This window comes from Curtobacterium sp. BH-2-1-1, from assembly GCF_001806325.1.
GTDB lineage: Bacteria > Actinomycetota > Actinomycetes > Actinomycetales > Microbacteriaceae > Curtobacterium.
Window position 1 is genome coordinate 287,094 of sequence record NZ_CP017580.1, and the last position, 113,914, is coordinate 401,007.

Sequence of the window (113,914 nt, forward strand, 5' to 3'; positions counted from 1 at the left end):
GAGTTCGGGACCGAGCTGCGCGGGTACCGCCGCGAAGACGTGGACCGCTCGCTGAACGATCTGCGCCGTGAGCTCATCAAGTCGAACAACGACCGGGCCGACGCCGCGAAGGAGATCCGCCTCCTGCAGGCGCGCGTCTCCGAGCTGCAGGGCGAGCTCGACGAAGCCGGCACCCCCACGTACAGCGGCCTCGGCACCCGTCTCGAGTCGACCCTCCGCGTCGCCGAGGAACAGTCCACGCGGCTCATCAGCCAGGCCGACATCGACGCGCAGCGGCTCCGTGCCTCGAGCCGTGCCGAGGCCGACCGCACCCTGCGCGAGGCGCAGGACGAAGCCCGCGACACGCTCGAGGACGCCCGCAACCGGTCGACGAACGAGCTCACCCGTGCCCGCGCCGAGTCGGCCGACACCGTCGAACGCGCCCGCGCCGAAGCCGGGCTCCTGACGCAGGACGCCCGCAACGAGGCCGCCGCCATCCGCGGTGCCGCCGTGACCGAGGCGGCCGAGGTCCGCTCGGTCGCGATCCGCGAGACGAACGCGCTGCGCGCCCAGGTCGAGCACGAGGTCGCCGAGCTCCGCGAGATCACCCAGCGCGAGTCCGCCGAGGCCCGTCGCGCCGCCGCCGACCTCGACCGCGAGACCGAGCACCGCCGCAGCGTGTTCGAGGCCGACCACGCCCGCCGTGTCGAGGACCTCGACCGCGACGAGACCACCCGCCGCGACGCCCTCGAGCGCGAGATCGCCGAGGGTCGCGCCGCCTGGCACCGTGAACGCGACGACGAGCAGCAGGCCCACGCGCTCGAGCTCGAGACCGGACGCGCCGACCTCGCCGCCGAGGTGGACCGCCGTCGCGCCGAGCTCGACACCGAGCTCGCCGACCGCCGCCGTGTCCTCGACGAGGAGCTCGCGGCCGCCCGCGCCGAGTGGGACCGCGAGCTCGCCTCGGCCCGCGCCGCGCTCGAACAGGAGATCGAGGCCGCACGCGCCCAGCTCCGCGTCGACGAGGAGCAGACCCGCACCGAGAACGCGCGGCTGGTGCAGGAGACCGCGGACCGCATCGCCCGCGAACTCGACGAGCACGCGAGGCGCATCGAGCGCGAGCGCGCCGAGGCCGAGGCGACCGCGGAACGCGCCGCCCGCGAGCACGAGAACGAACTCGCCGCCCGCCGCGAACGCGAACACGCCGAGGTCGACACCGAGATCGCCGACCGCCGCACCGCCGAGCTCGGCACGCTCGAGGCCGAGCGCACGGCGCTCCGGCAGGAGATCGACACGGCCCGTGCCGACCTCACCCGCGAGCGCGACGAGGTCCGTGCCGAGATCGCCCGCGAGCGCGACGAGGCCCGCACGACCCTCGAGTCGGAACTCGCCGCCCGACGCGACGACGCCGAGCAGGACTACCTGCAGAAGCACCACGACACCGTCACCGAGACGCAGAAGTACCTCGACGAGGCGAACCTGCAGCTCGCCGAGGCGACGCGCCGCGCCACCGAGGCACGCGAACGGGCCGAGCGCCTCCAGCAGGAGGCCGACGACCTCGAGCGCTCCAGCACCTCGGACGCGCAGGAGCACGCACGCACGATCGTCGCGGACGCCCAGGACCGCGTGCACAAGATGATCGCCGACGCCGAGGAGCGCACCGCCGCGATCATCGCCGAGTCCGAGGACCGCCTCGCGGCCATCCGGACCGAACGCGACGCCGTCGCCGGCTACCTCGAGAACCTCCGCGGGGTCCTGACCAACGCGACCGGCCTGCTCGGCACGGCACCGTCGGTCGACGCCGCGGAGCCAGCCGAGCTCGTGATCGAGCCCGACGGCGAGTCGGTCACCGACGACGCGACGGTCACCGACGACGAGGACGCGACCACGCGCTGAGCGTCGGCCGGTCCAGGAGGCGCGACCCGCGCCTCCTGGACCGGCCCGCGTCGGCGATGCGACCCGTTCCCCGCGACCCGGCCCGTCCGTCAGTCGGTGACGTGCGTCGGCAGCGGTGCACTGGCCGGCACGACGAGGTCCGCGATCGCGTCGAGCACGATCCGGACGTACTTCTCCCCCACCCAGAGGTGCTTCGCCCCCTCGACCGGGACGACACGGACGTTCGGCGCGATGGCGAACCGACGTGCCGCCTCGTCCGGCTGCAGGAAGTCGTCGTGCTCGGGGACGAGGGCCACGACGGGGACGGACACCTCCGCCCAACGGGCGAGTTCGTCGTCGGTGGTGCGGTGCAGCGGCGGCGAGAGCAGGACGACACCGGCGACCCGGCCGGCCTCGACGTGCTCGAGCGCGTGCTTGAGGATCACCTCGGTGCCGAACGACCACCCGACGAGCCACGGTGTCGGCAGACCGCGGTCGGCGACGTCCGTGACGGCGGCGCGCAGGTCGAACCCCTCGGAGACGCCGTCGCCGAAGACGCCCTCGGACGTGCCGCGCGGGGACGTCACCGAACGGAAGTTGAACCGGAGCACCGCGATGTCCGCGAGGGCCGGGAGCCGGGCCGCCGCCTTCTTCAGCACGTGCGAGTCCATGAAACCGTGCGCGGTCGGCAGCGGGTGCAGCGTGACGATCGTGCCGCGAGCAGCGTGCTCCAGCGGCTCGGCGAGTTCTCCGACGAGGGTGAGGTGGTCGTCCGTGACGAGCTCGATGTCGGTGCGTCGGGCCGGCAGCTCGGTGTTCGACCGGATCTCGGTGGTCATGCGATGCTCCAGCAGTGGTTGTGCCAGTGGCGGCGGGACGCCAGGTCGGCCTCGTCCCCGAGGACACCGTCGGCACGCCAGACGACCACGTGCGCCACGCCGGGCAGCACCGTGCCGCCGCAGCCCGGGCAGATGTACTCCTTCTGCGCCGAGGCGGCGGAGATGGGCTGCACGAGGTACTCACGGCCGCGGCGCACCTCGGTGCGCTTCCACGAGCTCATCATCCGGTCGAGACCGGTCGGCTCGTCGTCCTGCTCGGGACCGCGGCCCCGAGGGCGTCGCGGCCGGTTGCTCCGCGGCACCTGCGTTCAGCCGATCAGTACCAGTTGTTCGCCACGCTGTGACCCCAGGCACCGCACGGCGTGCCGTAGACGCCGGAGATGTAGTTGAGGCCCCAGGTGATCTGCGTCGCCGGGTTCGTCTGCCAGTCAGCGCCGGCCGTGGCCATCTTGCTGCCGGGGAGCGCCTGCGGGATGCCGTAGGCACCGCTCGGGTTGTACGCGTTCACGCGCCAGCCCGACTCCTTGTTCCAGAGCGAGACGAGGCAGTTGTACTGGTCGGTCCCCCAGCCGCGCGCGGCCACCATCTCCTGCGCGATGGCCTGGGCGCTGCCCGGGTCCGGCGTCGCAGCGGTCGCCGCGAGGGTGTTCGAGGCGCTCACCGAGGCGGTCTCGTCCGTGGCGGTGTCCGCGTCGGCATCCGTGGTGTCGGTCTCGGTCTTCGGCTTCTCGACGACCTTGGGCTTCGGGAGCGTCACGCCGTACGCGTCGCGGGAGACGTCGAACGCGGCGTAGGTGCCGTGCGCCGTGTACTCCTGCGGGGCCGCCGGCGCCTTGACGAGCACCGGAGCGGAGACCGCTGCCTGGGCCACGTCGGGCTGCAGCGGGTTGAACAGCGAACCGACGACGATGCCGGACACCGCGAAGAAGGACAGCACCGGCACTGCCGCACGCTTGCGCACGAAGGTGTTCATGCTCTGCGGGGACGACGACGGCTTCGCGGCTGCGGCGACCGCACGGGCACGACGCTGCTTGACGATGCGGGGGTCGGCAGGGGTGGCGGGCACCGCGTGGGCGACCGACGCCTGCGCGTCCGTCGTGTCCGACACGCGGTTCGCCGCGACCGACTTGGGGGCGACGGCCGGAGCGGTCGGCACCGATGCCGTGACCACCGTCGGGTTCGCCGGGAGGACCGAGTTCTCCGCCGTGCGGGTTCGGTTCAGTGCCGCGCGGCGCTCACCGGCGGCCGTGAGGCCGAGGTGCTCGCGGGTATCGCGGTCGGAGCTGATGTCTGCCGTGTGCCTGCCCATGAGTTCGACCAGGATAACGGAACGATCACGGAAAGCGAAGCACCCGCCACCAGCGCGTCGTCAGCGGACAGCGAGCATGACCTCGACGACGGCGTCGAGCAGCGCGTCGACCTGTGCTTCGCGGTAGCCGCCGTGCTTCGGTCGGAAGACGATCGAGCGGACCTCGGTCAGGCTGAGCGGCTTGCCGTCGCGGAAGTAGCCCTCGAGCCGCTTCGCGAAGGCGTCGACGTCCTTCGGGTGGTACCCGGTGCCGAGGAAGCTGACGCGACCGAACCGCTGCCCGTCCGGACGCTCGAGACGCGCCACGACGTCGGAGGCCTTCGACCGGGCTTCGGCGTACCAGGCCTTCTGCCCGATGTCCGCGATCTCCCGCTCGCGCTCACGAGCCGCGAAGGCGTCCTCGAGCCGTTCGAGTGCGGCGTCGACGTGTGCGGTGGAGTAGCCGCCCTTGCGCATCGAGAAGGCGGTGGCCCGGATCTTCGCGGCCTCGATCGCCGGAGCGGTGTCGTTCGCCGTGTAGGCGCGGCGGGCGTCCTCGAGGAAGCGCTCGACCTCGTCGACGTCGTATCCGAGGGCGGAGCGGTCTGCGTTCGGGAAGGTGGTGGCCACGGCGACATTCTGCCAGGACCGGACCATGGTGTGACCTGGACGCGCTGGGGCGTGGACCAGGGGTCCGTTCAGTGGTTGACGACGAGGTACAGCACGTAGGCGACGGCGGCGGACGGCAGGATGCTGTCGATGCGGTCGAGGAGTCCACCGTGCCCGGGCAGGAACGACGAGATGTCCTTGATGCCCAGGTCGCGCTTGATCATCGACTCGGTGAGGTCGCCGAGCGTGGCGGACCCGGAGATGAGCACGCCGAGGATGATGCCCGTCCACCAGGGCAGCCCGAGCATGAGCCACGAGACGAGGATGCCGACGATGATGCTGGCGGCGACCGAGCCGGCGAAGCCCTCCCACGTCTTCTTCGGGCTGATCCGCGGCGCCATCGGGTGCTTGCCGAGGTTGAGCCCGGTGGCGTACGCGCCGGTGTCGACCGCGACGACCACGAGGATGAAGCCGATCACCCAGAGCTGTCCGCTGGGCTGTGCCGCCAGCAGGACCACGCAGGCGCCGAGGAGCGTGATGTAGGCCTGCACGAACAAGCCGTTCGTGAGGTCCCGCACCACGTTGCCCGCGGCCGGCTTCGGACGCGCGATCGCGACCTCGACCAGGCGCCAGAGGCTGATGAACACGATGCCGCCGAGGAGCGTGAACAGCGCCGGGATCTGCCCGCCGATGAACGCCGCCGGCACGATCGCCACACTCACGATGACGCTCGGGATGCGCGGCACGTCGCGCCCGGCGAACCGCATGGCGCTCGCGAGCTCGTAGACGCCGACGCCGAGCAGGAACGCCCCGACGACCATGAACGACGGCTTCCAGATGAGCAACGAGCCGAGCATCACGACCGCGAACGCCAGGGCGATCCCGATCGCCGCCGGCAGGTTGCGTCCGGTGCGTGCCGTCAGCGCCTCGTTGCGGGCGCCGAAGTCGGCCTTCCGCTGCCGGAGCTGCGCCTCGAAGTCGGTGCGTGCGGCTCGTGCGCGCGCGTCGAAGTCCTGACGCAGCCCCTTGGCGGAACGCTTCTCTGCTGTGGGGCGGTCACCGCCCTGGTCCGGACGGTGCATCAGACCTCGAGGAGTTCGGCTTCCTTCTTCTTCAGCGAGTCGTCGATCTGGTCGACGTGCTTCTTCGTCAGGGCTTCGAGGTCCTTGTCGCCACGGGAGATCTCGTCGTCGGAGATCTCGCCCTTGAGCGCGTCGAGGTCGTCCTTGGCCTTGCGGCGGATGTTGCGGATGACGACCTTGTGGTCCTCGCCCTTGCTCCGGACGAGCTTGACGAACTCCTTGCGTCGGTCCTGCGTGAGCTCCGGGATCGTCACGCGGACGATGTCACCGTCGTTCGTCGGGCTGGCGCCGAGGTTCGGGAACGTCGCGATCGCGCGCTCGATCTCCTTGAGCGCCGTCTTGTCGTACGGCGTCACGATGAGCGTGCGGGCCTCGGGGGTCTGCAGCGACGCGAGCTGCGCGAGCGGCGTCGGCGTGCCGTAGTACTCGACCGGGATCTTCTGGAAGAGCGCCGCGTTGATGCGGCCGGTGCGGACGGTCGAGAAGTCGTCCTTGGCGACCTCGACCGCCTTCGCCATCTTCTCGGTGGCTTCGGTCAGGACATCACTGATCACGGTGTTACTCCTTCGGTACTGGCGTCGAGTCTAGTCAGCGGACGGGGTCAGTTGCTGACCACCGTGCCGATGCGCTCGCCCCGGATCGCGGCGGCGACGTTGCCGTCGCCCTCCATGCCGAAGACGTGCATCGGCATGCCGTTGTCCATGCAGAGCGAGAACGCGGTGGCGTCGACGACCTTGAGGCCCTTCAGGAGCGCGTCCTGGTAGGTGACGTGGTGGAGCTTCTCCGCCGTGGCGTCCTTCTTCGGGTCTGCCGTGTAGACGCCGTCGACGCCGTTCTTGGCGACGAGGACCTCTTGCGCGTCGATCTCGAGGGCACGCTGCGCGGCGACCGTGTCGGTCGAGAAGTAGGGCAGGCCCGCTCCGGCACCGAAGATGACGATGCGCCCCTTCTCGAGGTGCCGCTCGGCGCGCCGCGGGATGTACGGCTCGGCGACCTGGGTCATGCTGATCGCCGACTGCACGCGCGTGGCGGCTCCGGCCTGCTCGAGGAAGTCCTGCAGCGCGAGAGCGTTCATGACGGTCCCGAGCATGCCCATGTAGTCGGCGCGCCCGCGGTCCATGCCCCGCTGGGAGAGCTCGGCGCCGCGGAAGAAGTTCCCGCCGCCGACGACGATCGCGACCTCGACCTCCTGCGCGGCGACCGCGATCTCCTTCGCGATCGTGCTGATGACGTCCGGGTTCACACCGAGCGAACCGGCACCGAACGCCTCCCCCGACAGCTTCAGCAGGACCCGGCGGCGTCCGGTCTTCTCGTTCGTCATGTGGTCGCACCCTTCGTCGAATGTCTCGTGGGAATCTACCCGGCCGCAGCCGGTCCGGCGGAGGCGGGTCGCGCCTCCAGTCGGTGCTCGCGCGTGTCGGCGCGCGAAAACGGGGCCCGGAACCTGGTGGTTCCGAGCCCCGTCACGGGTTCGTTACGCGCCGACCTTGACGCGGGCGAAGCCCTGGATCGTGATGCCGGCGTTCTCGGCGGCCTTCGCGACGGACAGCTTGTTGTCCTTCGCGTAGTCCTGGTCGAGGAGCGCGACCTGCTTGCGGTAGGCGTTGAGGCGACCCTCGACGATCTTCGGCAGGGCGGCCTCCGGCTTGCCCTCCTCGCGCGTGATCGCCTCGACGGTCGCGCGCTCCTTCTCGATCGCCTCGGCCGGGATCTCGTCCCGCGTGAGGTAGGTCGGGTTCGCGAACGCGACGTGCTGCGCGATGGAACGGGCCTCGGCCGCGTCGGAGCCCGAGTAGGCGATGACGACGGCGATCTGCGGCGGGAGGTCCTGGCTGGTCTTGTGCAGGTAGACCTCGAAGGCGTCGCCCTCGACACGGGTGACCGTGCGGAGCGCGAGCTTCTCACCGAGCGCGGCAGCGGCCTCGTCGATGACCTCGGCGACGGTCTTGCCGTCCAGCGGCGCGGCGTTGCCGGACTCGACGTCGGCGGCACCGGCGGCGGCGACCGCGGCGACGACCTTGTCGGCGAGGGTGGTGAACTTCTCGTTCTTCGCGACGAAGTCGGTCTCGCTCGCGAGCTCGACGACGGTCGCGGCGCCACCGTCGGTCGACGCGACGACGACACCCTCGGAGGTCGCACGGTCGTCGCGCTTGGCGACGGCCTTCGCGCCCTTGATGCGGAGCAGCTCGACGGCCTTGTCGTAGTCGCCGTCGGCCTCGACGAGCGCGTTCTTCGCGTCCATCATGCCGGCCCCGAGGTCCTCGCGGAGCTTCTTCACGTCAGCAAGGCTGTAGTTGGCCATTGACTGGAGTCCTTTCTGGACTGAGCGTTTGTGGAGAGTGGAGCAGGGGCGCCGGACCGATCGGCCCGACGCCCCCGATGGTCACTCGGCGGGGGTGGTCTCCGCAGCGGCCTCGGCCTCGGCCGTCGGCTCTGCGTTCTTCGCGTCGTCGGCGATCGGCTCGCCGATCTCCTTCGCGGCGACCTGCGCGTCAGCGTCGTTCTCTTCGACCGGGGTCTCGGCCTCGGCAGCGGCGGGCGTCGCGGTCGCAGCGGCCGGCGCGGCGGTCTCGCCACCGAGGAGCTCCTGCTCCCACTCGGCGAGGGGCTCGGCCGCAGCCTCGTCGTCGCCACCGTTGTGGCGGGTCTTCAGGCCCTCGGCCGCGGCGTCGGCGACGATGCGGGTGAGGAGACCGACGGAGCGGATCGCGTCGTCGTTGCCCGGGATCGGGTACGTGATCTCGTCGGGGTCGCAGTTGGTGTCGAGGATGCCGATGATCGGGATGCCGAGCTTCTGCGCCTCGTCGACGGCGAGGTGCTCCTTCTTGGTGTCGACGATCCAGAGCGCGCTCGGGGTCCGCGTGAGGTTGCGGATACCACCGAGGGTCTTGTGGAGCTTGTCCAGCTCGCGCTTCTTGATGAGGAGCTCCTTCTTGGTGAAGCCCTTCGTTGTGTCGTCGAAGTCGATCTCCTCGAGCTCCTTCATGCGCGCGAGGCGCTTGGAGACCGTCTGGAAGTTCGTGAGCAGACCGCCGAGCCAACGCTGGTTGACGTACGGCTGGCCCACGCGGGTCGCCTGCTCGGCGATGGAGCCCTGGGCCTGCTTCTTGGTGCCCACGAAGAGGATCGTGCCACCGTGCGCGACCGTCTCCTTGACGAAGTCGTACGCGCGGTCGATGAAGGCCAGCGACTGCTGCAGGTCGATGATGTGGATGCCGGAGCGCTCGGCGAGGATGAATCGCTTCACCTTCGGGTTCCACCGACGGGTCTGGTGTCCGAAGTGGACGCCGCTGTCGAGCAGCTGGCGGATGGTGACGACGGCCATGTGCCGTCCTCCTTCTGTCTTCTCGGCGCGCAGCCGTGCTCTCGCACGTCGCTGCGGACCTGTTGCGGTTGTGTCGATCACGACCGTCGGTCGTGGTCCCTGGTGCCCTGGCACGCGACCGCCCGCTCGTGAGAGCGAGACCGATGGTCGGGTGCCGCGCCGGTGACGGCGCTGTGGACACGCGAAGTCAGCGCGCCGGAGCGCACTGCTGAGGAGATGCTAGCAGACGGTGGACGCACAGGAGGCGCGGTGCGGGTCGGACCCGCACCGCGCCTCCTGAACGGTGGTGACGCTGGTGCGTCAGGCCTTGGCGTCGACCGTGTCGCCCTCGGCCGTGATGCCCATCTCCTCGAGGGAGCGGCCCTTGGTCTCCGGGATCTTCGCGATGACGAAGAAGAGGGAGAGCAGGGCGAACAGCGCGTAGATGCCGTAGGTCACGGTCAGGTTGAAGCCGGACAGGACGGGGAACGTGATGGTGACGAGGAAGTTCGCGATCCAGTTCGCCGCGGACCCGATGCCGAGTGCCGTCGCACGGATGCGGTTCGGGAACATCTCACCGAGCAGGACCCACATGAGCGGACCCCAGGTGGCGCCGAACGACACGACGAAGAGGTTCGCGAAGATCAGCGCGATGACGCCCCACGCACCGGGGAGGTTCGGTTCGCCGTTCACGATCGTCGCCTGCGAGAACGCGATCGCGACCATCAGCAGCGACACGAACATGCCCGTCGAACCCGCGATGAGCAGCGGCTTCCGGCCGAGCTTGTCCACCGTGAAGATCGCGATGAAGGTGACGGCGACGTTTACGACCGAGGTGATGGTCGAGATGAGGAAGGACTGGTCCTCCTTGAAGCCGACGGCCTGCCAGAGCGTCGTCGAGTAGTAGAAGATCACGTTGATGCCGACGAACTGCTGCAGCACCGCGAGGATGATGCCGACCCAGACGATCGGCTGGAGCCCGAAGCGGTTGCCGCGGACGGAGCCCTTCTTCTCGCTGGCCTCCTTCTTGATGCCGTCCTGGATCTCCTCGAGGCTGGTGTTCACCGTGTCGCGCGGCACGATCTTGCCCATCACCTCGCGCGCGTCGTCCGTCCTGCCCTTGGCGAGGAGGAAGCGTGGCGATTCGGGGAGCGTGATGGCGAGGACGCCGTACACGACCGAGGGGATCACACCGACCAGGAACATCCAGCGCCATGCGGCGAGGCCGAGCACCTGCTCCGAGGCGCCGCCGGCGGTCACCGCGAAGAGCTGGTCGGACAGGAGCGCGGCGAAGATACCGAGCGTGATCGCGAGCTGCTGGAACGAGGCCAGGCGACCACGGATGGCCTTCGGCGAGACCTCGGAGATGTACGCCGGCGCGATGACCGACGCGGTGCCGATGCCCAGACCGCCGACGAGGCGCCAGATCACGAGGTCCCACGTGGCGAACGCGAACGCGCTGCCGATCGAGCTCACGAAGAACAGGACGGCGGCCCAGAACATGACGCGCGTGCGACCCCAGCGGTCCGCGAGGCGGCCGGCGAAGTAGGCGCCGAACGCGCAGCCGATGAGTGCCGAGGCGACGGCGAAGCCGCTTGCAGCCTCGGACAGGCCGAACTCGCCCTTGATTGCCTCGACCGCACCGTTGATGACGGACGAGTCGAATCCGAAGAGGAAGCCGCCGACCGCTGCCGCGATGGCGAACAGCGTGACCTTCCCCTTGAAGGCACGGTCTTCGCCGTGCTGCGTTGTCGCGTTCGACACGATGCTCCAGGTTTCCCGCCGCCGTGCGGGATGCTGCACGGTGCCCCGGCGGTCGGCTGGTTCGCCGTCCGAGCGGCGTTGCGTGTTCCGGAGCGGCCCCGACTGTACTCCCGGATCGGGCGCGGGGGCCAACCGGGCGCGCGGGCCGGGCGGGCGGGTGGGGCGATCCACGAGTCTTTCGACATTCCGCGCGTCGAACCGCTGGTGGAGTGTCGCATTGCTCGTCCGGATCGCTCCCGCTTCCCCTCCACGGTCCAGGAGGCGCGGGTCACCGTCCACAGGACGGGTCGCCTTCGGCGCGATCGGCGCCACGCACCGCGATGCTGGGCGGATGTCGTTCCGTCACCCGGGTCCAGTCGTCGTCGCGTTCCTGCTGCTCCTGTGCCCACTGCAGCACGGGATCGACTCCCGTGCGACCGGGTCACCCATCGCCACGTCATCGCCGGTCCGGAACGACGTCGCCCGTGACCGCCCGACGCCTGCGACGGCGGAGGCACCGTGGGTGTGGCCGACCGGTAGCCGGGTGGTCGGCCGGCCGTGGGAGGCCCCGGCGGACGACTACGCAGCGGGCCACCGAGGGATCGACGTCGCGGCACCGCTCGGGACCGTGGTGGTGGCCGTCGACGACGGGACGGTGACGTTCGCCGGGCAGGTCGCCGGACGCGGGGTCGTGACGATCGACCACGGCGGCGGGCTCCGGAGCACGGTGGACTCCGTCGCGCCCGGGGTCGCGACGGGAGACACCGTGGCGCAGGGTGACGCGGTGGGCACGGTGTCGGTCGGCCACTGTCCGGCAGCGGACCCGTGCCTGCACCTGGGCGCACGGCTCGACGACCGGTACGCCGATCCGACGCCGTACCTGCCCGCGGCGGCGTGGCCGGTGCTGCTGCCCGAGTCCGCCTGGACGGGGTGAGTCCGGTCAGGCGCGGGGGTGTGCCGTCCGGTAGACCTCGCGCAGCCGTGCGGAGGAGACGTGCGTGTAGATCTGGGTCGTCCCGAGGCTGGCGTGCCCGAGCAGCTCCTGCACGGCACGGAGGTCCGCTCCCCCGTCGAGCAGGTGCGTCGCCGCCGTGTGCCGGAAGGTGTGCGGACCGCTCGGGCCCTCGCCCGGCAGGTCCTGCAGGAGCCGAGCGACGATCCGGTACGCGCCACGGACGCCGAGCCGACCACCGCGGTCACCGAGGAACAGCGCGTCCGCCGCCGGCGCGGCGTTCCGGGCACCGCCGACCGCCGCGCGCCCGTCGCCCGCCGCGCGGCCACCGCCCGCCGCGCGGCCACCGCCCGCCGCGCGGCCACCGCCCGTCGCGTGGCCGTCACCCGCCTGCGCGCTGGCGAGCAACGCCGGGCGACCACGGTCGAGCCACGCCTCGAGCGCATCGCGTGCGGGCACCCCGAACGGCACGACGCGCTCCTTCCCGCCCTTGCCGAGCACCCGGACGGTCAGCCGGCCCCGGTCGAGGTCCCGCACGTCGATGCCGACGAGTTCGCTCACCCGGATCCCCGCCGCGTACAGCAGTTCCACGACCGCGAGGTCGCGGAGCGCGCCGGGATCGTCGGTCGCAGCCCGAGCGGCCAATCCGTCGAGCATCGTCCGGACCTGGTCGGACGACACCACGCGCGGGAGGTGCGACGCCCCCTTCGGCGCCCGGAGCCGCACGCCCGGGTCGGACGCGATCCACCCGGACTCGCTCGCCCACCGGGTGAACGCCCGGACCGACGACGACCGGCGAGCGATCGTGGACCGAGCCAGGCCCCGGTGGTCGGCGTCCCACAGCCAGTCGCGCAGCAGCTCGAGGCCGAGGTCCGACAGCCGATCGACTCCGCGGGCGGTGGCGAACGCGACGAGCTGCTCGAGGTCGTTGGCGTAGGCACGGACGGTTTGCTCGCTGAGTCCGCGGCCGTGGCGGGCGTGCGCGAGGAACGCGTCCACCGCCACTGCGAGCCGTTCCCCGGTGCGTTCCGTCACCCGCCCAGCGTAGGTCCGACGTCCGTCATCGACGGCACCATCCCTCGGCCAGTGCCACCACCAGCCCCTCGAGCTGCGCCAGGGCGAGGGCGTCCGCCGTGTCGTCGACGGAGAGCCCGCTCCGACGGGCGATCTCCTCCACCGGGAGCGGCCGCCGGTCGAGTGCGTCGAGCGCCCGCGTGACGTGCGGATCCGACCGGGTCCCGAGGACGAGGACCTCCGCCACCGGCGGCGCGTCGTGGACGGCGACCGCGGACACCGCTGCGACCGGGTCGCGGGGCTGGACGACGATCTGCGCGGTGCCGTCGGCGATCAACCGGTGGCACCCGACCGAGGCGGCCGACGCGAAGGGACCGGGCACGGCGAACACCGGACGACCGAGGTGCAGCGCGTGGTGGGCGGTGTTGAGCGCCCCCGAACGAGCAGCGGCCTCGACGACCACCGTCGCCCCGGACAGAGCAGCGATCAGCCGGTTGCGGTGCAGGAAGCGCCACCGCGTCGGCCGGGTCCCCGGTGGCGACTCGGACAGCACCCTGCCCCGTCCGAGCACGTTGCGCAGCAGGTCGTGGTTGCCCGCCGGGTAGAACTGGTCGACACCGCCGGCGAGCACCGCCGTCGTGGGGGTCCCGGCGGCGACGGCGACCCGATGGGCCACGGCGTCGATGCCGTACGCGCCGCCGGACACGATCTCGACGCCGTCGTCCGCCGCGACGGAGGCGATCTCCGCCGTCGCCTCGGCCCCGGCGACGGTGTTCGCCCGGCACCCGACGATCGCGAGCGCCCCGCGGCAGCCGGCTGCGCCGACCGGGTCGTCCAGCTCCGAACGACTCCACAGCACGAACGGCGCGTGCGGCCCGAGGTCCTCCAACCCGCTCGGCCACTCAGGCGTGCCCGGGACGAGGAGGCGCGCGCCGACTGCGGTGGCGGACGCCATGGCCGCGACGGCGCGGTCGTCCGCTCCCCCGAGGCGCGGTCGCCACCGGTCGAACGCCGACTCGAGCGCCGCGCGGACCCGGTCGGGGCCGTCGGCGAACGACGCGTCCGTACCGACCTGCTCGAGGAGTTCGCTCGCGCCGCCCGCAGCCGCACGACGGACCAGTGCGAGGGACTCGTCCGGTCCGAGCGCCGCGACGAGTTCTCCCGCGACGGCGTCGCCCGGTTCGGCGAGGACGCTCCAGACGACCCGGGCGAGGGTGTCGTCGCCGGACGACGGGTTCACAGCGCGCTCCGCAGTGTCAGCGCGCGCCGGACCTCGGCGGAGCCCGGACGCTCGACGTCGTCGAGGTCGGCCATCGTCCACGCCAACCGCATGACCCGGTCCCACCCCCGCATCGTCAGCGTGCCGAAGTCGAGTGCCCGGTCGAGGGGTGCCGTCGCGCCCGGCTCTGCCCGACCTTCCGACCGGAGCCACGGCCCGGTGACCTCGGCGTTGCAGGCCCAGCCGGTGCCGTGCAGCCGATCGGCCATCCGACGTCGGGCTGCGGCCACACGCGCTGCCGCCTCGGCCGTGGTGGGCGCGGTGCCCTCCGCCGAGCGGATCGTGCCCGTCGTCACCCGGGGCACCGCCACGCGGATGTCGATCCGGTCGAGGAGCGGTCCGGAGAGGCGTCCGAGGTACTTCCGCACCGTGCTCGGGCTGCAGGAGCACAGTGGGCCACCCCGGGTCCCCGCGTTGCCGCACGGGCAGGGGTTCGCCGCGAGCACGACCTGGCACCGTGCGGGGAACTCAGCACTGCCGACGCTGCGGTGGATCGTGATCCGACCGGACTCGAGCGGCTGGCGGAGCGCGTCGAGGACCGCTCGGGGGAACTCGGTCGCCTCGTCGAGGAAGAGCACCCCGCGCGTGGCCCGCGACACGGCACCGGGGCGGAGGAGCCCCGAGCCCCCGCCGATCAGGGCCATCGCCGACGACGAGTGGTGCGGCGCTTCCCACGGCGGTCGCAGACTCCACGACTGGTTGCCGAGCCCGCTGACGGAGCGGACGGCCGCGACCTCGAGCGCTGCCTCGGGGTCGAGGTCCGGCAGGAGGCCCGGCAGCCGCTCGGCGAGCATCGTCTTGCCGGCACCGGGCGGGCCGAGCAGGAACACGTGGTGCCCTCCGGCCGCGGCCGCGATGACCGCCCGGACGCCGACGGCGTTGCCGATCACGTCAGCCAGGTCGTGCACGTCCGGACGGACCTCCGCCACCGCGGGCTGCAGGACGGGGTCGGTCTCGACCGGCGGCAGGAGCGCACCGGCGGTGATCGCGCTCGCCCGGAGCGACGGTGTGCCGATCACCTCGACGCCCGGCACGATCCGGGCTTCCTCGACGTTGCCGAACGGCACGACGACCGTGTGGATGCCGGCGTCCCGCGCGGCGATCACCATCGGGATGACCCCGGGCACGGGCCGGACCCGCCCGTCGAGTCCGAGCTCGCCGATGTACGCGACGTCGCGGGAGACCTGCGGCGCGATGCCCTCGGCCCCGAGGACCGCCATGGCGATGGCGAGGTCGAACCCGGAGCCACGCTTGGGGATCGACGCCGGGGTGAGGTTCACGGTGATCCGCCGCGCCGGGAGCGGACAGCCGGCGACGGCGCTGGCCGACCGGACCCGCTCACGCGCTTCGCCCAGGGCCGCGTCGGGAAGACCGATGATGCTGAAGCCGGGCAGCTGGCTCGTGAGGTGTGCCTCGACCTCGATCACACGACCCTGGACCCCGACGAGCGCGATCGCCGACGCGCGCCCGATGTCCGTCGTCACAGCACACCCGCCACGTGCTCGACCCCGACGCGGTCACCGTCGACGTGCACGGCGACGGCATCGATGCGGATCATCCGCGCCGAGACCTCGGGATGGTCCGCGAACCATGCCGGCACGAGGCGGCGCAGTCGTGTGACCTTCGAGGCCGTGATCGCCTCGAACGGATGGCCGGTCGCGTTCCCCGACCGGGTCTTCACCTCGATGAAGCACAGCGTGCAGGACTGCCACGCGACGATGTCGATCTCCCCGCGGGCGCATCGCCAATTGCGTTCGACGACGCGGAACCCGTGGCGTTCGAGCCATTCCGCAGCCTGTTCTTCGCCGAATCGTCCGAGACTGCTGTTCCGCAGCGGTGTTCGTTCCATGTCGTTTCCTCCGCCACGACGATCCCGGGAATCGAAGCGCCATCAAGTCGCACCTCGACGATTTGTGGACGGGAACCGGCGGACGACGACCTGTGGAGGACAAGGAAGGACCCCGGTCGGCCGAAGCCGTCCGGGGTCCTGCAGCAGGGGCACTCAGTGTGCGGCTGCGTACGCTTCCTGCACCTGGGTGGAGATACGCCCGCGGGTCGAGACCTCGTACCCGTTCTCCTTCGCCCACTCACGGATCTTGGCGAGCTCTTCCGAGTTGCCGCGCTTCGGCGCCGCCTTCGGAGCAGTCCCACCGGAACGGCGGCCGGAGACCTTGCGCGCAGCGGCGACGTAGTCGGAGATCGCCTCACGGAACTTGTCGACGTTGTCGTCGGTCAGGTCGATCTCGTACGACGATCCGTCGAAGGCGAATTCGACGGTCCGACCCGAGCCGGCGGTGATGGGCGTGTCGTCGAGATCGTCGACGAGTTGAACGGTGACCTTCTGTGCCATGGCGTGCTCCTTGTGCAGGGGACGGGAAATCCCCTTCACATTAGCGGGCGGAATGCATTCCGGCACAATTGTCTCGGCGATTCTCAGATTCGCCGAAAAGAAGTGAAGATCACTCGTCGAGCGCGAGTTCTTTCGGCAGCTCGAGTTCGCGGGAAGTGAGTTCCTCGACGTTCACGTCCTTGAACGTCAGCACCCGGACGGACTTCACGAATCGGTCGGAACGGTAGACGTCCCACACCCAGACGTCGTTCATCGTCAATTCGAAGTAGAAATCGTGTTCGGTGTCACGGCGGGCGAGTTCCACCTCGTTGGCCAGGTAGAAACGTCGCTCGGTCTCGACCACGTACCGGAACTGCGACACGACGTCGCGGTACTCGCGGTACAGGGCCAGTTCGACCTCGCGGTCGTAGTCGTCGAATTCGTCGTCATCCATCGCGCCCACAGTCTACGGCGACGGGAGCACCGGCGACACACCGCGACCGACCCACACCACAACGCGCGACCGCCCCACACCACAACGCGCGACCGACCCGCAGCCCGACGCGCGACCGAACGCGCTCAGCTCGACACGCGACCGAACGCGCTCAGCCCGCCAGCGCGTCCAACTCGGCGAACCCGTCCAGCGCCACGCTCGACGCCTGGTGCAACCAGCTCTTCCGGTGCAGCGCGTGCGCCCCCACCGACCGGATCGCGTCGTAGTGCGCCGTCGACCCGTACCCCTTGTTCGACGCCCACGCGTAGTGCGGCGCCTCGTCGTGCGCAGCCGTCATGAGCGCGTCACGGGCGACCTTCGCGACGACCGACGCCGCCGCGACCGAAGCGCAGTCCCGATCGGCCTTGACCCGCACGACGACCTCGAGCGGGTCGGACGGCAGCCGGAGCGTCACGGGGACGGCACGAGTGAGCCAGTCGAACGAACCGTCGAGGACGACCACGGCCCCGTCGAGCGAGAGGCCATCCGCCACGAGGGCCCCGATCGCCGAGGCCCCGGCCTGGCCCAACGCCGGCACGATGCCCTGCTCGTCGACCACCGAGGCGGTCGCCATCCCCACCGCGGTCCGGGTCCACCGGCGGACGACGGGGTCGAGGGCCTCGCGACGAGCCGCGGTGAGCAGCTTCGAGTCGGCGAGCCCCTGCGGCACCCGGCCGATGTCGAGCGTCACGGCAGCGACCCCGACGGCGACGGGCCCGGCGATCGCGCCGCGGCCGACCTCGTCCATCCCGATGACGGTCACCCGGCCGTCGGCCAGGAGCTTCTTCTCGAGCCGGAGCGACGGCCGGACGGCGGTCACTTCTCCCGCTCCTCCACGCCCGCGAACACCTCGGGGTGGTCATCCAGCCAGGTCCACCGGCTCGACGGCCACGAGATGACGAAGGCACGGCCGGTCACGTCGGACAGCGGCACGAACCCCTTCGACGGGGTGTCGCCGTTGTACCGCGAGTCCTTCGAGTCGTAGCGGTTGTCGCCCATCACCCAGATGGTGCCCTTCGGCACGGTCACCGAGAAGTCGGTCCCCGAGGCGCGGGTCTCCCCCGTGGGCAGCTTGAGGTACGGCTCCTTGATCGGCACACCGTTCACGGACATCTGCCCGAGGTCGTTGCAGCAGGACACCTTGTCGCCGGGCAGGCCGATGACGCGCTTGATGAGGTGGTCGTCGCTGTCGCCGGTGCCGAGGCCGACCTGGGTGAGGAGCCAGTCGATGGCCTTCGCCGGCTGGGTCGTCGGCGTCACGCTCGGCACCTCGGACCCGGTGAGCCACCCGCCCGGGTCCTTGAACACGACGACGTCGCCGCGCTTGAGGGACACCACGTCTGGCACGAGCTCGTTGACGATCACCCGGTCGTTGATCTGCAGCGTGTTCTCCATCGAAGCCGACGGGATGTAGAACGACCGGATCAGGAAGGTCTTGACGAGGAACGAGACGAGCAACGCCGCGATGAAGATGATGACGAGGTCGCGGAGGAAGGTGAGGACACCGTTCCGCTTCTTCTCGACACGGGGCCGGCGCCCGGTTTCGTCAGTCGTGTCCGTCATTTCCGCTCTCGTTCAACCACAGGATCCCGTCGCGGACCGCAGGAGTCCACGAAAAAGGGAAAGCCCCCCGTCGATGCACAACCGTACATGGACGAGGGGCCGACAGCGGCGTCCGGCTCGCGGACGCTCACTGTGAAGGCGATCAGGAGTCGCGCTTCTCCTTGATCTTGCGACGGGCAGCCTTGCCGCGGAGTTCGCGGAGGTAGTAGAGCTTTGCACGACGGACGTCACCCTTGGTGACGATCTCGATGTGGTCGATGATCGGCGAGTGCACCGGGAACCAGCGCTCGACGCCGACCTGGAAGCTCACCTTGCGGACCTTGAAGGTCTCGCCGAGGCCGTGACCCTGGCGTCCGATGACGACGCCCTGGAACACCTGGACACGCGAGCGCGTGCCTTCGATGATGTTGACGTGCACCTTGATGGTGTCGCCGGGGCGGAAGTCCGGGACGTCGGTGCGCAGCGACGCTGCGTCGACGTGGTCGAGGAGCTGGCTCATGATTGGGTCACTCTCTGCGGACGCACACGGGTCGCCGCGGATCGAATTCGGTAAGTGAAGGTGTGTGCCCGGTGTCGGCGACTCCCCCTTGGCAGAGTCCAGCCAGGGCACGGCTACCCATCTTGCCACAGCAACCCACGTCCGCAAAACGCGCGAGGATGGTCCCATGATCGAACTCCGCACCCCCGCCGAGCTGGACGGCCTGCGCGCCGCCGGACGGTTCGTGGCCGACGTCCTCGACGAACTGCTCGACACCGTCGACGTCGGCGTGAACCTGCTCGACCTCGACCGGGTGGCCGCACGGATGATCGCCGACCGCGGCGCGGTGAGCTGCTACGTCGACTACCACCCCTCGTTCGGTAAGTCGCCGTTCGGCAAGAACCTCTGCACCTCGGTCAACGACGCGGCGCTGCACGGCCTGCCGTACGACCGTGTGCTCGTCGACGGCGACCTCGTGAGCCTCGACTTCGCCGCGAGCGTCGACGGCTGGGTCGCGGACTCCGCCGTCACAGTGCAGGTCGGCACCCCGCGCGAGGACGACCAGCGCCTGATCGACACCGTCGAGCGCGCGCTCACCGCGGGCATCGCCCAGTTCCGCACGGGCAACAAGCTCGGCGACGTGTCGTACGCGATCGGTCGCGTCGCGAAGGACGCCGGCTACGACGTGAACCTGCAGTTCGGCGGGCACGGCGTCGGCAGGACGATGCACGGCGACCCGCACGTCCCGAACGACGGCCGGCCCGGGCGCGGTCTCAAGCTCCAGAAGGGGCTGGTCGTGGCGATAGAGCCGTGGCTCATGCAGGGCACCGCCGACCTGTTCCAGGACGACGACGGCTGGACGCTCAAGAGCGTCGACGGCTCGCGCGCCGCGCACGTCGAGCACACCGTCGCCGTGACCGACGCCGGTCCCGAGGTCCTCACCCTGCGTCGCGCCCAGCGCGCCGACGCGACCGCCTGAGGGTCCGCAGCCAGCGGCGCACCGAGCCCAGGCGGTCACGTCCGGGCCGGGAGGCGCGGTGCGGGCCGCTCCCGCGCCTCCTGTCTCGCAGTGCGCGGCCGGCGCCGAAGCCGCGGAAGCGACAGGTCACAGCCGTGCGGCGCGGTCCGTGCCGCGAGCGCGACAGACGCCCGCCAGCAGGTGGCGCACTGCTGTCGCTTTCGCGGAGCGCGCGTCCGACCGCCCGCGCGCAGCCGCGCACAGCGCCAGCCGCACGCAGCGCCAGCCGCGCGCTACGCGTCCGGCAGCAGATCCGGCCGGACGCGCCGCGTCCGCTCCACCTGCTGCTCGTGCCGCCACGCACCGACGCGGGCGTGGTGCCCACTGAGCAGCACGTCCGGCACGTCGAAGCCACGCCAGGACGCGGGCTTCGTGTACGACGGGTACTCGAGCAGCCCGTCTTCGTGGGACTCCTCGACGAGGGACTCGGGGTTGCCGACGACTCCGGGCACGAGTCGCCCGACGGCCTCGATCATCGCCATCGCAGCGACCTCGCCGCCGTTCAGCACGTAGTCGCCCAGCGAGAGCTCGACGACCGTGGCGTGCGCCGCGGCCCACTCGAAGACCCGGGCGTCGATCCCCTCGTACCGCCCGCAGGCGAACACGAGGTGGTCCGACGTCGACGCGAGCGAGCGCGCGATCGACTGCGTGAACGGCGTGCCGGCGGGCGTCGGGACCACCAGGGTCGACGAGCCGTCGGGCCGGAACAGCGACTCGAGCGCGAGCGCCCACGGTTCGGGCTTCATGACCATGCCCGCTCCCCCGCCGTACGGGGTGTCGTCGACGGTGCGGTGCCGGTCGGTCGTCCACGAGCGGAGGTCGTGCACGTGCAGATCGAGCAGGCCGCCGGAGCGGGCCTTGCCGAGCAGCGAGACGTCCAGCACGGAGAAGAACTCCGGGAAGATCGTGACGATGTCGATGCGCACGCGCGCTAGTCCGTCACGGTCTCGGGTCGGGACGTGTCCTCGGGGTCCTCGAACAGGCCCGTCGGCGGCGTCACGGTGACGGTGCCGGCGGCGATGTCCACCGCGGGCACGATCGCCGAGACGAACGGCACGAGGACCTCGCCCCGCGACGGGGTGTCGATGGCGAGGAGGTCCTGCGCCGGCAGGTGGTCGACCCGCGCGACGGTACCGACCTCGACGCCGTCGCGGAGGACCTTCAGCCCGACGAGCTGGTGGTCGTACCAGGCGTCGTCCTCACCGGTCTCGGCGTCGGCGTCCTGCTCGACCCAGAGGATCGCCCGCGCGAGCGTCTCGGCTGCGGTGCGGTCCCCGATGCCCTCGAAGAAGGCGACCGGGTGGCCGTTGTACCAGCGGAGCTCGTCGAGCGCGATGGTCTTGCCGGCCCAGGGCGAGTCGTCCGGGACCTGGAGCGTGAACACGGCTCCGGGCGTGAACCGACGATCCGGGTCGTCGGTGTAGAGCTCGAGCTTGATGCCGCCCTTGAGCCCGTGCGCCTTCGTGATGCGACCCACCCGGAGCTGGGTCGTCTCCCTAGGAATCGGTGTCGACCACGTCGACACGCACCCGCTTGCCGTCGGCGAGAGCCGAGACGAGGGTGCGCAGCGCCTTTGCGGTCCGTCCGGCGCGACCGATCACGCGGCCGAGGTCCTCGGGGTGCACACGCACCTCGAGGACCTCGCCCCGCACGGAGGTGGAACTGGCGACGCGCACGTCGTCAGGGTGATCGACGATCCCCTTGACGAGGTGCGTCAGCGCGGATTCGAGCAAGGAATTACGCCTCGGTCGTCTCTGCGGTCTCGTCGGCCGACTCGGCCGGAGCGGCGGCGGGGGCCGTCTTCTCCGACTTCGGCTTCAGGACGGCCTTCTTCGAGGAGTCCACGACGAACGCCTGCTTGGGCTCGGCGACCTTGACCTTGGACTCGGTGTCCTTCTCGCCCTTGAACTTGGCCCAGTCGCCGGTCAGCTTGAGGAGGGCCGCGACCTGCTCGGTCGGCTGCGCGCCGACGCCGAGCCAGTAGAGCGCACGCTCGGACTCGATCTTGATGACCGAGGGCTCCTCGGTCGGGTGGTACTGACCGATCTCCTCGATGACGCGACCGTCGCGCTTGGTGCGCGAGTCGGCGACGACGATGCGGTAGTACGGCGCCCGGATCTTACCGAGACGCTTGAGACGGATCTTGACAGCCACAAATGCTCCTGTTGCGTGTTGTTGTGGTTGAACCGGACCGCGGGCGTGGGGGCACACACGGTGGAAGCTCGATGAGACCGTGATCCGCTGGATAGAGGGTCGAGCGGACACGATTCGACCGTTCATTCTTGCAGGTTTCCGAGCGAGAAGCGAGTCGGGACGCGCCGTCAGGGTGCGAGTCGTCGAACCGCTTCGAGCGCTTCGGACGTGGCACGCACTGCGTCGACGCTCCGGGCGTCGCGTGCGCCGCCCACGACGGCGTACGGCACACCGGCTGCCAGGAGGCGCGGCTCGAGTCCGTCGGACGGCCCTGCGCCCGCCGCGGCGCCCGTCCCGAGCGCCCGCTCCTGCCCGGCGCAGACCACCACGTTGTCCGCGGGGACGCCGCGTTCCTCGCCGTGCTCGTCGCGGATCCAGAGCACACCGGGCTCGATGCGGAGGTACTCCTGCACGCCGCCGACCAGGTGCACGCCGGCGTCCCGGAGCCGGCCGATCGCCACCCAGCGGGAGGTGATGCCGATGCCCTGCCCGAACTTGCCCGAGCGACGGAGGACGGTGACGTCGCCCCCGGGTCGGAGCGTGCGGGTCGCCACGGGGAGCCGCTGCGGCACGTCCCCCACGACGGTGTCCGCGACGTCGAGGTCCCAGCGGACGCCGAACTCGGTGGCACGCCGGGCCTCGTCGGGCGACTCGACGAGGAACGCCGCCGTGTCGACGCCGATCCCACCGCCGCCGATGATCGCGACGGTCCCGGCGGGGACGCCCTCGCGGAGCGCCCGCTCGTAGGACCGGACGTGCGGCAGGTCGGCACCGGGGACGTCGATCGTCCGGGGCACGACACCGGGGGCGAGCACCACGGCCTCGCTCGCGGTGAGGTCCGCGGCCGTGGCAGCCCGACCGAGGTGGATCGTCGCGCCGCGGTCCTCGAGCTCGGCGCGGGCGGCGCGGACCGTCGCCGCGTAGTCCTCCTTGCCGGGCACCAGGGCGGCGAGGTCGAACTGTCCGCCCAGCCGGTCGGACGCCTCCCAGAGCGTCACGGTGTGACCGCGACGAGCGGCGTCGACCGCGGCGGCGAGCCCGGCCGGGCCACCACCGACGACGTCGACGCGCTTCGGGTCGGTCGTCGGGCGGGCGGGGAAGGCGACCTCGCGGGCGGCGCGCGGGTTGACCAGGCACGACACGGGCTGGCCGACGATCGAGCGGTCGAGGCAGGCCTGGTTGCAGCCGATGCAGGTGTTGACGAGGTCGAAGGCGCCGGCGAGCGACCGGTTCACGATCGCGGGGTCGGCGAGGAACGGGCGCGCGAGGGCGACCGCGTCGAGGCGCCCGTCGGCCAGCACGGCCTCACCGTCGCGCAGGTCCGTCATCCGGTTCGACGCGATGACCTTCACGTCCGGGTACGCCGAAGCGCGGACGACGCCGGCGATGCGGGCGGCGTACGCGAGCCACGCGCCGTGCGGCACCGCGGCCTGCACGGTCGGCGTGCGGGACTCGTGCCAGCCGATGCCGACCGAGATCCCGTCGAGGCCGAGGGGCAGCAGCTCGTGCACGAGCGCGTCGACGTCGTCGTCGGTCGACGAGCCGGGCATCAGGTCCGCGCCGGAGAGCCGGATCGTCACGGCGAGGTCCGGTACCGCCCTGCGGACGGCGTCGACGACCGCCACCGTGAACCGACGACGCCGGACCGCGTCCCCGCCCCACTCGTCGTCGCGCAGGTTCGTCAGCGGCGACTGGAACTGGTTGATGAGGTAGCCCTCGGACGCCATGATCTCGACGCCGTCGAAGCCGATGTCCCGCGCGGACCGGGCGGCGTCCGCGAAGTCCTCGATGGTCTGCTCGATCTCGGCGGCGGTCAGCTCGACCGGCACCACGCCACGGGCAGCCGCCCACGGCAACGCGGACGGGGCCACCACACGCTGGGGTTCCCCGTGCCGGTCGACCATCCCCGACGCGAGCGCGTACCGCCCGGCGTGGAAGAGCTGCGCGAGGATCACCGAACCGGCGTCGTGCACGGCGTCGACCGCCGCACGGAACCGCTCGTCCGCTCCCCCGACGCCGAACACGGCGAAGTCCGGGCCACCACGGGCCTCGTCGCTCACCGCGATGCCGCCGGTGATGATGCACGCGGCACCGCCCGCGGCGCGCTCACGGTAGAACGCCGCCATGCCGGCCCCCCCGTCGTCGTGCACCTCGAGCCCGGTGTGCATCGACCCCATGACCACCCGGTTCGGCAGGGTCAGGGGGCCGAGCGTCCACGGCGAGGAGACGACGGCGAGGTCGGGCATGGCGACGGTGCTCATGCGCCTACTCTGCCGTGTCGGCAGCCGTGTCGGCAGCCGAGTCGGCAGCAGCGTCGGCCGGCGGCAGGACCGCGTCGCGCAGCGGGGACGTCGTGTCCGCCCAGAACGGCGGGGCGATCACGGTCAGGCCGCCGTCGACCGACAGCACCTGGCCCGTGATGTATCCGGCCTTGTCGGAGAGCAGGAAGTCCACCGCGTCGGCCATGTCGTCGGCGGTGCCGGGACGCTGCAGCGGGAGCTTCTCGAACACGGTGTCGATCGGCGCCTGACCGGGCACCTTCGTGTAGAAGTACTCGAGCGAGTCGGTGTCGATGAGCCCGCCGTTGACCGCGTTCACGGTGATCTGACGGGGCCCGAACTCGACCGCCATGTACTTCATGTAGGACTCGCTCATGGCCTTCGCGGCACCGAGCGCGGCGTACGTCGGGAACGCGCGGAGCGACCCGTACGAGGTGACCACCACGATGCGGCCGCCCCTGTCCATGAGCTGTGCGGCACGCTGCGCACCGAGGACGAACGAGCGGGCGTTCGTGGCGTAGCTGCGGTCGAGGTGGTGCAGCTTGAGGTCCGCGACGGGCTTGAAGGCGCTCGCGGCGGCGTTCGCGACGAAGTAGTCCAGACGCCCGTACGTGTCGCGGACGAGGTCGAACAGCGCGTCGATCGACTCGGGCTGCTCGATGTCGACCTGCGCCGTGATCCCGTCGCCGCCCGCGGCCTTGACGTCGGCGAGCGACTCCTCGGCCAGGTCGGCGTTGCCCTTGTACGTCACGACGACGGTGACGCCGCGCTGGCCGAGCTTCTGCGCGAGCAGGCGGCCGATGCCGCGGGAGGCACCCGTGATGAGGGCGATGGGAGCAGTGGTTGCAGCCAATGTGTTCCTTGCGTTGTCAGGGCCTGGAGGCGCGGTGCGGGCCCGCACCGCGCCTCCAGGCCATGGAGTGGTTGCGGGTCAGAACCCGGCCTGGCCGGTCACGACGGCGCGGCCGACGACCAGCTTCTGGATCTCGTTGGTGCCCTCCTCGAAGCGCTGCGCGCGCGCGTCGCGGTAGACGCGCTCGATGGCGTTGCGCTTCCAGTAGCCCTGGCCGCCGTGCACCTGCAGTGCCTTGTCGGTGACGCGGGCGAGCATGTCGACGGCGACCATCTTCGAGGCGCTGGACAGCGTGCCGGCGTCCGGACGGCCCTCCTCGTAGGCGCGGGCCGCCTCGAGGACGAGGGCGCGCGCGGCGGCGATGTCGGCGTAGTTCTCCGCGACGTAGAACTGGATCGCCTGCCGGCTGGAGAGCTTCTTGCCGAACGTCTCGCGCTTGTTCGCGTACTCGACGGCGAGCTCGTTCGCACGCTCGGCGAGGCCGACGGCGCTCATCGCGACGGACACGCGGCTCGGCAGCAGGAAGCCGCCGAGTGCGACCTCGAGGCCCTGGCCCTCCTCACCCAGACGGGCGGACGCCGGGATCGGGGTCTCGGTGAAGCGGAGGATCGCGTGGTCGGTGCCACGGATGCCCATGGTGTCGGAGTCGTCGATCACCTCGGCGCCGGGCAGGCCGGAGTTCGGCATGAGGAACGCGACGGTGCCGTCCTGGCCTGTGGTGCCCTCGAGGCGCGCGGCGATGAGCCAGTAGTCGGCCTTCACGCCGAACGTGATGAGGTGCTTCTCGCCGTTCATCACGTAGGTGTCGCCCTCGCGGCGGACGGTCGTGCGGATGTCGGCACCCGTGCCCGCGGTCGCCTCGGTCAGCGTGAACGCGACGAGCTTGTCGCCGGCGACGCTCGGCTTCACGACCTCGTCGAGCTGCTCCGGCGTCGCGTACGGCTGCATGGCGCGCCAGGTGCCGTTGATGACGTGCACGAGCATGCGGATCGACGCGTGCGAGCGCGACACGATCTCCATGATCTCGAGGTAGCGCGAGAACGGGATGCCCCGTCCGCCGAGCTCGGCCGGGGCGGCGAGCGACAGCCACCCCTTGTCCTTGAGCTCCTGGAACAGCTCGGGCGCGACCTGGCCGGTGCGCTCGATCTCCTCCGCCCACTCCTCGCCGCGACCGCGGACCCACTCGGCCACCTCGGCCTTGAGCTCCTGGAAGGCGGCCTCGGTCTGCGGCTCCATGACCATCGTCATCTGTCAGTTCTCCTTCGTCGCGACGAGCGCGGCTGCCTGCTCGCGCAGGACGTTCTTCTGGACCTTGCCGACCGCGTTGCGCGGCAGCTCGGCGATGTACTCGAGACGCTCAGGCCAGTAGTACTTGCTCACGCCGGCCTTGTCGAGCGCGCGCTGCATCGCGGCGAAGTCGAGCTGCTCCGCACCGGCCGCCGGCACGACGAACGCGCAGGCGCGCTCCCCGAGGCGGGCGTCCGGCATCGCGACGATCGCCACGTCGGTGACGAGCGGGTGCTGGTAGAGCAGGTTCTCGATCTCGACGACCGGGATCTTCTCGCCACCGCGGTTGATGACGTCCTTGACGCGGCCGGTGATGGACAGGAAGCCCTTGGCGTCGACCTTCGCGAGGTCGCCGGTCTTGTACCAGCCGTCCTCGGTGAAGACGTCGTCCGTGAGGTCCTGCCGGTCGAGGTACCCGTCGAACATCGTCGGCGAGTGCAGCTCGAAGTTGCCCTCGGTGTCCGCCGGCAGCTCGTGCCCCTCGTCGTCGACGATGCGGATCCGGATGCCGGGCAGCGCGCGACCGTCGTGACCGTAGGCGTCCGCCGGGTCGTCGGTCGGGCTGGAGAGCGCCCCGAGGCAGGTCTCGCTCGTGCCGAACGCGCCGAGGATCGCGGTGCCGAGCACCGTCGCGGCACGCTGGGCCAGTGCACGGGGCACCGCGGCGCCCGTCGGCACGAAGATCCGGAGGGACTCGGGCTGTCCGGCCCCGGCCTCGACGAGGTCGACGAGGTCGGTCAGGAACGGCGTCGCGCACTGCACGAACGTGGCCTTCGCCGCGCCGAACGCCTGCTCGAGCGCGACGGTGCCGTCCCACACGGGCTGGATGACCTGCGGTGCGCCGAGCCGGAAGGCCAGGAGCATGCCGTACAGGAACCCGGTTTGGTGGGCGAGCGGCGACGGGATGTAGATCCGGTCCTCGCTCGTCAGGCCGGACTGGGCGACGTGCATGGCGGTCGCCAGGCCGAGCGTGCGGTGCGGGTGCTGCACGCCCTTCGGCTCGCCGGTGGTGCCGGAGGTGAAGAGCAGCTGGCAGACGTCGTCCGGGCCGGGCGCGTGGGACAGGATCTGGTCGACGTCCACCTGCACCGAGTCGAGCGCGGTGTCGAAGTAACGCCAGTTCCACTCGCTCGCGGCGACGCGGTCGGCGGCGTCGGCGGGCAGCGGCGGCTGGTTCGTCGGGCTGTCCGCCTGCCCGCGGGCCTCGGACCGGAGCACGACGACGTGCTCCACCGACAGGCGGCGCTTCTGGGCCTTCGCCTCGTCGATGACCTCGAGCAGTTCGAGCGCCGGGCGACGCTTCCGGAAGACGTTCGGCAGGAAGACCACGCGGGCGCGGGACCGGGCCAGCGTCATCGTGGTCTCGCGGGGACCGAACACGGGCATGATCGGCGTCGCGACGGCACCGATCTGGATCGCACCGAGGGTGATCGAGACGAACTCGCGCCAGTTCGGCAGCTGCATCGCCACGGACTCGCCCGTGCGGACACCGAGCTCGAGGAGCAGGGCGGAGACCTTGTCGGCCTCGTCCTGCAGCTCGCGCCACGTCGTGTTCACCGGCTCGGGGCCGCCGACCTCGATCACGGCGAGGCCGTCCGGGTCCTGCTGGGAGAGTGCGCGGACCTTCTCGCTGAGGACGAGCGGGTCGGCGTCGACGCCGGCGAGCTCGGGCAGCGCGCTCGTCACCGTCTCCTGCTCATCCCCCAGGTCCGTGCTCTCCGCAGCGGCTTCGGCGGCGTCGATCCGGTCGTCGCGGGCGATCTGCGCCTCGGCGCCGTCGCCGACCTCCATGTCGAGGCCGACCGAGTTCATCGCCTCGAGGAACGTCGGGTAGGAGATCCGGTAGGCGCGCGGGTAGGTGAGGGCGGAGACGCCGTCGGCCTTCGACGCGGCGACGGCCAGCGACATCAGCACGCGGTGGTCGTTGAACGAGGACATCGGCGACCCGTGCAGGTCACCCGGACGGACACCGGTGACGCGCAGCTCGTCGGCGCCCTGCTCGGCGCGGCCGCCCAGTCGGTTGAGCTGGAGCATCGCCGCGACGCGGTCGGACTCCTTCAACCGGATGTGCGCGACGTTCCAGAGCCGGGTCGTGCCCTCGGCGAAGGTCGCCATCGTGGACAGGATCGGCAGCAGGTCCGGGATCGGCTGGCAGTCGATGTCGAGGGGGCGCAGCGGGGAGCCGTCGTGCTCGATGCGCACGAAGCCGGTCTCCTCGTCGATCCGCATCGGGACGCCCATCGCCGTGGCGAGGTCGAGGAACTCGCTCTCCGGGTGGTCGGTCTCGGCGGTGGTGAACGCCGTCATGCCGCGGAGCAGCACGTTCGACTCGCGGATGCCGGCTGCGGCGATGCCGAACGCCGCCGAGCCGATGTCCGGCGGGATCACGTAGTCGTGCGGGGTGGCCTGCTGGTTCGCCGGGATCCGGTACTCGAGCCAGTCGTAGGACACCTCGACCGTGAGGCCGAACTGGCGCATCATGCGCACGGTCAGCTCGACGTACGGCTGCTCGTTGAGCCGTCCGCCGGTGATGTGGATCCGGGTCTCCTCCTCCGCGAAGGGCGCGACGAGGAGCAGGCCGGAGATCCACTGCGACAGGGTGCCGGCGATCTGGACGTCGCCGCCGCGCGGACGCTTCGGCTGCACGGTGACCGGCGGGCAGTCGTTCGTGGCCTCGAGCTCGATGCCCATCTGGGTGAGCGAGGTGAGCAGGGCCTTGATCGGGCGGCGCTGGAAGTACTTCATGCCCGAGAGGGTCATCGGCTCGTCCGCCAGCGACGCGAGCCCCGTCATGAAGTAGAGCGTGGTGCCCGAGGAGCCCATGTTGAGGAGCCCGTCGGCGCCCCGGGAGCCGTGGTCGACGACGTCGGTGGCCTCGTACCGACCGCCGAGGCCTGTGACGTGGTACTCGTTCCCGCGACGCTTGACGTCGACGCCGAGGGCACGGAGCGTGCCCACGGTCCACTCGACCTGCCGGGTCGCACTGATGCCGGAGACGATGCTCGTCCCCTTCGCCAGCGACGCGAGCACCAGCGCGCGGTGCGCGTGGTACTTCGAGACCGGGATGTCGAGTTCTCCGACGAGCGGTGCGTTCGTCCCGCGCACGACCAGCTGCATGCCTACCTCTTCCCTGTTGAGCGTTACTACGGTACGCCCGGTGTGGATCGTCTGTGAATCGGATCCGCACGACCGGGAGTGCGGTTCCTTGTGTGTGTCCGACAAGGAGCCGGGCAGGATGTACAGCATGGACATCCGTTTCACCGAGTCCCGCCCGTCGACCATCGGCGTCGAGTGGGAGCTCCCCCTGGTCGACCGGGACACCGGCGACCTGACCCCGCGTGCCCCCGCCGTCATCCAGGCGGTGCAGCAGCGGCTCGGTGACCACGACCGGGTGACCGAGGAGCTCCTGACGAACACGGTCGAGGTCGTCACCGGCGTCCACTCGCGGGTGAGCGGTGCCACGAGCGAGCTGTCCGGCATCATCGGCGAGGTCGTCGACGCCGCCGAACCCCTCGACGCGCAGGTCATGTGCGCCGGCACCCACCCCTTCGCCGTGTGGGACCAGCAGGAGATCACGCCGGACAGCGAGCACTACACGACCCTCATCGACCGCACCCGGTGGTGGGGCCGTCAGATGCTCATCTGGGGCGTCCATGTCCACGTCGGCATCGACGACCGCGACAAGGCGCTGCCGATCCTCGGCGCGATGCTCGCGTACGTGCCGCACCTGCAGGCCTTCACGGCGTCGAGCCCGTTCTGGGCCGGCACCGACACCGGGTACGCCTCGAACCGCGCGCTGATGTTCCAGCAGCTGCCGACCGGTGGCCTGCCGCCGGCACTCGGCGCGTGGGCGAACTTCGAGGAGGTCGTCGACGACCTCACCCGCACCGGCGTCATCGAGGGCGTCAAGGACCTCCGTTGGGACATCCGCCCGTCGCCCGGCTGGGGCACCCTCGAGAACCGCGTCTCCGACGGCATCTCGACCCTGCACGAGGTCGGGGCGGTGACCGCGCTCGTCCAGTGCCTCGTCACCGAGATGTCCTACCGGCTCGACGCCGGCGAGACCCTGCCGACCATGCAGCCCTGGTTCGTCCGCGAGAACAAGTGGCGCGCGGCCCGGTACGGCATGGAGGCCGAGATCATCACGAACGCGGCCGGCGACGAGCGGCTCGTGACCGACGAGGTGCACGACCTCGTGCAGCGGCTCGATCCGGTGGCGGATCGTCTCGGGTGCCAGCAGGAGCTGCACCACCTCGACACGATGATCGCGGACGGCGCCTCCTACCAGCGGCAGTTGCAGGTCGCGCAGGAGAACGGCGGAGACCTCCGCGCCGTCGTCCGGCACCTGGTCACCGAGCTGCGCGACTCGCTCTGACCGTCACCGTCCGACGGACTGGAGGCGCGGTGCCGGCCGGCACCGCGCCTCCCGTCCTGGGGGACGTGCGGGAGTCCGCGCGACCGCTACAGTTCCCCTGTGACAGGGGGGACCGCGGAACGCGGAGCAGGGCCGACCGTCCAGCGCGCGGCCGCGCTGATCGACGCGGGACGGCCCGCCGATGCGCTCGCCGACCTCGCCGTCGTCGAACGGGACCAGGGCGCTTCGGTCGCCGGGCACCGCGTCCGGGCGCTGGCCCTCCTGGCGCTCGACCGACCGGACGAGGCCCAGGACGAGGCCCGACGCGCGGTCGGCCTCGCCCCCACCGACTCCGTCGCACTCCGGATCCTCTCGACGACCCTGATCCGCTCGGGCGACCAGACCGGAGCCGTCGCCGCCGCGCGCCGATCCGTCGAGGCCGATCCCGGGTCGTGGCTCGCACACCTCGCGGTGGCCGACGCCCTCTGGCTCGACGAACGGCGCCGGCCCGAGGCGCTCCGTGCGAGCTACGAGACCGTCCGGCTGGCGCCGCTCGAACCGATGGCGCACCGCAGGCACGGCGACCTGCTGCTCGCGGCGGGACGGCAGCGCGACGCCCAGGCCGCCTACCGACGCGGCCTCGAGCTCGCCCCGGAGGACCGCGGCGCACGGCACAACCTCGCGGTGTCGCGACTCCGACGGGGTCACGACGGCGAGTCCGCGCTCGCCTTCGCCGGGATCCTCGCGACGGACCCCACGAACGCACTCGCGCGACGGAACCTCGTCGTCGGCGTCCTCAACCCGCTCGCACGCATCCGGTTCGGACTCGGTGCCGGCGCCCTGATGACCGGCTTCCAGTACCTGGTCTCCCTCGACGCCCCGTCGGACGCCGGCCGCTGGTACACGATGCTCCCGCCGGTGATCGGACTCGCGCTCGTGGTGGTCGTCGTGCTCCGGTTCGCCGCCGAGACCCGGCCCCGAACGGGGTTCCTCGTGCGCGCGGCGCGACGGGCGGTGCCCGGGTGGACGACGACCGTCGCCGTCCTCGGGGCCGCGACGGCCGTCTCGGTCGCGGGGCTCTTCCTCCCGCCGGATGCGGCCGTGGTGGCACAGGGACTGGTGTTCGCCGGGGTCGTCGTCGCCTCGGTGCGCATCCGGAGCACGATGCGCGCGTTCCCGAAGACCACGCCCGTGCGGCAGGACGTCGACGAGGGACGGACCGACCGCGACGACGACGGCTGGGGGAACCCGTGGTGACCGACGACGGACGAGGAGTCCCGATGGACGACGACCCACTGATCGACGCGATCCGGCGAGCCGTGGTGGCCGCTCCGGAGGACGTCACGCTCCGGGTCCACCTCGGGCGCCTGCTCCTCGACGCGGGGCGCCGGGTCGAGGCCACGACCGAAGCGGCGGCAGCGGTCGCGGTCGCCCCCGACGACGCCGCGGCCCGGGCGCTCATGCTCGAGGCACTGCAACCCGACGCGACGGCCGGCCCCGCCGCGCCCGGACCGGACGACACCGCGACGGACGACGCCGGTCCCCCGCCCGCGAGCGGGTTCGACTGGCACGCCGCCGAGCAGCAGGTGGAGCACATCGTCGAACCGGCGTTCGTCGACGACGACGGCCCCGACCCGGACCCCGCGTCGGCGTTCTCCGTCGAGCGCGCCGGTGTCCGGTTCGCCGACGTCGGTGGCATGGAGACCGTGAAGCAGCGCCTGACCGCGGCGTTCCTCGCACCGCTCGCGAACCCCGAGCTACGCACCCTCTACGGCAAGAGCCTCCGCGGCGGCCTGCTCCTGTACGGGCCGCCCGGCTGTGGCAAGACCTTCATCGCCCGGGCCGTCGCGGGCGAACTCGGCGCACGGTTCATGAGCGTCTCGATCACCGAGGTGCTCGACCCCTACGTCGGCCAGAGCGAACGGAACATCGAGGCCGTGTTCCGCGCCGCCCGGGCTGCGTCGCCCTGCGTGGTGTTCTTCGACGAGGTCGACGCGCTCGGACAACGGCGCAGTCAGACCCGGAGCTCGCACGTCCGCGGGATGGTCAACCAGCTCCTCACCGAGCTGGACGGCATCGACGGCGGGAACGAGGGCGTGTTCGTCCTGGCTGCGACGAACCAGCCCTGGGACGTCGACCCCGCGCTCCGCCGACCCGGACGGCTCGACCGCACCGTGCTCGTGCTGCCACCGGACACCCCTGCGCGCGAGGCGGTCTTCCGCGGCCACCTGCGGGACCGACCCGTCGAGGGCATCGACGCCGCAGCGCTCGCGAAGCGCACCGAGGGGTTCTCGGGCGCGGACATCGCCTACGTCTGCGAGGTCGCCGCGGAACGGGCGCTCATGGACAGCGTCACGACCGGGTCGGTCCGGCTGATCGGCATGGCGGACCTGCTCGGTGCCCTCGGTGAGGTGCGCCCGTCCACCGGTGCCTGGCTGGACGCCGCGCGCAACGTCGTCCTCTTCGGCGAGGACGACGGGACGTACGCCGACCTGCGGGCCTGGCTCAAGCGGTCCAAGCGCTGACCGACGGACGGGAGGCGCGGTGCCAGCCGGCACCGCGCCTCCAGTCAGTCAACTGGTTGCGATCGCGAGCCGCGTCAGCGACCCAGGAACTTCTGCAGCGACGCGAGCTCTTCCTCGGTCGGCGCCTTGCCGCCCTTGCCGCCGCCGAGCCCGAGACCGGACCCCTTCGGCGCCTGCTGCGGCGCCGCGGCCGCACCCGCGGCGAGCGCCGCACGCTTCGCCGGGTTGCCGACCTTGGACTTCTTCTTGCCGCCCTGCTGCTGCTTCTTACCGCCGTGCATGCCGGGGATCGGCCCCATGCCGGGCATCTGCGGGACCCCACCGCGCGCGACGGTCTTCATCATCTTCGCGGCCTGCTCGAACCGGTTCACGAGGGCGTTGACCTCGGTCACGGTGGAGCCGGCACCCTTGGCGATGCGGAGGCGGCGGGAGCCGTTGAGGAGCTTCGGCAGCTCGCGCTCCTGCGGGGTCATCGACTGGATGATCGCCTCGGTGCGGACGATCTCGCGCTCGTCGAAGTTGTCGAGCGCCTCGCGCATGCCCTTGGCGCCGGGGAGCATGCCGAGCATGCCCTTGATCGAGCCGGCCTTGCGGAGCTGCTGCATCTGCTCGAGGAAGTCGTTGAGCGTGAACGAGTCGCTCGCGATCTTCTCGGCGACCTTGCGCGCTTCTTCCTCGTCGAAGGCACCCTGCGCCTGCTCGATGAGGGAGAGAATGTCGCCGAGGTCGAGGATGCGGCTCGCCATGCGGTCCGGGTGGAACGGCTCGAAGTCGTCGAGCCCCTCGCCCGTGGAGGCGAACATGATCGGACGGCCGGTCACGCTGGCGACCGACAGGGCCGCACCACCGCGGGCGTCGCCGTCGAGCTTCGAGAGGACGACGCCGGTGAAGTCGACGCCTTCCTGGAAGGCGCGGGCGGTGTTGACCGCGTCCTGACCGATCATCGCGTCGATGACGAAGAGGACCTCGTCGGGGTCGACGGCCTTGCGGATGTTCGCGGCCTGCTTCATGAGCTCGGCGTCGACGCCGAGACGACCGGCGGTGTCCACGATGACGGTGTCGTACTGCTGGTCGACCGCGGCCTTGATGGCGTTCTTCGCGACCTTGACCGGGTCGCCGACGCCGTTGCCGGGCTCCGGCGCGAAGACGTGCACGCCGGCCTGCTCGCCGACGACCTGCAGCTGCTGCACGGCGTTCGGACGCTGGAGGTCCGCCGCGACGAGCATCGGCGTGTGGCCGTCCTTCTTGAGCCACTTGCCGAGCTTGCCGGCGAGCGTGGTCTTGCCGGCGCCCTGGAGGCCCGCGAGCATGATGACCGTCGGGGGCCGCTTCGCGAACTCGAGACGCCGCTGCTGGCCGCCGAGGATGCCGACGAGTTCCTCGTTGACGATCTGGACGACCTGCTGCGCCGGGTTGAGCGCGCGGTTGACCTCGTCGGAGAGGGCGCGCTCGCGGACGGCTGCGGTGAACGCCTTGACGACCTCGAGCGCGACGTCGGCGTCGAGGAGCGCCCGCCGGATCTCGCGGACGGTGCCGTCGACGTCGGACGGAGTCAGCCGACCCTTGCTCCGCAGGTTGCGGAAGGTCTCGGTCAGCCGATCGGAGAGTGAACCGAATTGCGCCATGATCCGTCGATTCTACAAGGCCCCGCCCGGACGCTCTCGCCCGTTCACCGCAGGAGGACGCCCTCGGCCAGTTCCACCGTCGTGCCGAGCCCGAGATCGACCACCACCGGAGCCGACGACGGGGCCCGGTCGAGCGTCGGGAACCACTGCCGACCGGACGACACCAGGATGAGCAGCCCGTCGACGTCGCCGACGGGGGCGAAGTCGGGCCCCGCCGGGTCGGCGTAGGGGTCGAGTCCGTGCTGGCGGAGGGCCTCGACCGCCCCGGGGACGTCCGGGACGGCGATGCCGACCTCACTGACCGACACGAGCAGCGGGGCGAGCGGCGCGGGGTGCCCGTCGGCCCGCGCGGCGTGCCCGTCGGCCCGCGCGGCGTGCCCGTCGGCCGGCGCGGCCTGTCCGTCGGCCGCCACGGCGTCGCCGTCGGGGAGCTCCCGTCGCTCGATGAGCTCGAGCAGCTGCCGGTCGGGCCCCTCGAAGTACACCGACCGCGAGTCCCAGCCCGCCGGCCCCTCGAACTCGTCGACACCCTGCGCCCCGAGCACCGTCGCGACCTCGGCCACCCGGCGCTTCGCGTCCGCGAACGTCCCGGTCGGGATCGTGAACGCGAGGTGGTGCGCCCCGGTCATCCCGTCGAGCACCCGGAAGACGAGCTGCGACGACCCGACGGTGACCCGGACCGAGTCGTCGTCGGCGAGCACGGCGCACCCGAGTCGCTCGTAGAAGCGGACGGTGTCGTCGAGGGAGCGGGTGGCGAGCTGGACCTGGCGGATGTGCATGGCCCCACCCGACACCCTCAGCCGCGCTTCAGGTCAAGGCCCGGACTACTGTCCGACGCATGCACCTCCGGCAGATCGACCTCGGCGGCTGGGCCCGTGCCGCTGCCGTCGCACTGCTCTGCGGGTTCGCCGCCGCCGTGTTCGCGTCACGGTTCGCGATCCCGGTGTCGACCGTCGTGGCCGTCGGCATCGGCGCAGGGGTGCTCGTGACCGTCCTCGTCGTCGTCGCCTGGGCCACCATCGGCGGGTACGCGACCCAGCGGGCGCTGCGGGAGTGGGTTCGAGGGGGTCCGGAGCCGGTCGGCGTCCCCGCCCGACGGCGGGTCCGGTGGCTCGCGCACTTCATCGACCGGACCAGCTGGTTCGCGTGGCTCTCCGCGGTCCTGGCCGTCCTGTTCCTCGCGCTGGTCGTCCCGCAGCTGTTCGACGCGGCCGGCTGGCAGGAGGACGTGCTGGCGTTCTTCCCCGGGGTGCTGTGGGCGGGCATCGCGGTGCACGTCTTCGCGGTCGAACGACGCCACCTGCCACGGGCTCGTGCGCTGTACGAGGAGGAGCTCCGCACGGCAACGTGGCAGGACGTCCGCGTGCCGTGACCTCCGGAAACCCGTCGATGCCATTGTTGGACGGAGTACAGAAACTGTCGTAGCCTGGCGCGCATGCCGGAACTCGACATCGTGCGCCCGTCCGGGTTGCTGGACCACGCCGAGGGACTCGCGCTGCAGCGGGCCCTCCACGCCGACGTCGTCGCCGGCCGCTCTCCCGGGGCCGTCGTCCTGTGCGAGCACCCGTCCGTGTACACCGCCGGGCGCCGCACCGAACCGTCCGACCTGCCGACGGACGGCTCCCCCGTGGTCGACGTCGACCGCGGCGGGCGGATCACCTGGCACGGACCGGGGCAACTCGTCGCGTACCCGATCGTCCGGCTGGCCGAGCCGCTCGACGTCGTCGCCTGGGTGCGGGACCTCGAGCAGGTCATCGTCGACGCGGCGGCCGCCGTGGGTGTGCTCGCCGGGCGGGTCCCGGGACGCAGCGGTGCCTGGGTCCCCGGCCCGGCCGGTGCCCCGCACGCCAAGGTCGGCGCGATCGGCCTGCACGTCGCCGAGGGGGTGACGAGCCACGGCCTCGCGATCAACTGCACGAACAGCCTCGACGCCTACGCCGCGATCGTGCCGTGCGGGATCAGCGACGCGGGGGTGACGACCCTCAGCCGAGCAGCCGGTCGCACCGTGACGGTCGACGAGATCGTCCCCGTGGTGCTCGACCGCCTCCGCGCCGCCGCGCGGGGCATGCACTCCGGACACCGGATCAGCAGCGCCGCGGGCACGCCCGCCACCACGCCCGCACGACAGGAGACCCTCGTATGACCCTCGCCCCCGAAGGCCGCCGGATGCTCCGCGTCGAGGCCCGCAACGCCGAGACCCCGATCGAGACCAAGCCGGCGTGGATCAAGACCCGCGCCACCCAGGGCCCGGAGTTCCGCGAGCTGTCCGGCCTCGTGCGGAGCAAGCAGCTGCACACCGTCTGCCAGGAGGCCGGCTGCCCGAACATCTTCGAGTGCTGGGAGGACCGGGAGGCCACCTTCCTCATCGGCGGCTCGCAGTGCACGCGCCGCTGCGACTTCTGCCAGATCGACACCGGCAAGCCCGAGCCGCTCGACCGCGACGAGCCCCGCCGGGTCGCGGACTCCGTCGCCGAGATGGGCCTGAAGTACGCCACCGTCACCGGCGTCGCCCGCGACGACCTGCCCGACGGCGGCGCCTGGCTCTACGCGGAGACGATCCGCCAGATCCACGAGCACTCCCCCGGCACCGGTGTCGAGATCCTCGTGCCCGACTTCAACGGCCGCCCGGACCAGCTCGGGCAGGTGTTCGCCGCCCGCCCCGAGGTCTTCGCCCACAACGTCGAGACCGTGCCGCGCATCTTCAAGCGCATCCGCCCGGCGTTCACCTTCGAGCGCTCCCTCGACGTCATCACGCAGGGACGCGACGCGGGGCTCGTCACGAAGTCGAACCTGATCCTCGGCATGGGCGAAGAGCGCATCGAGATCGAGGACGCCCTGCAGCGGTTGTACGACGCCGGCACGGACATCATCACGCTGACGCAGTACCTCCGCCCGTCGCCGCGGCACCTGCCGGTCGCGCGGTGGGTCGCACCCGAGGAGTTCGTCGCCCTGCGCGAGGTGGCCGAGGAGATGGGCTTCGCCGGGGTCCTCGCCGGGCCGCTGGTCCGGTCGTCCTACCGGGCCGGGCGCCTCTGGGCGCGTGCCACGGTCGCCCGCGGCGGCACGGTGCCGGAGCACCTGTCGCACCTGCTCGACGCGACGCCGGGTCGCCAAGCCGTCTGAGCGGTGGGACCGGACGGACGACGGACGGGAGGCGCGGTGCCAGCTGGCACCGCGCCTCCCGTTCCGCGCATGCGTCCGTGACGGACGCGTCGGTCGCTACGCGCGACCGCGGATGCTCCTGAGCAGCCAGCCGATGACGGCCAGGATGATGAGGACGATCCCGACCCACAGCAGGAACTTCAGGGCACCGACGAAGATGCCGCTGAAGAGCAGGACGAGGCCGACGATGATCGCGATGATCAGCAGAGCGGGCATGTGAGGGCTCCTTCCGTGTACCTGGACGATCCCTGTACTGCGCAGACGGTACCCGGAATCACCCCACGAGGTTCTGCACGAACACGTGCGGGGTGAAACCGGTGAGGTCGTTGATGCCCTCGCCCTGGCCGATGAGCTTGATCGGGATACCCGTCTTCTCCTGCACGCTCAGCACGAACCCGGCCTTCGCCGAGCCGTCGAGCTTGGTGATGACGAGCCCGGTGACGCCCGCGCCCTCGATGAACGCCTGCGCCTGCGCGAGGCCGTTCTGGCCGGTCGTGGCGTCGAGCACGAGCAGGACCTCGGCGATCTCGGTCTGCTTCTCGACCACGCGCTTGATCTTGGTGAGCTCGTCCATCAGCCCGGCCTTGGTGTGCAGTCGGCCGGCGGTGTCGATGACGACGATCTCGGTGTTGTCCCTGATGGCCTTCTCGACCGTCTGGTACGCGACCGACGCCGGGTCCTGCCCGGGCTGGGCCGGTCGCACGACCTCGACGCCCGCTCGCTCCGCCCACGTCGCGACCTGCTCGACCGCGGCGGCGCGGAAGGTGTCCGCCGCACCGACGAGCACCGTGCGGTCGTACGTCTTGAGGAACTTCGCGAACTTGCCGATGGTCGTGGTCTTGCCGACGCCGTTCACCCCGACGACGAGCACGACCGCCGGCCGGTTGCTGAGCTTCAGCGTGGTGTCGAGCTTCGACAGCCGTTCCTCGAGCACCTCGCGCAGCATCCGCTGGAGGTCGGCGGGGTCCGTCGTGCCGTAGCGGTCGACGCGCGCGTGGAGGTCCTCGATGATCTCGTCGGCGATGTCCGGGCCGAAGTCCGCACCGATGAGCGCCGTCTCGAGGTCCTCCCACGTGGTCTCGTCGATCGTCTTGCGCTGGAACAGCCCGCGCAGCCGGGAGGACAGTGACCAGGAACTCGCCATGTTCCCAGCTTAGAGCGCGGCGCATGTGGGCTGCGCCCGGTACGCTCGGGGACACGAAGGGGAGTATTCCTCCTCGGTGTCCCCGTCAGTACGGTCCGGAACGATCCGGGCCCGGGGCGCCGGTCGTGATCAGCACCCAGTGCGGAGCGCGGCGGAAGAGACCTTCAGGCCTCGGCGTACCCACCACCTGGTTGCGCCATCGACCTGAAGGAAACCCGTGGACGTCCCACTCTTCGTCTGGCTCCTCACCATCGCAGGCATCCTCGCGCTGCTGGTGTTCGACTTCTTCTCGCACGTGCGCACCCCGCACGTCCCGCACATCAAGGAATCCGCGTTCTGGTCGGCGTTCTACGTCGGGCTCGCGATCCTCTTCGGTGTCGGCATCCTCGTCTTCGGCGGCGGACAGGCCGGCGGTGAGTACTTCGCCGGGTGGCTGACCGAGAAGGCACTGTCGGTCGACAACCTGTTCGTCTTCCTCATCATCATGACGAGCTTCGCCGTGCCGAAGGAGTTCCAGCAGAAGGTCCTGCTCGTCGGCGTCGCGATCGCCCTCGTCGCACGCGGCATCTTCATCGCCCTCGGCGTCACGATCATCGACAACTTCTCGTGGGTGTTCTACCTGTTCGGCGCGCTGCTCTTCTGGCTCGCCTGGTCGCAAGCCCGCAGCGGCAACGACCACGGTGGTGACGAGGGTGACTCCCGCCTGATCCGGATCCTCAAGCGCGTCATCCCGACCTCGGACCACTACGACGGCGACCGCCTCACCACGAAGGTCGACGGCAAGCGCCTCTTCACACCGATGCTGCTCGTGATGGTCGCGATCGGCCTCACCGACGTGCTCTTCGCGCTCGACTCGATCCCCGCGATCTTCGGGCTGACGCAGGACGCCTTCATCGTGTTCACCGCGAACGCGTTCTCGCTGCTCGGGCTCCGTCAGCTGTACTTCCTCATCGCCGGGCTGCTCGAACGCCTCATCTACCTCGGGCAGGGCCTCGCGGTCATCCTCGGGTTCATCGGCGTCAAGCTCGTCTTCCACGCCATGCACGTCAACGAGCTGCCGTTCATCAACGGCGGTGAGCACATCGAGTGGGCTCCGGAGATCCCGATCTGGTTCTCGCTGGGCTTCATCATGCTGACGATCGCGGTCGCCACGGTGGCGTCGCTCGTGGTGTCGAAGCGTCGCCAGGAGCGCGGGCTCACCCCGACGGGCGAGCCGAAGGAGGCCGTCGAGGCCGACGCGCACTAGTCGCGACCACACGACGGACGGGAGGCGCGGTGCCGGTTGGCACCGCGCCTCCCGTCCGTCGTGGGTCGCGGAGGCCGGCGGCGCGCCGAGACTCGGCCAGGCGGACAGTTTCGCGGCCGCGAGGGCACGAAACTGTCCGCGGAGCCGAGTCTCGGACTCGGGCCTACGCGACCGCCGGCTCCGGCTCCGGGGCCCGCTTCTGCACGCGCTGGCCGACGACGGCGGAGACGCCGTCCTGCCGCATCGAGACCCCGTACAGCGCGTCGGCGATCTCCATCGTGCGCTTCTGGTGCGTGATCACGATGAGCTGCGACGACGCCCGCAGCCGCTCGAACACCGTCAGCAGCCGCCCGAGGTTGGCGTCGTCGAGCGCCGCCTCGACCTCGTCCATGATGTAGAACGGCGACGGGCGGGCGGTGAAGATCGCCACGAGCAGCGCCACCGCGGCCAGGGACCGCTCGCCGCCGGACAGCAGGGTCAGCCGGTCGATCTTCTTGCCGGCGGGCTTCACCTGCACCTCGATGCCGGTGTTCAGCAGGTCGTCGGGGTTCGTCAGCGTGATCGACCCGGAGCCGCCGGGGAAGAGGATCGGGAAGATGACGTCGAACGCCTCCTTCGTGTCGTCGAACGCGGACTCGAAGATCGTCTGCATCTTCTGGTCGAGCTCGTCGATGATCGTCATGAGGTCGGTCCGGGTCTTCTGCAGGTCCTCGAGCTGCTCGGCGAGGAACGCGTGGCGCTGTTCGAGCGCCTGGAACTCCTCGAGCGCGAGCGGGTTGACCTTGCCGAGCTGGCCGAGGTCCCGCTCGGCCGCCTTGAGCCGTCGCTCCTGCTCGGCGCGCACGTACGGCACCGTCTCGACGTCGGCGGGGTCGACGTCCTCGGTGGCGTCGAACTCGGGCAGGGCGGGGCCGCCCGGGAGCGTCGACTCGGCGTCGACCAGTTCGACCAGGTCGTCGTCGGCGTCGGTGGTCGGGTCGGGGTCGGGGTCGGTGGTCGGGTCGGCGTCGGTCGGCGAGTCGTCGGACTGGAGGCGCGGCTCGGCCCCGTCCTCTTCTGTCGCCTCCTGCACGGCGCCGTCCAGGGCCGTCCCCGCCGCGGCGGCAGCGGCCGCGCGCTCGGCGTCGCGGTGCTTCCGGGCGAGGACCCGGGGGTCGATCAGGACGTCCACCGGCACCGGCACGTGCGGCCCGTACTCGGCGACGAGCACGGCCTCGACGAGCCCGAGCTCGCTCTGCGCCCGGTCGAGCACGCCGGACACGTGCAACTTCTTCTCGTAGATCTCCATCTCGAGCGAGTGCACGCCGTCGGTGATCGACTGGAGGCGGTCGCGGAGCTCGCGCTCCTCGTTCCGGATCGTCTGGAGCTCGGTGTTGCGCTTCGACCGCTCGGCCTCTTCGGTGGCGAGCTGCACGCGGGCCTCGGCGAGGGACCGGTCGACGGCACCGAGCAGCCCGGGCAGGTCGGCGAGCACGTCCTCGGCGACGGCGATCTGCCCACGGCGGATCACGGCGAGTCGTGCGGCCTCCGCCGCTGCGGCGCGTTCGGCCTCGAGCTGCCGCTCCAGCTGGTCGGCGCGGGTCCGCTCCGCACGGACACGCTCGCGGACGGTCTCGACCTGGATGCGCTGCTCGATCTCGGCGGCACGTGCGGCCTCGAGCGCGTCCTGCAGCCCGGGGCGCTCGGACGCGTCGACGACGGGGCGCGGACGGTCGGCGAACTCCTGGCGTGCGCGTTCCGCCTCGGCCAGGGCCGCCTCGGCAGCCTCGACGGCGCCGTCGGTCTCGGCGAGGGCCGCGCGCAGTCGCTCGACCTCGGCGGCGGCGTTCTCCACCTTCGCGCGGGTCGACGCGCTGGTCCGGTCGTACTCCGCCTTCGCCCGGGCGTGGGCGCGCGAGGCCGCGTCCGCGTCGTCCGCCGCGCGACGTGCGTCCTCGACGGCGGTACGGGCGGCCTGGAGGCGCGTGGCCGCGTCCTCGGCGTCGCGCGCGATCGCGTCGCGGCGGGTCACGGCGTCGTCGCGTTCCGCGACGAGTTCGATGCGCGAGGTCACGCGCTCCCCGCCGCCCGTCACGCGGACCGCACGGACGAGGTCACCGGACCGCGTCACCACCGTGGCCTGCGGGGCGGCGGTGAGCACCGCCTCCAGGTCGACCCCGTCGGTGTCCGCGACCAGCGCGTCCCGCAGGATCGCGGCGATCGCCGGCGGACCCTGCACGAGGTCGAGTGCGCGGCGGACCCCGGCCGGGAGCCGCTCGGGCAGTCCGGACGGCGGGGCGTCGGCGTCCGCGACCACGACGTCGATGCGTCCGATGTCCTCGGTGCGGGCGTGCGCGACGGCGTCGAGCGCGACGGACCGGTCGACGGCGAGGACGGCGTCGGCGAGCCCGTCGAGGGCGATCGCGATCGCCCCCTCGAACCCGGGCGTCACGCTGAGACGGTCCGCGAGGCGACCCACGATGCCGTCGCGCCCGGCCTCGATGAGCGCCTGCGAACCGTCACGGACGTCGATCGACATGCCGAGCGCGGCGACACGGGCGTCCAGGGCGTCCCGTTCGCGCTCGAGGGCGTGCAGGCGGTCACGGAGTTCGTCACGCGCCGCCTGGGCCGCTTCCTGCTGCTCGCGGGCGGTCTCGAGCGCGGCGGTCAGCGCGTCCTCGTCGATGCCCTCGGACGGGTCCGCGCCGAGTTCGGCGAGGGCCGCAGCCGCCCGTTCGGACCGCTCCCCCGCCTCGGCCAGCGCCCGCTCGCGCCGTTCCCGGTCGGCCACCGCGGAGCCGCGTTTCGACGTCGCCACGTCCACCGCGGACCCGAGGCGCTGGGCCTCGAGGTCGTGCTGCGAGACGAGGGCTGCCTGGGCGGCGATCCGTTCGTCGAGGGCGTCGAGCGCCGCACGGGCCGCCTGCACCCGCTGCGCCGCCACGGCCGTGCCGCCGGTCATCTCCGCCGCCTGCGCCTCGAGCCGGTCCGCTTCGTACCGGACGCCCTGCACCTGCTCCGGCGTGATCGTGGGGCCCTGCTGCGGTGCGTCGGCTTGCTGGGCGAGGAACATCAGGCGCTGGTTCGCCAGGCTCGACAGGCCGCGGAGCCGCTCCTGCACGCTCTCCAGCCGGTGCACCACCGTGCGGGCGCGGTCGACGTCGTCGCCGACCATGCTCTGCTCGACGTGCTGCTGGCGGGCACGGGTCTGGTCGAGCCGTTCCTGCAGCACGATGCGCTCGGACTTGCGGCCGGCCTCGACCTCCTGGTGCTCGTGGAGCTCGCGGCGCAGGCGGACGACGTCGTCGGCGAGGATGCGGGCCTTGGCGTCACGGGCGACCGCGGCGACCGACTGGGCCTTGCGCGCGACCTCGGCCTGGCGTCCGAGGGGCTTCAGCTGGCGGCGGATCTCCCCCGCGAGGTCGGACAGGCGCGTCAGGTTCGTCTGCATCGCGTCGAGCTTGCGGAGGGTCTTCTCCTTGCGCCGACGGTGCTTCAGGATGCCCGCGGCCTCCTCGATGAAGCCACGGCGGTCCTCGGGCGTCGCGTGCAGGACCTTGTCGAGCTGGCCCTGGCCGACGATGACGTGCATCTCACGGCCGAGGCCGGTGTCGCTCAGGAGCTCCTGGACGTCGAGCAGACGGCAGTTCTCGCCGTTGATCGCGTACTCGCTGCCGCCGTTGCGGAAGAGCGTGCGGGAGATCGTGACCTCGGAGTACTCGATCGGCAGCAGGCCGTCGGCGTTGTCGATCGTCAGCAGCACCTGCGCACGGCCGAGCGGACCGCGCGTCGAGGTGCCCGCGAAGATGACGTCCTCCATCTTGCCGCCACGGAGGGTCTTCGCCCCCTGCTCCCCCATCACCCAGGCGAGGGCGTCCACGACGTTGGACTTGCCGGAGCCGTTCGGGCCGACGATGCACGTGACGCCCGGTTCGAACGCGAACGTCGTCGGCTGCGCGAAGGACTTGAACCCCTTGATGGTCAGGCTCTTCAAGTACATGCGGTCTCCGGATGCTCTGGTTGGGCGTCAGGCTAACGCGTACGACGGCGTGGGCGTGGTTGGCACACGGGGCAGATGTGGCTCGATCGGTTCATGAAGGCCTCACGCACGATCGTGGTGCCGCACCGGGGGCACGGCTTCCCCTGCTGCCCGTACACGTGCAACCGCTGCGAGAAGTACCCGGACTGCCCGTTCACGTTGACGTACTGCGCGTCGAAGCTCGTGCCGCCGTCCTCCAGCGCACGGCCGAGGACGTGCCGCACCTCGGCCAGGAGGCCGTGCAGGTCGGCGCGGGTCAGCCGCTCGGCCGGGCGGTCGTAGTGCAGCCTGGCCGCCCAGAGGGACTCGTCGGCGTAGATGTTCCCGATGCCGCTCACGACGCCCTGGTCGAGCAGGACGCGCTTGATGCCGCTCGAGCGCTTCCGGGCGGCGGCGATGAAGCGATCGTCGTCGAACGCGGGGTCGAGCGGGTCGCGGGCGATGTGCGACACCTGCTTCGGGATGCTCCGGCGCCACACGGCGTCGGGATCGACCTCGTCGACGTGTCCGGCGGAACCGGCCGGCGCCCCGTCGATCGTCGGGACCATCTCGTCGATCGCCATCGAGCCGAACGTGCGCTGGTCGACGAACTCGAGCTCGACCGGGGGCTCCGGGGAGCCGTCGCGGTCGGTGCCGGTGGGCTGGACGTCGAGGAGGATCCGTCGGTGCTTCGCCGCCTCGCGCCCACGGCCGAGCAGGATCTGACCGCTCATGCCGAGGTGGGCCACGAGGGCCTCGGGTCGGTCGCCCTCGTACTCGGGCTGCAGGGGCATCCAGAGGAACTTGCCACGACGGACCGCGGCGGCGATGGTGCGACCGGTCAGGCGGTCGGCGAAGTCCTCGGCCGGACCGTCGTGCCGGGTCAGTGCCCGGTCGTCGACGACGTCCACGTGCAGGACCCGCGCGCCGCTGACGGCGGGTTCGAGGCCGGCGCGGACGACCTCGACCTCGGGCAGTTCGGGCACGCGGTCAGGCCGCCCGGCCGGAGAGCTGCGTCCACGCCTGGAGCGCCGCTGCCATCTCGGCGGTCTTCTTGCTCGACCCGGTGCCGGTGGAGACGTCCTCGCCCTGGAGCACGACCGTGGCGTGGAAGGTCTTGTCGTGGTCGGGACCGGCCTCGGTCACGCGGTACGACGGGTTGCCGAGCGACAGGCTCGACGCGAGTTCCTGCAGGCTCGTCTTCGGGTCCATCGCAGCGCCGAAGCGGTCCGGGTCGATGAGGAGCGGTTCGACCAGCCGGAGCACCAGCGCGGTCGCCGGGTCGGGGCCGGCGGAGAGGTAGGTCGCGCCGATCACGGCCTCGACCGTGTCGGCGAGGATCGACGACTTGTCGCGGCCGCCGGTCTGCTCTTCACCCTTGCCGAGCCGGAGGTACTGTCCGAGCCCGATCATGCGGGCGATCTCGGCGAGGGCGACCGTCGACACCAGGCTCGCGCGCCGCTTGGCGAGGTCGCCTTCGTCGAGGTCGGGGAAGGACCGGTAGAGCTTCACGGTCACGGCCTGGCCGAGGATCGAGTCCCCGAGGAACTCGAGGCGTTCGTTGTGCCCGATGCCACCGTGCTCGTACGCGTACGAGCGGTGGGTCAGGGCGAGCTGCAGGAGCTCGAGGTCGATGTCGGCCCCGAGGATGCCCTGCAGACGAACGACGTCCGGCCCCACGGGGCGGGACCCCGTGGCGCCGGACGTCGCTGTCATGCGTGTGGTCCGATCAGACGTCGGCGACCTTGCGGCCCTTGTACTCCATGTACAGGGGCGTGCCGGCGGAGTCCTCGACGACCTTCGCGCGGTGCGGGAGGCTGTAGGTGACCTTGCCGTTCTCGATCGTCTTCACGAGCTGGACCGGCGCGGCCTTCCACTGCGAACGACGGGCGTGCGTGTTGGCACGGGACTGCTTGCGCTTGGGAACGGCCATGGTGGTTCTCTTTCGGTTGGTCGGTGGTCAGTGGCGAGGGGCGGCGGTCAGTCGGCCTGGTCGGCGTCGGACCGCTCCTGACCCTCGGTGGTCTGGGGCGTGGTCGTGCTGGCTGCGTCGGTGTCCTCGCCGCCGCTCGTCGCGTCGTCGAGGGTGATGCCGCTCAGCGCAGCCCACCGCGGGTCCAGGACCTCGTGAGCACGCTGCTCGCCGATGTCGGCCAGTCGCTCGCCCGTCACCGGGTCGAGGCCTGGGCAGTCCGGTCGGCAGACCGGCTGGAACGGCAGCGCCAGCACCACCGCATCTCGAACGACCTGTTCACAATCCACGTGGTCATCGTGAACGAAGAAGTCGAAATCCTCCGAGGCATCATACGCGAACAGCTCGGCGAAATCGACCTCGACGGGCTCGCTGATGTCGATGAGGCACCGGGAGCACTCGCCCTCGGCCTCGGCGCTGGCGTGCCCGGAGACGAGGACGCCCTCGTGCAGGCCCTCGAGCCGGAGGTCGATGTGCATCTCGGCGCCTTCGCGGACGGAGATGACACCCGCTCCCATCGCATCCGGCACCGCGATGTCGAGCGAGTGCTCGCGCATCTCGCCCGGCCGGTGCGCGAGGTCGCGCACGCGCAGGGCGTAGGGGCTGTTCACGTGGGAAGACACGATCGACAAGCCTACATCGCTCGGGCCTGCGAGTCGAGGCGGGGGCGGGCGTGTCCGGTTCCGTGCGTCCGGCGCTCAGCGCCCGGTGTGCTCGTGGAGGGCCGCCGCGACCACCTGCGGCACGTACGGGGTCACGTCGCCGCCGAGGGACGCCACCTGACGGATGAGCGAGCTCGACACGTGGGCGCGGGCGGCCTCGGGCAGCAGGAACACCGTCTCGACGTCGGCGAGGTGGCGGTTCATGATCGCCATCGGGGTCTCGTACGCGACGTCCTCGCCGGATCGGACGCCCTTGACGAGGACCTTCGCACCGACCTGCCGGCAGTAGTCGACGAGCAACCCCGAGGTCCACTCCCCGACCCGGACGTTGTCGGACACGCCCGTCTCGACGAGCGACTCCTCGATGAGGCGGACACGGTCGACCGCGTCGAACATCGCGGGCCGCTTGTCAGGGTTGTGCACGACGAGCACGTGCACCTCGTCGAAGAGCCCCGCCGCACGCCCGATCACGTCGAGGTGCCCGAGGGTCACGGGATCGAAGGAACCGGGGACCACCGCGATCTGCGCCATGCCAGCGACGATACCGGCGTTCAGTTCTTGCCGAGGAACGCGGCGTCGGACTCGTCGAGCCGCCGGGCCAGGGCTTCGCGGAGCGCGGGGTGCCCGTCGAGCTGCGGATCGGGCTCCAGCACGCGCTCGGCTTCCTCGCGCGCGTCGACGATGAGGTCGGCGTGCTCCACGACGCGCAGGAGGTTGAGCGACGACCGCCCGCCCGACTGCCGTTCGCCCAGCACGTCGCCCTCGCGCCGGAGCTCGAGGTCGACCCGCGCGAGCTCGAACCCGTCGTCGGACGCCGACACCGCGTCGACCCGTTCCCGCGAGGTCGTCTCGGCCTCGGCCGCGGTCACGAGCAGGCACACGCCGGCGTACTGGCCGCGGCCGATGCGCCCGCGGAGCTGGTGGAGCTGCGAGACGCCGAACCGGTCGGCGTCGAGCACGGCCATCATCGAGGCGTTCGGCACGTCGACGCCGACCTCGATCACGGTCGTGGCCACGAGCACGTCGACCGTTCCGGCCGCGAAGGAGGTCATCACGCGGTCCTTCTCGTCCGCCGTCATGCGGCCGTGCAGGACCTCGATCCGGCGGTCGGCGAGGACCGGCATCGTCCGCATCCGTTCCGCCGTGGCGAGCACGGTGGCCGGGGCGCGCTTCGGGGCGTCGTCGTTCGCCGGGTCGGGCTCGCCGTCGTCTTCCGTGTGGGCGTCGTCGATCGCCGGGCACACCACGAAGGCCTGTCGGCCGTCGGCGAGTTCCTCGGCCATGCGGGTCCAGATGCGGGACTCCCAGCCCGGGTGCTCGGCGAGCGGGACCGTGAAGGTCTCGACGCCGGCGCGGCCGGAGGGCAGCCCGGTGATCGTCGAGACGTCGAGGTCGCCGAACACCGTCATCGCCACCGTGCGCGGGATGGGCGTCGCGGTGAGGACGAGCACGTGCGGCGGTGTGGCCCCCTTCGTGCGGAGGGCCTCGCGCTGTTCGACCCCGAAGCGGTGCTGCTCGTCCACCACGACGAGGCCGAGCTCGGCGAAGTCGACCCGGTCGCCGAGGAGCGCGTGCGTGCCGACCACGAGCCGCGAGCTGCCGGACGCCGCCGCGAGCAGGGCCCGCCGCCGTTCGTCCGTCGACTGCGACCCCGTGAGGATCACCGGCCGGAGCTCGGCCGCGAGGTCGGGGCCGAGGAACTTCACGATCGACCGGAGGTGCTGCGCCGCGAGGACCTCGGTCGGGGCGATGAGCGCCGACTGCCCGCCGGACTCGGCCACGGTGAGCATCGCCCGGATCGCCACGAGGGTCTTGCCGGAGCCGACCTCGCCCTGTACGAGGCGGTGCATCGGCCAGTCCGCCGCCAAGTCGTGGGCGATCTCGGCGCCGACCGACCGCTGGTCGTCCGTGAGCGTGAACGGCAGCGTGGCGTCGAAGCGTTCGAGGATCCCGCCGGGCACGGCGGAGCGCGGCGTGGCGGCGGTGGCGCGCGCGGCGATCCGGCGCTGCACGAGGGCGGTCTGGAGCACGAACGCCTCGCGGTAGCGGAGGGCGTCCTGCGCGCGCTTGAAGTCCGCGACCTTCTCGGGACGGTGCAGGAGTTCGAGGGCCTTGCGGAACGGCACGAGGTCGAGCCGGGTCCGCACCCGGGCGGGGATCGGGTCCGGGACGTCGGGCAGCGTGTCGAGCACGATCGCCATCGACTTGGCGATCTGCCACGAGGTCAGCGTCGACGTCGCCGGGTAGATCGGGATCGGCTGGCGGGAGAAGCGGATGGCTTCCTCGGACTCGGGGTCCGCCGTCGCCCGGGGGTCGTCGCGGTCGAACAGCTCGTAGTCGGGGTGGGCGAGCTGCCGTGCGCCGCGGTAGTCGCCGACCTTGCCGGAGAAGATGCCGCGGGCACCGGGCACGAGGTCCTTCGTCCGCCAGCCCTGATTGAAGAACGTCAGGGTGAGCAGCCCCTTGCCGTCGCCGATCTTGGCTTCGAGGATCGAGCCGCGGCGCGCACGCATCGTCCGTTCGCGGACGTCGACGACCTCGGCCACGATCGTCACCGACTCGCCGATCGCGAGGGAGTCGAGCGCGGTCAGGGCACCGCGTTCGGCGTAGCGCCGGGGTGCGTGCTCGAGGAACTCGCCGACCGTGCGGTACCCGAACGCCTTCTCGATCGCGCTCGCCGTCCGTCCGCCGAGGACGGTCGACAACCGCGCGTCGAGCGGTGCGGGGCCGAGGTCCGGCACCGCCGGCTCGGTTGTCGTTCCGGTCGTGACCACACGTCAACGGTACCCGGCGGCACCGACGCGATCCGCGCCTCCTGGACCGCCTGTGGAGAACGCCTGGAGCACCCGGCGGCCCGCTACGGTGGCTGCATGACCCGCATCATCGCCGGCGCCGCCGGCTCCACGACGCTCCGGGTGCCGAAGTCCGGCACCCGGCCGACGAGCGACCGGGTGCGCGAGGCGCTGTTCTCGTCGCTCGAGGCACGCGGGCTCGTCGACGACACCTCCGTCGCGGACCTGTACGCCGGCACGGGCGCCCTCGGGCTCGAGGCGGCGTCCCGCGGTGCGGTCGAGGTCGTGCTCGTCGACCGTGCGTCGGCGGCGGCGCAGGCCTGCCGGGCGAACGCGAAGGCCGTGCAGCAGCGGGTTCCCGGCGTGCGGATCGACGTGCAGCCGCAGCCGGTGCTCGGGTACCTGCGCGGCACCGTCCGGACGTTCGACCTGGTGTTCATCGACCCGCCGTACGACGTCACCGAGCACGAGCTGGCCGAGGTGCTCGAGACGCTCGTGCCCCGGCTCACGGCGGCCGCGGTGGTGGTCGTGGAGCGGAGCAAGCGCTCCCCCGAGCCGACGTGGCCCGCGGGGCTCGAGCCGTTCAGCAAGCGGAGCTACGGCGAGACCGTCGCGTGGGAGGCCGTGGTCGCCGCCGCCTGACGCCGCGCCCGCGCCCGCTGACGCCGCGCCCGCGCCCGCGAACCGGTCAGCCGGCCGCGCCGTCCCAGTCGGCGTAGGGGTCCCAGCCGGTCGTCGGCACGGGCACTCCCCCGCGCACGAGGTCCGCGTCGCCCCGGTCGAGCACGACGCCGATGCGACGGAACCCCCCGGGCAGCGGGACACCGGGCGGGAACGCGGCGAGCAGCCCGTGGTCCTCACCGCCGTGCAGCGCCACCTCGTCGATGACGGGCCCGCTGCCGGAGGCCTCGTCGAGCGCCAGTGTCACCCGGCTGGCCCGGGCGAGCCGTCCGGCGTCGATCGCCAGCCCGTCGGAGAGGTCGAGCATCGCCGTCGCCCCCGCGGACGCCGCGCGTGGCCCGTCCGCGATCGGCGGGACCGGGCGCCGCTGTCGTCCGACGTCGGGGTCCGTGTCCGCGCCGCTCGCCACGACCGCCTCGCGCGAGGGTTCGCCGTCGGCGTCCACACCCTCGCGGAAGAGCCGCGTCAACCCGCGCGCCGCCGGTCCGAGCTCCCCCGAGACGGCGAGGACGTCCCCGGGTCGGGCACCCGAGCGGACGACGGGTGCACGGCCCTCGAGGTCGCCGAACGCCGTCACCGACACCGTGAACGCCGACGACGTGGAGAGGTCCCCGCCGACGACGCCGCAGCCGGGCGCCAGGGCGTCGACCGCCAGGCGCACCCCGTCCGCGAAGGACTCGAGCACCGCCACGGGGGTGTCCTGCGGTGCCGCCAGGGCGATCACGAGGCCGGTCGGCACCGCACCCATCGCGGCGACGTCGGACAGGTTCGTCGCCGCGGCCTTCCACCCGACGTCCTCGGGTGCGGACCAGGCCCAGCGGAAGTCCGGCCCGTGCACCATCATGTCCGTGGTCACCACGAACCGGCCGTCCGGTGCCGCCACGACCGCGCAGTCGTCGCCGGGGCCGAGCAGCGGCGCTCCGGCGGGCAACCGGCGCACGATGCGGTCGAGGACGACGAGTTCGCCGAGCTCCCCCACGGTCGGTCCGGCCCAGGCGTCGTACGTCGCGTCCACACGAGAACGGTAGCCTGGACGTCGATGGACACCGCGCGCCGCCCCACCCGGAAGACCGCGATCGTGGGCGTCGTGATCGCCGTCGCGGCCGGTCTGACCGGCTGCACGAACGCCGTCGCGATGTCCCCGGCGCCCTCCGCCGACGCCGCCGCGTGCGCAGCCGTGCAGGTCCGGCTGCCGGCAGCGGTCGACTCGAAGTTCGACCTGCGGAACACGAACGCCCAGTCGACGGCGGCGTGGGGCGACCCCGAGGTGGCCCTGTACCACTGCGGCGTGGCCGTCCCGACGGTCTCCGACCTGCCGTGCTTCTCGCTCGGTGACGTCGACTGGATCCGGGACGACCGTGGCGGGCAGATCGTCTACACGACCTTCGGGCGGTCGCCGGCGGTCCAGCTCGTCATCGACGCGACGAAGACCACGAACCAGGTCGTGCAGGACGTCACCGACGCGGTGTCGACTCTCCCGAAGGACGGGCACCAGTGCCTGGACCCGTCCGACGTCGACCAGTAGGCCCGGGTCAGCGGACGGCGGCGCGCCCCAGCTCGATGAGCTCGCGGACGAGCTCGCCGTAGGACACGCCCGACGCCGCCCAGCAACGCGGGTACATCGACAGCGGCGTGAACCCCGGCATCGTGTTGACCTCGTTCACGACGAAGCCGTCGTCGGTCAGGAAGCAGTCGACGCGGGCGAGCCCGGAGCCGCCGATCGCCTCGAACGCCCGAGCGCCGATCGACCGGATCTCGTCGGTCTGTGCCTCGGTGAGCGGGGCCGGGCAGAGCAGCGACTCGTCACCGCCGAGGTACTTCGACGCGAAGTCGTAGAAGGCGTCCTCGGCGACGACGATCTCGCCCGGCAGGCTCGTGCGCGGGACGCCGTCACGACCCTCGAGCACCGCGACCTCGACCTCGCGCCCGATCACCCGCGGCTCGACGATGACCTTGGAGTCGTGCTCGAACGCCAGGTCCATCGCGGCACCGAGCTCGTCGGGGCCGTCCACGCGGGACACCCCCATGCTGGAGCCCGCACGTGCCGGCTTCACGAAGAGCGGCCACCCGTGCGCGGCGATCGCCTCGGCGACGTCGACCGGGTCGGCCGACCACTCGCGACGGAGCACGGTCGTCCACGGCGCGACCCGGAGCCCGGCGTGCTCGAGGACCGCCTTGGCGACGTGCTTGTCCATGGCCAGGGCGCTCGCGAGCACCCCGTCGCCGACGTACGGCAGACCGGCGATCTCGAGGAGCCCCTGGACGGTGCCGTCCTCGCCGAACGGGCCGTGCAGGATCGGGAAGACGATGTCGACCGCGATCGTCGTGACGGAGCCGTCCGGGTGCGAGACCACGAGCTCGTTCGTCGCCGGCGACGTCGGGAACGCCACGCGGGTGCCGTTGTCGGGCACCGTCGGGAGCGTGCCGTCACGCAGCGCCCACTGCGCAGGGTCGTCGGACTGGAGCGTGAACGCCCCGTCCTTCGTGATGCCGATCGGCACGAGGTCGTACTCGGCACGGTCGACGACGTCCATGATCCCGCCGGCGGTCACGCAGCTGATCTCGTGCTCGCTCGAACGGCCGCCGAACAGCACGGCGACGGTCGTCGGTGGCACGGGTGCGATCGTGGGCATGGCAGTCCTCTTGCTGGTCGGGGTCGGACCGGTCACTCGCCCTGGGGTTCGTCGGTCTCGGTGAGGTGCGGCGCGATGTTGCGCGGATCGAGCCTACCGGCGAGCACCTCGGCGACCTGCCCCACGATGGGCATGTCGACGCCGTTCGCCGCGGCGAGCTCGAGGATCGGCGCGACCGAGGCGAGCCCCTCGGCGGTCTGGTTCATCTGGCGCACGACCTCGTCGAACCGGTACCCCTGGCCGAGCAGCCGCCCCGCGGTGTTGTTCCGGGAGAGCGGTGACTGGCACGTGGCGATGAGGTCGCCGAGACCGGCGAGCCCGGACAGCGTCGAGGGCTGCGCGCCGAGCGACACCGCGAAGTCGGTCATCTCGGCGAGCCCGCGCGTGATGATCGACGCCTTCGTGTTCTCGCCGTAGCCGACGCCGTCGACGATGCCGATCGCCACGGCGATGAGGTTCTTCAGCACGCCGCCGAACTCGGTGCCGATGACGTCGGTGTTGATGAACGACCGGAAGTACGGGTTCGTGGCGACGGCGGCCACCGCGCTGGCGGTCTCGGCCGACGACGAGGACACGACGGCCGCGGTGGGCTGCCGACGGGCGATCTCCAGCGCCAGGTTCGGGCCGCTCGCGACGGCGATGCGGTCCTGGTCGATGCCGAGACCCTGGAGCAGGACCTCGCTCATCCGCAGACCGGTCGCCTTCTCGACGCCCTTCATCAGGCTCACCACGGGCACCCCCGGCGCGAGCAGCGGCGCGATCGCGTCGAGGTTCGACCGCAGGGTCTGCGACGGCACCGACACGTACACCTGCTGGGCGCCGTCGAGCACGGCGGACAGCGACGTCGAGGCGGTCAGGGTGCGCGGGAGGTTGATGCCGGGCAGGTACTCCGAGTTGCGCTTGGTCTCGGTGATCTCGCGCGCGACCTCGGGACGACGTGCCCACACGACCGTGTCGGCACCGCCCTCGGCGAGGACCTTGGCGAACGTGGTCCCCCAGCTGCCGGCACCGATGACGGCGACGCGCGGCTTGTCGGTCGACTGCATGACCACGCGGATCGCGGCGGTGTCCACCGCTCCGGGGGCTGCGACCGCGGGGTCCGGGTGGTCATCGTGCGGGCGGAGGCCCGATCGCTGCTCACTCAAACCGGCCGGTCTCCTTCTGGTTGTTCGCCGCCGGGTCCCAGCGGGTCGGGGGTGCCTGCTGCCCGCGGAGCTCCTCGAGCAGCGCGGTGATGTGCCGCATGAGCAGCTCGGTCGCCTCGACGAGCGCCTGCTGGTCGATCGGCTTGCCGCGGTACGCCGACAGGTCGACGGGGTCGCCGACGATGACGTCCACACGCGACGGCGGGATGAGCCGGAGCTTCTTGCCGTACCGCGCCATGATGTTCTGCGTGCCCCAGTGGGCCATCGGGATGAGCGGCACGTCGTTCTCGAGCGCGATCCGCACCGCGCCGGTCTTGCCGCGCATCGGCCACAGGTCCGGGTCGCGGGTGAGCGTGCCCTCGGGGTAGACGATGATGGCGCCGCCCTGCTCGATGAGCGACCGGCCGCCACCGAGCGGGTCGCTCAGCCGGGTACGGCCGGAACGCTCCACGGGGATCTGGCCCATGCCGGACATGATCTTGCCGAAGACCGGGACCTTGAAGAGGGACGCCTTCGCGAGGAACCGCGGCGCCCGTCGGGACAGCCAGACCGCCGTGCCGACGACGAGCGGGTCGATGTTCGTGAAGTGGTTCGGTGCGAGCACGAACGCGCCCTCGGCCGGCAACCGGTTCGGTCCGTGCCAGTGGTAGCGCGCGGAGAAGCGGAAGGTCGGGATGACCACGGTCGCGAGGATCCGGAAGGCCGTGTTCAGCTCGCCGCGGCGCCACCGGCGCCCAGGGACGGGCATGCCGGTGGTGACCTGCGAGGCGGAGGCGCGCCGCGCCTCCTGGCCCTCACCGTCACCGCGAGGTGCCGGAGCAGCAGTCACCGCGCTAGCCCGCGAAGTCGAAGTCGGCGCCGAGCTTGCGCAGCTTCGGGATGAAGTGCTCGTAGCCGCGGCTGATGATGCCGACGTTCGTGATGTGGGACTCGCCCTCGGCGGTGAGTGCCGCGATGAGGTGGCTGAAGCCGCCGCGGAGGTCCGGGACGCGGACGTTGGCGGCGTGGAGCGTCGTCGGGCCGGTGATGACCGCGGCCTGCTCGAAGGGACGGCGGGCGACGCGACGGTCGTGCCCGGGCAGGCCCTCCTTGTGGACGACGATGTCCGCGCCCATCTCGTTCAGGGCGTCGGTGAAGCCGAAGCGGTTCTCGTACACGGTCTCGTGCACGATGCTCTGCCCGGCGGCCTGGGTCAGGGCCACGACGAGCGGCTGCTGCCAGTCCGTCATGAACCCGGGGTGCACGTCGGTCTCGATGACGACCGGCTTGAGGACCTCGAGCTCGCGGTAGAAGCGGATGCCGTCTTCTTGGATGTCGAACCCGCCGCCGACCTTGCGGAAGACGTTGAGGAACGTCATGAGCTCCTGCTGCTTCGCACCCTCGACGAAGATGTCGCCGTTGGTCGCGAGCGCGGCGGAGGCCCAGCTGGCGGCCTCGTTGCGGTCGTTGATCGCACGGTGCGTGTAGCCGCGGAGCGACTCGACGCCCTCGATGAAGATGACGCGGTTCGGCTCGACCGAGACGATCGCGCCCATCTTCTGCAGGATCGCGATGAGGTCCATGATCTCGGGCTCGATCGCGGCGTTCCGGAGCTCCGTGACGCCCTCGGCGAGGGTCGCGGACAGCAGGACCTGCTCGGTGGCGCCGACGCTCGGGTACGGCAGCTCGATGTACGCGCCCTTGAGGCCGTCCGGGGCGGTGAGGTGGATGCCGTTGACCTGCTTGTCGACGACCGCGCCCATGGCACGGAGGGCGTCGAGGTGGAAGTCGATCGGGCGGTCGCCGATGCGGCAGCCACCGAGGTCGGGGATGAACGCCTCGCCGAGCTTGTGCAGCAGCGGACCGCAGAACAGGATCGGGATGCGGCTCGAACCGGCGTGGGCGTCGATCTCGGCGAAGTGCGCCGACTCGACGTTCGACGGGTCGAGGATGAGCTCGCCTCGTGCAGGATCGGTGATGCGCACGCCGTGCACCTCGAGCAGCCCGCGGACGACCTTGACGTCGGAGATGTCCGGGACGTCCTTGAGGATCGACGGGGTGTCACCGAGCAGCGACGCCACCATGGCCTTGGTCGCGAGGTTCTTCGCCCCGCGGACCTCGATGCGTCCCACGAGCGGCTTGCCCCCGCGGATGACGATCTCGTCCGACTTGAGGCCCACGCGCGCCCCTGCGGCCGCTGCGTCCTGTACGAGAGAGTTCACTACTTCACCGGCAATGTCTTCGGCCGCCAACGGGAGCGGCGGGATTCGAACTCCGTGATCGAGGTCTCGTCACGGAGGGTGAGCCCGATGTCGTCGAGCCCTTCCATCAACCGCCAACGAGTGTAAGCGTCGATCTCGAAGGGGACGTCCACATCCCCGAGCGACACGCGCTGCGCCACCAGGTCCACGGTCGCCGACACCCCCGGGTTCCGCTCGATCTCGGCCCAGAGCCGCTCGACTTCCGATTCGGTCACGATCGCGGTGACCAGTCCCTGCTTGCCCGCGTTGCCCTTGAAGATGTCGGCGAAGCGAGGCGAGATGACGACCGCGAAGCCGAAGTCACGGAGCGCCCAGACGGCGTGCTCACGGCTCGACCCGGTGCCGAAGTCCGGGCCAGCCACCAGGACCTTCGCGCCCTGGTACTCGGGCTGGTTCAGCACGAAGTCGGGGTCCTGGCGCCAGCCGGAGAACAGGGCGTCCTCGAAGCCGGTCTTCGTGACCCGCTTGAGGTAGACCGCGGGGATGATCTGGTCGGTGTCGACGTTGGACCGCTTGAGCGGTGCGGCGATCCCGGTGACGGTGGTGATCTTGTCCATCAGATTGCCCCTTCCAGGACGGCGTTCGACTCGGACGTCTCCAGGTCCCACGGGCTCGACAGCGTGCCGCGCACGGCGGTCGCCGCGGCCACGAGCGGGGACACCAGGTGGGTGCGCCCGCCCTTGCCCTGACGCCCCTCGAAGTTGCGGTTCGACGTGCTCGCGCAGCGCTCCCCCGGTGCCAGCTGGTCGGGGTTCATGCCGAGGCACATCGAGCAGCCGGCGAACCGCCACTCGGCGCCGAACTCCGTGATGACCTTGTCTAGCCCCTCGGCCTCGGCCTCGAGCCGGACCCGTGCGGACCCGGGCACGACCATGACCCGGACCCCGTCGGCCTTCTTGCGGCCCTGGATGATCGACGCGAAGGCCCGGAGATCCTCGATGCGCGAGTTCGTGCACGACCCCATGAAGACCGCGTCGACGGCGATGTCCTTCATCGGGGTGCCGGCCGCGATGTCCATGTACTCGAGCGCACGCTGCGCGGCGGCCTGGTCGTTCGGGTCGTCGAAGTCGGCGGGCGACGGCACGCTCTCGGACAGCGAGACGCCCTGGCCGGGGTTCGTGCCCCAGGTGACGAAGGGCTCGAGCTCGTCGGCGTCGATGAAGACCTCGGCGTCGAACACCGCGTCGTCGTCGGTCGACAGGGTGTCCCAGTACGCGACGGCGTCGTCCCAGTCCTGGCCGGTCGGGGCGTGGTCGCGACCCTGCACGTAGTCGTAGGTGGTCTGGTCGGGGGCGACCATGCCGGCGCGGGCACCGGCCTCGATCGACATGTTGCAGATCGTCATGCGGCCCTCCATCGAGAGCGCACGGATGGCCGAGCCGCGGTACTCGAGCACGTAGCCCTGCCCGCCGCCCGTGCCGATCTTCGCGATGACGGCGAGGATGATGTCCTTCGCCGTCACGCCCGGACGCAGCGTGCCCTCGACCGTGATCGCCATGGTCTTGAAGGGCTTGAGCGGCAGGGTCTGGGTCGCGAGGACGTGCTCGACCTCGGACGTCCCGATGCCGAACGCCATCGCACCGAACGCCCCGTGCGTGCTGGTGTGCGAGTCGCCGCAGACCACCGTGATGCCGGGCATGGTCAGGCCGAGCTGGGGACCGACCACGTGGACGATGCCCTGCTCCTTGTCGCCCAGGGAGTGCAGGCGGACGCCGAACTCCGCGCAGTTGCGACGGAGCGTCTCGATCTGGGTCCGGCTGGTCGGGTCCGCGATCGGACGGTCGATCGCGAGGGTCGGGGTGTTGTGGTCCTCGGTCGCGATCGTCAGGTCCAGGCGGCGCACCGGGCGGCCGGCCTGGCGCAGGCCGTCGAACGCCTGCGGACTCGTGACCTCGTGCACGAGGTGGAGGTCGATGTAGAGGAGGTCGGGGTTGCCGTCCTCGCCCTTGACCACGACGTGGTCGTCCCACACCTTCTCGGCGAGCGTCTTTCCCATCGGCCCGACCCTTCCTCGTTGTCGTCGATGAGCCGCTGTCGCGGCTCGGTCCGGCGAGTCTAGCAGGTTGGTATACCAACGTGCTCCCGCGCCGGTCCGGCGGCCTGGAGGCGCGGTTCGACTCCGCGACACCCGTCGCGGTGGGAAGATGGTCGCGACATGACGACACCTGCGCACTCGACCCGGACCATCAACATCGAGGGCGCGATCCGCGCCGCGGTCGCCGGTGGCGCCCCGCTCGCGCTGCTCATCGCCCTCGGGATGCCCGGGTACGCCGCCTTCGCCATGTTCGCCGGGTTCACGGCGATCTTCGGCGCCACCGAGCCCTACCGGCAGCGTGCGGTGACGACCGGTGTCGCCGGCGCGATGCAGGCGGTGTGCATGGCCGCCGGCGTGGGTGTCGCCCTGGCCGGGTCGCAGCTCTGGATGCAGGCGGTCGGGCTCGTCCTCGTGCTCGTCCTCGCCGTCTGCACGCTGAGCGCCCTCCGCTCGATCCCGGCGCAGCCGATCTTCCCGGTGTTCGCGTTCCTCGTCTCGTCGCTCGTGCCGGTCCGGCCGGCCGACGTCCCGGTCATCGCCACGATCATCGTGTGCTCGGTCGTCTGGGCCTGGCTCGTCGCGATGTCCGGGTCCGTCCTGCGCCTGGTGCTGCACCCGCGCGCGCCGCACCGGTTCCGGCCGCTGGCGGAGCGCAAGCACCGTTCGCTCGCGGCGCTCCGGACGCCCGCGCTGTGGGAGACCGTGGCCCTCAACGTGATCGGAGCGCTCGTCGCCGGGGCCGTCGCCGAGACGATCCCCGGGCTCGGGCATCCCTACTGGGCGGTCATCGCCGTGGTGTCGACGCTGCCCGCACTGCGCCAGCGGCACACGGTGTTCCGGGCGTTCCAGCGGTTCATCGGCACGATCGGCGGCACCGTGATCGCGGTGGGCATCCTGCTGCTGGAGCCCTCGGCGTGGTGGATCGTCCTGATCGCCGTCGTCGGGCAGTTCTTCGCGGAGATCTTCGTCGCGCGGCACTACGCCGTGTGCCTGCTCTTCCTCACGCCGCTCGCGCTCGCCGTGTCGTGGCTGAGCCTGCCCGAGGCGCCGGAGCTCCTCGCGCTCGACCGCGTCGCGCAGACCACCCTGGGCGCGCTCGTCAGCGTCGCACTGCTGTTCGTGGGGCGCGGGATCGAGCGTCGGCGCGGTCGCGCGCTGGGCGCGACGAGCGCGATCCGGACCGTCTGACGCGGGCTGCGCGGACGGGAGGCGCGGGTCGGGCCGGCACCGCGCCTCCCGTCCGCAGCAGGCCGCCGCAGACCCGCTGCGGCTGCGTGCACGGACGCGTCAGTCGCGGGGCTGGATGTTCCAGGCGTCGATGACGGGACGGCCGTGCTCGTACCCGAGCACGCTCACCGAGGCGGTCCCGAGCTTCAGCACGGCGCCGTCCTGCGGTGCGAGGCGGATCCACGCGGCGCCGAGCGCACGGAGGACGTGCCCGTGGGCGACGACGATCGCGTCCTGCCCCTCGGCGAGGACCGGTCGGGCACGGTTGAGGATGCGCTCGACGCGGACCCGGACCTCGGCGGCGTTCTCGCCGGGGGTGTCACCGGCGGGCACGCCGTCGGTCCAGAGGTCCCACGGGCCGTGCCGGAGGACCTTGATCTGCGGCGTGGTGAGCCCCTCGTACGCGCCGTAGTCCCACTCGTAGAGGTCCTCGTCGAGCTCCGCGTCGACACCGACGAGCGCCGCCGTGTCGCGGGCACGCTGCAACGGGCTGGACAGTGCCAGCGCGAACGTGCGGTCCGCCAGGTACCGGCCGGCGCGCTTCGCCTGCTCGATGCCGTTCTCGGTGAGCGGGATGTCGGTGCGGCCGGTGTGCTGCCCGCTCTTCGACCACTCCGTCTCTCCGTGACGGACGAGGACGAGTTCGCCGGGGCGTTCCGAGGTCATGTGTTCCTTCCGATGAGCAGGCCGAGCGCGGCTGCGCCGACCGAGACGACGAGCATCCCGAGGCCGTTCAGGACGGCGAGCCGGGGCTTGCCGGATCGGAGGAGCTGTACGGTCTCGACGCTCGCCGTCGAGAACGTCGTGTACCCACCCATCATGCCCGTTCCGAGCACCGCGACGACCGGGAGCGGGATCGTGCCCGCCTGCCCGAGGCCCGTCAGGACCCCGAGGACGAGCGATCCGGACACGTTGATGACGACCGTGCCGAGCGGGAAGCCGGACACCCGGCCCTTCACGACGCCGTCGAGGAGGAAGCGCAGCGCCGCGCCGACTCCCCCGCCGACCGCGACGAGGAGCAGTTCGAGGGCGTTCACCGGGCGCCTCCGGACCGGAGCACCGTGGCGAGCCCGATGCCGGCCACGACGGCGAGCAGGCCCGCCACCACCGTGAGCAGGGCGTACCCGCTGCCGGCACCCCAGCGACCGACGTCGAGCAGCTGCGCGGTGTCGTCGGCGAGCGTGCTGTAGGTCGTGAAGCCGCCGAGGATCCCGGTGCCGACGAACAACCGCAGGCCCCGACGACGCCCGACGTCCGGGCCGCGGTGCGCCAACGCCTCGAGCAGGAGGCCGAGGCAGAACGCGCCGACGACGTTGATCGCGAAGATCGCCCAGCTGATGCCGTCGTGCGCCGGGAAGACCTCGGCGAGGAGCGCTCGGACACCGGTGCCGATCGCCCCGCCGAGTGCGACGACGCCGAGCATCGACCAGCGGAGGTGGGGTGGACGTTCGTGCACGGTGCTCCTATCGCCGAGCACGCCGGATCGTCTCCGCGCGTGCGGTGTTCTCGGGATAGGGACCGTTGGCGGCTGGCCGCGGTTGGGTCCGGCAGGCCCCACTGCCGGGTCTGACGACCGGATCAGCGTACCGCGTCAGTCCGCGACGGCCGCGATGCCCTCGATCTCGACGAGCTGGTCGTCGTACCCGAGGACGGTCACCCCGACGAGGGTGCTCGGCACGTCGTGGTCGCCCATGGCCTCGCGGACGACCTCCCACGCGGCCACGAGGTCGGCCTGCCGCGTCGACGCGACGAGGACCCGGGTCTGGGCGAGGTCGGCGATCCCGGCCCCCGCGGCGTCGAGCGCGGTGCGGAGGTTCTCGACGCACTGCGCCGCCTGACCGCGGACGTCGCCCACGGCCACGGTCCGGCCGTCGGCGTCGAGGGGGCACGCGCCGGCGAGGAACACGAGTCGGCTGCCTGCCGGCACGGTTGCGGCGTACGCGTACTCCGCGACGTCGCTGAGGGCACCGGAACGGATGAGCTGCACGACACTGGTCACCCCGTCAGCCTCGCAGAGCCGACCGGGACGACGAAAGCCCCCCGGCGGACCGGAGGGCTTTCGTGCTGGTGTGACCCCAGCGGGATTCGAACCCGCGTTACCGCCGTGAGAGGGCGACGTACTAGGCCGCTGTACGATGGGGCCGTCACACATGGGAATCCCCCGCCCGGAAGCGGGGGTCATGGTCGTTGTCGGAGTCGGAGGCAAGCCACCTGTGGTGACCCCAGCGGGATTCGAACCCGCGTTACCGCCGTGAGAGGGCGACGTACTAGGCCGCTGTACGATGGGGCCGTTCCGACAACTCGACAAGTATTGCACAAGCCCCGCGCCGTGCCAAAACGAGGCGTGTCGCCCGGGTGCGCCGCCATGCTGCGGCGGGACAACCGCTCCGGTCAGATCGTGAGCGACTCCCCGGGACGGAGGACGACGAGCGAGCCGGCGGGCTCCACGGCCTCGCGGAGACGACCGGTGTGCATGCCGTAGCCGACGTCGGAGAGCGTTGCCTCGTGCACGGGGTAGGCCAGGCGGGGCCCGACCGCGAGGACGTAGTCCATCATCTCGGAGACCTTGAGCCACGGGGCACCGACGGGTGCGGCGAGGACGTCGACCGGGACGTCGGGGACCGTGTAGGAGTCGCCCGGGTGGAAGAGCCTGCCGTTCACGAGGACACCGGTGTTGTCGACGATCGGGACGCTCGAGTGGATCAGGTTGTGACGCGTGCCGTGGAACGACAGGTCGAACGGGCCCACGATGCGACGGTCCCCGGCGGTGACGACGTCCACCACGACGCCGCCCGCGCCGCCCGCGTCGCTCGCGCCGGCGAGCGCCCGGGCGACACCGGCGGGGCCGATCACGACCGCCCCGGGGTTCGCGTCGAGGATCCGCCGGACCTGCTCGGGCGTGACGTGGTCCGGGTGCTCGTGGGTGACGACGACGGCGACGACACCGGTGACGTCGACGGGCCGGGTGAAGTTGCCCGGGTCGATGACGAGGCGCGCGCTGCCCTCGGTGACGATCTGGCAGGCGTGCTCGAGCTTGGTGACCTCCATGCGGGCGACCCTACGCGGCGGCGTGGCGGAGCGACGGCGCGGCGCGGCTTGGGTCGAACCACGGATGCGACGTCGAACCAGGCACGGCCCCCGGTTCGATGTCGCGTTCGTGGTTCGGAGCGCGGCGATGCCACCGCCTACGCGCGGACGGCCCGGGGCGGCCCCGTCGTCGACCGCACCACGAGGTGCGCCGGAGACGCCGGCAACGGCCCCGCGAGCCCGCCGTCGACCTCGGCGAGCACGGCCCGCGCCGCGACCCGGCCCTGGGCAACCGGGTCCTGGGCGATGGTGGTCAGCCCGGCGACCTCGCCGTACTCGTGGCCGTCGATGCCGATGACCGAGACGTCCTCCGGCACCGAGAGGCCCGCTCGACGCGCGGCGAGCACCACCCCGAGCGCCATCTCGTCGGACGCGCAGAACACCGCGGTCGGCCACGCGCCGTCACGCCCGACACCGCGGCGCCCGTCACGCCCGCCGAACAACGCCTCCCCCGCGTCGACGCCGCCCGCGAAGGAGAACCGTCCGTCGAGGGTCCAGTCCTCCCGCGCCGCGATCCCCCGCGCGGCGAGTGCGTCCACGAACCCGTCCCGCCGCAGCCACGGCACCGCCACGTTCATCCCCGCCTCGTCCTGTCCGCCGACGTAGGCCACGTCCCGGTGCCCGAGTCCGCACAGGTGCTCGACGGCGATCCCGGCCACGGCGACGTCGTCCACGCCGACGTTCCGGAGGCCCGGCGCCGGACCGCCGATCACGATCATGGGGTGCCGCGTGAGTTCGAGCTCGGCGCGCTCGGTCTCGTCGAGCACGAGCGACAGCAGGACGAGGCCGTCGACCCGGTGCCGCAGCATCGACCGTCGGAACGCCCGGTCGCGGTCGCCGCCGGGCCCGCCGAGGTTGTACAGCACCAGGTCGTACCCGGCCCGCCGCAGTTCGGCGTCGACACCGCCGAGCGCCTTGACGTAGAACCACCGGTCGATCACCGGGACGACGACGCCGATCGCACGCTGCCGCCCCGTGGCGAGGCCGGCCGCCGCCGAGCTCGGCACGTACCCGAGCTCGTCGGCGACCCGTCGCACCTCGTCGATCGTGGTGTCCGCGACCGTCGACATCCCACGCAGGGCGCGGGACACCGTCGACTTCGACAGGCCCGTGACGGTCGCGATCTCCTGGATGCCCATGGACGGTCCCGGGAGGCCCGTCACCCGTCCGACGGCCGCCGCACGTCGGCGACGGGGCCGGTCTGCGCTCGCGCGACCGTCGGCGCACTGCCCGCCCCGGGGAGCGCACTGCCCGCCCCGGGGAGCGCCGTGCCCGGCGCTGCTCCGGTTCTCGGGACCGCGGCGCGCCGCGTCCGAGCGGCCCGACGACCGGCGGGCGCGAGTTCGTCCCACCCGACGTGGCGGTGCACCCGACCGTCCGCCGCGGGCTGCACGGCGACGCGGGACGGATCCGACCGCCACCCCGACGGACCGGCACCGGCCGCAGCGACCGGCGCCGCCGACGGCCGCGCGACCGGAGCGACGACCGGCGCCGGCGCGCCAGCACCGTCGGTCGAACGGGTGCGGCGGAGCACCGACACCCGCCACCGGTCGAGCACCACCACGCCGAGCACGCAGACGAGCAGCGTGAGCGCCCAGCCGAGCGCCGGGCGACCGGTGAGCTCGCAGAACACCGTGGCCCCGAGGAACAGGATGCCGAACGTGCCGACGAAGCCGATGGCCTCCTCGATCCGCGCCGTGGGCCGGGTCGGTCCGCGCTGTGCCATGGTCGTCACCCCTTCACGCCACCGGCGGTGAGGCCGGCCACGATGCGTCGTTGGAAGATGAGCACGAGGACCACGAGCGGGATCGTGACGATCGTGCCGGCGGCCATCACCGCCGTGTAGGGCTCCTGGTGCGGCTGGGATCCGGCGAACGAGGCGATCGCCACGGTCACCGGCTGCGTCGCGTCACTCGAGAGCTGGGAGGAGATGAGGTACTCGTTCCAGCTGGAGATGAAGGCCAGGATCGCCGTCGTGAACACGGCCGGGGCGGCCAGCGGCAGGATGATCCGTCGGAACGCCTGCACGCGGGTGCACCCGTCGATGCGTGCCGCTTCCTCGAGGTCCCACGGCATCTCGCGGAAGAAGCTCGCGAGCGTGTAGACGGTCAGGGGCAGCACGAACGAGATGCTCGGCAGGATCAGCGCCTGGTAGGAGCCCATCCACCCGATGTCCGTGAACAGCTGGAACAGCGGGGAGATGAGCGCGACGCCCGGGAACATCGACGCCGCGAGGATCGCACCGGCGATGAGCGACTTGCCCTTGAACTCCAGACGGGCCAGGGCGTACGCCGCGCTCGTCCCGACGAGCAGGGCGATGATCGTCACGACGCCACCGATGAGGAGGCTGTTCGCGAGCGCCCGCCCGAGGTGGTTGCCGAGCGACGTCGAGAACGCCGTCGCGTAGTTGTCGAGCGTGACGTGCGTCGGCCACGGTGTGGCGTCGAACGTGAACCCGACGTCGCGGAAGCTGGTCACCACCATCCAGTAGAACGGCAGGAGGCACCAGACGGCGATGACGATGGCCTGCACGGCGGTGCGGATCCGCGGGCCGGTGTGGCGCTTGACCCGCACGTTGCTGCGGTCGACGGCGATGTCGCGGGCTCGGGCGTTGGAGCGGGGACGGTCGGCTGCGAGGGTCACTTGAGCTCCCCCTTCTGCTGGGCGGCCTGCGTCTGCACCACGTTGGCGCCGAGGAACCGCACGAAGACGAACGCGACGATGAAGATCACCAGGAAGGTGATGGTCGACAGTGCCGACGCGGAGTTGAAGCCCTGACGGATCTGTTCGACGACGAGGATCGACAGGGTCGTGGTGGCGTTGCCGGAACCACCGCCACCGCCGGTGAGGATCGCCGGCAGGTCGTACATGCGCAGCGCGTCGAGCACGCGGAACAGGACGGCGACCATGAGCGCCGGCTTGATGAGCGGCAGGGTGATGAGCACGAAGCGCTGGACGGTGGAGGCGCCGTCCATCTTGCCGGCCTCGTAGACCTCTTCCGGGATGAGCTGCAGCCCTGCGAGGATGAGCAGCGCCATGAACGGCGTGGTCTTCCAGGTGTCGGCGATGATGACCGCCCACCGGGACGCCCACTCGCCGCTCGTCCAGAGGATCTGCTGCCCGAGGACGTGGTTGAGCACGCCGTTCGCGTCGAAGATGAAGTACCAGAGCTTCGCGGTGACGGCGGTCGGGATGGCCCACGGCACGAGGATCGCGGCACGGACGAGCGCGCGGCCCTTGAAGTTGCGGTTCATGATGATCGCCATCCACACGCCGATCACCGTCTCCAGGGCGACGGTGACGACCGTGAAGAAGAACGTGTTGCCCATCGACACCCAGAACTGCGAGCCGATGCTGCCGGGCGGGCAAGTGGTGTTGCCGCACTGCTGTGCGAGCCAGTGCACGTAGTTGGTGACGCCGGCGAAGCCGCCCTGCACGAACAGGCCCGTGGCCTTGTCGAGTCCGGCGTCGAGTTGGAACGACTGGATGATCGCGCTGACCACCGGGTAGCCGATGACGATGGCGAGGAGCACGATCGTCGGGCCGATGAGGTACACGGCCCATCGGCCGTGCTCGGCGTTGAGTCCGCCCTTGCGCCGCTTCTGCGGCTCCATGCCCGTCGGGTTGGGGATGGCGGCGGGGATCTCGGTTGCTGCTGACACGTGACGGCCTCCTTGCCGGGTGTCGGAACGCAGGATGGGACGGACGGGAGGCGCGGGGCGGGGTCGACCCGCGCCTCCAGTCCGATGCGGCGAACGCCGCGTACTCGGGTGCTAACTGCCGCTGCTGGTGGCCGTCTTGAGAGCCGCCTGCATGTCCTTCATCGCCTCGTCGACGCTCTTCGATCCCTTGAGCGCGGCGTAGGTGTTGTCCTGGATCGCCTTCGTCACGGCCGGGTAGAACGGCGTCACCGGGCGCGGCTCGGCCGACTCGATGGACTTGAGCAGGGTCGGCAGGTAGGGCAGCTTGCTCGTCAGCTCGGAGTCGGTGTAGAGGTCACCGACGACCGGGGCGAGGGAGCCCTGCGTGGCGAAGAACTTCTGCGTCTCGTTCGACTCCAGGAACTCGAGGAAGTCGTGCGCGGTCGCCTTGTGCTTCGAGTACACGCTGATCGCGGCGTTGTGACCGCCGAGCGTCGAGGCGCCGGTGCCGTCCTTGCCGGGGATCGGTGCGATGCCGAAGGTGTCCTTGACCGTGCTCGACCCGTCCGTCTTCGCGAGGCTGTAGACGTACGGCCAGTTGCGCAGGAACAGCAGCTTGCCGGCCTCGAAGGCGGTGCGGCCCTGCTCCTCCTGGTAGGTGATCGCCTCGGCGGGGATGTTGCCGTCCTTGAAGGCGTCGACCAGGTTCTGCAGGCCGGCCTTCGCGTCGGACGTGTCGATGTCCGGCGTGCCGCTCTTGCTGAGGACCGAGCCGCCGGAGCCGTTGATCGCCTCGGAGGCGTTCACGGTCAGGCCCTCGTACTTCGCGAACTGCCCGGCGTAGCAGCCGATGCCGGCCTGCTTGGCGATGTCGCAGTCCTTCATCATCTCGTCCCAGGTGGTCGGGGGCGTCTTGACGAGGTCCTTGCGGTAGTAGAGCAGCGCACCGTCGGAGGTCTGCGGTGCCGCGTAGAGCGTGTTGTTGTAGGTGGCCGTCTTGACGGTGGCCGGCAGGAGCTTCGACGTGTCGATCTTCATGCTGCCGGTGAGCGGGGTGAGCCAGCCCTTCGCCGCGAACTCGGCGGTCCAGACGACGTCCACGTCGACGACGTCGTAGTTCGCGTCCTTCGCCTGGAAGTGCTGCACGAGGTCGTCGTGCTGCTGGTCGGCCTGGTCGGACTGTTCCTTGAAGGTGACCTTCTCGTCGGGGTGGGCCTTGTTCCACTTCGCGATGAGTGGGCGGACGACGTTCGAGTTGTCCTTGCCCTGCACGTAGGTGATGGGCCCGCGGCTGTCCTGACCGTTCTTGGCGTCGTCCGAGGCCGAGCTGCCGCTCGAGCACCCGGTCAGCACGAGGCCGATGACCGCGATCCCCGCTACGGATGCGAACCGCACTTTGGCGCGTGTTGTCTTCACAGTGTCGTCTCCACGTTGAGATCACCAGGCGAGGACCATCGGGTCGACGCTGCCTGGAGCAGGCGACGCTGCCTGCTGGAGGAGGAAGCTACGCCCGCTCTCAGCCGTTCGCAACCGGTTGCAAAGAATCCGTGACCTGCTCGTGACCACCGTGCGCCGTTCGCTTTTCGGGTGTGAGCGCTCACCCTCGTCCGGGGGCTCGGCGGCGCGGCCGTGCGGGGTTCCGCACGATCACCGCCAGCGGCCCCGCTCCCCGTTGTCGCCGCCGCGGCCTGGCACCTACCGTCCACACCATGGCCACCACCAGCACCGCTCGTGCACTCCCCGCACCCCGACGCGTGATCGACGTCGACCTCGACGCACCGCTCCCCCGCCTCGTCGCGGACGGCACGGGCTCGTCCGCGCTGGTGATCGGCTACCGCGGCGGGCGTCCGACGGGCACGCTCGACGTCGAGCTCACCGACGACCCCGCCGACGCCGCCCGTGCGCTCGGATCGCTGCGGGAGACCGTGCTCGCCGACGTCGAACCGGTGCCGGATGCCCTCCTGCCGACGATCTCCGTCGTCGTCTCGACGGTGGTGGACCGCGTCGAGGACCTCGGCGCACTGCTCGACGTCCTCGAGCACCTGGACTACCCCGACCACGAGGTGATCGTCGTCGACAACCGCGTCCGAGTACCCGCCGACGACCGGCTCCCGGCACTGCTCGCGGGTCGGGGCGTGCGCCTCGTGACGGAGCGCCGGCCCGGCCTGTCCGCCGGCCGCAACGCCGGGGTCGCGGCCGCCCGCGGCGAGGTCGTCGCGTTCACCGACGACGACGTGCGGGTCGACCCGCAGTGGTTGCGCGCACTCGGCGCGCGGTTCGTCCGCGAGGCCGACCTCGACGCGGTGTCCGGCGTGATCCTCCCCACCGAGCTCTCGACGCCCGCGCAGATCTGGTACGAGGCGTACTACGGCGGGTTCAGCGGCGAGCGCACCTTCGCGCCCGTCACGATCGTCCCCGACGACGTCGCCGGCACGATGCGGCACGCGCGGGTGCAGGCGGTCCGCCCGGACGGGTCGGTCGTGAAGCACTTCGCCGTGTACGGCATCGGTGCCTACGGCGCGGGCGCGAACATGGCGTTCCGGCGGTCGGTGATCGACGCCGTCGGCGGGTTCGACACCACGCTCGGCGCGGGCTCCCCGGCCCGTGGCGGCGAGGACCTGGCGATGTTCATCGAGACGCTCTGGCGCGGTGGGCGCATCGGGTTCGAGCCGCGCGCGGTCGTGCACCACCGGCACCGGCAGAGCATCGAGGACCTGCACAAGCAGCTGCACGGCAACGGTGTCGGGTTCACCGCGCTGATGTGCGCCCTCGCCGCCAAGGACCGGCGGCACGTCGCGGTCCTCGCCCGGCTCGTGCCCGCCGCCGCGATGGTGAAGCTCCGCGAGACGGTCGGACGGCTGCGCACCGGCAGCGCACCGGACCCCGCTGCCGTCGAGTCCGCGCCCGTCGGCCCCGCGATCCCCACCGTCCCGGACGCCGGGGTGCCGCGGTCGCTGGCCTACCACGAGCTCCGGGGCTTCCCGGCGGGCCCGGCGGCGTGGTTCCGCAGCCGTCGTCGCTGGCGGGACGTCGAGGCCGGCCGGTTCCACGCCGGGTGACCCCGCGGGTGGGTCCGCGCCCGGTGAGCCCGCGGGCGGGTCCACGCCCGGTGACCCCGCGGGCGGTTCCACGCCCGGTGGCCCCTCGGTCGGCGGACGCGTCGCTCCCAGCCCCGTAGGATCGGTGCAGCTGCCCGTACCGCGCGGGTCGGAGGAGGACGCATGCCGCTGGGGCCCACGCTCGTGCTCGAGCCCGTCACCGTGCCGACGTCCCACGCCACCACGGAGACGGCCGTCTGCGTGTGCGGCCACGCGCAGGACGCCCACGAGCACTACCGGCCGGGCAGCGACTGCGCCCTCTGCGACTGCCCGAGGTACCGCCGCCGCCGGTGACCGCTGCGGGAAACCGCCGCTTCCCCGCACCCGCCCCGGGACCGCCTTGTCGGTGTCCCGACGGCCCTGTTCACTCGAGACATGGCCAACTCCCCCGCGGCGCTCGCGTGCATCGTCCTCGCCCACGAGGACCCCCAGCACGTCCGACGACTCGTCGAGGCACTCGACCCGTTCCCGGTGTTCCTGCACGTCGACGCGCGGACCCCGGACGACGTGCACCGTGCGATGACCGAGGGGCTCCCCGACCGGGTCCGCCTCCTGCCGCGACTGCGGACGGGCTGGGCGAAGTGGGAGAACGTCGCGGCCGAGGTCTCCGGCTACCGTGCCGCCCTCGCCGAGACCGGCGCGCGCCACGTGGCGGTGCTGACCGGCAGCGACTACCCGCTGGCGAACCCCGCCGAGATCACCGCGCTACTCGACGCCCACCGCGACCAGTCCTTCCTCATCCCGCACCCCCTCCCGCACGCAGCCTGGGGCGCGAGCGGCGGGGTCGCCCGGATGCGGTACCCGCACTGGGCGTGGCGGAAGCACATGCTCCGCCTGCCGATCCCCCGCCGGATCCCGCGTGACGTCGTGCTCACCGGCGGGTCGCAGCTCAAGGTCCTCAGCGCCGCACACGCGGCCGCGGTCGTCGATGTCGTCGATGCCCGTCCCGACCTGGTCCGCTTCTGGCACCGCACCTGGATCGCCGACGAGTCGTTCGTGCCGACCGTGCTGAACTCCCCCGCCCTGGTCGACGGCTTCGCCGAGGACCACGTCCCGCACACCCTGTGGTTCATCGGCTGGGACGGCTCGAAGATGAAGAGCCCGCCGTGGCTGACGCTCCCCCACGCCGGTCGACTGCTGGAACGATGGACGACGGACCCCACCGCGATGCCGCACCTCTTCGCCCGCAAGTTCTCGACCGCTGCGAGTTCGGACCTGCTCGACCTCGTCGACCAGGCGTTCGGACTCCGACAGCACGTCCGGACCGCGGAGGTGGGTGTCTCGTGACCGTTCCCCAGACCCGCCGCGAGGCCCGCCACGCCGCAGCCACGCCGCCCGACGCCGACAGCACCGGTCGGAAGGCCGCAGCGGTCGAGGCCGCCGAGGCAGCCGCCGCCGTCGAGGCCGCCGCCCACACCGTCCCCGACACCGGCAGCATCGCGGTCCAGAAGGGTGCGTCCGTCCTGTTCGGCCGTGGCCTGCTGTACGTGGTCGTGTGGTCGATGCAGCTCGTTGTGAGCTCGCTGATCTCACCGGTCCTCGCGCACCTCATGCCGCTCTCCGAGTTCGGTGTGCTCGCCTCGGCGATCGCGCTCTACCAAGCGCTCGTCGTGCTCGCGGTCGCGGGACTCGACCAGGCGTCCGTGCTGCAGCGCGCCGAGGACGGCGGTGACGACCGGAAGGCCCGCGGGCTCATCGCGGTCGGCATCGTCCTCGCAGCCGTCGTCACCGCGGTCGCCCTCGCCACGATCCCGCTCTGGGGCGACGTCGCCGGGTTCGTCGGCGAACACCCGATCCTGCTCGTCGCCGTCCTCTGGATCTTCCCCGCCGCGGTCGTGCAGCTCTCCCTCGCGATCCTGGTCGCCCAGGACCGCATCCGGGTCTTCGCGGTCACGAGCCTGCTGTCCTCGGTCGGCGGCTCGATCATCGGTCTCGGCCTGCTCGTGTTCGTGCACGCCGACGCCACGACCTACGCCTGGGGCGGCGTGTTCGCCCAGGCCGCCGCGATGGTCATCGGCTTCGCGGCGACCCGGCCTCGCCTCGCCGGTCTGTTCGACCGCCAGACCACCGCACGGGCCTTCAAGCTCGGCGTGCCGATCGCCCTCGGCAACCTGTCCTACTTCGTGCTGAACGCCGGCGACCGGATCGTCGTGCAGCGGCTGCTCGGCCCGGACGAGGTCGCGCGCTACCAGATCGCCTACGTCGTCGGCTCCGCCGTGATCCTCCTGCTGACCTTCACGAACCAGGCGTGGGCACCGCACTTCGCGGCGCTCCGGGACGCCGTCGCCCGTCGACAGCTGGCCCTGCACGCCCGGGACCAGCTCTACCTGCTGCTCGCCCCGGTGCTGCTCGCGGTCACCCTCGTGTCACCGGTCGCGCTGCCGATCCTCGCACCGGCGTCGTACCGCGTGCACGAGCTCACCGTCGTGGTCTTCATCGTGGCGCTCACGGCGTTCCCGGTGATTGCCAGCGGCGCGACCGGACGGCTCCTGCTCGTGGAGCGTCGCGGCGTCGCCGTCGGGGTGATCGCGGCCATCGCCGGTGCCGTCAACATCGGCGCGAACCTGCTGCTGGTCCCGCTGCTCGGCATCGCCGGGGCCGGAGTCTCCACGGTCTTCGCCTACATGGTGCTCGCGGCGCTGCAGCAGCTCTCGCTCCCCGACCGCCGGGAGTGGCGCGGCCCGCGTGCCCGGACGGTCCTCGTGCTGGCGGCCGTGGTGGTCGTCGCCGGGGTGTCCGTCCTCGTGCCCCAGGACCTCGTGTGGAACATCGTCCGCGTCGCCGGCGTCCTCGGCTGCCTGCCCTGGTTCATCCGCAGGCTCGCGATCGCCCGAGGAGGCACACCGTGACCCACGCCCCGGAACGCCCCGACCGTCGACTCCGGATCGCGGTCGTCACGAACGGGCTCGCCATCACCGGCGGGGTCGAGCGGTGCGTCCTCGAGGACACCCGCGAGCTCGTGCGCGCCGGGCAGGACGTCGAGGTCTGGCACCGCGGCCACCTCGCCCCGGGACCCGACGGCGCCGAACCCGGCAGCGACCAGTTCGCCGAGCTCGGGGTCGCCCTGCACCGCACCGGCGACCGGTCCTTCGGCCTCCGCAGCGCAGCCGGCGACGCCGCACGGTTCGTCCTCGACGGCCTCCGCCTCCGCCGCTCGCGCCCCGACGTCATCTGGCTGAACCGGCCCGAGCACCTCCCCTGGGGCCGTGTGGCGTCCGTGGTCTCCGGCGTCCCGCTCGTCGTGCACCTGCACCACGCGCCGAACTACCGACGCCTCGGCCCGATCGCCGGCGGCCGCACGCACTACCTGGCCGTCTCGCACGCGATGGCTCGTGCATGGGCGGACGTGGGCGTCCCGGCCTCGCGGATAACCGTCGTCCCGAACGGCGTCGACACCGCACTCTTCCCCGCGGCCACGCCGTCCGCGACAGTCCGCGCCCGCCGCACCCTCGGGCTCGACGACGACACCCGCACCGTCCTCTACTACGGCCGCCTCACCCGGTCGAAGGGCGTGCTCGCGCTGCTCGAGGCCTGGCGCCTCGTGCTCGAGCAGGACGCCGAACGCCACCGCGCCCGCGCGCCGCGCGCCGCCGTGCGTGCCCTCACCCCCGCGCTCGGGCCCGCCGGCACGCACCACGCCACGCAGCCGCACCACCCGCCCGTGCTCGTGCTCGCCGGAGCGGCCGACCCCGACGACGCCGAGGACGTCCGACGCGCCGTCGCGTCCCTCCCCGCCGGCTCCGTCGTGCTCCTCCCCGAGCGGGACGACGTCGTCACCCTGCTCCACGCCGCCGACATGGTCGTCGTGCCCTCCATCGAGCCCGAGGGCTTCGGCCGGGTCGTCGTCGAGGCGATGTCCGCCGGCCGCCCGGTCGTCGCCGCCGAGAGCGGTGGCACGGGCGAGATCCTCGCCGGCGAGTGGGCGACGTCGACCGTCGACCCGACCGACCCCGAGGCGCTCGCCACCAAGGTACTCGACACCCTCGACCGCGCCGACCGCGACCCCTCCCTCGGCGAGCGCTGCCGCGCCTGGGTGCGCGACCACTACGGCCGCGGACCGCACGTGGCCGGTCTCCTCCGGGCCCTGCTCACGCACGCCCGTCGCTGAAGCCCAGGAGGCGCGGCTCCCCCTGGAACCGCCCCTCCCGTCCGTCGCGTGCTCGCGTCCGTGTCGCGTTCTCCTCGCCGCGTGACCGTTCTGGTTCGCGATCCCCGGCGATCGCGAACCAGAACGGTCACGCCTCCCGTCCGCAACGTGCTCTCCCCGCGCGATGTCCGCCGTTCCCGCAGGCGTCCGCCCGCCGGTACCGCGCCGCTCGCCGCGATGAGGTCGCGCCCACGACGACGGTCACCCGCGGCGGCACGCGCCGCACCAGCGTGCGAGGTCGCGCGCACGGTGCCACGGCTCACGGGCCGCACCGCGCGCGGAACCTCGCACGCTGCGCCCGCGACCCGCGACCCGCGCGAACGCGCGGACGACGGACGGGAGGCGCGGTGCTCACCGGCACCGCGCCTCCCGTTCGTCGAGTGCTCCCGGGTCAGCCGGTGAACGCCCGGAACTCGGCCAGGCCGACGTTCCGCGTGCTCGCCGAGACCCCGGTGACGGTGAACCGGACCCACGTGACGTTCCGCGCCGAGAAGTCCACCGTGAGCGGCGACGCGTCGTTCGGGAGTGTCCCGACCGCCACCTGGCTGCCGTCGGAGAACGTCAGGGTGCCGCTCGTGACCTGGTCGTCGCCGTTCGGCCGGTCGTACAGGACGACCCGGTTCACCGCCTTCGACGAGGACCAGTCGAGCTGCAACCAGACACCGGTCGTGCCCCAGGGAGCGACCCACTCGGCGGTCGTGTTGTCGGGGTAGCCGCTGATGACCCCGTCGATCGCCTTGGCGGCGGTCTGCCGGGTCGAGGTGTCGTCCCACGCCGCGGTGGCGGTCGCCGAGCCCGTGACGTCGGTCGCGCCCCCGGGCGTCGGCGTCGGCGTCGGGGTCGGGGTCGGGGTGGGCGTGGGCGTCGGCGTCGGGGTCGGCGTCGGGGTCGGCGTGGGCGTCGTCGTGGTGCCCGGGGCGAACGTCCGGATCTCCGCCAGGCCGACGTTGCGCGTCGTCGCGCTGACGCCGGTGACGGTGAACTTCACCCAGCTGACCTGCCGGGACGAGAAGGTGACTCGGGTGAACGCGCCGCCGTTGTCGAGCGTCGGCACGGTGACGCTGCTCCCGTCGGAGAACGTCAGCGTGCCGGCCGTGACCTGGTCGTCGGCGTTCGGACGGTCCGCGAGGTCCACGGCGCCGAGCGTCACCGGGCTCGACCACGCGAGCTGCAGCCACGAACCGGTGCCGCCCCCGCGGGTCGCCCACTCGGCGGTCGGCGCGTCGGGGTAGCCGCTCGCGACGCCGTCGACGGCCTTCACCGCGGTCTGCCCGTCCGCGGGGTTCTCGCTGCTCGCGGTGACGGCCGCACCGGCGGTCACGTCGGCTCCGACGGACCCGCCCGAACCGGTGCCCGGGTCGGTGGGCGTCTGCGTGCCGACCGTGTACTCACGGCTGAGCCACGAGCCCTCGGGACGCGACGAGCAGGACGCCACCGAGGCGCAGGTCTCGGCGTCGTACGCGGAGTAGGCGAAGAACGCGTTCCCCTTCGCCTGCGTCTGCGCGGCGGTCAGGTTCGAGGGCTTGTCCGCGATCGGGTACCCCATGTACCCGGTGAGCGTGCTCGCCGTCGTGAGCTGCTGCTGCGCCGACTTCGTGAGGTACGCGACGGTGTGGTGGTCGCTGTGGTCGCCGTCGCCGTAGGTGCCGACGTGGTCGAGGGTGTGCACCTCCTGCGGCCCGTACCCGTTCATCAGCGCGAGCACGGTGGCCTGGAGCTGGGCGAGCGTGTAGGTGGTCCCGTAGGTCGCACCGGAGACCGTGCTCATGCTCGTGATCGAGCGCTGGTAGAGCTTCTGCAGGCTCTGGTACCGGGTGGCCGCGAACCCGGAGCCGTCGATGTTGCCGTCCGGCAGCTGCAGGTAGACCAGGCTGAGCCGTGGGTCCGCCGTCAGGGTGCGCGTCACGACCGTCTTGCCACCGGCGCTGACCGAGCCCGAGGTCCAGGCGTTCGTGACGCCGGCGAGGTTCGCGTAGGCGGCCTCGAGGCCCGTCTGCCGGCCCTTCCAGTACGTGGCGGACTTGCCCGCGTCCCCGGCGGTGACGATGACCGAGCGGACGCACTTGTCCGCGTCGATGTCCTTGCGGAGCTCGGTGCCCTCGAACAGCAGGTCGTCGTCGGCGTGCGCGACGACGGTGAGGACCTTCCCCGCGCTGCAGTCCGCGGTGGTCGCCGCACCGGCGCTCGACGGCGCGAGGAGGCTCGGTGCCGAGACGGTGGCGCCCGTGATGACCGCTGCCGCGACCGCGAGTGCCACCTTCCAACGGCGTCGGATGGTGGCACTCGGGGTCGGGGCGTCTCGCTGCATGTCGTCTTCTGTGCGTGGGTGGGTCGGGTGAGTGGGTGTCGGTCAGGGAGCGCCGACGGGCTGCTGCACGGGCGCGGACACCGGGGCGGGTGCACGGACCACGACGGTGCCGAAGACACGGCCGACGGCGTAGCCGAACACGGTCGAGACCGCCGAGGTCACGATCGCCAGGGCACGGAGGCCCCCACCGCGACCGAGGGCCCCGAGCTCGCGGAGCACCGCGCCGGGCAGGACCCGGGTGAGGTACGTCGACTCGCTCGAGAGCGAGTCGCGGGCACCGACCCGGCGGCTCAGCACGGCCTTCGAGATGCCCTCGTAGTAGCTCCGGCGCCGCAGGTACCGCATCGTGACGCGGTCCGGGGAGACCCGGTGCGAGACGTTCGAGCGCGGCTCGAAGCGGATGCGGGCGCCGGGACGGATCCGGGCGATGCGGATGCAGAGCTCGGTCTCCTCGCACCCCAGCGGGTGGTTGCCGACGCGACCGATGCCGGAGCGGAAGCCGCCGGCGGCGAGCACGACGTCACGGTGGAAGGCCATGCTCGACCCGATGACGTTGCGGACGTCCGCGGACGTGGTGGGGAGGCCGGTGTAGCTGCACCCGACGATCCAGAGCAACTCGTCCGGGTAGGGCCCGGCGCCGGTCGCGGTCGGCCACGACGGGGTCGCCCGGCCGCCGACACCGACGACGTCGGGCAGCTCGAGCGCCTCGACGAGGTGCATCAGCCAGTCCGGGTCGGCCGTCGCGTCGTCGTCCAGGAAGGCGACGACGTCGGCCTCGGTGAGTGCGACGCCGGTGTTGCGCGCACCCGAGAGGCCGCGGTCCTCGGCGTTCTCGACGACGCGGAGCTCCGGCCAGCGGGCGGCCGCACGGCGGAACAGCTCCGGCTCGTGGTCGATGACGACGATCACCTCGGTCGCGTCGGGCTGGCGCTTCGCCGACTCGACCGCGTCCTGCAGGTCACCCCAGCGCTGCTGCGTGTAGGCGCAGATGACGACGGCGACCGTCGCGACGCTCACGCCGCTTCCTCGTCCATCGCCGGCACGGCGGCCGGGACCACGAGGCCCGAGACCGGGGTCGGCATGAGGCGCATGCGGGCCTTGGCCTCGCGGGCACGACGACGCTCGTGCATGATCGACTTCAGGACACGGATGCCGTCGCTGACCGCGTTGAGGTTGCTGGTGCCGTGCACGCGGAGCTTCTCGTGGCTCGGCACCTCGGTGATCGCGAACTCCGCGGCGGACCAGCGGCAGGTCAGGATCGTCTCGATCTCGAAGCCGTCACCCCAGCGCATCGAGCCGTCGGTCGGCTGCGGGAGCGTCGACGACAGGAGCCCGATCGTCGGCAGCGTGTCCGCCCAGAAGGCGTTGTAGCCGTAGCAGAGGTCGGTGTACCGCGCACGGAGCAGCACGTTGGAGATCATGTTGAGCCCCTTGTTGCCGAGGCCGCGGATGATCGTGATGTCGTCGCTGCCGCCACCGGGTGCGTAGCGGGAGCCCTTCGCGACGTCGGCACCGTCGACGAGCGCCTGCACGAAGCGCGGGATCTCGGCGGCGTCGGCGGAGCAGTCGGCGTCGAACATGACGACGACGTCGCCGGTCACGGCCTCGAAGCCGCAGGCGAGCGCGTTGCCCTTGCCCTTGCGGGTCTGCTGCACGACCTTGATCGTCGGCATGAGGCGCTGCGCCGTCGCGATGGTGTCGTCCACCGAGTTGCCGTCGACGAGGATCACCTCGTAGACGGGCGGGAGCTGCGGGAGGATGATCTCGAGGTTGCGGGCCTCGTTCCTCGCGGGGATGACGACCGAGACGCGGGGGTCTCGGGGTCGGACGGTGCTGGCGGACATGGTGCTCCTGTCGGGTTCAGGCTGCATGCGGGAGTGGTCGAGGGAGGACCCGGCGCTGGGTGGGCGTCGGAACGGGGGTACACCGTTCCCTGGGCTTGGACCAACCATCGTCCGGCGGACGGGGCTGGTCAATGCGGGTGGGCACTGGTTGCGGACCCCCGAGTGCGGATACGGAAACCCGCAAGCCGCGGCCGGGTGGCGTGTCGGCACGCACGAGGGCCCTGGAGGCGCGGGACAGGCCCGCCACGCGCCTCCAGGGCCCTCGCTGGTCACGTCAGGGACGCGACTCGTGCGTCGTGAAGGCGGCGCGCAACGCGGTCGCCAGCTCGGCGACGTGCGGCTCGCGGAGGAGCGAGCTGTGCTCGCTCTCGATGCGCACCGTGGTGGTCGCACCGCGGAGCACGTCGTTCCAGCCGTCCACGTCGGGGTTGCCGTCGGCGAGCACGAACGTCGCCGTGCCGTCGTAGGGCGAGGGCGTGTGCCGCCGCGTCACGATCGTGGCCTGGTCGAAGAGGGCGTCGAAGTCCTTCTGCCCGCCGTAGCGGAGGACGCCGGCACCGTAGGCGCGGACGCGCTTGGCGAACTCCTCGCCCACCGGCACGCCGGCGGGCAGGATGCGCTTCGCCGCCCGGTCGAGCCCGCGCTTGAGTGCTCGGAGCGCCGGGTTGCGCACCGGGCTCTCCGCCATCCGGCCGAAGTGCAGCTGCGCCTGCTCGGTGCTGCTGCGCGGCAGGTAGCTGTCCAGGATCGCGACGTGCTCGACCCGCTCGCCGCCCTCGGTGAGGAGCTTCGCCACCTCGAGGGCGACGAGGCCGCCGAGGGAGTGCCCGACGAGCAGGTACGGGCCGCGGGGCTGGACGATGCGCATGAGCTCGACGGTGCGCCGCGCGGTGCGCTGGATGCTCCAGTCCGGGATCGCCCGTCGCTCGAGACCGTGCTGCTGGAAGGCGTACACGTCGTGCTCGGGCAGGTAGCGGGACAGCGGCAGGAACGTCAGGCCGAGGGCTCCGGCCCCGCTGAGGCAGAACACGGGCGGGCGCCCGGGGACGCGGGCCTCGGAGACCTTCACGACGTCGGGGTGGCTCGGCAGGGACTTCGCCCCCGAGCGCACCCGTCGGGCGAAGGCGCGCAGGGTGGGCTGTTCGAGGAGCTCCGACGCACGGAGGTCGACGCCGAGCCGGGCCTGCACGATCGCGAGCATCTCCTCGGCGGAGAGCGAGTCGCCGCCGAGCGCGGTGAAGTCCTCGTCGAGGTGCACGCCGCGGAGTCCGAGCACCTCGGCCCAGATCTGCCCGACGACGAGCTCCCACTGGTCGTACTCGCCCTCGACCATCTCGACCTCGAGCGACGGCGCACCGGGCAGCTTCGCCCGGTCGACCTTGCCGCGTTCGTTGCGCGGCAGTTCGGGCATCGGGACGATCGCCGCCGGCACCATGTACTCGGGCAGCGTCGCCCGCAGGGCGCGGCGCAGGGCCGCCGGCGCCGGGGTGCGGCGACCGGGACGGCCGACGACGTAGGCGACGAGGCGCGTGACGGCGGGCGGGTCGACGAGGGCGGTGACCACGACGTCGTGGACGTCCTCGACGGCACGGAGTGCCGCCTCGACCTCGCTCGGCTCGACGAGGTACCCGCGGACCTTCACGGCGTCGTCGTCGCGGCCGAGCAGGACCAGGCAGCCGTCCTCCTCGACGCGGGCGAGGTCACCCTGGCGCCACAGCGGGGTGCCGTCCTCGTCGACGGAGAGGTGCTCGCTCGTCTTCTCGGGCGCGCCCCAGTAGCCGGCGGTCATGCCGTCCCCGATGACCACGAGCTGGCCGGTCTCCCCCGTCGCGGCGGCGGTGCCGTCCTCGCGGAGGACCCGGGCGGTCTTGCCCGGCGGCACGTACCCGGCCGGCACGACGCCGTTCGGGACGGCGTCGTCCGGACCGACCGGGAAGTACGAGACCGCCCCCATCTCGCTCGACCCGAACCCGTTCCAGAGGACCGTGCGGGCGCCGAGGACCGGGCGTGCGGCGTGCACGTCGGTGCCGGTGATCGGCTCGCCGACCGTCATGACGAGTCGGAGTCCGGCGAGCGCGGGGTGCAGGTCCGTGCCGCGGTCGCGCACGGTGGAGACGACCGACCGGAGCAGGTGCGGCGTGCAGACCACGGCGGTGACGTGCTCGGCGGCCATGCCCTCGAGCAGTCGCTCGGTCCCGAGGTCGCGTGCGTCGAGCAGGACCGCGGCGGCCCCGCTCAGCATGCTGTCGAGCGTGGTGAGGATGCCGGCGGCGAAGGACAGCGGCAGCACGACGCCCACGAGGTCGCCGGGCCGGTAGTCGGCGCTCCAGGCACTCTGCTCGGTGTTCCGGAGGAGCTGTCGGTGCGTCATCGCGACGCCCTTCGGCAGGCCCGTGGAGCCCGAGGTGAACACGATCGCGGCGGGGTCGGTGCCACCGGGGCGGGAGGTCGCTGCGGGTTCAGTTCCGGTCGCGGTGCCGGCGGCGGTCGCGCTGCCGGTCGCGGCCTGCTCGGTGCTCGTCGCGATGAGGGCGTCGAGGTCGTGCACGGTGCCGTCCGGGCCGAGGACCGCGGCGGCGAGGTCCGCACGGGTGTCGTCGGCGAGCACCTCGGCGATCCCCGCGAGCGTGACGACGTGCTGCAGGCGTGCCTCGGGCAGGTGGTCGTCGAGCACGACGATCGTCCGCCCGGCGGCGATCAGCGCGAGCATGCCCACCACGGTCTCGGTCGTGTGCCCGGCCATGATCCCCACCGGGACCGACGCGCCGGTGCGTTCGGGTCCGACGCCGGCGCCGGTGCGGTCGTCGGGCCGGAGGACCTCGGTGAGCCGTGCAGCGAGCGCCCGGACCGTCCGGTCCGTCTCGGCGAACGTGCGGGCGGTCCCGGCACCGGCGAGCGCCGGGGACTCGGGGAACGCTGCGACGACGCGCGTCCACCGGTCGAGGACCGAGTGGTCGTCGGATGCCGGGACGGCCGGTTCGACCGTCCGGTGACGCGCTGTCGGGTGTGTCGGACGCATTGCTTCTCCCCTGGGTCGTGCGGGCCGGTGGTGCGCTGCTGGTGCTTGGAGGACGGTAAGCCGACCCGACGCCCCGGATCGAGGGGCCGAGGACCGCCGTGCGGGGAACCTGCGGTTTGGCGCATCCTCGCGATCCGCCGTGGATCCCCGGTGACGGACCTATCGGTTCGCTGTGCGCTCGCGGGCGCGGACGGTGCGGCGGGACCGCCCGTAGCGGAGCACACCACGCCCGACGGCCAGGAGCTCGACCCAGCGCATCCGTCCGACCTCGCGGAGGAACGCGGCGTCGTCGAGCGGCGCGTCCGCGGTACCGACGGCGACCGGTGCCGCTGCCGGGGTGACGGCCGGCTCGGCGGCGGTGCCCGAGACGAGGTGGCGCACGGCCCGCGGGGCGCGCTGCAGCGCCATCCCGAGCGTGCGGGGGTGCAGGGCGATCTTCGTGAGCCAGGCCCCGAGTCCGGTGCCGTAGCCCTCTGCCTGCTTCCGGAGCGCCGGGAGGTCCGCACGGTGCCGGTGCCAGACCAGCGCCGCGGGTTCGACGACGAGCGCGGCGCCCGAGAGCACGACGCGCGAGAACATGTCGATGTCCTCGCCGCCGCCGGTGACCGTGCCGACGCCGAGTGCCTCGTCGAAGCCGCCGAGGTCGGTGATCGCCGACCGCCGCATCGCGAAGTTCGCACCCGTGCCGTAGTCACCGACCGCGAACGGGAAGAGCGGCCGGTCGACGGGCGGTGCCGAGAGGCGGTGCACGCGCGGCACGAGGTTGCGCGACCAGGTCACCCGTTCGTCGAAGTACCGCTGCGTGGGGGTGCGGAGCTCACCGCTGGCGACGAGTCCGCTGACGCAGACGACGTCGTCCCCGCGGGAGAACCCCGAGGCGACGGCACGGAGCCACGCCCGGTCGACCACGACGTCGTCGTCCGTGAAGGCGACGATCTCGTGCCGCGCGGCCAGGACGCCGGCGTTGCGTGCACTCGAGAGGCCCGGGACGGGTTCGCGGACGTACCGCACGCGGTCGTCGTCGAGGGCCTCGACGAGTTCGCGCGTCGACTCGTCGGAGGGCGCGTTGTCGACGATGACGACCTCGAAGTCGGGGTGGTCCAGGGCGAGCAGCGAGTCGAGGGCGGCGCCGAGCTGGTCGGCGCGGTCACGGGTGCACAGGACGACGGACGTGCTCGGCAGGCGCACCGGGATCGGCGGCTGCGGGACGGCGGGCAGGGCGGCGACGGCGGCCCGGAGCGCAGCGACCTCGACCGTCTCGTCGGACACCGGCAGGTCGACGAACCCGAGGGGGGCCACGCCGTCGCGGACGAGGAGCCTGGCCGACCGGTGACCGGCGGCGTCGTGCAGCCCCACCGTGCCCGCGTCGTCCCCGGGGACCTCGGCGAGGTCGACGGCACCGACCCACACGGCACCGCCCCAGGTGGGGTCGACGGCGCTCGACATCGGGCGGGCGAGCTCGACGCGGGGCGGGAGCGAGCGCTGGATGGTGTCGGTCATGGGAGAGCCTGTCTCGTGTCGGGGGACGTGCGCGGTCGCAGCCGGCCGTCCCACCGTCGCTGCGGGGACGGCGGGGGTCAACGAGCAGGCGGAACCGTGCGGTTTCTCCTCGCACGACGGCCGCTACGCGTGCGTGATCCCGCAATGCCGCAGGCCCTCCGCACTTCCCGGCGACCGCTCTCCCGTGCGCCCTCGGCCCCCGGTTACCGTCGTGACACCCGCAGGCCGCCGCCAGTCGCCGGCCCAGACCCGAAGGGACGCTCGATGCGTCAGTCGATCGCGGTGGTCGAGCAGTGACCGCCACCACGACCCCCACCAGGATGTCGCTCCGCCACGGAACCCGCGTGCTGCCGACCTCACCGGTGCCGTCCCTCGTCGCCGCGGGACTCGGTTTCGCCGGAGCCGCCCTCATCGCGGCCGACGCGTCCGGTCCGCTCCGCACGGCCGTCGTGCTCGTCGCGCTGTTGGTCGTCCCGGGTCTGCCGGTGGTCCGGCTGCTCGGGCTCCGCGAGCCGATCGGGCGCGCCGGACTCGTCGTCGCGTCCAGTGCCGCGATCGACGCGGTCCTCGGGCTCGCGATGGTCTGGACGGGGCAGTGGGTCCCGCTGCCCGCCGCCGGGCTCCTCCTGCTCGTCGCCGGGTGGGTGTCGCTCGGCCAGGGCGTCCAGACCGCACGCACCGCGCCCAGGTCGGCCCGCACGCGGTCGGCCCTGCCGACCGCGGTCCTGGTCCGCACCGTCGCCGCGTCGGGCGTCCTCGTCACCGGAGCCGCGCTCTGGGCGGTGGGTGTCGCGCAGACGGACTCGACCGGACTGGGCGAGTGGGGCCTCCTGGCTGCACTGCCCGCCCTCTGGTGGGCCGGCGCCGCACTCGTGTTCGTCGTCGCCCTGGTGACACTCGTCGACCGTCGCCACCACGTGGTGGTCCGCGCGGTGTCCTCCGGCGTCCTCCTGCTCGTCATGTACGGCACCTCGAACCTGATCGCCGCCGAGCCCCGACCGCCGTGGGTGTTCAAGCACATCGCGGTGACCGCGTACATCCTGCAGCACGGCGCCGTCGACCCGTCGATCGACATCTACAACCGCTGGCCCGGGTTCTTCAGCTTCAGCGCGTTCCTCGGCGCCGCCACCGGCACGCTCGACGCGGCGGACCCGGTGCGCTGGACGGAACTCGCGTTCGCCCTCGCCGACGGGGCGCTCGTCCTCGGGATCGCACGGGCACTCGGTGCGAACGGCCGCTGGGCGTACGTCGCCGCGGTCCTGTTCAGCGCCGCGAACTGGGTCGGGCAGGACTACTACTCCCCGCAGGCGTTCGCGTTCTTCCTGTTCCTCGCGGCGGTCCTCGTCGCGCTGACCGTCCTCCGTGGCAAGCCCAACGTGATCGGGCGGCGGAGCGCGACGCTGACCGGCCGGCTGCTCCGTGCACGCCGCTCCCCCGTGGCCGAGGCGGTCGCCACGCCGACGCGGGCCGCCGTGGTCGCGGCGGTGGCGCTCGTCGTCGTCCTGCAGTTCGTCATCACGGCGTCGCACCAGCTGACCCCGTTCGTGGTCGTCGCCGCGTTCGTGCCGCTCCTCGTGCTCGGCTTCCTCCGCCCCTGGTGGCTCGCCGTCCCGCTGACGCTGCTCCCCCTGCTCTACCTCGTGCCGAACCTCGACTACATCCAGGAGAAGTTCGGTCTCACCACCGGCTTCGACCCGGTGAGCAACGTCACCGCCGCGTCGACGTCGATCGCCATCCCGTCGATCGCGACGACCCTGCAGTCCCGCGCGGTCCTCGGGATCACGGCACTCGTCGCCGTGTGCGCCGTCATCGGACTCGTCCGGATGGTCCGCGGTGGGCACGCCCGACGCGCCCTCGTGGTGCTCTGGCTGGCGGCCTGCCCGATCGTGCTCGTGCTCGGGCAGAGCTACGGCGGCGAGGCGAAGTTCCGCGTCGTCCTGTTCTCCGCACCGTTCCTGGCGATCGCAGCCGTCCACGCCTTCCACGGCCGCCGGCTCCGGATCGCCGCCACGGCCCTGGTGCTGACCGTGACCACCGCGCTGTTCCTCGGCGCCACGTTCCAGACCGAGCAGGCGAACCAGACCGCACCGGCCGACGTGGCCGCGGCGAAGTGGCTCGACGGCCGGTTCCAGGCGGACGACACCCTCACGACCGTCGGCAGCTTCCCGTCGATCATCGGCGGGAACTACGAGAACTTCCTCCGCCACTGGGGCCAGGTCGACTCGCTGCAGAGCGAGGCCGCGTGGTTCCCGAAGGGCATGACGGCCGACGACCTCTCCGGTGTCCTGCAGGACCGCGACCAGGGCGGACACTCCTGGCTCGTGTTCTCGGCGGCGCAGCGAGCCGACGCCGTCACCCGCGGGACGCTCACCGGCGCGCAGATCGACGCCATCGAGCGGTCCGTGGCCGACGAGGGCACCCTCCGCTACGACCGCGACGGAGTCCGGATCTACGAGGTGCGCGATGCAGCATGAGCCGGGGGCACGTCACCGGATGACCACCCGGCGGTCCTTCCTGCGCCGCGGTGTGACGATCGCCGGCATCGCGGGGGTCGCCGTGGTCGCCGGCACCACGGCCGTCGTGCTGCCCACGCGTGCCGGTGACGGGGTCGCCCGCGCCGAACGCATGCCCACCGGGGCGCTCGAGTCCGAGGGGACGCGGTGGGTCCCCTACCTCGCGCAGGACTTCGACCTCGACGCCGCGCTCGGCGAACTCCTCGCGGTGTACCCGCGGATGGCGGAGTACAGCGGGATGCGGGACACGTCGGGCAAGGGGCTCTACTCCCCCGACCAGGTGGTGTCGGTGCATGACTCGGTGCTCGACTTCCACCTCCGCAGCAACGGGTCCCAGCCCCTCGTGGCGACGGTCCTCCCCGCCGGCTACCGGGCGTACACGCACCAGCGCGTCTCGATCCGGTACCGCGCCGACGAGGTCCCCGGCTACAAGTTCGTCATGATCCTCTGGCCGCTGTCCGGCGACTGGAACGAGGGCGAGATCGACTGGCCCGAGGGTGACCTCACCGGCGACGTCCGCCCGGTGTCGGCGATCCCGGGCAGCTACGACCCCACGACCGAGGCGATGACGTTCCTGCCCGAGGACCCGACGGTGGTGTCCGGCGGGCAGACCGACTGGCACGTCGCGACCGTGGAGTGGACCGCCGACGCGGTGCGCTTCTACTGGGACGACGAGCTGCTCGAGACGGTCACGGGCGCGGTGCCCACGACGCCGATGCGCGTGACGCTGCAGGCGGAGACGATCATCCACGACGCCGAGGTGCCGGCCGACGCATCCGGGCACGTGCTCGTGGACTGGGTGGTCGCGTACCGGAAGAGCAGGGTGCAGTCCTGACCTGATCGGCCGCCCTGGTGTGTCGGTTCGTCGCCTGGCCTGTCACGCGGCTTCTGCGCCGGAAACGGAACAAGCCCCCGGGAGATCCCGGGGGCTTGTTCTACGAGTGCTGGGGTACCTGGACTCGAACCAAGAACGACGGTACCAGAAACCGCTGTGTTGCCAATTACACCATACCCCAAAGGCCCGGAGGCCTTCGGTCCCGGTTGCCCGGGGCACGATCAACTACTGTACAGCATCCCGGAGGTCCGTGAGACCACCGACGAGATCCCGGTGCACCGCGGCGGCCGTGACCGCCCCGTGGCCGGCCGCCACGATCAGCTGTTCCGGTCCGGGTGGCGTCACGTCGCCCACGGCGTACAGCCCGGGCACGCTCGTCCGTCCGGAGCGGTCGACCACGACGAGCCCCTCGGCATCGCGGCGGAGGTCCGCGTCGACCCAGTCCAGGTCGGCGTGCCACCGGGGCCGGACGAACCCGCCCGTCCGCGGCTCCACGTGCCCGTCTGCGAGGCGGACGCCGGTCATCCCGGAGCGGTCCCCCTCGAGGTCCGCCACGGCCCGCTCGTCGACGCGCACGCCCGCTGCGGCCAGGCGGGCACGGCCGGCGTCGTCGAGCGGCGCGATGCCGTTCGTGTACACGATGAGGTCGTCCGCCCACGCCGCGAGCAGCAGGGCGCGGTCGACGACGTCGTCCGTCTCGCAGAGGAACGCCAACGGCTCGCCGGCCTTCTCGTAGGCATCGCACTCGACGCAGCTGTGCACCGCGGTGCCGTAGAACGCGCGGAGCATCGGAAGCGCCGGGAACTCCTCGCGCAGGCCCGTCGCGAGCACGACGGCACGGGCCGTCGCCTCGACCTCGGTGCCGCGCCAGGCACCGTGCACGAGCCACCGGTCGCCCTCCGGCGAGATCCGGTCCACGACCGTCTGCACGACCGTGGCCTCGGCGTAGGCCTCGACCTCTGCGCGCCCGAGCTTCCGGAGCTCGAGGGGTGAGACACCGTCGCGCGTCAGGAACCCGTGCGACCGCAGCGTGGCAGCGTTCCGGGGGCGGTTGGCGTCCACGAGGAGCACGGTGCGCTTCGCACGGACGAGGTTGAGGGCGGCGCTGAGCCCGGCCGGGCCGGCACCGACGACGACGACGTCGACCGTCAGCCGCTCGGCTGCGTCAGCCTGCCGTTCGGCCACGTCAGCGGTCCGCGAGGCGACGCAGGCGCGTGACGGTGGACTCCTTGCCCAGGATCTCCATCGACTCGAACAGCGGCGGGCTGATCCGTCGACCGGACACCGCGACGCGCAGCGGACCGAACGCCACACGGGGCTTCAGGCCGAGACCGTCGATGAGCGCCGCACGGAGCGCACCCTCGATCGAGGCCGTCGTCCAGTCGTCGAGCGGCTCCAGCGCGGCGATGCTCGCGCGGAGCACGTCACCGGCATCGGCCTTGAGGGTCCCCAGGGCGTCCTCGTCGATCTCGAGCGCGTCGTCCGACGTGAAGAGGAACGCCAGGAGCCCCGGTGCCTCGCCGAGGAGCTGCATGCGCTCCTGGACGAGCGGCGCCGCCTTCGTGAGGACCTCGAGCTGCTCCGGCGTCACCGGATCCGACACGATGCCCGACAGGTACGGCAGCAGCCGCCCGCGGAAGTCGTCGGCGTCCAGCAGGCGGATGTGGTCGCCGTTGATCGCCTCGGCCTTCTTGTGGTCGAAGCGCGCGGGGTTCGGGTTGACGTCGGAGACCTCGAACGCCCGGACCATCTCGTCGACCGTGAACACGTCGCGGTCCGGACCGATCGACCACCCGAGCAGCGCGAGGTAGTTGACGAGCCCCTCGGGGATCATCCCGGCGGCGCGGTGGTGGAACAGGTTCGACTCGGGGTCGCGCTTCGAGAGCTTCTTGTTACCCTCCCCCATGACGTACGGCAGGTGCCCGAACACCGGGATGAACTCGGCGAGACCGACCTCGTACAGGGCCTCGTACAGGGCGATCTGGCGCGGCGTCGACGACAGGAGGTCCTCGCCGCGGAGCACGTGCGTCACGCCCATCAGCGCGTCGTCCACCGGGTTGGTGAAGGTGTACAGCGGCTTACCGTTCGGCCGGACGACCACGAAGTCCGGGAAAGTGCCCTGCTTGAAGGTGATCTCACCGCGCACGAGGTCCTCGAAGCTCAGGTCGCGGTCGGGCACGCGCAGCCGCAGTGCCGGCTCACGCCCCTGGTCACGGAAGGCCTGGCGCTCGGCGTCGGTGAGGTCGCGCTCGTGGTTGTCGTAGCCCTGCTTCGGGTCACGCCCGGCGGCCTTGTTGCGGGCCTCCATCTCCTCGGGGGTGACGAAGGACTCGTAGACGTGTCCGGAGGCCTTGAGCTTCGCGATGACGTCCTCGTAGACGTCCGTCCGCTCGGACTGCCGGTACGGACCGTGCGGGCCGCCGGCCTCGACGCCCTCGTCCCAGTCGAGCCGGAGCCAGCGCAGTGCCTCGAGGATCTGCTGGTACGACTCCTCGCTGTCACGGGCGGCGTCGGTGTCCTCGATGCGGAACACGAGCTTGCCGCCGGTGTGCCGCGCGTACGCCCAGTTGAACAGCGCAGTACGGATCAGTCCGACGTGCGGCGTCCCCGTCGGGCTCGGGCAGAAGCGGACACGGACATCGGAACCGGAAGCGGTGGTGAATGGCGCAGTCATGACACGACGATCCTACCGGCCGGCACCGACCGCCACGAGAGGCTGTGGAGGACCCGCAAACGCAGAAAACCCCTGACCACGTGGTGGTCAGGGGTTCCCTGGTATTCGTAACGTTGAGTCCGGCGGCGTCCTACTCTCCCACAAGGTCCCCCTTGCAGTACCATCGGCGCTGAGAGGCTTAGCTTCCGGGTTCGGAATGTGACCGGGCGTTTCCCTCTCGCTATGACCACCGGAACACCTTCGACCCAATCGCTTGGAAGTTCGAAAGCTGTTCCGCGCATGCGCGGTGTTCAGTTTCTTGTTCCCGATCGTCTGTCGGGAACCACAAAGTGGACGCGAGCCCCACACCAAAGGTGTGGGAAATAGTTGTATTGTCAAGTCTTCGGCTTATTAGTACCGGTCAGCTCCACGGGTCGTTAGTCCCCGCTTCCACATCCGGCCTATCAACCCAGTAGTCTGCTGGGAGCCTCTCACACTCAAGGTGCATGGAAATCTCATCTCGAAGACGGCTTCCCGCTTAGATGCTTTCAGCGGTTATCCGGTCCGAACGTAGCTAATCAGCGGTGCCCTTGGCAGAACAACTGACACACCAGAGGTTCGTCCATCCCGGTCCTCTCGTACTAGGGATAGATCTTCTCAAATTTCCAACGCGCGCAGCGGATAGGGACCGAACTGTCTCACGACGTTCTAAACCCAGCTCGCGTACCGCTTTAATGGGCGAACAGCCCAACCCTTGGGACCTACTCCAGCCCCAGGATGCGACGAGCCGACATCGAGGTGCCAAACCATGCCGTCGATATGGACTCTTGGGCAAGATCAGCCTGTTATCCCCGAGGTACCTTTTATCCGTTGAGCGACAGCGCTTCCACAAGCCACTGCCGGATCACTAGTCCCGACTTTCGTCCCTGCTCGACCTGTCAGTCTCACAGTCAAGCTCCCTTGTGCACTTACACTCGCCACCTGATTGCCAACCAGGTTGAGGGAACCTTTGGGCGCCTCCGTTACTCTTTGGGAGGCAACCGCCCCAGTTAAACTACCCACCAGGCACTGTCCATGAACCCGATCAGGGTCCTACGTTAGACATCCAGAGTGACCAGAGTGGTATTTCAACAATGACTCCACGAACACTAGCGTGCCCGCTTCACAGTCTCCCACCTATCCTACACAAGCCACACCGAACACCAATACCAAGCTGTAGTAAAGGTCACGGGGTCTTTCCGTCCTGCTGCGCGTAACGAGCATCTTTACTCGTAGTGCAATTTCGCCGAGTTCGCGGTTGAGACAGCTGGGAAGTCGTTACGCCATTCGTGCAGGTCGGAACTTACCCGACAAGGAATTTCGCTACCTTAGGATGGTTATAGTTACCACCGCCGTTTACTGGGGCTTAAATTCAGAGCTTCGCCCAAAGGCTAACCCTTCCTCTTAACCTTCCAGCACCGGGCAGGCGTCAGTCCGTATACATCGTCTTGCGACTTCGCACGGACCTGTGTTTTTAGTAAACAGTCGCTTCCCACTGGTCTCTGCGGCCTTCAACGCTCAGCGGAGCAAGTCCGCATCACGTGTCCGGCCCCCCTTCTCCCGAAGTTACGGGGGCATTTTGCCGAGTTCCTTAACCACGATTCTCTCGATCTCCTTGGTATTCTCTACCTGACCACCTGAGTCGGTTTCGGGTACGGGCGGCTGCAACCTCGCGTCGATGCTTTTCTCGGCAGCATAGGATCACTGATTTCCCCTTACGGGTACGCGTCGGATCTCAGGCATACAGACGACGGATTTGCCTATCGTCAGCCCTACATCCTTACACCAGGATCACCTTACGGATACCATCGCCTGGCTCAGCTACCTTCCTGCGTCACACCTGTTCATACGCTAACCGCACCAGCATGGGGTCGAGCGTTAGACCGCACGCCATCACCCCGAAGGGATCCGGTCAATGCGGGTTAGGACTCTTAGCACCACTGGATTAGCTTGGGCGGTTGTTCGCCGGTACGGGAATATCAACCCGTTGTCCATCGACTACGCCTGTCGGCCTCGCCTTAGGTCCCGACTTACCCAGGGCGGATTAACCTGGCCCTGGAACCCTTGGTCTTTCGGAGGACGGGTTTCTCACCCGTCTTTCGCTACTCATGCCTGCATTCTCACTCGTGTAGCGTCCACGGCTGGATCACTCCGCCGCTTCACTCGCCACACGACGCTCTCCTACCACTCCGCACGACTGAACCACGAAGGCTTATCGAGTGTGCGAAATCTACAACTTCGGCGGTGTGCTTGAGCCCCGTTACATTGTCGGCGCGGAATCACTTGACCAGTGAGCTATTACGCACTCTTTCAAGGGTGGCTGCTTCTAAGCCAACCTCCTGGTTGTCTATGCAACTCCACATCCTTTCCCACTTAGCACACGCTTAGGGGCCTTAGTTGGTAGTCTGGGTTGTTTCCCTCTCGACGATGAAGCTTATCCCCCACCGTCTCACTGCTGCGCTCTCACTCACCGGCATTCGGAGTTTGGCTGACGTCAGTAACCTGTTGAGGCCCATCGGCCATCCAGTAGCTCTACCTCCGGCGAGAAACACGCAACGCTGCACCTAAATGCATTTCGGAGAGAACCAGCTATCACGAAGTTTGATTGGCCTTTCACCCCTATCCACAGCTCATCCCCTCCATTTTCAACTGAAGTGGGTTCGGTCCTCCACGACGTCTTACCGTCGCTTCAACCTGGCCATGGATAGATCACTTCGCTTCGGGTCTAGGACATGCGACTCAAATCGCCCTATTCAGACTCGCTTTCGCTACGGCTGCCCCACACGGGTTAACCTCGCCACATATCACTAACTCGCAGGCTCATTCTTCAAAAGGCACGCCGTCACCCCTACAAGGAGGCTCCGACGGTTTGTAAGCAAACGGTTTCAGGTACTATTTCACTCCCCTCCCGGGGTACTTTTCACCTTTCCCTCACGGTACTTGTCCGCTATCGGTCATCTGGGAGTATTTAGGCTTATCAGGTGGTCCTGACAGATTCACACGGGATTTCTCGGGCCCCGTGCTACTTGGGATACACATCCGGCCATAACACCATTTCGTCTACGGGGCTGGCACCCACTACGGCCCGGCTTTCAAACCGGTTCGACTATGATGCGCTGTAACCGCCCCAGTCCGGCAGAACTGAGCGACGTGTCCCACAACCCCGACCATGCAACGCCCGCCGGCTATCACACATGATCGGTTTAGCCTCATCCGCTTTCGCTCGCCACTACTCACGGAATCACATGTTGTTTTCTCTTCCTGTGGGTACTGAGATGTTTCACTTCCCCACGTTCCCTCTACCCGCCCTATATATTCAGGCGGGAGTCACCAGGTCACAAAAGCGCCCAGCGGGGTTTCCCCATTCGGAAATCCTCGGCTCACAGCTCGATTATCAGCTCCCCGAGGCTTATCGCAGATTTCTACGTCCTTCTTCGGCTCCAGATGCCAAGGCATCCACCGTTTGCTCTTAGAAACTTGACCACAAAGATTAAAATTGCGATCGACTCGAACAATCACCACACCCAAAGGGCCTGATCATCGTCACGAGCGATCTAAGATGCTCGCGTCCACTGTGTAGTTCTCAACATACGATCGGCACCACACTCCCCCAGGAACAACGCTCCCAGCATCATGCGGCCCACCGAAGAACCCAACCAGAACCCAAAGGCCCCAATCACGGCTCAACCCCCGACCACACTCGGCCGGGAAGCCTGGTCCCTCAGGACCCAACAACGTGCACCAGCCGACCCGCTCACCCCCAACCCGTTCCAACCCGAACCACGAAGGCCCCGGCGTACTGAGGTCAGAAGCTGCGCTCCCGACTGCACTGTCAATGTTCCACCCATGAGCTACCGGCGAGAACGTTCGTCTCGATCCGGCGCCTGGACCCACCGTCCCCCGAAGGACACGACGAGCCAGATGCTCCTTAGAAAGGAGGTGATCCAGCCGCACCTTCCGGTACGGCTACCTTGTTACGACTTAGTCCTAATCACCGATCCCACCTTCGACGGCTCCTTCCACAAGGGTTAGGCCACCGGCTTCGGGTGTTACCGACTTTCATGACTTGACGGGCGGTGTGTACAAGGCCCGGGAACGTATTCACCGCAGCGTTGCTGATCTGCGATTACTAGCGACTCCGACTTCATGAGGTCGAGTTGCAGACCTCAATCCGAACTGAGACCGGCTTTTTGGGATTCGCTCCACCTTACGGTATCGCAGCCCTTTGTACCGGCCATTGTAGCATGCGTGAAGCCCAAGACATAAGGGGCATGATGATTTGACGTCATCCCCACCTTCCTCCGAGTTGACCCCGGCAGTCTCCTATGAGTCCCCGCCATAACGCGCTGGCAACATAGAACGAGGGTTGCGCTCGTTGCGGGACTTAACCCAACATCTCACGACACGAGCTGACGACAACCATGCACCACCTGTACACCGACCACAAGGGGGCGACCATCTCTGGCCGTTTCCGGTGTATGTCAAGCCTTGGTAAGGTTCTTCGCGTTGCATCGAATTAATCCGCATGCTCCGCCGCTTGTGCGGGCCCCCGTCAATTCCTTTGAGTTTTAGCCTTGCGGCCGTACTCCCCAGGCGGGGCGCTTAATGCGTTAGCTACGACACAGAAACCGTGGAAAGGTCCCTACATCTAGCGCCCAACGTTTACGGCGTGGACTACCAGGGTATCTAATCCTGTTCGCTCCCCACGCTTTCGCTCCTCAGCGTCAGTTACGGCCCAGAGATCTGCCTTCGCCATCGGTGTTCCTCCTGATATCTGCGCATTCCACCGCTACACCAGGAATTCCAATCTCCCCTACCGCACTCTAGTCTGCCCGTACCCACTGCAAGCCCGAGGTTGAGCCTCGGGATTTCACAGCAGACGCGACAAACCGCCTACGAGCTCTTTACGCCCAATAATTCCGGACAACGCTTGCACCCTACGTATTACCGCGGCTGCTGGCACGTAGTTAGCCGGTGCTTTTTCTGCAGGTACCGTCACTTTCGCTTCTTCCCTACTAAAAGAGGTTTACAACCCGAAGGCCGTCATCCCTCACGCGGCGTTGCTGCATCAGGCTTTCGCCCATTGTGCAATATTCCCCACTGCTGCCTCCCGTAGGAGTCTGGGCCGTGTCTCAGTCCCAGTGTGGCCGGTCACCCTCTCAGGCCGGCTACCCGTCGTCGCCTTGGTGAGCCATTACCTCACCAACAAGCTGATAGGCCGCGAGTCCATCCCCAACCAAAAAATCTTTCCACCACCAGACCATGCGGCCAGTGATCATATCCAGTATTAGACGTCGTTTCCAACGCTTATCCCAGAGTCAGGGGCAGGTTACTCACGTGTTACTCACCCGTTCGCCACTAATCCACCCAGCAAGCTGGGCATCATCGTTCGACTTGCATGTGTTAAGCACGCCGCCAGCGTTCGTCCTGAGCCAGGATCAAACTCTCCGTAAAAAATTACAACCAACACCCGAAGATGTCAGCGAGTTGATTCTGACTGTTGACTGTCTACTGACAATCTTCAATCCAAAAGGAATTGTCTCCGAACCCACCAGCAAGCTGATGAGTCACGGGGTCAATAAATTGGCATTGACAATGTGCACGCTGTTGAGTTCTCAAGGACCAGACGCACTCCCCACTCGACCCCGAAAGAGGTTCCGCCAGAGAGGCTTTTGGCTTTCGTTGCCCGGGGAAGAACCGTGGTGGACAAGATCTCCGGGTCTTTGACCAGGTGACCGTCTCGGCCGTTCCGTTCTCCGCCTCAGCGGCAACGAGTGATTACTTTACGCAGAGGTGAACGGCAGCACCAACCCGGGCCACATCCCGGGCGTGTCGGCTCTGCGAGGCCCGGAAACTCGGGGATCGCGCGGTGCGGGCAGTGCCGACCTGCGCCGGGAACGACGGAAGGCACGGTGCGAACCCGCACCGTGCCTCCCGAACGAACGAACCGAACCGGACCGACCTACTCGGCCGCAGCCAACTGCCCGCACGCACCGTCGATCTCCTTGCCGCGGGTGTCGCGGAGGGTCGTCGGGATGCCGGCGGCGTTGAGTCGCCGGACGAACTCGTCCTGCACGTGGACCTCGGACGAGGTCCAGACCGAGCCGGGCGTCGGGTTGAGCGGGATCGGGTTCACGTGCACCCACCCCTTGCCGCGCTTGTTGAGCTTCTCGGCGAGCAGGTCGGCACGCCACGCGTGGTCGTTCATGTCCTTGATGAGCGCGTACTCGATCGAGACACGTCGGCCCGTCTTGACGAAGTAGTTGTGGGCGGCGTCGATCGCCTCGTCCGCCTTCCACTTCGAGTTCACCGGGATGAGCTCGTCGCGGAGTTCGTCGTCGGGCGCGTGCAGGGAGAGCGCGAAGGTGACGGGGATGTCCTCGTCGGCGAGCTTGTTGATCGCGGGGACGAGCCCCACGGTCGACACGGTGATGCCGCGGGCGCTCATGCCGAGACCGTTGGGTTGCGGCGCGACCATGATCCGGACGGCGTCCATCACGCGCTTGTAGTTCGCGAGCGGCTCCCCCATGCCCATGAACACGATGTTCGTCACGCGTTCGGCGTCGACGCGGTCCTTCCCGCCCTTGCGGGGATCACCGCCGAGCTCCCCCGCGGCGATGGCGGCGTTGGCACGGACGATCTGCTCGATGATCTCGGCCGTGGACATGTTCCGGGTCAGCCCGGCCTGCCCGGTCGCGCAGAACGGGCAGTTCATCCCGCACCCCGCCTGGGACGAGACACAGAGCGTGATGCGCCCCGGGTACCGCATGAGCACCGACTCGACCAGCGCCCCGTCGTGGAGCTTCCAGAGGAACTTGATCGTGTCGCCCTTGTCCGTCGCCAGACGACGGGTCTCGGTGAGGAGGGGCGGCAGCATGCCCGCCACGAGTTCCTCGCGCTGGGCGGCCGGCAAGTCGGTCATCTGCGCGGGGTCGGACGTGTAGTGCGTGAAGTAGTGGGTCGAGAGCTGCTTGGCGCGGAACTTCGGCAGCCCCAGCTCGACGACCTTCGCCTCACGCTCGGCGACCGTCATGTCGGCGAGGTGCACGGGCGGCTTGCCACGCTTCGGGGACGCGAACTGCAGCAGCGGCCGGCCGTCGGTCCCGGTGGCCTGCGTCCAGCCCTCGGTGCGCGGACGCACCTGCGGACGAGCAGAGCGCTGCTCTTCGAAGGGGGTGCGGGTCTCGGAGGCCATCACTCCAGTTTACGGGACGACGACGCCCCGCGGGTGCCGGTCAGCTGCCGGCGGGGAGCACCCGGGCGAAGTGGTGCGCCGCGGAGTACATCGGCACGATGTCGACGACCGCGCCGGGGTGCGGCGCCTGGAGCACCAGTCCGTCGCCGAGGAAGATGCCGACGTGGTCCTCGTTGTCGTACACGACGAGGTCGCCGGGCTGCGCCTCGGACTCCGGGATCGTCGTCGCGGCGGCGTCCTGCGTCGGGACGTAGTGCACGAGCGGGATCCCGACGGCCGCGTACGCGACCATCGTCAAGCCGGAGCAGTCGATGCCTTCGTGGCTCGCGCCGCCCTCGACGTACGGGTCGCCCATGTACTGCAAGGCGGTGGAGACCACTGTGGCCCGGTCGCCACCGGCGGAGAGGATCTTGGAGATCGCGTCCTCCGCCTGCTGGGTGCTGACGCCGAACTTCGTCACGATCGTCGGGTAGGACACCACGGTCGTGGTCGTCGTCATGCCGTCCGTCGACACCACGGGGACCTGGACGTCCCGGGCGACGGTGTAGGTCTGCGTGTGCTGCGAGGTGGTCGTCCCGTGGTGCGCGTCGGTCGACGGGGTCGCGGCGTTCGCCGGGACCGCGAGCGTCAGGCTCGAGGTGATGGCCAGTGCGGGCGCGAGGAGCACCGCTGCGCGCTTCGCGTTGGCAGCCCGGCGGACGTGCCGCGGGTCGACCGCCCGTTCGGCCCGGAGCGCTGCGGACCGGGACAGCACGGCCGCTCCGGCGACGGCCGTCGAGGCGACCGGGCGGGTGTTCGACAGGGACACGCTGCGCGCCGGCTTCTCGTGCTCCACGAAGGTCGAGCGGGCCACGGCGGGGCCGAACGCGGAACGACGTCCGCGGGGACGGCGCAGTTCGACGGCTTCGGTGGTGGCCGCGCCGTCGGGGGCTGCGGGCAGTGCGTGGCGTCCCATGGTTCCTTCCGGGTCGGACGAGCCGGCCCGAGCAGATGACGAGGCGACTCGGGAAGATAACGTATTGGTCACGAACCTGGGCCCCACTGGGCACTCGCCGCGGGTTCCTGCGGTTCGTCACAGGCTCGGGCGTTCCTCGCAGCCCGTTCAGAACCGGCCCGCACCGCTCCGGACGCGGCTCATGCGGGGGTGGGCCGCATGGCGGCGGCGATCCGCGCCTCCCGAGCCCGTGCCAGGTCGTCGAGGCGGGACGCCAGGGCGCGCACCGACTCGTCGACCGGCGCGTCCCCCGAGATGTCCCCCGGGATCGGCGCCCCGGCGGTGACCGCGAGCGGGAGGACGCCCGCCCAGACCGCCTGGTCCTCGGCGTCGTCGACCGACTCGCCGACGCCGGCGGCGCGGATCTTCACGCTCGCGTGCTCGAGGGGCAGCTGGAGGACCTGGGTGGCACGGACCTCCTTGGCGGTCATCTCGCGGACCTCGTCGCGGCGTCCGGGCATGAGGTGGTCGGCGACCTGCCAGAGCGCCTCGGTCCGCAGGTCGTCCGGCACCACGGCGGCGTTGCCGACGACCACGGCGCTGCGGTAGTTCGCGGAGCTGTCGAAGGTCGAGCGTGCGAACACCAGGCCGTCGACGTGGGTCACCGTGGCGCTGACGGGGACACCCGCGGCGCCGGCGTCGAGGAAGAGACCGCCGCCGGTCGAGCCGTGCAGGAGCAGGACGGGGCCGGCGCCGAGGTCGCCGACGCCGCAGAGGAACGGCAGGACGAGCGGGTGACCGTCGCGGACGAAGCCGACGTGCGCGACGATCGCCTCGGCGAGGATCGCGTCGAGGTCGGCGGGGTCGTGGGACTGGCGGTCGCGGAGGCGGCGGACGGCGAGCGACGGGACGGCGGAGTCGGCGGGGTCGGACGGGAGGCTCGTGGTGCGCATGCGGGCAACGCTAGGGTCAGGACCGGTCCGGTTCGTGGACCAGATCGGGAGTGCTCAGGTGGACCAGTTCGGGAAGACCGCCGGGGTCGTCGCGCGCGTCCGGGCGATGGTGCAGGACGGGACGCTGGTGGCCGGGGACGCAGTGCCGTCGACCCGCGTCCTCGCGGCGGAGCTGGGGGTGGCGCGGGGGACGGTGGTCGCGGCGTACGAGCAACTCGACGGCGAGGGGTGGATCCGGACGCGGCAGGGTGCGGTGGCGCGGGTGGCGGTGGGGGTCGGTGCGGGCCACTGGCCCACCGAGCACGCTGCGCGCGACGCGACGGGGCGCACGGACGGGCACGCCGACGGCTCGGCGGGTACCGGCGCGGACCTCCTCGACGCCCGCCCCGGGATCCCGGCGGTCACGGCGATCGCCGCCCGCGACTGGCGGGCCGCCTGGCGCGCCGCTGCGGACGCCCCGCTCCGCAACGCACTGTCCGACCCGGCCGGCCTCCCGGAGCTCCGCGCGCAGATCGCTGCCCAGCTCGGCCTCGCTCGCGGGTTCGCCCCGGAGATCGGCCGGATCGTGGTCACCGCCGGCACGGCCGAGGCGCTCTCGCTCGTCACCGAGGGACTCCGGAACCGCCTGGGTCGGGCGCCGGTCGTCGCCGTCGAGGATCCCGGCTACCGCTCCGGACGTCGGGCGATGACGAGCGCCGGAGCCACCCTCGTGGGTGTCCCGGTGGACGGCGACGGGATCGACGTCGACGTCCTCGGCCGCATCGGCCCGGTGGACGCGGTCGTCGTCACGCCGACGCACCAGTACCCGCTCGGCTCGGTGATGCCGGTGGCACGACGGTTCCGCCTGCTCGACTGGGCGACGCGCACCGGGGCGGTCGTGGTCGAGGACGACTACGACTCGGAGTTCCGGCACCGCGGCTCCCCTGTCCCGGCGCTGGCGGCACTCGACGCGACGGGCGTCGTGGTGCACGTCGGCGGGTTCTCGAAGACCCTCGATCCACGGCTGCGCTGCAGCTACGTGGTCCTGCCACCGGGGCCGGTGCACGAGGCCGTCGCCGCCTCGCGCCTCGCTCGCGGACCCGTGGTGGCGGAACCCGTGCAGATCGCGCTCGCGCACCTCCTCCGCACGGGCGCCCTCCGCCGTCACCTCGGCCGCGTGCGCCGGGACTACACGCATCGGCGCGAGCGGGTCGCGACGCGCGTCGCAGCGGTCGCGGGCCTGGAGGCGCGTGCCCTGGACGGCGGGCTGCACGCGGTCCTGACGTGGTCGGGTCGGGCGGCGGGGCGCGACGTGGTCGCCCGGATGGCGCGGTCCGGTGTGCTGGTGAGCGCGGTGGAGGAGTACGAGGTGTCGCCGGGGAGCGCACCGGCGGGGATCGTCCTGGGCTACGGCGCGCTGACGCTGCCGCAGCTCGATCGCGCACTCGACGTCCTGCTCGAGGTCCTGCGGGTCAGGGGCGACTGACCCGCAGGTGGCTCCGCACCCGGTCCTGCACGGCGCTGGCGTCCGGGTGGTCCCAGAGCGCGAAGTGGGTGCCGCCGGGCAGGACGAGGAGCTCCGCTCCCGGCACCTCGTCCGCCGCCCGGACGCTGTTGGACGGCGGGACGTCGACGTCCGCGTCACCGTGCAGCAGCAGTGTCGGGGCCCGGACGGCTCCGAGGTCGAGGTCGGTCACCGCGCCGAGGTTCCGGACGTCGGCTTCCCACCCGGCACGGTGCGGGCCCGCGGTGTTGCCGGTGCGGGCGAGGTCGAGCAGGAACGTGCGACGCTCCGGATCGCGCAGGATCCCGCGGACGTGCTCGCGGAGCCGTCGACCGCGCAGGGAGCTCACGCCCGAGACCGCGAGGCGCACGACGACGCCGGGCACCAGTCGCGCGGCGGCCCGGGCGAGCGCGGCGCCGAGGAGGGTGCCGCCGACCAGGCGCTCCGGTGCGGAGACCTCCGGAGGCGTCCAGGGACCGGTCAGTCCGGCCGCCACGACGAGGGAGTGGACCCGCTCGGGGTGGCGGACGGCGAACCGGTAGGCGGCAGGCGCCCCGCCCGACCAGGCGAGCACCGCCACGCGGTCGATGTCCAGCGCGTCGAGGACCTCGACGTACCGATCGGCCTCGTCGTCGAGCGAGTCGTGGCCCGGTCGGACCCGGGTGCCGAGGTACCCGGGACGTGAGAGCGTGACGACACGGAAGTCGGCGGACGGCAGGAACCGCGCCATGATCTCGGCGACGTCGATCCCGCCGGGGGTGCCGTGCACGACGAGGACGGGAGCGCCCGCGCCGCGGACGGCGAACTCGGTGTCGTCGGTGACGACGGGACGCGTCTCTGGTGGCATCACCCGACGATATCCGCGGCGGCGATGAGTCGTCTCCGACCGCGGAGGGTGTCCCCCGGGTACTCGCCGTACATCGAGAAGTACGACCCCGAGAAGCGCCCCATGTGCCGGAAGCCGCAGGAGTGCGCGACGGTGGCCACGGAGGTCTCGCGGGGGTCCGCGAGCTGCAGGCCGAGGCGGGCCTTCTCGAGGCGCAGGTCGCGGAGGTACGCCATCGGCGTGCTGCCCTCGCGTCGTTGGAAGCCCTCCTGCAGGGTCCGGACGCTGACCTCGGCCGCGGCGGCGATGTCGGTGGCCGCGATGGTCCGGTCGAAGTGCGCGTACATGAACGCCTTCGCACGTTCGACCGTCCCGGCGGGCGCAGCGGTCCCCCGGCGGTCGGCATCGGAGCGGAAGGCGCCGAGCACCGCCTCGGCGAGCCGCAGGTCGAGCGCGGCGCGGTCGGCGTCGACCACGGCGACGTCGAGCAGCGGACGGGCGACCTCGCGCAGCACGGCCTGCAGCGGCGCGAGGCGTTCGGCGGACACGGTCACGGGGAAGGCGAGGGGCACGGGGGCGGCGTCGGTGCCCACGACCGCGACGGCCTCGAGGAAGTCCGCGTCGAAGTGCACGAGGTGCTTCGTCCCCGCCGGTGCCGAGACGTGGAAGGGGCGTCCGGCCGGGTACATCACGGGCACGCCGGCGCGGAGGAGCACGTCGTCGTCCACCACGATGCCGCCCTCGACCGACCACGCCAGCAGGTACTGCCGTTCGGGTGCGAGGAAGCCGGACCGAGCGGCGGACACCGACGACGTGCGGAGGCTCAGGCGACCGTCCCCGGTGGCGCGGTACCGGAAGCCGAACGGCGACGAGGAAGGGGCGAAGGCCATGTCGTGGCCGTCGTACACGCCGCGGTAGAACTCGAGTGCTTCATCGGGGTCGGTGCCGCTCTGGAGGATCTCCCGGACGGAGGTCCGACGGACCTCCGCGGTCGAGGACTCCGCCGGCGGCCGGTCCGCCGCGGGGATCACCGTCGCTCCGGACCACCAGGCGATCGTTCCCCGACGAGGTCGGCGAGCGACGGCTCGGACTCGACGGGGACCGCCCAACCGCGGCGTGTGGCCCGTCGGAGGTGTCGGTACGTGGTCACCCGCACCGGCTGGACGTCGGCGTTCGACTCGTAGCTGCTCAGTTCCTGGCTGCTCATGGCGTGCTCCCTGCTCGCGAGCCCGGCTCCGCCTCGGCCTCATGGATGCCGACGTCCAGAACGGCCTCAGGGTCAAGGAGGTGCCATCGGAGCGTCGGGAGGACGCGGATCGATGCCGTCTTCTCCAGGGACGGTACGCGCGTGCCGGACAGCCCACGTGGACCGGACACCCAGCCCGCGCTATCCGGACGGACCGCTGTCGGCACGGACTGGATTGTTCGCATACAATGCAAACATGTTGATCACCGTCGACCCCGGAGCGCGGGCATCGCTCGCGGACCAGGTGGCCGCCCAGATCCGGCACGCGATCGCCCGCGGCGAGTTCCGGAACGGCGAGCGGCTGCCGTCCGCGCGCGAACTCGCGGCCGCCGTCGACGTCAACATGCACACGGTGCTGCGGGCCTACGCCCAGCTGCAGGACGACGGGCTCATCGAGCTGCGCCGGGGCCGCGGTGCCACGGTGCTGCGATCGGGCAACGCGTCGTTCGACCGGCTGCGGTCGCTGGTGGTGGAGCTCCGTGAGCAGGCGGAGACCCTCGGGGTCCCGCTCGACGACCTGTACGCGATGATCAAGGGGGCACGATGACGACTCGGACGATGGGGACCGGCGCACGACTGGCCGTGGTGGGACCGAGCGCGGCGGTGGCCGTCGCGCTGGTCGTCACGGCACTCACGCTCGGACCCGCGCTGCCGGCACGGGTGGCGACGCACTTCGGCGCGGACGGTGTCGCCGACGCCTGGGGGTCGCCGTGGCCGTTCTTCTGGGGGTCCCTCGTGCTGGCCCTGGTCGCCGTCGGACTCGCGGTGGTGGCGCTCGGACGCAGCGACCGCCGGACGTGGGCGACCCTGCTGCTGGTGGCGAACCTCCTGAGCGGGTCCGTCGCGACCGCGTGGATCGCCGAGGCGATCGTGAACCGCGTCGACGACCCGACGTTCCCGGTGTGGTGGGCCGTCCTCACGCTCGCGGTCGGTGTCGCCGTGGCGGTGCCGCCGACGATCGCGCTCGTCCGGACGGCAGCGCCGGTCCCCGCGCACGTCGTCCCTCCGTTGGACGTCCCGACGGACGCCCGGGTCGCCTGGCGTGCACGGGTCGGCAGCGCCTGGTTCGCGGGGCTCGGCGTGGTCCTCGTCGTCGGCGGCGTCGTCGCGGCCTGGGCCACCGCGTCCGCGTCCGCGTCCGCCGACGTCGGCGCGGCCGCGGTGTCGGGCGGGCTGCTCGTCCTCGCCGGGATCGCGGTGGCGGTGCTCGCGCGGGTCGAGTGCACGGTCGATCGGCGCGGCTTCCGGTTGACCTCGACGTGGACGCGGATCCCCCTCGTGCGGGTCCCGCTCGACCGCATCGAGTCGTGCGGGTGGGAGCAGGTGTCGCCCGGGCAGTGGGGTGGGTGGGGCTACCGGATCTCCGGCCGGGGTGTGGCGTACGTGGTCCGTTCGGGGCCGGGGCTCGTCGTCCGGCTCCGGGGCGGCGGAGCGCGGGTGGTCACGGTCGCCGATGCCGAGCGCGGTGCGGCGGCGCTCGGCGCGCTGCTCGCGGCACGCGGGCACGCCTGACCCCCGGGCGCGCGCGCACTTCGTGAGCAGGAATGGTCGGGTCGGTCGAGCGGACCCGACCATTTCTGCTCACCATCGAGCAGCGCGGCGCGGCGCGGCGCTACAGGCTCGTCATGCCGCCGTCGACGCGGAAGAGCGCGCCGGTCGCGTACGACGACTCGTCGCTCGCGAGGTACACCATGATCCCGGTGACGTCGTCCGGGGTCCCCGCCCGGCCGAGCGGCGTCCGCGACACGATCGCCGCGCGGGACTCGGGGTCGCCCGAGATCGCCTGGACGAGCGCCGTCTCGGTGTAGCCCGGCACGACGGTGTTGGCGCGGATGCCGTCACGGGCGTACGCCATCGCTGTGGCGCGGACGAGCGCGTGGACGCCGCCCTTCGTGGACGAGTAGGCGGCGAAGTCGGCGCCCTCGCCGTTCAGGCCGGTCGGCGACCCCGTCACGATGACGGACCCGCCGCCACCGGCCGCGAGCATCGCCCGGACGGCGTGCTTCACGGTGAGGAAGGTGCCCGTCAGGTTCACCGCGAGCGTGCGGTTCCAGGTCTCGAGCGAGACGTCGGCGACCCTGGCGTCGTGGCCGAAGAGCTGCACGCCGGCGTTGGCGACGACGACGTCCGGCACGGCGCCGCGGGCGACCAGGGTGGCGAAGCCGGCCGCGACGCTCGACTCGTCCGCGATGTCCACGGTGAGCTCGATCGCCGAGTCGGCAGTGGCAGCCGCGGCAGCCGCCGCACTCGCAGCAGCAGCAGCCGCGGCGTCCCGGTCCGCGTACACGACCCGCGCCCCCTCGGCCACGAACCGGTCCGCGATGGCCCGCCCGATCCCCGATCCGGCCCCGGTCACCAGGGCGGTCTTCCCGGTCAGTCGTCCGGCCATGCGTGCGCTCCGTCCTCGGGGCGGCAGTGCCCCGTCCTCGGAGCGACGTCGCTCCTGGACACATCATTGCGCAACCGGTTGACCGACTGGTAGCAAAGGGACATGACCGACGACGGTGCGTGGGCGGACTCGACCGCGGAGGACGTGCTCGCCGTCGGACCGTGGCGGGTGACCCTCCGCGGCGCCGAGCTCGCCGACGTCAGTCACGACGGGGTGCCGGTGCTGCGCGGCATCCGGTTCGTCACCCGCGACCAGGACTGGCGCACCGCCGACGACACCGTCACCCGCCGGACGACCGACACCGACACCCACGCCGACGCGACCGACGAACACGGGCACGCGCGGGCCCGGGCCCTTGCCCGCATCGAGGTGACGAGCGCCTTCGACGACGCCGAGGTCCTCCGCACCACCCTCGACCTCACGGTCGACGACGACACCCTGCACGTCGACGCGACCGCCACCACGACGGCGCCGTTCCGCCGCAACCGCATCGGCCTGGTCGTCCTGCACCCGCCGACCCTCGCCGGCTCCTCGTTCACGGTCCGCCACCCGGCAGCGCCCGCCACGGCGCACACGTTCCCATTCTGGATCGCCCCGCACCAACCCTCGACCGACGTCGCCGGGTACGCCTGGACGACCGGCGGCGCGGACTGCACGCTCGACCTCACCGGCGACGTGTTCGAGATGGAGGACCAGCGCAACTGGACCGACGCCTCGTTCAAGACCTACTCGACGCCGCTGGCCGAGCCCTTCCCCGTCGCGCTCGACGCCGGTGCCGTCGTCCACCAGGCGCTCACGCTGCGCGCGGTGCGACACCCGGGAGGCGCGCCCTCCCCCGCCCCGGACCTCGCCGCGCTCGACGGGCCGGCCCCGACCTCCGTGGTCACCCCTCCCCCGACCCTCCAGCTGCTGGCCGCCTCCGCCCCGGCCGCTGCGCGCGCGGACGACGAGGCACTCCCCGGCGGCGTGCCGATCCTGGTCGAGCCCGTCCTCGGCGACCCCGACGTCGCCGCGGTGCTCGCCTCCGCCAGGCGGGACGCCCGAGGCGCGCCGCTCGACGTGCGGTTCGTCACCGACGACCCGGCACTGCTGCGCGCCGCGGTCGACGAAGTCCTGGCGTCCGGGCCGGTGGAGCGCATCGGCGCGTTCGACCCGTCGTCGCACCTGACGACCACGGCGCTGCAGCGGGCGCTCCGGGAGGCGGCGGCCGCACACGAGGGACTCGACGTCGTGGCGGGGACACGCGCGCACTTCACCGAGCTGAACCGCACGATCGACCTGTTCGGCGACTGGGACGGCCCGCTCACGTTCAGCGTGACGCCGCAGATGCACGACCGCAGCCGTGCCCAGGTGACCGAGTCGATCCGGATGCAGCGCTGGGTGGTGATGAGCGCCTCCAGGCTGGCCGCCGGCAGGCCGCTCCACGTCGGGCCGGTGACGCTGCGTCCGCGGTTCAACGCGGTGGCGACGTCACCGCGTCGGGCCGTGACAGACGCGACGGTCGAGGCCGGCTACGGGCCGCAGTCCGTGCCGGACGCGACGGATCCGCAGCAGCACTCCGCGGCCGCCGCCGCGTGGTTCGCCGCGGCCGTGCAGGCACTCACGGTGCCGGGTGTCGCCTCGATCACACTCGCCGAGGTGTGGGGACCGAGGGGAACGCCCCGCCGGAAGGGGGTCGGCGGGGCGTTCCGGTCTCGGGGATCGATCAGCGCTTGACGGCGTCGATCTTGAGCATCTTGGCGATGACGCTGTCGAGCTCGCTGTCGTCGAAGACCTGCTTCCAGTCCTGCTTGATGAGCTTCTCGCGGCCGTAGCCCATCGCGATGTGGCAGGCGTCCGAGAACGGGTTCGACCCGCGCAGGCCGTTGGTCAGGGCGATCCAGGTGTGGCCGTAGAGCATGGCGCGGGCGGCCTCGCGGGGCACGCCGACACCGGTGACGGTCTCCTCGAGGGCGTCGTTGAGGAAGTCGCCGATCATGCAGGCGATGGTCTCGACGAGCGTCGGCTCGAGGACGGCGAGCTGCTTCACCGTGACCCAGTGCACCTGGATGACGGGCGCGTACATGGTCGTGATGACGGCCTCGGCGATCGCCTTGGCGGCGTCACCCTCGTCGCCGAGCGACTCCGACGCGTCGAAGGCGGCGATGACCTCCTGCGGGGCGGCGATGCCACCGAAGGTGTCGTCCCACTCCTCCTTGGTGGTGCGCTCGAGGAACACCGACGGGTGGCACGGGTGCGCCACGGCGTAGTGGATGTCCTCGCGCTTGGCGAGCAGCCCGGCGTAGGCGGCGGCCGGGTCGAGGGTCAGGATGCTGGCACCCGACTGCATGACGGGGACGAGCTGCTCGGAGATGCTGCCGAGCAGGACGTCCGGCACGGCGAGGATCACGACGTCGGCGACCTTGGCGGCCTCGACGCTGTCGGTGAGCGACCGGCCGAGGGCCTCGATGCGCTCCTGCCCGGCGGGCGAGGCCTCGCTGTAGAGCGTCGTGTACTCGCTCTTGGCGAAGTTGTTCGAGACGCGGGTGCCCATCTTGCCGCCGGCACCGATCACGGCGACGGTGACGTCGGCCGTACCGGATCCGGCAGCGACGGTGTGGGGGGTGGTGACGGTGTCGGTCATGATTCCTTGCTCCTGATGTACTCGATGGTGTGTTCGGTCCACGCCGCCTCGATGCGGGTGGTGGTCTGTGCCGGGTCGCCCGTGGTGCCGAGGGCCTCGTCCTGCCAGGGCAGCCAGAACTCGATCACGCGGTTGATGCCCCGTGCGTCGGGGTCGATCGCGGCGCGGACGGCGTCGTAGTCGAGGAGACCGGTGCCGGTGCGGACGCCGGTGTACTGGAACCCGACCCAGCCCGGTGAGCGGGTGAACCCGGAGTCCTTGACGTGCCAGTTGCGGGTGTACGGGGCGGCCGCGGCGACCACGTCGGCGGGGTGTTCCAGCCGCGCGACGGTGTTCGCCGGGTCGAGGCAGATCCCGAGGTGGCCGGAGCCGACGGCCCGGACGACGGCGACGAGGTCCTCGGTGGCGACGACCTCGTAGGTCTCGAGCGCGAGCGTCACCCCGGCGGCCTCGTACGCGGGGAGCGCCCGGCGGAGTCGACGTTCGGTCTCGAGGGCGTCGGGCTGGTCGTCGCCGCTCGTCCACATGCTCCGCACGAGGGTCGCGCCGAGCGCCTGCGCGACGTGCAGGTACCGCGCGAGGTGCTCCGGGTGGGTCCCACGGGTGCCGACCTCGAGCGCGAGCCCGAGCTCGTCGGCCAATGCCCGGATCGCGGCCAGTCGGTCGTCCGAGGCGGTGTCGAGCGGCAGGTGGTCGCAGATCTGGATGAGGTCGACGCCGTCGTGCGCCGCTGCGTCCCGCATCGCGTCATCGAGCGACATCGGGTCCGGCACGCGGTCGGACATCCGCCAGAAGTAGGCGTAGGTGGAGAGGCCGAGCAGGGAGGTCATGCCGTCGCTCCCAGCTGCCCGGCTTCGTCGAGGATGGTCCGGATGGCGGCGGGGTCGTGGGCGAACCGTCCGAGGAACAGCCCGCCGATGCGCCCCTGCCCACGGGTGAGCAGGCCCGGTCCGGCGCTGCCGCCGTAGATCGCCACGGAACCGGCGAGCTCCGGCCGGGAGGCGAGGTGCTCCTCGATCCCGGAGAGGACCGCGACGATGTGCTCGTCGGGCGCGGGCGCCGGGGCGCCGATCGCCCACACGGGTTCGTACGCCGCGATGATCGGCCCGGCGAGACCGTCCGCGGTCGCGGTCGCCAGGAACCGGTCGAGCTGCGCGGTCACGTCCGCCACGGCGGTCTCACTGGAGGCGCAGGTGGCCTCCCCGACGCAGATCAGGGGCCGCAGGTGGTTGCGGAAGGCGGCGTGCACCTTCCCGGCGATCTCCTCGTCCGTCTCGTGGAACAGGGAGCGCCGCTCCGCGTGCGCGATCTCGACGAGCGCGACGCCGATCTCGCGCAGCTCCGCACCGGACACCTCGCCGGTGAAGGCGCCGGTGTCCGCCCAGGCCAGGTCCTGCGCGCCGAGCGTCACGGGGGCGTCCCCGATCACCTCGCGCACCGGGACGAGCGCGGGGAACGTCGGGATGACGAAGAGCTCGACGGCGCCGGACTGCACCGCGGGGTGGGTCCGGGCGATGTCGGCCACGGCGGCTGCCCACTCGAGCGTCCGGGCGTGGGAGAAGTACATCTTCAGCGACACCCCGATCGTGAGCGGGGCGGCTGCCGTGGACGCGGGCATCAGGCGTCGGTCCCGACCGGGGCCGACCCGTCGTAGTGGCAGATCGCCGCGACCTTCGACGCGCTCGCGGACGACGTGTCGAAGGTGTAGCCGAGCCACTCCTTCGCCATGCGCCGGGCGACCTCGACGCCGACGACGCGCTGGCCCATGCAGAGGACCTGGGCGTCGTTCGACAGGATCGAGCGCTCGACGCTGAACGAGTCGTGCGCGGTGACGGCCCGGATGCCGGAGACCTTGTTCGCGGCGATCGCGACGCCGAGTCCGGTGCCGCAGATCAGGATCGCCCGGTCCGCCTCGCCGCTCGCCACCATGCGTGCGGCGTCGACGGCGACGTGCGGGTAGGCGGTGTGCCCGTCCGCGTCGACCCCCACGTCGGTGACGCTGACCACGCGCGGGTCCGTGGCGAGGTCGGCCTTGATGATCTCCTTGTAGTCGAACCCGGCGTCGTCGGAGCCGACGACGATGCGGAACTGCTGCTCGGTCATGGGGTCTTCCTTACTTCTCGGAGAGCGTCGCGAGGACGGCGGCGGTGATGAGGGCGAACGAGATCGCACCGGCGTCGGGGGTGCCGACCGCGTCCTCGCCGTGGGTCCGGGCGCGGCCCATCCGCGGCAGCAGGTCGGCGGTGGCGTCGGCCGCGGTCGTGGCAGCGGCGGACGCGGCGGACCAGGCGGTGACCAGGTCGTCGCCGGCCGCGGTGCGGGCGGTGAGGACCTCGTCGAACGGGACGAGCGCGTCGACCATGGTCTTGTCGCCCGGGACGGCCCCGAACGCGAGGACGGCCTCGGCGGCCGCGTGCACGGCGTCGGCGACGGTGGTGGCCGTCGGGCGCGAGGTGTCCCCGAGGACGCGACCCAGTGCCTCCAGGGCCGCACCCCAGATCGCACCGGACGTGCCGCCGGCCTTGTCGGACCAGGCGTCACCGGCGATCGCGAGGACCGATCCGGCACCGGCGCCGCGTGCTGCGGCGTCCTGCGCCGCCGCGTCCGCCGCGGTGGAGCCGCGCTGCATGCCGATCCCGTGGTCGCCGTCGCCGGCCACGGCGTCGATGCGGCCGAGTTCGTCGGCGTGGGCGTCGATCGTCGCGCGCACGGCCGTGATCGCCGTCGCGATGCGGGTCGCGGCCACCCGGGACTCGTCGGTGCCGACGGTCACGGGGACGACCACGCCGGCCTCGAGGACGTCGGACGACACGGGCTCCTGCGGGACGGCACCGCCCTTGCGGTAGGCGGGACTGTCGGCCGGGGCGGCCCAGAGTTCCTCGAGCTCGTCGTCGAGCCAGAACAGCGTCAGCGAGACGCCGGCCATGTCGAAGCTCGTGACGAGCTCCCCGACCTCGGGCTCGACGACGAGTGCGCCGGCCGCGGTCAGTCGGCGCTGCACGGCGTCGAACACGACGAAGAGCTCCTCGTACTTGACGGAACCGAGGCCGTTGAGGATCGGGACGACGCGTGCCCCGTCGACTGCGACACCGGACGGCAGCTCGGTGAGCAGCTTGTCGACGAGCAGGTCCGCCAGTCCGGACGCGGTGGGGACGTCGGCTTCGTCGATGCCGCGTTCGCCATGGATGCCCATGCCGATCGCCATGCGCCCCTCGGGCACGGTGAACAGGGGTTCGTCCGCGCCGGGCAGCGAGCAGCCGGAGAACGCGACACCGAACGATCGGGTGCGGTCGTTCGCCCGCTCGGCGATCGCCGTGACGGTGTCGAGGTCGTCGCCACGCTCGGCGGCGGCTCCGGCGACCTTGAACACGCAGAGGTCCCCCGCGATCCCGCGGCGCTTGTGGGCCTCGGCACTCGGGGCACTCGCGACGTCGTCGGTCACGCGGACCGTGCGGACGTCGATGCCGGCCGCGGTGAGTGCCCGGGCGGCTGCGTCGAAGTTGAGGACGTCGCCGGCGTAGTTGCCGTAGCTCAGGAGCACCCCGCCGCCGTGCTCGGAGGCCGTCGCGACCGACGTGACCTGCTGGGCGCTCGGGCTGGCGAACAGGTTCCCCATCGCCGCACCGGCCGCGAGCCCGTGTCCGACGAGTCCGCCGAACGCCGGGTAGTGCCCGGACCCGCCGCCGACGACGAGCGCCACGGTCCCCTCGGGGCTGGTGGTCGAGCGGGCGACGCCGCCGTGGACCTTCCGCACCCGGGAGCGGTTCGCGGCGACGAAGCCGTCGACCATCTCGTCCGCGAAGTCCGCGGGGTCGTTGAACAGGCGGGTCATGCGTGGGACTCCTGGGTCGTGGTCGTCGCGGCCTGCGCGGCAGCGTCGGCGTCGCGTCGCTCGTTCCGCTTCGTGGTCCGGCCGAGGACGAACATCAGGACGCTCGACAGGACCATGAAGAACCCGACGATGAACATCGGCGCCTGGTACCCGCCGGTCCACTCGCTGACGGCGCCGGTGATGTACGGCGCGGCGAACCCGCCGAGGTTGCCGACGGTGTTGATGAGCGCGACGCCCGCGGCCGCTGCGGCACCGGTGAGGAACTGCGTCGGGACGGTCCAGAAGTTCGGCAGCGCGGCGAAGATCGAGCACGCGGTGATCGCGATGACGGCGACCGTGGCGGCCGGGCTGTTCATGTAGAGGGCCACCGGGATGCTCAGGCCGCCGACGAGGGCGGGGACCGCGATGTGCCACACCCGGACGCCGCGCCGGAACGCGTCACGCGACCAGAAGTAGAGGACGACGGCAGCGGGCACGTACGGGATCGCCGTGATGAGCCCCTTCTGGAACAGGTCGAACGTGGTGCCGAACTGCTCCTGGAAGCCGTCGATGATGGTCGGCAGGAAGAAGCTCAGGGCGTACAGACCGTAGATGAAGCCGAAGTACACGGCGGCGAGCATCCAGACGCGACCGGAGCCGAACGCCGCTCGGAGGCCGCCCTTGCCGTGCACGTTCCCCTCCTTCTGGCTGTTCTCCTTCGCGAGGGCGCCCTCGAGCCAGAGTTTCTCGTCCTCGTCGAGCCACTTCGCCTGCGACGGCTTGTCCTTCAGCACGAAGAGGCACAGGATGCCGACGATGATCGCGGGGATCGACACGCAGAGGAACATGAAGCGCCAGCCCGCGAGGCCGCCGAGCAGTCCCTCGTGGGTCATCAGCCAGCCGGCGAGCGGCGAACCGATCACGCTGGTGAGCGGCTGTGCCAGGTAGAAGAGCGCGAGCATCTTGCCGCGGTGCCGGGCGGGGACCCAGGTCGACAGGAACAGGATCGCGCCGGGGAAGAACCCGGCCTCGGCGATGCCGAGCAGGAAGCGCAGGCCGACGAGCTGCGGGTAGTTCTGCACCCACGTGAAGAGCAGCGAGACGATGCCCCACGTGATCATGATGCGGGCGAGCCAGACGCGGGCGCCGAACTTGTGCAGCGCCAGGTTGGACGGCACCTCGAGCACGAGGTACCCGATGAAGAACACGCCCGAGGCGAACCCGAACTGCGCGGCGGTCAGGCCGAGGTCGGCCTCCATGCCGTTCGGGGCCGCGAAGGAGATCGCGGTGCGGTCGAGGAAGTTGATGAAGAACATCAGCGCCACGAAGGGCACGATGCGGATCGCGATCTTGCGGATGGCCGTCTTCTCGACGACCGAGGTGGGGATGCCTCGCGTGGCGGGGATGTCCACGATGACTCCTGCTCGGGTGGGGTGGTGCTCCGGTCGGCTGCTGCGCCGGGGACGGAGGTGACGCATCGGTGCGCACGGACCAGTGTGCGCGGTCACTCCAAACTTGTCAACCGGTTGACCATTCGGTGCCGCCACGGTTCGGCAGGGAGTCCCACCGCAACCGGTTGACCGACCGGTACGCTCACTGCATGCCCGCGTTCAGCCCGGACGACCCGCTCAACATCCGCCTCGAACTCGAGTCGGTGCCGACGGGCTCCCCCGCCTCCGAGGTCGCCCGACAGCTCGTCTCCCTGCTGACCGCCGGCGACCTGGCACCGGGTTCACGCCTGCCCTCGGAGCGGGTGCTGGCCGAACGGCTCGGGGTCGGTCGGTCCGCCGTGCGAGAGGCCCTCGCGGCGCTCGAGATCCTCGGCATCGTGCAGATCCGCCCGGGTTCCGGCACGTACCTGCAGGGCGGGACCTCGGACCTGCTGCCGACGACCCTGTCGTGGGGGCTCATGCTCGCGTCGAACCGGACCCGGGAGCTGCTCGAGGTCCGGTCGTCGCTCGAACGCACCGCGGCGATCCTCGCCGCCCAGCGTGCGACGCCGGCGCAGCTCGACGAGCTCCAGACCTACATCGACCGGCAGCACCAGGCGCTCGACGACCCGGACGCCTTCATCGACGCCGACGTCCGGTTCCACGTGCTGCTCGCCCGCTCCGCCGGGAACGACGTGCTCGCCGACCTGCTGCAGAGCCTCCGCTCGATGCTCAGCGTGTGGGTCGGCCGTCGTGTCCGGACCCGCCAGGCCACCGAGGCCGCGTACGAGGAGCACCGTGCGATCCTCGAGGCGCTCCGGGCCGGGGACGTGCTCGCGGTGCAGCGGGCGATGGACGACCACATGGCCACGGCGAGCGCCCGCATCGAGCACGCCGGCCCCGCCGACTGACGGGCGGGGCCAGCCAGCTGCTCCGCCCGCGGGGCGCGCGCGCTTCGTGAGCAGAAATGGTCGGGTCGGGGAGAGCGTCCTGACATCTTCTGCTCACGATCGGGCGGCCAGGAGGCGCGGCGCGGCCCCGCCACGCACGGTGCGACGTTGCCGGGGTGGCAACACCGCTTGGGGTCCGGCCGGTCCGTGCGGTGGAGTGACGGCATGCACACGCACCGGGAGCCCTCCGACACGACCGCACGCAGCTGGTGGGAGGCCCGCTACGCCGAGCGCGACGGGATCTGGTCGGGGCGGGTGAACGCGGTGCTCGCCGACGTCGCGTCGTCGCTGCCCGCGGGACGCGCGCTGGACCTGGGCTGTGGCGAGGGCGGCGACGTCGTCTGGCTCGCCCGGCAGGGGTGGGCGACCACCGGGGTGGACCTGTCGGTGACGGCGGTCACCCGCGGGGCCGGGGCTGCCGTCACCGCCGGGCTCGAGGAGCGGACGGCGTTCGTCGCGGCCGATCTCGGCTCGTGGGACACCGCGGCGCGGTTCGACCTCGTCACGGCGTCGTTCCTGCAGTCGTGGCCGGTCGAGATCCCGCGTGGGGCGATCCTGCGGCGGGCGGCCGGGTTCGTGGCGTCCGGTGGGCACCTGCTCGTGACGGCGCACGCCGCGCCCCCGCACGGGGACCTGCCCGAGGAGATGCGGGCGTACCGCTTCCCGACGCCGGCGGAGGACCTCGCGGCGCTGGGGCTCGACGACGGGTGGGAGGTCGTCGCCGCCGAGCTCCGGCCGCGCACCGCGGTGACGCCCGAGGGAGCGCCGCACGGGGTGCTCGACAGCGTGGTGCTGGTCCGCCGCCGCCCCCTCAGCGAGGCAGGGGCAGGGGCAGCGGCACCGAGGCAGTGAACGCCCGGACCACCCGGTCGACGACGTCCGTCGCCGGGGCGTCCCACACGGCCTGGTTGAAGATCTCCACCTCGACGTCACCGGCGTACCCGGCGGCAGTCACGGCAGCGGTCACCGGCCCGAAGTCGATGTGCCCGTCCCCCATCACACCGCGGGAGAGCAGCGGGTCAGCGGCTATCGGGGTGAGCCAGTCGCACACCTGGTAGCTCGCGATCCGCCCGGCGGCACCGGCGCGGGCCACCGAGGCCGCGAGTGCCGGGTCCCACCAGACGTGGAACGTGTCCACGACCACACCGACGGCAGCGGCCGGGAAGGGCGCCGCGAGGTCGAGGGCCTGCGCGAGGGTCGACACGACGGCCCGATCGGCGGCGTACATCGGGTGCAGGGGCTCGACGGCGAGCTGGACGCCCGCGTCGAGGGCGTGCGGGACGAGGTCGGCGAGGGCGTCGGCCACGCGGTCCCGGGCGTCGATCAGGTCGCGGGACCCCTCGGGCAGTCCTCCGGCGACGAGCACGAGCACCGGCGCGGACCCGGGCGCGCCGGCCTCGGCCAACGCCGCGGTCTCGTCGATCGCCCGGCGGTTGTCGTCGAGTGCCCGCTGCCGTTCGGTGCCGGCCGGGAGGGTGAAGAAGCCGCCTCGG

General features: G+C 71.3%; 102 protein-coding genes, 3 tRNA genes and 3 rRNA genes (2 of these 108 only partly in view). 26 read left to right on the forward strand and 82 right to left on the reverse strand.

Features of this window, described 5'->3' with window-relative positions; genetic code table 11:
- Positions 1-1,875 carry the 3' portion of a hypothetical protein gene (locus BJK06_RS01260; protein WP_070416386.1) on the forward strand. Its footprint begins 18 nt before the window's first position, so the window shows 1,875 of its 1,893 coding nt (coding positions 19-1,893); its start codon lies off the left edge, out of view; the stop codon is at positions 1,873-1,875.
- An 89-nt stretch (positions 1,876-1,964) separates the two neighbouring features.
- Here BJK06_RS01260 and BJK06_RS01265 read toward each other — a convergent pair whose 3' ends face one another.
- From BJK06_RS01265 to BJK06_RS01310, 10 genes are all read right to left on the reverse strand, one after another.
- Positions 1,965-2,693 (reverse strand): alpha/beta hydrolase, encoded by a 729-nt coding sequence (locus BJK06_RS01265; protein ID WP_070416387.1) that lies wholly within the window; start codon positions 2,691-2,693, stop codon positions 1,965-1,967.
- Positions 2,690-2,995: a hypothetical protein gene (locus tag BJK06_RS01270; RefSeq protein WP_070416388.1), complete on the reverse strand. Its 306-nt coding sequence runs from the start codon at positions 2,993-2,995 to the stop codon at positions 2,690-2,692. Before BJK06_RS01270 ends, BJK06_RS01265 begins: the two co-directional genes overlap by 4 nt.
- Before the next feature lie 14 nt (positions 2,996-3,009).
- Positions 3,010-4,002, reverse strand: a complete 993-nt coding sequence (locus BJK06_RS18950) for a transglycosylase SLT domain-containing protein (RefSeq protein WP_254790907.1) — start codon at positions 4,000-4,002, stop codon at positions 3,010-3,012.
- A gap of 60 nt (positions 4,003-4,062) precedes the next feature.
- Entirely contained in the window at positions 4,063-4,611 is a 549-nt protein-coding gene (locus BJK06_RS01280) for a DivIVA domain-containing protein (RefSeq protein WP_070419098.1), read from the reverse strand.
- 68 nt (positions 4,612-4,679) lie between these two features.
- Complete coding sequence (locus BJK06_RS01285) at positions 4,680-5,672, reverse strand: phosphatidate cytidylyltransferase (protein WP_175473642.1); 993 nt, start codon at positions 5,670-5,672, stop codon at positions 4,680-4,682.
- Positions 5,672-6,226 carry a ribosome recycling factor gene (frr, locus tag BJK06_RS01290; RefSeq protein ID WP_070416389.1) on the reverse strand — a complete coding sequence of 185 codons (555 nt, stop codon included), beginning with the start codon at positions 6,224-6,226 and terminating at the stop codon, positions 5,672-5,674. Before frr ends, BJK06_RS01285 begins: the two co-directional genes overlap by 1 nt.
- A gap of 47 nt (positions 6,227-6,273) precedes the next feature.
- Entirely contained in the window at positions 6,274-6,993 is a 720-nt protein-coding gene (pyrH, locus tag BJK06_RS01295) for a UMP kinase (protein ID WP_070416390.1), read from the reverse strand.
- Positions 6,994-7,146: 153 nt separating this feature from the next.
- Complete coding sequence (gene tsf / locus BJK06_RS01300) at positions 7,147-7,974, reverse strand: translation elongation factor Ts (protein ID WP_070416391.1); 828 nt, start codon at positions 7,972-7,974, stop codon at positions 7,147-7,149.
- Positions 7,975-8,055: 81 nt separating this feature from the next.
- Entirely contained in the window at positions 8,056-8,997 is a 942-nt protein-coding gene (rpsB, locus tag BJK06_RS01305) for a 30S ribosomal protein S2 (RefSeq protein WP_070416392.1), read from the reverse strand.
- Between the two features lie 300 nt (positions 8,998-9,297).
- Positions 9,298-10,740: a sugar porter family MFS transporter gene (locus BJK06_RS01310; RefSeq protein WP_070416393.1), complete on the reverse strand. Its 1,443-nt coding sequence runs from the start codon at positions 10,738-10,740 to the stop codon at positions 9,298-9,300.
- Between the two features lie 331 nt (positions 10,741-11,071).
- On the opposite strand from BJK06_RS01310, the gene BJK06_RS18400 reads away from it, so the two are divergent.
- On the forward strand, positions 11,072-11,653 hold the full coding sequence (locus BJK06_RS18400) for a M23 family metallopeptidase (RefSeq protein ID WP_070416394.1): 582 nt from the start codon (positions 11,072-11,074) through the stop codon (positions 11,651-11,653).
- Between the two features lie 6 nt (positions 11,654-11,659).
- On the opposite strand, the gene BJK06_RS01320 is transcribed toward BJK06_RS18400, so the two are convergent.
- The 9 genes from BJK06_RS01320 to rplS form a co-directional block, all read right to left on the reverse strand.
- Positions 11,660-12,706 carry a tyrosine recombinase XerC gene (locus BJK06_RS01320; protein ID WP_070416395.1) on the reverse strand — a complete coding sequence of 349 codons (1,047 nt, stop codon included), beginning with the start codon at positions 12,704-12,706 and terminating at the stop codon, positions 11,660-11,662.
- 25 nt (positions 12,707-12,731) lie between these two features.
- Positions 12,732-13,925: a DNA-processing protein DprA gene (dprA, locus tag BJK06_RS01325; RefSeq protein ID WP_070416396.1), complete on the reverse strand. Its 1,194-nt coding sequence runs from the start codon at positions 13,923-13,925 to the stop codon at positions 12,732-12,734.
- On the reverse strand, positions 13,922-15,448 hold the full coding sequence (locus BJK06_RS01330) for a YifB family Mg chelatase-like AAA ATPase (RefSeq protein ID WP_083294968.1): 1,527 nt from the start codon (positions 15,446-15,448) through the stop codon (positions 13,922-13,924). The genes dprA and BJK06_RS01330 overlap by 4 nt, the downstream gene beginning before the upstream one ends.
- The gene (locus BJK06_RS01335) at positions 15,445-15,813 is read right to left on the reverse strand and encodes a YraN family protein (protein WP_070416397.1); all 369 of its coding nucleotides are present in this window, start codon (positions 15,811-15,813) and stop codon (positions 15,445-15,447) included. Before BJK06_RS01335 ends, BJK06_RS01330 begins: the two co-directional genes overlap by 4 nt.
- Positions 15,814-15,966: 153 nt before the next feature.
- Entirely contained in the window at positions 15,967-16,314 is a 348-nt protein-coding gene (locus tag BJK06_RS01340) for an Lsr2 family protein (RefSeq protein ID WP_070416398.1), read from the reverse strand.
- Positions 16,315-16,423: 109 nt separating this feature from the next.
- On the reverse strand, positions 16,424-16,747 hold the full coding sequence (locus BJK06_RS01345; RefSeq protein ID WP_070419101.1) for a DUF2469 family protein: 324 nt from the start codon (positions 16,745-16,747) through the stop codon (positions 16,424-16,426).
- 151 nt (positions 16,748-16,898) lie between these two features.
- Complete coding sequence (locus BJK06_RS01350) at positions 16,899-17,606, reverse strand: ribonuclease HII (RefSeq protein ID WP_070416399.1); 708 nt, start codon at positions 17,604-17,606, stop codon at positions 16,899-16,901.
- The gene (gene lepB / locus BJK06_RS01355) at positions 17,603-18,349 is read right to left on the reverse strand and encodes a signal peptidase I (protein ID WP_070416400.1); all 747 of its coding nucleotides are present in this window, start codon (positions 18,347-18,349) and stop codon (positions 17,603-17,605) included. Before lepB ends, BJK06_RS01350 begins: the two co-directional genes overlap by 4 nt.
- A 142-nt stretch (positions 18,350-18,491) precedes the next feature.
- Complete coding sequence (gene rplS / locus BJK06_RS01360) at positions 18,492-18,848, reverse strand: 50S ribosomal protein L19 (RefSeq protein ID WP_022905818.1); 357 nt, start codon at positions 18,846-18,848, stop codon at positions 18,492-18,494.
- A gap of 166 nt (positions 18,849-19,014) precedes the next feature.
- Here rplS and map point away from each other — a divergent pair, with 166 nt between their 5' ends.
- Complete coding sequence (gene map / locus BJK06_RS01365) at positions 19,015-19,806, forward strand: type I methionyl aminopeptidase (RefSeq protein WP_070416401.1); 792 nt, start codon at positions 19,015-19,017, stop codon at positions 19,804-19,806.
- 272 nt (positions 19,807-20,078) lie between these two features.
- On the opposite strand, the gene trmD is transcribed toward map, so the two are convergent.
- The 8 genes from trmD to aroA all read right to left on the reverse strand — a co-directional run bounded on the left by trmD (position 20,079) and on the right by aroA (position 29,574).
- A complete protein-coding gene (trmD, locus tag BJK06_RS01370) occupies positions 20,079-20,771 on the reverse strand; it encodes a tRNA (guanosine(37)-N1)-methyltransferase TrmD (RefSeq protein ID WP_070416402.1) in 693 nt (230 codons plus the stop codon).
- Between the two features lie 5 nt (positions 20,772-20,776).
- Positions 20,777-21,322, reverse strand: a complete 546-nt coding sequence (gene rimM / locus BJK06_RS01375) for a ribosome maturation factor RimM (protein WP_181015126.1) — start codon at positions 21,320-21,322, stop codon at positions 20,777-20,779.
- Positions 21,323-21,341: 19 nt separating this feature from the next.
- Complete coding sequence (locus BJK06_RS01380; RefSeq protein WP_070416403.1) at positions 21,342-21,578, reverse strand: RNA-binding protein; 237 nt, start codon at positions 21,576-21,578, stop codon at positions 21,342-21,344.
- A gap of 4 nt (positions 21,579-21,582) precedes the next feature.
- The gene (gene rpsP / locus BJK06_RS01385; protein WP_070416404.1) at positions 21,583-21,999 is read right to left on the reverse strand and encodes a 30S ribosomal protein S16; all 417 of its coding nucleotides are present in this window, start codon (positions 21,997-21,999) and stop codon (positions 21,583-21,585) included.
- A gap of 167 nt (positions 22,000-22,166) precedes the next feature.
- Positions 22,167-24,299 carry an FAD-dependent oxidoreductase gene (locus tag BJK06_RS01390; RefSeq protein WP_083294969.1) on the reverse strand — a complete coding sequence of 711 codons (2,133 nt, stop codon included), beginning with the start codon at positions 24,297-24,299 and terminating at the stop codon, positions 22,167-22,169.
- 4 nt (positions 24,300-24,303) lie between these two features.
- Positions 24,304-25,170 carry an SDR family oxidoreductase gene (locus BJK06_RS01395; RefSeq protein ID WP_070416405.1) on the reverse strand — a complete coding sequence of 289 codons (867 nt, stop codon included), beginning with the start codon at positions 25,168-25,170 and terminating at the stop codon, positions 24,304-24,306.
- A gap of 78 nt (positions 25,171-25,248) precedes the next feature.
- Entirely contained in the window at positions 25,249-26,418 is a 1,170-nt protein-coding gene (locus BJK06_RS01400; protein ID WP_070416406.1) for an acyl-CoA dehydrogenase family protein, read from the reverse strand.
- Between the two features lie 3 nt (positions 26,419-26,421).
- Complete coding sequence (gene aroA, locus BJK06_RS01405; protein ID WP_070416407.1) at positions 26,422-29,574, reverse strand: 3-phosphoshikimate 1-carboxyvinyltransferase; 3,153 nt, start codon at positions 29,572-29,574, stop codon at positions 26,422-26,424.
- A gap of 118 nt (positions 29,575-29,692) precedes the next feature.
- Here aroA and BJK06_RS01410 point away from each other — a divergent pair, with 118 nt between their 5' ends.
- The 3 genes from BJK06_RS01410 to BJK06_RS01420 all read left to right on the forward strand — a co-directional run bounded on the left by BJK06_RS01410 (position 29,693) and on the right by BJK06_RS01420 (position 33,336).
- On the forward strand, positions 29,693-30,832 hold the full coding sequence (locus BJK06_RS01410; RefSeq protein ID WP_219810647.1) for a glutamate--cysteine ligase: 1,140 nt from the start codon (positions 29,693-29,695) through the stop codon (positions 30,830-30,832).
- Positions 30,833-30,931: 99 nt separating this feature from the next.
- Positions 30,932-32,068: a tetratricopeptide repeat protein gene (locus BJK06_RS01415; RefSeq protein WP_070416408.1), complete on the forward strand. Its 1,137-nt coding sequence runs from the start codon at positions 30,932-30,934 to the stop codon at positions 32,066-32,068.
- Between the two features lie 23 nt (positions 32,069-32,091).
- Complete coding sequence (locus tag BJK06_RS01420) at positions 32,092-33,336, forward strand: 26S protease regulatory subunit (protein ID WP_070416409.1); 1,245 nt, start codon at positions 32,092-32,094, stop codon at positions 33,334-33,336.
- Positions 33,337-33,410: 74 nt separating this feature from the next.
- On the opposite strand, the gene ffh is transcribed toward BJK06_RS01420, so the two are convergent.
- Together ffh and BJK06_RS01430 are read right to left on the reverse strand one after the other, a co-directional pair.
- The gene (gene ffh, locus BJK06_RS01425; RefSeq protein WP_022905829.1) at positions 33,411-34,961 is read right to left on the reverse strand and encodes a signal recognition particle protein; all 1,551 of its coding nucleotides are present in this window, start codon (positions 34,959-34,961) and stop codon (positions 33,411-33,413) included.
- A gap of 44 nt (positions 34,962-35,005) precedes the next feature.
- The gene (locus BJK06_RS01430; protein WP_070416410.1) at positions 35,006-35,740 is read right to left on the reverse strand and encodes a VOC family protein; all 735 of its coding nucleotides are present in this window, start codon (positions 35,738-35,740) and stop codon (positions 35,006-35,008) included.
- Positions 35,741-35,799: 59 nt separating this feature from the next.
- Between BJK06_RS01430 and BJK06_RS01435 the strand changes: the two genes are divergently transcribed.
- The 3 genes from BJK06_RS01435 to lipA all read left to right on the forward strand — a co-directional run bounded on the left by BJK06_RS01435 (position 35,800) and on the right by lipA (position 38,084).
- Positions 35,800-36,333, forward strand: coding sequence for a hypothetical protein (locus BJK06_RS01435; RefSeq protein ID WP_070416411.1), 534 nt, complete (start codon positions 35,800-35,802; stop codon positions 36,331-36,333).
- 63 nt (positions 36,334-36,396) lie between these two features.
- Entirely contained in the window at positions 36,397-37,104 is a 708-nt protein-coding gene (gene lipB / locus BJK06_RS01440) for a lipoyl(octanoyl) transferase LipB (protein ID WP_070416412.1), read from the forward strand.
- Positions 37,101-38,084 (forward strand): lipoyl synthase, encoded by a 984-nt coding sequence (gene lipA, locus BJK06_RS01445; protein ID WP_070416413.1) that lies wholly within the window; start codon positions 37,101-37,103, stop codon positions 38,082-38,084. The genes lipB and lipA overlap by 4 nt, the downstream gene beginning before the upstream one ends.
- 96 nt (positions 38,085-38,180) lie before the next feature.
- Here lipA and BJK06_RS18755 read toward each other — a convergent pair whose 3' ends face one another.
- Entirely contained in the window at positions 38,181-38,339 is a 159-nt protein-coding gene (locus BJK06_RS18755; RefSeq protein ID WP_139199230.1) for a DUF4175 domain-containing protein, read from the reverse strand.
- 58 nt (positions 38,340-38,397) lie between these two features.
- Entirely contained in the window at positions 38,398-39,267 is an 870-nt protein-coding gene (ftsY, locus tag BJK06_RS01450) for a signal recognition particle-docking protein FtsY (protein WP_070416414.1), read from the reverse strand.
- 217 nt (positions 39,268-39,484) lie between these two features.
- On the opposite strand from ftsY, the gene BJK06_RS01455 reads away from it, so the two are divergent.
- Positions 39,485-40,513 carry a TerC family protein gene (locus BJK06_RS01455; protein WP_070416415.1) on the forward strand — a complete coding sequence of 343 codons (1,029 nt, stop codon included), beginning with the start codon at positions 39,485-39,487 and terminating at the stop codon, positions 40,511-40,513.
- A gap of 163 nt (positions 40,514-40,676) precedes the next feature.
- Here BJK06_RS01455 and BJK06_RS01460 read toward each other — a convergent pair whose 3' ends face one another.
- The 7 genes from BJK06_RS01460 to BJK06_RS01490 form a co-directional block, all read right to left on the reverse strand.
- Positions 40,677-44,492 carry a chromosome segregation SMC family protein gene (locus tag BJK06_RS01460; RefSeq protein ID WP_070416416.1) on the reverse strand — a complete coding sequence of 1,272 codons (3,816 nt, stop codon included), beginning with the start codon at positions 44,490-44,492 and terminating at the stop codon, positions 40,677-40,679.
- Positions 44,493-44,524: 32 nt separating this feature from the next.
- Complete coding sequence (gene mutM, locus BJK06_RS01465; RefSeq protein ID WP_070416417.1) at positions 44,525-45,496, reverse strand: bifunctional DNA-formamidopyrimidine glycosylase/DNA-(apurinic or apyrimidinic site) lyase; 972 nt, start codon at positions 45,494-45,496, stop codon at positions 44,525-44,527.
- 4 nt (positions 45,497-45,500) lie between these two features.
- Entirely contained in the window at positions 45,501-46,226 is a 726-nt protein-coding gene (gene rnc, locus BJK06_RS01470; protein WP_229086630.1) for a ribonuclease III, read from the reverse strand.
- Positions 46,227-46,239: 13 nt separating this feature from the next.
- Complete coding sequence (rpmF, locus tag BJK06_RS01475) at positions 46,240-46,443, reverse strand: 50S ribosomal protein L32 (protein ID WP_022905230.1); 204 nt, start codon at positions 46,441-46,443, stop codon at positions 46,240-46,242.
- A 47-nt stretch (positions 46,444-46,490) separates the two neighbouring features.
- Positions 46,491-47,093 carry a DUF177 domain-containing protein gene (locus BJK06_RS01480; protein WP_070416418.1) on the reverse strand — a complete coding sequence of 201 codons (603 nt, stop codon included), beginning with the start codon at positions 47,091-47,093 and terminating at the stop codon, positions 46,491-46,493.
- Positions 47,094-47,180: 87 nt separating this feature from the next.
- The gene (gene coaD, locus BJK06_RS01485) at positions 47,181-47,675 is read right to left on the reverse strand and encodes a pantetheine-phosphate adenylyltransferase (RefSeq protein WP_070416419.1); all 495 of its coding nucleotides are present in this window, start codon (positions 47,673-47,675) and stop codon (positions 47,181-47,183) included.
- A 20-nt stretch (positions 47,676-47,695) separates the two neighbouring features.
- Positions 47,696-49,885, reverse strand: a complete 2,190-nt coding sequence (locus BJK06_RS01490) for an ATP-dependent DNA helicase RecG (protein WP_070419106.1) — start codon at positions 49,883-49,885, stop codon at positions 47,696-47,698.
- A 129-nt stretch (positions 49,886-50,014) separates the two neighbouring features.
- On the opposite strand from BJK06_RS01490, the gene BJK06_RS01495 reads away from it, so the two are divergent.
- Positions 50,015-50,578, forward strand: a complete 564-nt coding sequence (locus BJK06_RS01495) for an RsmD family RNA methyltransferase (protein WP_070416420.1) — start codon at positions 50,015-50,017, stop codon at positions 50,576-50,578.
- Positions 50,579-50,624: 46 nt separating this feature from the next.
- Here BJK06_RS01495 and thiL read toward each other — a convergent pair whose 3' ends face one another.
- Positions 50,625-51,632 (reverse strand): thiamine-phosphate kinase, encoded by a 1,008-nt coding sequence (gene thiL, locus BJK06_RS01500; protein ID WP_070416421.1) that lies wholly within the window; start codon positions 51,630-51,632, stop codon positions 50,625-50,627.
- A gap of 24 nt (positions 51,633-51,656) precedes the next feature.
- Between thiL and BJK06_RS01505 the strand changes: the two genes are divergently transcribed.
- Entirely contained in the window at positions 51,657-52,142 is a 486-nt protein-coding gene (locus BJK06_RS01505; RefSeq protein ID WP_070416422.1) for a DUF3515 family protein, read from the forward strand.
- A 7-nt stretch (positions 52,143-52,149) separates the two neighbouring features.
- Here BJK06_RS01505 and BJK06_RS01510 read toward each other — a convergent pair whose 3' ends face one another.
- The 6 genes from BJK06_RS01510 to leuC form a co-directional block, all read right to left on the reverse strand.
- The gene (locus BJK06_RS01510; protein WP_070416423.1) at positions 52,150-53,250 is read right to left on the reverse strand and encodes a D-alanine--D-alanine ligase family protein; all 1,101 of its coding nucleotides are present in this window, start codon (positions 53,248-53,250) and stop codon (positions 52,150-52,152) included.
- 32 nt (positions 53,251-53,282) lie between these two features.
- Positions 53,283-54,296 carry an NAD(P)H-dependent glycerol-3-phosphate dehydrogenase gene (locus tag BJK06_RS01515; protein WP_070419107.1) on the reverse strand — a complete coding sequence of 338 codons (1,014 nt, stop codon included), beginning with the start codon at positions 54,294-54,296 and terminating at the stop codon, positions 53,283-53,285.
- 91 nt (positions 54,297-54,387) lie between these two features.
- Positions 54,388-55,143 carry a 1-acyl-sn-glycerol-3-phosphate acyltransferase gene (locus tag BJK06_RS01520; RefSeq protein ID WP_070416424.1) on the reverse strand — a complete coding sequence of 252 codons (756 nt, stop codon included), beginning with the start codon at positions 55,141-55,143 and terminating at the stop codon, positions 54,388-54,390.
- Between the two features lie 85 nt (positions 55,144-55,228).
- Positions 55,229-56,596 carry a UDP-N-acetylglucosamine 1-carboxyvinyltransferase gene (gene murA, locus BJK06_RS01525; RefSeq protein ID WP_070416425.1) on the reverse strand — a complete coding sequence of 456 codons (1,368 nt, stop codon included), beginning with the start codon at positions 56,594-56,596 and terminating at the stop codon, positions 55,229-55,231.
- Positions 56,596-57,192 (reverse strand): 3-isopropylmalate dehydratase small subunit, encoded by a 597-nt coding sequence (gene leuD / locus BJK06_RS01530; protein ID WP_070416426.1) that lies wholly within the window; start codon positions 57,190-57,192, stop codon positions 56,596-56,598. Before leuD ends, murA begins: the two co-directional genes overlap by 1 nt.
- Positions 57,192-58,631 (reverse strand): 3-isopropylmalate dehydratase large subunit, encoded by a 1,440-nt coding sequence (leuC, locus tag BJK06_RS01535; protein WP_070416427.1) that lies wholly within the window; start codon positions 58,629-58,631, stop codon positions 57,192-57,194. The genes leuD and leuC overlap by 1 nt, the downstream gene beginning before the upstream one ends.
- Before the next feature lie 159 nt (positions 58,632-58,790).
- Between leuC and BJK06_RS01540 the strand changes: the two genes are divergently transcribed.
- Positions 58,791-59,858 (forward strand): FUSC family protein, encoded by a 1,068-nt coding sequence (locus tag BJK06_RS01540; protein ID WP_070416428.1) that lies wholly within the window; start codon positions 58,791-58,793, stop codon positions 59,856-59,858.
- A 99-nt stretch (positions 59,859-59,957) separates the two neighbouring features.
- On the opposite strand, the gene BJK06_RS01545 is transcribed toward BJK06_RS01540, so the two are convergent.
- From BJK06_RS01545 to BJK06_RS01600, 12 genes are all read right to left on the reverse strand, one after another.
- The gene (locus BJK06_RS01545) at positions 59,958-60,563 is read right to left on the reverse strand and encodes a histidine phosphatase family protein (protein ID WP_070416429.1); all 606 of its coding nucleotides are present in this window, start codon (positions 60,561-60,563) and stop codon (positions 59,958-59,960) included.
- The gene (crcB, locus tag BJK06_RS01550) at positions 60,560-60,934 is read right to left on the reverse strand and encodes a fluoride efflux transporter CrcB (RefSeq protein ID WP_070416430.1); all 375 of its coding nucleotides are present in this window, start codon (positions 60,932-60,934) and stop codon (positions 60,560-60,562) included. Before crcB ends, BJK06_RS01545 begins: the two co-directional genes overlap by 4 nt.
- Positions 60,931-61,353, reverse strand: coding sequence for a fluoride efflux transporter FluC (locus BJK06_RS01555; protein WP_374930687.1), 423 nt, complete (start codon positions 61,351-61,353; stop codon positions 60,931-60,933). The genes crcB and BJK06_RS01555 overlap by 4 nt, the downstream gene beginning before the upstream one ends.
- A gap of 135 nt (positions 61,354-61,488) precedes the next feature.
- Positions 61,489-61,896, reverse strand: a complete 408-nt coding sequence (locus BJK06_RS01560; RefSeq protein ID WP_181015127.1) for a RidA family protein — start codon at positions 61,894-61,896, stop codon at positions 61,489-61,491.
- Positions 61,897-61,967: 71 nt separating this feature from the next.
- A tRNA-Glu gene (locus BJK06_RS01565) sits at positions 61,968-62,040 on the reverse strand.
- A gap of 71 nt (positions 62,041-62,111) precedes the next feature.
- Positions 62,112-62,187, reverse strand: a tRNA-Glu gene (locus BJK06_RS01570).
- A gap of 101 nt (positions 62,188-62,288) precedes the next feature.
- The gene (locus tag BJK06_RS01575; RefSeq protein WP_070416432.1) at positions 62,289-62,945 is read right to left on the reverse strand and encodes an MBL fold metallo-hydrolase; all 657 of its coding nucleotides are present in this window, start codon (positions 62,943-62,945) and stop codon (positions 62,289-62,291) included.
- A gap of 137 nt (positions 62,946-63,082) precedes the next feature.
- On the reverse strand, positions 63,083-64,123 hold the full coding sequence (locus BJK06_RS01580; RefSeq protein ID WP_070416433.1) for a LacI family DNA-binding transcriptional regulator: 1,041 nt from the start codon (positions 64,121-64,123) through the stop codon (positions 63,083-63,085).
- Positions 64,124-64,143: 20 nt separating this feature from the next.
- Positions 64,144-64,710, reverse strand: coding sequence for a hypothetical protein (locus tag BJK06_RS18405; protein WP_156794726.1), 567 nt, complete (start codon positions 64,708-64,710; stop codon positions 64,144-64,146).
- A gap of 5 nt (positions 64,711-64,715) precedes the next feature.
- On the reverse strand, positions 64,716-65,528 hold the full coding sequence (locus tag BJK06_RS01590) for a carbohydrate ABC transporter permease (RefSeq protein WP_374475467.1): 813 nt from the start codon (positions 65,526-65,528) through the stop codon (positions 64,716-64,718).
- Between the two features lie 95 nt (positions 65,529-65,623).
- A complete protein-coding gene (locus BJK06_RS01595) occupies positions 65,624-66,598 on the reverse strand; it encodes a carbohydrate ABC transporter permease (RefSeq protein WP_070416435.1) in 975 nt (324 codons plus the stop codon).
- A gap of 159 nt (positions 66,599-66,757) precedes the next feature.
- A complete protein-coding gene (locus BJK06_RS01600; RefSeq protein WP_258027679.1) occupies positions 66,758-68,020 on the reverse strand; it encodes an ABC transporter substrate-binding protein in 1,263 nt (420 codons plus the stop codon).
- A 314-nt stretch (positions 68,021-68,334) separates the two neighbouring features.
- Here BJK06_RS01600 and BJK06_RS01605 point away from each other — a divergent pair, with 314 nt between their 5' ends.
- The 5 genes from BJK06_RS01605 (at position 68,335) to BJK06_RS01620 (ending at position 73,831) form a co-directional block, all read left to right on the forward strand.
- Positions 68,335-69,684, forward strand: coding sequence for a glycosyltransferase family 2 protein (locus BJK06_RS01605; protein ID WP_070416437.1), 1,350 nt, complete (start codon positions 68,335-68,337; stop codon positions 69,682-69,684).
- Between the two features lie 162 nt (positions 69,685-69,846).
- Complete coding sequence (locus BJK06_RS18410) at positions 69,847-70,017, forward strand: hypothetical protein (RefSeq protein WP_156794728.1); 171 nt, start codon at positions 69,847-69,849, stop codon at positions 70,015-70,017.
- An 81-nt stretch (positions 70,018-70,098) separates the two neighbouring features.
- Complete coding sequence (locus BJK06_RS01610; RefSeq protein ID WP_070416438.1) at positions 70,099-71,010, forward strand: beta-1,6-N-acetylglucosaminyltransferase; 912 nt, start codon at positions 70,099-70,101, stop codon at positions 71,008-71,010.
- Positions 71,007-72,572, forward strand: a complete 1,566-nt coding sequence (locus tag BJK06_RS01615; protein ID WP_181015128.1) for a lipopolysaccharide biosynthesis protein — start codon at positions 71,007-71,009, stop codon at positions 72,570-72,572. Before BJK06_RS01610 ends, BJK06_RS01615 begins: the two co-directional genes overlap by 4 nt.
- On the forward strand, positions 72,569-73,831 hold the full coding sequence (locus BJK06_RS01620) for a glycosyltransferase family 4 protein (protein ID WP_070416439.1): 1,263 nt from the start codon (positions 72,569-72,571) through the stop codon (positions 73,829-73,831). Before BJK06_RS01615 ends, BJK06_RS01620 begins: the two co-directional genes overlap by 4 nt.
- A 430-nt stretch (positions 73,832-74,261) precedes the next feature.
- On the opposite strand, the gene BJK06_RS01625 is transcribed toward BJK06_RS01620, so the two are convergent.
- The 5 genes from BJK06_RS01625 to BJK06_RS01645 form a co-directional block, all read right to left on the reverse strand.
- Entirely contained in the window at positions 74,262-76,178 is a 1,917-nt protein-coding gene (locus tag BJK06_RS01625) for a discoidin domain-containing protein (RefSeq protein ID WP_070416440.1), read from the reverse strand.
- Between the two features lie 42 nt (positions 76,179-76,220).
- Positions 76,221-77,195: a glycosyltransferase family 2 protein gene (locus BJK06_RS01630; RefSeq protein ID WP_070416441.1), complete on the reverse strand. Its 975-nt coding sequence runs from the start codon at positions 77,193-77,195 to the stop codon at positions 76,221-76,223.
- A complete protein-coding gene (locus BJK06_RS01635) occupies positions 77,192-78,022 on the reverse strand; it encodes a glycosyltransferase family 2 protein (RefSeq protein ID WP_083294974.1) in 831 nt (276 codons plus the stop codon). Before BJK06_RS01635 ends, BJK06_RS01630 begins: the two co-directional genes overlap by 4 nt.
- Positions 78,023-78,296: 274 nt before the next feature.
- Positions 78,297-81,041, reverse strand: a complete 2,745-nt coding sequence (locus BJK06_RS01640; RefSeq protein WP_070416442.1) for an alpha/beta fold hydrolase — start codon at positions 81,039-81,041, stop codon at positions 78,297-78,299.
- A 159-nt stretch (positions 81,042-81,200) separates the two neighbouring features.
- Positions 81,201-82,541, reverse strand: a complete 1,341-nt coding sequence (locus BJK06_RS01645; RefSeq protein ID WP_070416443.1) for a glycosyltransferase family 2 protein — start codon at positions 82,539-82,541, stop codon at positions 81,201-81,203.
- A gap of 293 nt (positions 82,542-82,834) precedes the next feature.
- Between BJK06_RS01645 and BJK06_RS01650 the strand changes: the two genes are divergently transcribed.
- Positions 82,835-85,015 carry a hypothetical protein gene (locus BJK06_RS01650; protein WP_156794729.1) on the forward strand — a complete coding sequence of 727 codons (2,181 nt, stop codon included), beginning with the start codon at positions 82,835-82,837 and terminating at the stop codon, positions 85,013-85,015.
- A complete protein-coding gene (locus BJK06_RS01655; RefSeq protein WP_083294975.1) occupies positions 85,005-85,889 on the forward strand; it encodes a glycoside hydrolase family 16 protein in 885 nt (294 codons plus the stop codon). The genes BJK06_RS01650 and BJK06_RS01655 overlap by 11 nt, the downstream gene beginning before the upstream one ends.
- Positions 85,890-85,998: 109 nt before the next feature.
- Here the strand turns inward: BJK06_RS01655 and BJK06_RS01660 are convergent.
- The 9 genes from BJK06_RS01660 to BJK06_RS01700 form a co-directional block, all read right to left on the reverse strand.
- Positions 85,999-86,070 (reverse strand) — tRNA-Gln (locus tag BJK06_RS01660).
- A 44-nt stretch (positions 86,071-86,114) separates the two neighbouring features.
- Positions 86,115-87,074 (reverse strand): NAD(P)/FAD-dependent oxidoreductase, encoded by a 960-nt coding sequence (locus BJK06_RS01665; protein ID WP_070416446.1) that lies wholly within the window; start codon positions 87,072-87,074, stop codon positions 86,115-86,117.
- 1 nt (position 87,075) lies between these two features.
- Positions 87,076-88,563: a glutamate--tRNA ligase gene (gene gltX, locus BJK06_RS01670; RefSeq protein ID WP_070416447.1), complete on the reverse strand. Its 1,488-nt coding sequence runs from the start codon at positions 88,561-88,563 to the stop codon at positions 87,076-87,078.
- Between the two features lie 117 nt (positions 88,564-88,680).
- Positions 88,681-88,797 (reverse strand): 5S ribosomal RNA (gene rrf / locus BJK06_RS01675).
- Between the two features lie 136 nt (positions 88,798-88,933).
- Positions 88,934-92,064 (reverse strand): 23S ribosomal RNA (locus BJK06_RS01680).
- Positions 92,065-92,513: 449 nt separating this feature from the next.
- Positions 92,514-94,035 (reverse strand): 16S ribosomal RNA (locus BJK06_RS01685).
- Together the 16S, 23S and 5S rRNA genes form the textbook arrangement of a ribosomal RNA operon.
- 508 nt (positions 94,036-94,543) lie before the next feature.
- Positions 94,544-95,776, reverse strand: coding sequence for a 23S rRNA (adenine(2503)-C(2))-methyltransferase RlmN (gene rlmN / locus BJK06_RS01690; RefSeq protein ID WP_070416448.1), 1,233 nt, complete (start codon positions 95,774-95,776; stop codon positions 94,544-94,546).
- A 40-nt stretch (positions 95,777-95,816) separates the two neighbouring features.
- Positions 95,817-96,731 (reverse strand): C40 family peptidase, encoded by a 915-nt coding sequence (locus BJK06_RS01695; protein WP_070416449.1) that lies wholly within the window; start codon positions 96,729-96,731, stop codon positions 95,817-95,819.
- A 179-nt stretch (positions 96,732-96,910) separates the two neighbouring features.
- On the reverse strand, positions 96,911-97,663 hold the full coding sequence (locus tag BJK06_RS01700; RefSeq protein ID WP_070416450.1) for a pyridoxamine 5'-phosphate oxidase family protein: 753 nt from the start codon (positions 97,661-97,663) through the stop codon (positions 96,911-96,913).
- Positions 97,664-97,721: 58 nt separating this feature from the next.
- Here BJK06_RS01700 and BJK06_RS01705 point away from each other — a divergent pair, with 58 nt between their 5' ends.
- Entirely contained in the window at positions 97,722-99,128 is a 1,407-nt protein-coding gene (locus tag BJK06_RS01705; RefSeq protein ID WP_181015129.1) for a PLP-dependent aminotransferase family protein, read from the forward strand.
- Here the strand turns inward: BJK06_RS01705 and BJK06_RS01710 are convergent.
- The 3 genes from BJK06_RS01710 to BJK06_RS18760 are packed head-to-tail and all read right to left on the reverse strand — an operon-like array spanning position 99,115 to position 101,179.
- A complete protein-coding gene (locus BJK06_RS01710) occupies positions 99,115-99,993 on the reverse strand; it encodes an alpha/beta fold hydrolase (RefSeq protein ID WP_070416451.1) in 879 nt (292 codons plus the stop codon). The genes BJK06_RS01705 and BJK06_RS01710 overlap by 14 nt on opposite strands.
- Complete coding sequence (locus tag BJK06_RS01715) at positions 99,993-101,003, reverse strand: helix-turn-helix domain-containing protein (RefSeq protein WP_070416452.1); 1,011 nt, start codon at positions 101,001-101,003, stop codon at positions 99,993-99,995. The genes BJK06_RS01710 and BJK06_RS01715 overlap by 1 nt, the downstream gene beginning before the upstream one ends.
- Positions 101,000-101,179, reverse strand: a complete 180-nt coding sequence (locus BJK06_RS18760; RefSeq protein WP_070416453.1) for a hypothetical protein — start codon at positions 101,177-101,179, stop codon at positions 101,000-101,002. The genes BJK06_RS01715 and BJK06_RS18760 overlap by 4 nt, the downstream gene beginning before the upstream one ends.
- 235 nt (positions 101,180-101,414) lie before the next feature.
- Between BJK06_RS18760 and BJK06_RS01725 the strand changes: the two genes are divergently transcribed.
- Positions 101,415-101,765, forward strand: coding sequence for a GntR family transcriptional regulator (locus BJK06_RS01725; RefSeq protein WP_070416454.1), 351 nt, complete (start codon positions 101,415-101,417; stop codon positions 101,763-101,765).
- Positions 101,762-102,730 carry a DUF1648 domain-containing protein gene (locus BJK06_RS01730; protein ID WP_070416455.1) on the forward strand — a complete coding sequence of 323 codons (969 nt, stop codon included), beginning with the start codon at positions 101,762-101,764 and terminating at the stop codon, positions 102,728-102,730. Before BJK06_RS01725 ends, BJK06_RS01730 begins: the two co-directional genes overlap by 4 nt.
- A gap of 100 nt (positions 102,731-102,830) precedes the next feature.
- On the opposite strand, the gene BJK06_RS01735 is transcribed toward BJK06_RS01730, so the two are convergent.
- Positions 102,831-103,607 (reverse strand): SDR family NAD(P)-dependent oxidoreductase, encoded by a 777-nt coding sequence (locus tag BJK06_RS01735; RefSeq protein ID WP_070416456.1) that lies wholly within the window; start codon positions 103,605-103,607, stop codon positions 102,831-102,833.
- A 102-nt stretch (positions 103,608-103,709) separates the two neighbouring features.
- On the opposite strand from BJK06_RS01735, the gene BJK06_RS01740 reads away from it, so the two are divergent.
- Positions 103,710-105,323: a hypothetical protein gene (locus tag BJK06_RS01740; protein ID WP_070416457.1), complete on the forward strand. Its 1,614-nt coding sequence runs from the start codon at positions 103,710-103,712 to the stop codon at positions 105,321-105,323.
- Here the strand turns inward: BJK06_RS01740 and BJK06_RS01745 are convergent.
- From BJK06_RS01745 to BJK06_RS01770, 6 genes are read right to left on the reverse strand one after another with little or no spacing between them, the layout of a single operon-like run.
- On the reverse strand, positions 105,313-106,230 hold the full coding sequence (locus BJK06_RS01745; protein ID WP_070416458.1) for a phosphogluconate dehydrogenase C-terminal domain-containing protein: 918 nt from the start codon (positions 106,228-106,230) through the stop codon (positions 105,313-105,315). The two genes, BJK06_RS01740 and BJK06_RS01745, sit on opposite strands and share 11 nt — an antisense overlap.
- Positions 106,227-107,060, reverse strand: a complete 834-nt coding sequence (locus BJK06_RS01750) for a sugar phosphate isomerase/epimerase (protein WP_070416459.1) — start codon at positions 107,058-107,060, stop codon at positions 106,227-106,229. The genes BJK06_RS01745 and BJK06_RS01750 overlap by 4 nt, the downstream gene beginning before the upstream one ends.
- A complete protein-coding gene (locus tag BJK06_RS01755; protein WP_070416460.1) occupies positions 107,057-107,848 on the reverse strand; it encodes a triose-phosphate isomerase family protein in 792 nt (263 codons plus the stop codon). Before BJK06_RS01755 ends, BJK06_RS01750 begins: the two co-directional genes overlap by 4 nt.
- Positions 107,848-108,333: a ribose-5-phosphate isomerase gene (locus tag BJK06_RS01760; protein ID WP_070416461.1), complete on the reverse strand. Its 486-nt coding sequence runs from the start codon at positions 108,331-108,333 to the stop codon at positions 107,848-107,850. Before BJK06_RS01760 ends, BJK06_RS01755 begins: the two co-directional genes overlap by 1 nt.
- 10 nt (positions 108,334-108,343) lie before the next feature.
- Positions 108,344-110,062, reverse strand: coding sequence for a dihydroxyacetone kinase family protein (locus BJK06_RS01765; protein ID WP_070416462.1), 1,719 nt, complete (start codon positions 110,060-110,062; stop codon positions 108,344-108,346).
- Positions 110,059-111,453: an MFS transporter gene (locus BJK06_RS01770; RefSeq protein ID WP_070416463.1), complete on the reverse strand. Its 1,395-nt coding sequence runs from the start codon at positions 111,451-111,453 to the stop codon at positions 110,059-110,061. The genes BJK06_RS01765 and BJK06_RS01770 overlap by 4 nt, the downstream gene beginning before the upstream one ends.
- A 188-nt stretch (positions 111,454-111,641) precedes the next feature.
- On the opposite strand from BJK06_RS01770, the gene BJK06_RS01775 reads away from it, so the two are divergent.
- Positions 111,642-112,382 carry a FadR/GntR family transcriptional regulator gene (locus BJK06_RS01775; protein ID WP_070416464.1) on the forward strand — a complete coding sequence of 247 codons (741 nt, stop codon included), beginning with the start codon at positions 111,642-111,644 and terminating at the stop codon, positions 112,380-112,382.
- 204 nt (positions 112,383-112,586) lie between these two features.
- Entirely contained in the window at positions 112,587-113,273 is a 687-nt protein-coding gene (locus BJK06_RS01780) for a bifunctional 2-polyprenyl-6-hydroxyphenol methylase/3-demethylubiquinol 3-O-methyltransferase UbiG (protein ID WP_070416465.1), read from the forward strand.
- Here the strand turns inward: BJK06_RS01780 and BJK06_RS01785 are convergent.
- Positions 113,233-113,914 carry the 3' portion of a sugar phosphate isomerase/epimerase family protein gene (locus BJK06_RS01785; protein WP_083294977.1) on the reverse strand. The gene runs 242 nt beyond the window's last position, so the window shows 682 of its 924 coding nt (coding positions 243-924); the start codon falls outside the window, past its right edge; it ends in the stop codon at positions 113,233-113,235. The genes BJK06_RS01780 and BJK06_RS01785 overlap by 41 nt on opposite strands.

Excerpts from the sequence above, each read along its gene's own strand:
- rpmF (WP_022905230.1), bottom strand. The coding sequence starts at position 46,443 with ATGGCCGTTCCCAAGCGCAAGCAGTCCCGTGCCAACACGCACGCCCGT.
- BJK06_RS01695 (WP_070416449.1), bottom strand. The coding sequence starts at position 96,731 with ATGGGACGCCACGCACTGCCCGCAGCCCCCGACGGCGCGGCCACCACC.
- BJK06_RS01515 (WP_070419107.1), bottom strand. The coding sequence starts at position 54,296 with ATGCAGTCGACCGACAAGCCGCGCGTCGCCGTCATCGGTGCCGGCAGC.
- rplS (WP_022905818.1), bottom strand. The coding sequence starts at position 18,848 with ATGAGCCAGCTCCTCGACCACGTCGACGCAGCGTCGCTGCGCACCGAC.
- BJK06_RS01510 (WP_070416423.1), bottom strand. The coding sequence starts at position 53,250 with ATGCCCACGATCGCACCCGTGCCACCGACGACCGTCGCCGTGCTGTTC.
- lipB (WP_070416412.1), top strand. The coding sequence starts at position 36,397 with ATGCCGGAACTCGACATCGTGCGCCCGTCCGGGTTGCTGGACCACGCC.
- lipA (WP_070416413.1), top strand. The coding sequence starts at position 37,101 with ATGACCCTCGCCCCCGAAGGCCGCCGGATGCTCCGCGTCGAGGCCCGC.
- BJK06_RS01745 (WP_070416458.1), bottom strand. The coding sequence starts at position 106,230 with ATGACCGACACCGTCACCACCCCCCACACCGTCGCTGCCGGATCCGGT.
- BJK06_RS01545 (WP_070416429.1), bottom strand. The coding sequence starts at position 60,563 with ATGACCTCGGAACGCCCCGGCGAACTCGTCCTCGTCCGTCACGGAGAG.
- BJK06_RS01700 (WP_070416450.1), bottom strand. The coding sequence starts at position 97,663 with ATGCGCACCACGAGCCTCCCGTCCGACCCCGCCGACTCCGCCGTCCCG.
- BJK06_RS01625 (WP_070416440.1), bottom strand. The coding sequence starts at position 76,178 with ATGCAGCGAGACGCCCCGACCCCGAGTGCCACCATCCGACGCCGTTGG.
- BJK06_RS01460 (WP_070416416.1), bottom strand. The coding sequence starts at position 44,492 with ATGTACTTGAAGAGCCTGACCATCAAGGGGTTCAAGTCCTTCGCGCAG.
- BJK06_RS01655 (WP_083294975.1), top strand. The coding sequence starts at position 85,005 with ATGCAGCATGAGCCGGGGGCACGTCACCGGATGACCACCCGGCGGTCC.
- BJK06_RS01750 (WP_070416459.1), bottom strand. The coding sequence starts at position 107,060 with ATGACCTCCCTGCTCGGCCTCTCCACCTACGCCTACTTCTGGCGGATG.
- BJK06_RS01640 (WP_070416442.1), bottom strand. The coding sequence starts at position 81,041 with ATGCGTCCGACACACCCGACAGCGCGTCACCGGACGGTCGAACCGGCC.
- aroA (WP_070416407.1), bottom strand. The coding sequence starts at position 29,574 with ATGCAGCTGGTCGTGCGCGGGACGAACGCACCGCTCGTCGGAGAACTC.
- BJK06_RS01635 (WP_083294974.1), bottom strand. The coding sequence starts at position 78,022 with ATGTCCGCCAGCACCGTCCGACCCCGAGACCCCCGCGTCTCGGTCGTC.
- BJK06_RS01505 (WP_070416422.1), top strand. The coding sequence starts at position 51,657 with ATGGACACCGCGCGCCGCCCCACCCGGAAGACCGCGATCGTGGGCGTC.
- BJK06_RS01610 (WP_070416438.1), top strand. The coding sequence starts at position 70,099 with ATGGCCAACTCCCCCGCGGCGCTCGCGTGCATCGTCCTCGCCCACGAG.
- BJK06_RS01340 (WP_070416398.1), bottom strand. The coding sequence starts at position 16,314 with ATGGCACAGAAGGTCACCGTTCAACTCGTCGACGATCTCGACGACACG.
- BJK06_RS18950 (WP_254790907.1), bottom strand. The coding sequence starts at position 4,002 with ATGGGCAGGCACACGGCAGACATCAGCTCCGACCGCGATACCCGCGAG.
- leuC (WP_070416427.1), bottom strand. The coding sequence starts at position 58,631 with ATGGGAAAGACGCTCGCCGAGAAGGTGTGGGACGACCACGTCGTGGTC.
- BJK06_RS01410 (WP_219810647.1), top strand. The coding sequence starts at position 29,693 with ATGTACAGCATGGACATCCGTTTCACCGAGTCCCGCCCGTCGACCATC.
- BJK06_RS01575 (WP_070416432.1), bottom strand. The coding sequence starts at position 62,945 with ATGGAGGTCACCAAGCTCGAGCACGCCTGCCAGATCGTCACCGAGGGC.
- BJK06_RS01390 (WP_083294969.1), bottom strand. The coding sequence starts at position 24,299 with ATGAGCACCGTCGCCATGCCCGACCTCGCCGTCGTCTCCTCGCCGTGG.
- BJK06_RS01430 (WP_070416410.1), bottom strand. The coding sequence starts at position 35,740 with ATGCACATCCGCCAGGTCCAGCTCGCCACCCGCTCCCTCGACGACACC.
- BJK06_RS01780 (WP_070416465.1), top strand. The coding sequence starts at position 112,587 with ATGCACACGCACCGGGAGCCCTCCGACACGACCGCACGCAGCTGGTGG.
- BJK06_RS18410 (WP_156794728.1), top strand. The coding sequence starts at position 69,847 with ATGCCGCTGGGGCCCACGCTCGTGCTCGAGCCCGTCACCGTGCCGACG.
- tsf (WP_070416391.1), bottom strand. The coding sequence starts at position 7,974 with ATGGCCAACTACAGCCTTGCTGACGTGAAGAAGCTCCGCGAGGACCTC.
- BJK06_RS01335 (WP_070416397.1), bottom strand. The coding sequence starts at position 15,813 with ATGGAACGAACACCGCTGCGGAACAGCAGTCTCGGACGATTCGGCGAA.
- BJK06_RS01345 (WP_070419101.1), bottom strand. The coding sequence starts at position 16,747 with ATGGATGACGACGAATTCGACGACTACGACCGCGAGGTCGAACTGGCC.
- BJK06_RS01495 (WP_070416420.1), top strand. The coding sequence starts at position 50,015 with ATGACCCGCATCATCGCCGGCGCCGCCGGCTCCACGACGCTCCGGGTG.
- ffh (WP_022905829.1), bottom strand. The coding sequence starts at position 34,961 with ATGGCGCAATTCGGTTCACTCTCCGATCGGCTGACCGAGACCTTCCGC.
- BJK06_RS18760 (WP_070416453.1), bottom strand. The coding sequence starts at position 101,179 with ATGAGCAGCCAGGAACTGAGCAGCTACGAGTCGAACGCCGACGTCCAG.
- BJK06_RS18755 (WP_139199230.1), bottom strand. The coding sequence starts at position 38,339 with ATGCCCGCTCTGCTGATCATCGCGATCATCGTCGGCCTCGTCCTGCTC.
- BJK06_RS01725 (WP_070416454.1), top strand. The coding sequence starts at position 101,415 with ATGTTGATCACCGTCGACCCCGGAGCGCGGGCATCGCTCGCGGACCAG.
- BJK06_RS01710 (WP_070416451.1), bottom strand. The coding sequence starts at position 99,993 with ATGCCACCAGAGACGCGTCCCGTCGTCACCGACGACACCGAGTTCGCC.
- BJK06_RS01645 (WP_070416443.1), bottom strand. The coding sequence starts at position 82,541 with ATGACCGACACCATCCAGCGCTCGCTCCCGCCCCGCGTCGAGCTCGCC.
- rpsB (WP_070416392.1), bottom strand. The coding sequence starts at position 8,997 with ATGGCCGTCGTCACCATCCGCCAGCTGCTCGACAGCGGCGTCCACTTC.
- BJK06_RS01755 (WP_070416460.1), bottom strand. The coding sequence starts at position 107,848 with ATGCCCGCGTCCACGGCAGCCGCCCCGCTCACGATCGGGGTGTCGCTG.
- rlmN (WP_070416448.1), bottom strand. The coding sequence starts at position 95,776 with ATGGCCTCCGAGACCCGCACCCCCTTCGAAGAGCAGCGCTCTGCTCGT.
- BJK06_RS01285 (WP_175473642.1), bottom strand. The coding sequence starts at position 5,672 with ATGCACCGTCCGGACCAGGGCGGTGACCGCCCCACAGCAGAGAAGCGT.
- BJK06_RS18405 (WP_156794726.1), bottom strand. The coding sequence starts at position 64,710 with ATGGCACAGCGCGGACCGACCCGGCCCACGGCGCGGATCGAGGAGGCC.
- BJK06_RS01265 (WP_070416387.1), bottom strand. The coding sequence starts at position 2,693 with ATGACCACCGAGATCCGGTCGAACACCGAGCTGCCGGCCCGACGCACC.
- BJK06_RS01735 (WP_070416456.1), bottom strand. The coding sequence starts at position 103,607 with ATGGCCGGACGACTGACCGGGAAGACCGCCCTGGTGACCGGGGCCGGA.
- BJK06_RS01605 (WP_070416437.1), top strand. The coding sequence starts at position 68,335 with ATGGCCACCACCAGCACCGCTCGTGCACTCCCCGCACCCCGACGCGTG.
- map (WP_070416401.1), top strand. The coding sequence starts at position 19,015 with ATGATCGAACTCCGCACCCCCGCCGAGCTGGACGGCCTGCGCGCCGCC.
- BJK06_RS01730 (WP_070416455.1), top strand. The coding sequence starts at position 101,762 with ATGACGACTCGGACGATGGGGACCGGCGCACGACTGGCCGTGGTGGGA.
- BJK06_RS01775 (WP_070416464.1), top strand. The coding sequence starts at position 111,642 with ATGCCCGCGTTCAGCCCGGACGACCCGCTCAACATCCGCCTCGAACTC.
- gltX (WP_070416447.1), bottom strand. The coding sequence starts at position 88,563 with ATGACTGCGCCATTCACCACCGCTTCCGGTTCCGATGTCCGTGTCCGC.
- pyrH (WP_070416390.1), bottom strand. The coding sequence starts at position 6,993 with ATGACGAACGAGAAGACCGGACGCCGCCGGGTCCTGCTGAAGCTGTCG.
- BJK06_RS01765 (WP_070416462.1), bottom strand. The coding sequence starts at position 110,062 with ATGACCCGCCTGTTCAACGACCCCGCGGACTTCGCGGACGAGATGGTC.
- lepB (WP_070416400.1), bottom strand. The coding sequence starts at position 18,349 with ATGACGGACACGACTGACGAAACCGGGCGCCGGCCCCGTGTCGAGAAG.
- coaD (WP_070416419.1), bottom strand. The coding sequence starts at position 47,675 with ATGGCGCAGATCGCGGTGGTCCCCGGTTCCTTCGATCCCGTGACCCTC.
- BJK06_RS01520 (WP_070416424.1), bottom strand. The coding sequence starts at position 55,143 with ATGCCCGTCCCTGGGCGCCGGTGGCGCCGCGGCGAGCTGAACACGGCC.
- rnc (WP_229086630.1), bottom strand. The coding sequence starts at position 46,226 with ATGACAGCGACGTCCGGCGCCACGGGGTCCCGCCCCGTGGGGCCGGAC.
- BJK06_RS01400 (WP_070416406.1), bottom strand. The coding sequence starts at position 26,418 with ATGACGATGGTCATGGAGCCGCAGACCGAGGCCGCCTTCCAGGAGCTC.
- BJK06_RS18400 (WP_070416394.1), top strand. The coding sequence starts at position 11,072 with ATGTCGTTCCGTCACCCGGGTCCAGTCGTCGTCGCGTTCCTGCTGCTC.
- BJK06_RS01540 (WP_070416428.1), top strand. The coding sequence starts at position 58,791 with ATGACGACACCTGCGCACTCGACCCGGACCATCAACATCGAGGGCGCG.
- BJK06_RS01595 (WP_070416435.1), bottom strand. The coding sequence starts at position 66,598 with ATGGAGCCGCAGAAGCGGCGCAAGGGCGGACTCAACGCCGAGCACGGC.
- BJK06_RS01580 (WP_070416433.1), bottom strand. The coding sequence starts at position 64,123 with ATGGGCATCCAGGAGATCGCGACCGTCACGGGCCTGTCGAAGTCGACG.
- BJK06_RS01760 (WP_070416461.1), bottom strand. The coding sequence starts at position 108,333 with ATGACCGAGCAGCAGTTCCGCATCGTCGTCGGCTCCGACGACGCCGGG.
- leuD (WP_070416426.1), bottom strand. The coding sequence starts at position 57,192 with ATGGACAAGATCACCACCGTCACCGGGATCGCCGCACCGCTCAAGCGG.
- BJK06_RS01435 (WP_070416411.1), top strand. The coding sequence starts at position 35,800 with ATGCACCTCCGGCAGATCGACCTCGGCGGCTGGGCCCGTGCCGCTGCC.
- BJK06_RS01420 (WP_070416409.1), top strand. The coding sequence starts at position 32,092 with ATGGACGACGACCCACTGATCGACGCGATCCGGCGAGCCGTGGTGGCC.
- BJK06_RS01740 (WP_070416457.1), top strand. The coding sequence starts at position 103,710 with ATGACCGACGACGGTGCGTGGGCGGACTCGACCGCGGAGGACGTGCTC.
- ftsY (WP_070416414.1), bottom strand. The coding sequence starts at position 39,267 with ATGGCGAGTTCCTGGTCACTGTCCTCCCGGCTGCGCGGGCTGTTCCAG.